This window comes from Paenibacillus sp. Marseille-Q4541 (assembly GCF_018310695.1).
In the GTDB taxonomy this organism is placed as follows: Bacteria; Bacillota; Bacilli; order Paenibacillales; family Paenibacillaceae; genus Paenibacillus.
On the sequence record NZ_JAGXCY010000003.1, the window covers coordinates 57672 to 173014 of the forward strand.

A 115343-nucleotide genomic window follows, 5' to 3' on the forward strand; every position below is an offset into this window, starting at 1 on the left:
GGTAAGTACTTCGGGCTTGCTAACTCGTAACTTGCTGATCTATGGAGTGGGCGGGGTCATTGTTCCTTTTATCGGTATCAAATTACTTGACTTAATCGTTCACATTTGGGTGTAGGAAAGGGAGAATACGTTATGCGTGTATGGATGATATCGTTACGAATGAGTATCGTATTTATGATATTGCTCGGTCTGGGTTACAATCTCGTTGTTACGGGGATTGCACAGTTATTCATGCCTTATCAAGCCGATGGAAGTTTAATCTACGACGATCAAAAGCAATTGGTCGGTTCTGAACTCATTGGACAGAGCTTTACAGAACCTGGGTATTTCCAGGGAAGGGTTTCTAGTATTGAATATAATGCGCTGGGTTCGGGGTCTGCCAACTACGCACCTTCTAATCCCGATCTCCTTACGCGAACTAAGGCATCGATCGAAGCTTGGTCAAGTGAAAATCCGGATGTGCAGATATCCGAGGTGCCTCTTGAGCTGGTGACGAATTCTGGTTCGGGTTTAGATCCGCATATTAGTCCTGAAGCCGCTAGGGTGCAAATTCCAAGAATCAGTAAAGCTACAGGCATCTCACAAGAAGAACTTGAACAACTGGTCGAAAAACATATATCAGATAGACAATTTGGATTTTTGGGAGAGCCTGTCGTTACTGTCCTGGAACTAAATCTGGACCTTCAGTCGCATCTTTCAATTCCTTAATAGGGAGGGAGACCGCATCGAGAATTATAGAAGAAAAACGCCAGAAGAGCTTCTTGAATCGATTGCAAAGCTTGGCCTAGGCAGGTTCGAAATCCTTGTAGGTGCGGTGAGTGGAACAGGTAAAACCTATCATATGCTGCTCGAAGGTCAATCTTTGAAGGAGCAAGGTGTAGATGTCGTCATCGGATCACTCAACCTTTCAAACCGAATTTCGAACGTAGAGCTAACGAAGGGGATAGAGCAGATCCCGGGAAAGCAATGGACGAGAGCCGAAAGCGAAATCTTTGATCTGGACATGGAGGCGCTCATGATTCGGAATCCGGAAGTTGTGCTTGTGGATGAACTTGCTCATCGGAATCGTCCGGAAGCCAGATACCGAACTCGATTGGAAGAAGTTGAGCAGCTTCTCAAGCAAGGAATCAGTGTAATTACGACCGTAAATGCCTATGAACTGGAAGGCATACAGCATATGGCTAAGAAGCTGACAGGGATAAAGACAAGTGAGATACTACCGAGTCACGTTCTTGAGATGGCCGATGAAGTTCGAATTGTGGATGTCACTCCTGAAAAATTACTAAGCCGGATTGAAAATGAAAATCTAGATATCAATCAAGAACAATCGGTGCTGAAAAAAGGGAATATTGCAGTTCTGCGCGAGCTCGCATTGCGGCTCGTAGCAGAAGGGGTTAGTGAATCGCTTGAGAAGCACAGGGAAGAGAAAGGATATACAGGACCTTCAGGTGCTGGTGAACGAATTCTGGTCACCGCTCAATATCATTTTAATGGTTCCATTTACATTCGCCGTGGACAACAGATTGCAAGAAGATTAAACGGAGATCTAAGAGTGGTCACTTATGTGAATCCCAAACTACCGTTATCCAAAGAGGAAGCTACATTTAAACGTGCGATGATTCAGTTGGTAGACAAAGTAGGAGGTAAATTTCAGGAGATGCCGCTCCGCCCAAGATACGGGTTTTCTGATGAAATTGTAGAATATGCTTTAAAAAATGGGGTAACCCGAATTGTACTTGGTCATTCGAAGCAGTCTAGATGGCAGGAATTCCGTAAAGGGTCTATTATTCGAGAAGTGTTGCGAAAAATTAGAAATGTGGATGTGTTCCTCGTCGCTGATCGTGCAGATCATGATGGGGAACGTATTCTTCCTACGAAGACCATAGGAGTCGCTAGTGAAGGGGGATATAAACATCTCCGTGATACAGAAATTGTTCAAGAAAAGCTCAGTCATATCAGGCGCGGAAAATTTAAGGTGTACATTGGAGCCGCACCTGGTGTAGGTAAAACGTACACGATGCTGCGAGAGGGAAATGATCTTCTAAAGAGCGGAATTGATGTTCAAATTGGTCTATTAGAAACACATGGGCGTATAGAGACACAGGCTCAGGTTGGAGAACTGCATTTAATTCCTACTAATAAAATAGATTACCGGGGAACCAAGCTGCAAGAGATGAATACGGAAGCTATTCTCAAAATCGCACCGGAAGTCGTCTTGGTTGATGAATTGGCTCATACCAATGTCCCTGGAAGTAAGTTGAAAAAACGTTATGAAGATGTGATGGAACTGCTGAACGCGGGCATATCGGTTATTTCTACGATGAATGTTCAGCATCTCGAAAGTTTAAATGACGCTGTGGAGCAGATAACGGGGATTCGAGTCCGCGAGACCGTTCCTGATTCAATTCTTCGTCTTGCAGATGAAGTTCAGATTGTTGATGTTGCTCCAAGAACACTACAAAAAAGAATGCAGGACGGAAAAATATATGCACGTGAAAAGGTAGGTCAAGCGTTGCAGCATTTTTTTAAAGAAGGGAATTTAATTGCATTAAGAGAACTTGCTCTCAGGGAATTAGCAGATGATGTTGATGAGAGGCTAGAAGCTTGGGAACGGAAAAACGCACTTAGAGGACCCTGGCGAAGGGAAGAGGTCATTCATGTCTGCATAGATATCAAACAGGGTGCAGACCGATTGATTCGGAGAGGGTTTCGTATTGCTCATCGGCTGAAAGCCGCTTGGTACGTTACTTATGTACAGCTAAAAGGAGCGGAAATATCCAAAGAAGGAGTACACCAGCTTCGAGAACTAGAGACGATGACGGAACGGCTTGGAGGTACATTTCGTATTGTATCTGCCGGGAACCGGCATGAAGTTGCTGAAGTCCTTATTAGACTAGCCAATGAAGAAAAGGCAACGCAAATGATACTAGGTCAGCCCATTCACCGAAAGCGAGTACGACTAGGTAGAGGTGGGAATATCGTTCAGTACATGGTTCGGCATGCGCGCCATGTCGATGTTCTTATTGTAGCGGCTTACTCTCCAATCGCTCCATCTAACGGTAAAACGTTCTGATAGAAGGAATTGTATTGCCTAGTCCAGAAATAGTATCGTGACATCGTTGGCAAAGGAAGCTAATTATTGTTAGAGATATTGAAGGGGTTGGGGAAGTGAGCAATACGCGCATAGCATTCATGAACGATTTGAAAAGGATTGAGAGAGAGAAATACCAGCTTCGTGAGGGTGAGAATCTGCAGGACTTTATAAATCTCATGTTAGAATACATTGGAGACCCTGATCCTGAACTCCGGGATGAGTTAATCTATCCTACTTTTTATACCTGGATTAGTGAGCAGGGTCGATTTACAGATTCAGAATTAAGAAATCTTTTGGAAATTCTTACGGATGAGGAACATTTATTCTATCAGATTGGGAACGTCGGAGATCAATCTGTTTTTACCCGAACGTTCTCAGTTCTACCTATCGCATTGATCATAAGATGTCATTGGCAGCAGCCATTTCTAAATCACGAACAATTTCAACATCTGAAAACAGCTCTGATTCGCTATTATATAGAAGAAAAAGATTTAAGAGGTTTGTTGCTGGAGGGAGGCTGGGCTCATAGTGCAGCCCATGGTGCTGATGCACTGGAGGAGCTGGTGCAATGTCCAGAGAGCGATCTGGTTGTGCAACTTGAAGTATTAGATGCAGTCCGAACAATGCTATGGAATGGCGTACATATTTTCAGTGAAGAAGAGGATGAGCGAATTGCTAGCATTTTGGACACCCAGATTATACAGAACCTTGTCCCTTCAGAGAAAATGACAGATTGGATAGGGAAATTATCTACTTGTATTGAAGGACCGAGAAACCGGCGTCAGGATATTGCTAGAGTAAACAGCAAAAATGTACTGCGGAGCCTTTATTTTAGAAGAATACAAGCTCAGGGTAATAATGGGGTTACCGATGCCTTACTTACTGCTGAAAATAAGTTGAACAACTTTGCCATAGACAAATATTAAGTTATTGTACTTGATCGAATGAAATAGGACGAAATCAAGCAGTCAACACCATGACTGGTTTGCTTTCGTCCTATTTGTTTTGCGAAGTTGATCATAATGATCCTCTCATCGTCGAGACGTAATATTCATACATGTCCTTCGTTTGAATTGTTTTGAGGCTTGACAAAAGATAGAGCTCCTTTTAGTATTTATTTATCTCGATAATCGAGATATTTGATAGACGAGATAATTTGAAGTTGAAATATTAACTTAAAATGATCTCATTTATTAAGATGAACTGGGTGGAATGTTCTGATTATTCAGAGCAAGCAAACGGAATTATGGATATTAAGAAATAGGCCAAACGTGGAGGGAAAGTGAAACATGGTAAAGGGAAATAAAATAGGCGTCATTATTACAGCTTTGTTGCTCGCCACGCTAATGGCATCGATGGATAACACCATCACAGCAACCGCCATAGGTACGATTGTTGGAGATCTGGGCGGTTTTGACAAATTAATGTGGGTCACCTCTGCTTATATGGTAGCAGAGATGGCGGGTATGCCGATCTTCGGTAAATTATCGGATATGTATGGGCGCAAGCGATTTTTCATTTTCGGTATTGTTGTATTTATGATTGGTTCTGCATTATGTGGTACAGCTGATTCTATCGTACAACTAAGTATATATCGCGCGATTCAGGGTATTGGCGGTGGGGCACTTGTACCGATCGCATTCACAATCATGTTTGATGTCGTTGCTCCGGAAAATCGGGGTAAGATTGGCGGGTTGTTTGGTGCCGCATATGGGATTTCCAGCATCTTTGGTCCTCTCATAGGGGCTTATATTACGGATTATATCAATTGGAGATGGATCTTCTATATTAACTTGCCCGTTGGCCTTATTGCATTTTTGATGATTGTTTTCTTCTATAAAGAATCAGTAGAGCATTCCAAAGAAAAAATCGACTATCTTGGCGCATTTACCTTGGTAGCTTCCATTCTTTGTTTAATGTTTGCTCTTGAGCTCGGCGGTAAGGAATATGCATGGAATTCCGGCATGATTATTGGTTTGTTTACTGGCTTTGTTGCACTTATTATCGGTTTCATTTTCGTAGAGCGCCGTGCGGATGAACCTATTATCACCTTTGGAATGTTCAAGAATCGTCTTTATACAACAAGTAATCTGATGGCTATTTTCAGCGGTGCGGCTTTTATTACTGCTTCTGTATACATTCCGGTATTCATTCAAGGTGTGTTAGGAGGCTCAGCTACAAATTCAGGGCTTGTCCTACTTCCGATGATGGTTGGATCGGTGATTACAGCCGGTGGTGGCGGTTTCTTGCTTAACAAGTTTAATTTTCGATCTATTATGATTCCGACCTTAGCACTGCTTGTGGTTGGTACAGCTCTACTTACCACGATAACGACGGATACTTCTCGTCTCATGATTACGATATTCATGATATTAATCGGTCTAGGAATAGGCTCTTCATTCTCTGTACTTAGTAATGCCGCAATTCATGGATTCTCAGCAAAACAAAGGGGCTCTGCAAGTTCAACGCTTAGCTTCACGCGGGAATTAGGAATGACACTAGGGATTACGGTATTCGGTATCATTCAAAGTCATCTGTTTGCGAATAAATTAACAGCCATGTTTGGCAGCGGAGCTCAAGTACCAGATAGCGTCGATCTGAGCGATCCAAGTAAAATCCTAACTCCGGGAACTAGGGAACAAATTCCTGATTCTATCCTAGAGAAGATTACGGAGGCGCTGTCTTCGTCTCTTGCACACACCTTTGCTTGGGCAATTATTCCCTCAGTCATTGCTTTGATTGCAGCTTTTGCGATGAGCAGAGAGAAATTCGATCCTGCATCTGAAATGGAAGAATACACGGCATCTCACTAACAACTTTATATGAATAGGTCCTGCTAATCGTAGCGGGGCCTTTTATTTTTATAAAAATGTCGATCAAGTCAGCAACAATTCACCGAAATTCATTCTGTGACATTCATGTAACATTTGTTTCCTATAATACACCCGAGGTGAGAAAATGTTATCAAAAATAAATAGGAAGAGCAGTAAAGGAATGCTTTCGATGCTACTAGTGTTCACACTATTTTTTGTTGGAGGATGTGGTGCTTCATCAAATAATGAGAAGCAAGTAGATAAAGAGGAAGGAGTAAAAAGCGAAGAAAGTAGCAGTACTGAAAGTAATAGTAAGATTGCATTTTGGGATGAACAGAGAAAAGGAACGAACTTCATGAATTCCAAATCTCTTCCGGAAAATTACGAGGCAGCAAATGAAGAAAATATTGAATTTATTCGTTTAGCTCCAGATAAATGGGCGAAAGATCGGGACTTTTTATTTAATGACAAACCCGATTCAAATCCAACCAAAGATTTCTTAATTGGAAATGCAGATCAGTATGAAGGTATTGTTGAAGAAGATTTTAACGAACTGAAAAAAGACTTAGATGCTGCGTATGAACGTGGATCGAAAGTTGTACTTACGATGCTAAGCCTTCCGGGGGACCGCTGGAGACAGTTTAATAACTATCAAAACGATGATCGAATATGGCAAGACGAGAGCTACCATGAGCAATCAGCTCAGTTCTGGAAGGATCTTGCAACTCGGCTTAAAGATCACCCCGCTGTCGTAGGTTATAATCTAGTGAATGAACCTCATCCGGAAACGGCTACAGGATTTCATGATTTCTGGACAGAGGATTATAGTGAATGGTATAGCGGTATTGAAAATACAGCAGCAGATTTAAATAAATTATATGATACGATTGTAAAAGCGATTCGAACTGTCGATACAGATACCCCGATCGTGATTAACTCAGGCTTATATGCAACACCATGGGCGTTTGAGTATTTGAAACCAATTGATGACGAAAAGGTATTATATGCTTTCCATATGTATGAGCCTTATGAAATGACAAGTCAAAATCGAAAAAAAGGATTTACTTATGAGTATCCTGGGATTGTGAAAGTTGGAGAAAATCAGACGGAGAAAACGTTCGATAAAGCAGCATTGAAACAATTTTTAGAACCTGTTGCCAAGTGGGCAAAGGAGAACGATATTCCTGCGAATCGAATCATTGCAGAGGAGTTTGGAATCAATCGAATGGTAAAAGGAGCAGATCAATATTTATCAGACCTTATCTCCATTTTTGATGAATATGGTTGGCATTGGGCTTTTTATGCATTTCGTGAGGATACTTGGGAAGGAATGGATTATCAATTAGGAGTAGATCCGCCCAAGTGGAAATACTGGGAAGCTCTTGAAGAAGGTAAGCTACCCAATCGAGAAGATATTGAAGTTGATAACCCCATATGGGATGCTTTAGAAGCAGGATTAAAAAAATAGAGAGTATTTAATAGGTAACCGTTCCTCGAAATTTGACGAGAGAGCGGTTGCCTATTTTTTGTCTTCTCATTTCATGAACATTTCTACTAATAAAATAATATTTCAGCATATGAAAAATTCAAAATAATAAAATCTATTCGAACTTTGTTACTTTATCCCGTACCCAAATTCCGCATTTTCTCAAGTAATAAATAGAAGTCTAACATCAAAAGAAAGTGACTTATAATTATAGAGGAACGAAATTTTAACTTTGTGAGGAGGAAACTTAGGTGGAGTACTGCAAACTAAAAGTGAGTCGTTTTGTAGAGACTCATTACGGTGCACGTGCACAGAATCTTGAACCTCTCGCTGCTGGTGATTGGTCACAAGCCTATTCCTTTTTGCTTGACGAGAAAGAAATGGTTATCCGCTTCGGTTCTTTTGTGGACGATTTTAAGAAGGATTGTGTGATGGGTGCTTTTTCATCGGACATTGTTCCGATTCCAAAAGTGACAGAGATTGGCGAGACGGAACACGGCTTTTACGCCATATCCGAGAGGGTTCGTGGAAAGCATCTTGATGAACTTAGCGGACCAGAGATAGAACATGTCCTGCCACAATTGATTGATGCACTTTATGAATTTCAGAAACTTGATCTTTCAGACACACAGGTAGTTGGCATCTGGCATCCAGAAGGAGCTGGTCTAACTTGGGGAGACAAACTTCTTTCAGTCGCAGAACCTAGGGATCGGCAACCTGGTTGGCGTGAACAACTTAACGCCTCGCCTCAGGAGGCAAAGATTTTCGATGATGGGGTAGCAAGGTTGCGTCAGCTCGTAACAAAGCTTCCAGAGCACAGAGGAATCATACATAGCGACCTTTTGAACCGAAATGTGCTGGTGCACCAAGGAAAGCTAACTGGAATAATCGATTGGGGAAATGCGTTCTATGGAGATCCTCTTTATGACATCGCATGGTTAATTTATTGGTGGTCCTGGTATCCAGATTGGCAGAAAGTTGACTTGCAAGTAATTTTAGACCGCCACTGGGATAAGCACGGTGGCCAGCCGCCGCAACTGGAGGAGCGTCTTCGCTGCTGCCTTATCCACATCGGTCTCGATCATATCGCCTACTGTGCCTTTAGACAACGTCCAGCAGATATGAGACGTAACGCCAAGCAATTGTTGAGTTATATTTAGGAAAAAGTCTCAAGTTTATCATTATCATAGAACCTTTAAGCTAATAGCAAAAGATAAAGTCGGTTAACTGGCGACCTTTTCTCGGAATTGTACCGAGAGAGGTCGCTTATTTGCATTTAGTATCTATAAATAAATTATGGATGAAGTCCAAGAAATTAGGACACATTATATATGCTCCATAGAGGAGGATTTACACTATGGTGTAATTTGATGACGGAAAAGGATAAAAGCCACTATGTCAGATTATAGCAAGCAAGTTGAGACACAAATTAAAAACCTTTTACATGAAAGCGAAGGTCTAATCACGAAACCTATAGGTGATCAGATCGTTGTTTGTTATATGACGGGAATGGTTGATAACGCGCAGCTCAACTTTAATGTAATAGGACGTTTACTTGAAAAAGATCAATTTGAAAATTTAGATATGGTGTCCGAGCAGATTGCCATTGGTGATTGTAAAAAGTTTGATAACCTTTCGGATGCAATTGAAATACTGCTTAGTGGATTTGCTCTTGTTCTTATGCAAGGCAATAGTGGAGGGGTAGGAGTTAATATTGCTCAGATTCCTTCTCGTTCACCTTCAAATGCAGATACTGAATCGACCATTTATGGACCCTTAGAAGCTTTTACGGAATCAATGGAGCAAAATATAGCTTTACTTCGTTCCTATATTACAAGTCCCGACTTTATCCAAGAGCAAATTCAGCTTGATTCGGAGACAAAAACGTTAGCAAATATGTTGTACTTGAAAGATGAGAATGTCAATCCTTTTATTAATATCATTCGGAAGCGAATTTCAAAAAGGAAAATTAAAGGGTTAATCGGGAGCCCCTTGTTTCTTAAACTTCTAACAGATAATAAGTACGCCCTTTTTCCTGAAATGAGTTTATCTGAGCGTCCAGACCGCACTGCTCAAGCTATACTTGAAGGTAAGGTTGTTGTCATGGTAGAGGGGAATTCTCAGGTTATCATTGGACCCAGTACATTCTTTGATTTTTTTCAATCTGTTGAGGATCGATACTCTACTTGGGGTATCGGGACGTTTAATCGGATTTTACGTGCAGCAGCTCTTTTCATTACTATATTTCTGACCCCGATGTATGTGGCTGCCTTAACGTTCCATTATGAAGTGATTCCGGTTCCCTTGCTTGAGCCGCTCCTTAGTACCAGAAGTCGTGTTCCGTTTCCTCCCTTAATTGAAGCACTCGTGATGGAAATTTCCATTGAACTTCTGAGGGAAGCCGGAGCACGGTTACCTACGAAAGTAGGACAAACGATGGGTATCGTAGGCGGTATTGTCATTGGACAAGCTGCCGTGCAAGCCGGATTTACCAGCAACATTCTGATTATGTTAGTTGCATTTGCTGCACTAGGTTCATTCACAACGCCAAATTATATGATGGGCTCCTCAATCCGGATCATTCGATTTCCAATGCTGATTGCAGCCGGAATGTTAGGATTCGTCGGTATCGCATTTTTCACGGGGTTCTTGTTAATTCATCTACTTCGAATGACAAGTTATGGTAAGCCATTCCTATATCCTTTGTATCCGCCGAATTCAAAAGAGATTATTAGTACGTTACTTATTACAGATTCTGCCCTGTATGAATATAAAACCAAGCTTACACAAAGTAATATCCTATCTTGGAAGTCTCGGCTGTTCAAAATATTAAAGTCCGACGAAGAATGAATGTGAGGTAGAGTAATGAAGATCACGTACACTCCCAATAAGAATGTTCAATTCCATGCCTATCTCCTTGTCTATATTATTTGTGCCGCTCAAATTGGGATAGGCATTTTTAGTTTTCAACGCGATATATTTGGAGCTGCCGCTCATGATGCATGGATATCTGTCATCATTGCAGGTTTAATTACTCATCTGGCCATATGGTTTATCATTCGTATGTTAGGTAACTACGAATCTACAGATTTGTACGGCATTCATCATGATCTATTCGGTAAATATGTAGGGACAATGATGAACTGCATCTATATGTTGTACTATTTATTTATTACAGCTACGTTCATGAGAAATTACGTTGAAGTGATTCAAGCATGGATATTTCCGGACATCCCTTTATGGTTAGTCATGGCCTTACTTTCAGGACTTGCTATTTACGCTGCATATGGGGGAATTCGAGTTATTATTGGTATATGTATGCTGGGTTTTTTTGTTATTCTACCTACGTCTGTACTATGCTACTCAGCATTGGAGTATGCTGTGTGGACTCAACTGCTTCCAGTATGGGAAACCAGTACGTGGGATATATTAAGAGGTACAATGAAAATGGGCTACAGCCTAGCGGGGTTTGAAATCATCTTGCTGGTTTATCCATTTATATTAAATAAGAATCGTGTTATGTTGCATTCTCAGCTCGGGGCTGCCTTCACAAATATTGCTTACCTTCTTATTATGATGATCTCGATTGTGTATTTCTCGCCTTCTCAGCTACAACGTTCGATCTGGCCATCGATTATTATGCTTAAGATCGTTAAATACCCTTATTTGGAACGATTAGAATTCATCGTAATCTCCTTGTGGATGCTAGTAATTCTAGCGGGAATTTTATTATTTACATGGGTTATCACGAGAGGTTGTAAGAGAATGTGGAATTTGAATCCGAAGATAACGCTAATTTTTGTCTTAGTTGTGTCATTCATATTCTCGGTAACTGTAGAAAAACACTTTGAGATAGAAAAATTTAATAAATGGGCTGATATAGGAAGTACCATATTTGCCTATCTATATCCAATCTTGCTAAGTTGCATTGTCGCCATTGTGTTCAAAGTACGCCAGAGAAAACAATTAAAAGAGGAAGGAGGTACAAAATGAAAAAATTACGACTTCTTCCTATTTTGCTTATCTTTTTCCTTCTTTGTGGCTGCTTGAAAACAAATATATTGGAGGAACAATCTATTGTACTCGCATTAGGTTACGATGCGAAGGAGAATAATAATTATCAAGTTACCGCTGCTTTTATAGAATCAGCGCGGGATAACAAAGATGCATATCATTCCATATCAGTTGAAGCAGAGACGAGTAGATCTGGACGTAGAAAGATGAATCAGATGTTGACTAATGAAATAGCCACGGGACAAACTCGCGTAATCTTGTTAAATAAAAATAATTTCAAATTAAATATGTTAAATGAAATTGATGTGCTTACTCGGGATCCTTTTTTCGGGGACATGATCAAAATTGCTATTGTCGACGGAACTGCGCAAGATTTGCTAACGTATCCATATAAGAATATAAAGGTGAATATCTGGAGTTTATTGGAACAAAACGAAAAATTATCTTGGGTCCCATCCATGACATTACATGATTTCACTTTCGGAAGGGATAAAAATATATTAGAACAGGCGATTCCTATTCTAAAAAGAGAAGAAGAAGAAATAAAACTTACATCTCTTGCATTATTACATAATAATAAAATTGTAGGAGAAGCACAACCCAGAGAAGGTTTTTTTCTAAAGACACTTAGAGGTACAGATACTCCTTTCATATACGAAGCGATTATTAAAAAAGAAGAGATGATTGCAAGCGGTATGGATCATTATGTAGAGAATGTAGGCGATGAAGTTAAGATTGTAATTAAGGTGATTAAAAGTGATGGAAAAGTGAAGTTGACCGATCCTGATTTGAAAAAATTCGACGCTTTAATTGACATCGATGTGAATATTGAAGAAGTATCCGAGCGGTACAAGTTTAACGAGCCAGGTGCAATAAAGGCTTTGGAGAAACAACTAGACATCAAATTGACACAGGACTTACAGCAATTTCTGGATAAACTTCGTGAAGTGAATTCAGATTGTGTAGGGTTTGGAGAAAAATATCGCAGTCAGGTACGTAACAGTAAGCAAGTAATTGAACAATGGGGAGATATATTTCCTAATACGATGTTAACCGGACACGTTAAAATAGATATGATACGTACGGGTATCATAGAGTAAGAAAAGTGGGTATTCCGTTAGTCATTTAAGACTATCGGGATACCCACTTTTTCTTGTCAATTTGATATAAAGATATTTTGAATACAAGACTCTTGCTAAAATGTGGTCTTTTCCAAAATTCCACGGATCAAGTGGATTTTATATCTCGAAACTACTTTTGCTACTTGAATATATATAGTAGAGAAAGTAGAAAGGAGAGGAATTTACATGCCGACTTTTACAACAGGATTAATTACGAATACGAGAGCTACCGGTACAGCAGCTTCCAATGTAATTGTTAGTGTTCGTAATTTGGGGAGTGCAACAGCAAGTATAGTTGTAGTCGTATTCGTCGTACCTATGTCTAACCAAGCGCTTACTCCGATGTATGTTTCAGGTTATTCAGTCACTGCTAACTCTTCTGATATTCGTCAGTTTTCTGTCGCTGGCGATATTGCCTATGAAGTGCAATACAGCATTACAGCTACCAATACGCAAGTTGCTGTGTCCACTTTCGGACTGGATGAGTTCGGAAATCTTGTCACCGAACAAGGTATATTACACTCCGAACTTATTCCAACAATTGGGCTGTCAATTCAACTGTAAACAAGAATATCACAATTGGTGGCGTCATATTTTCCTAAAGCCTGGATTTTCACGCGGGCTTTTTTTTATGAATAAAACCTGTACCGAGATAGTCGCACACGCCAACCCATTATGAGGTCATACACTAATACCAAATTGAAATTCTAGAGGTGATGAGTTTGGCTGATTTAGGGGTTGTGATGCCTGTATATATCCAAAAAACTGAGTTTCTAAAAGCAGCAATGGAGTCCGTACTTAACCAATCCTTTAGAGATTTTAAATTGATCGTTATTATTGACGGTGCCCCGGAAATGGAACCACTTGTTAAATCTCTTGTTTTGAATGATGAACGGGTTGAAATTATATCTTACAGTACGAACCGGGGAGTCGCTTTTGCTTTAAATACAGGTTTTGAGGAGCTTTATAAAGATAATGACATCAAGTACTTGACCTGGGTATCCACGGATAACGTTTATTACCACGCTTTCCTAGAAACATTTCGGAATACGCTAATGAACGGTGCTGATGAATTGGGGTTGGTTTATAGTTCATTTCAATCGATGGATAACGAAGGGAAAGCCTTATACGATGAATTTCAATTGGCTGCACTGCGGAAATATCAGTCGAAACCTAAAGAAAAATTGCTTGATTCATCCATCATCGGAGTTTCCTTCATGTATAAATCAAAATATGCAAAAATGATTGACGGTTATCATATGATTCCTGTGGAAGATTATGATTACTGGCTTCGGATTACAGAACATTGCGAAATAAGATACATTCCTGTTGAACTTATGGATTATCGTGTGAATTCCGAATTCAGCGTTTCTGCTACGCTGCAATCGAGTGAACAGCATCGTAATTGGCGCTATATGTACCATCTTGCGAGATACCAAGCACGAATGAGAAGAAATATAAAACCGTTATTTACGATTCTTTTTCCCGTGAGAGAGGCAAATGACCTCATCATCAAACGAATTGAAAATTTATACGAACAAAGTTTTAGCAATTACTATTGCTACGTATTGGATCTAACACCAGATCAAAGTGTCAGGTCTCTGTTATCGGCGATATCACATCCAACGACTGACTTCATAGGTTTCCCCAATATAAAAGAAAAGAATGCGCTTATGAATGCAATGCAGATGATCCAAACACCTTATACCATGGTACTGGATCTTAGATTGTTTCCAGACGTTTCGGATTTGGATGTACTACTTGCTGAATTATCAAAAGCAGACTCAAGAGCGTATTCTAATTTTTTTACAGAGGATCATATCCAAGTGGGCTATCGATTCGAAGTCGTTTCCTTAATGAAAAGCAACATTTATAGTGAATTGTTTCGAACCAAAAGTTTGGAACAATTATTACGAATGAGTGATGACCAATGAAAATATTGTTTACTTTTTTTAATCCAAGCGGCGGGATGGAAACTTTAAATCGAATTCGGAGTAGGGCGCTTATAGAAAGAGGATATGAGTGCCACTTATTATATGGTGTTGATGGAGAAGGGCGTAAGAATATCAAAGGGATTTCGACATTTGTCACGAACGAGGATGAGGAGATTCGCCGTATTCTTGCAAGGGAGAACTATGATGTAATCATTATCTGTACCGATATCTATTTGCTTCAAAAAATAAGGGGACTCGGGTACCGAGGGAAGTTGATTTTTGAAGTCCAGGGGCTGGGTACACTTGAAACAGTGCACGAATTACTCGGAATTTTTGATGAACATATACGTACTCATGCAGATGCCTTATTATATCCGCAAACATCTCATTTAAAACAATTATTCCAAGATACTTTTCCAGAAATAAAACAGTTTTGTTTCGACGATCCCTTGGATACGGAGCGTTTTGGTTATTTATCGTATCCTCCTAAATCATACAGGGTGATAGGCTGGATCGGCCGAATCGTAATCAACAAAAATTGGAAAGAGTTCTTATACATCGGGGCGCAATTATTAAAATATGATCCTCATTTGTATCTATGGTTATTTGAAGATGATACCTTATTTGAAGCTGCTGAGAGGGCAGAATATGAAGTTATGGTGCATACACTGAAACTGTCAGACAGACTGATAAGTCATTCAAATGTCCCTCATGAACTCATGGCTGATTATTTATCGATCATTGGAGATTCCGGCGGTTTTTTATGTTCAACCTCGATTATGGAAGGATTCGGATATGCAGTTGCTGAAGCCATGCTTTGCAGATGTCCTGTTTTGACAACGGATTCTGACGGAGTAAGGAGGTTCATACATCATAATCAAACCGGGAAATTTTACAACCGTGGTGATATTAACCACGCTACGCAAGAAGCTCTATCTTTAATGTTTGACAAAAACTTGAGAGCTAACATAATCTCCTCGGCTGAAGAGCATATAAAAACGAACTTTTCAACTTCAATATATACGCAAAATTTTTGTGGGATGCTAACTAATTTGCTACACGATAGATGTTGAAAAACAATCGAATAAGTAAATTGCATGAATAGCAGGAACTGTTCTCCATGAGATCGGTTCTTTTTTGCATTTCAATGGGTTGGGTAATTACCTACCAAAAAAGGTTAGGATAAATTTCCACTGATATTTCAGTCAAACCTGCAAATATTAAGTCTCGGGGAACATCAACCACACAATTAGGAGGAATCGAAATGAAAAAAGCAGTCATTTCTACCGTAGCAGCTAGTATGATCTTTGCAGCATCCGTAGCAACCGCAGGTGCTTCCGCAGCACCGATGGAGAGCAAAAAAGTTGAACACGAAATACATGCAAAAGAACATCATTACAAAGCGAAAGAACACAAAATGCGTGCTAAAGAGCACAAAGCGAAAGAACATAAAATGCATTCAAAAAGTGTAAAACCACATGCATTGCCGAAAAGCGGATATGGCGGCGTAAGCGAATAAATACGTACCAAATAAAGAAAAGAGGAAATGATATTTCCTCTTTTCAATTTTGGAAAAGGACGATGAACATGGAAAGAAAACAAACGTTAATAGGGTTAGCACTTGTTTTCCTGTTGCTTACAGCCTGTGGGCATTCAAATGATCATAATATAAATAACATCACTCCGAAATCTTCTTCTTCCATTAATGAACCCTTACCGGTTAAAGAAATAGACCAAAAAGAAGAGCTTAAAGAACAAGCTCTAGATGAACAAAAGAATGAATTTATTATTCCTGATCAATTATGGATTCCATCCGTTGGACTTAAGGCGCCGGTTGAACCCGTAGGACTGTTAGAGAATGGACAGTTGGAAGTTCCTGTATCTAGTAAAGTAGCAGGGGTATTTGTAGAAGGTGTACTACCAGGGCAACCGGGTAACGCTCTTATGGCAGGGCATGTAGACAACTATAAAGGTCCGGCCATTTTTTACCCACTTAAAAAAGTAAAGCCTGGAGATCCTGTAGTGCTTTCAGATAAAGAAGGGAAGTATCTTGTTTTCAGTGTCATTGCAGTGGAAAGCTACCTCACAGCTGAAGCGCCTTTAGAGAAAATATTCGGCAATACGGATAAAGAACAGCTGAATTTGATCACTTGTACAGGGATCTATAACCGAAAAAAGGGAGAGCACGAAAAAAGGTTAGTCGTCTATACACGTCTATTGAAATGATGATTTTTTCCAGACGAGAGTGACAGCTCTGAAGAAAGGGCTGTTTGTCTTTTGATGGAGTCACCGAGGTAGTTTCGTACTATAAGTAACTCTCATTTGCTGAAGATGAGTAAGTTTCGCTAAACTTTGTTCTGGCATACTAAGTCCGATATTCAGAATCAAATTTTCGATTACATAGATAGGGCCAACCATAGAATGAAACTCCCAAACCTCACCTCGGCCCGCGTATAACACAATATCAGCATGATCCGAACGGGGATAGATGAAGCGATCTGTCATTAGGATTACACGGTAATGGGCTTCTCGAGCATGATCCATGATGACTTCAATTTCTGGAAGAAGATGAACAAATCCGAAAATAAGGATCACATCTTCCTGATTCGTATGCATCAGTGATTCTAATAGTTCGTGTCCGCTGGCCGCCATGATCCGGATCTCAATGCCAAACCGTTTTAATCGAAAAGCGAAGAGATCAGCAAGAGAAATACAAGGTCCAGGACTGAATATATATACATGTCTAGCTTGCCTGATCATCAAGGAAGCATCGCTTAATAGACTCGGAGTTAGTCGTTTGCAAGTTTCCTCTAAATGTTGCATACAGGTAGCAAGCAAAGTCTCCGGTAAAGAAAGATCCCCCACTTGATTTATTGTCTCTTGCAGCTTAATGGCGGGTGTTGATTCCAGCCGAAAACGGAGCTTGGCTTTAAACTGCTTCGCATTGACATACCCGACTGCCCTCCAGAACCTCGATACGGACGCAATACTAATGTCTAATTCATCTGCGATTTCCTGTTCTGTCAAATAAAGCACACGTTGTTCGTTGCGTTGGATAAAATCAGCTATTAGTCTTTGATTTGTAGAAAATGATTTCTTATTCCAGCTATCGTACATCTCAAATGCTCACCTCATATTTATTCTCATATCTCAACTCTACTGCTGAAATGTAATGTAAATATTTTTACATCATTAAAAATAATGAAAAAATGTTAATCTTGCGTTGATAAAACTGAAATTTTGCGATAATCAGGTCTTCCTATAATGAGAATATATTATGAGATTTGAGGGAGGCTTTTAAAAGATGAGTACGTTGTCTACACGTTATACACTGACGCAGTCTCAAAAAATGATGATTTTTGTGTTATCGATGTCTCTGTATGGCTTGTCTAACATGTTCACCGAGCTCATACCTAGTGTACAGCTTGGACCGATTGAATTGTCTGTCGAGTATTTTGCATTTATTCCGCTTACACTCTGTATGCTCTTTCATCCTTTATATGCAGCAGTAGGTGCATCCGTTGGCGAAATCATTTTCGGAGAACTGATGTTAGGTCAATTCGGTGGCATTGGTGAATTAGAAAAATTTATTACCTTTTCACTTGCTATGTATACTGCAGGCCGAATGGTCTCAGATCCGACAAACAAACGTCAGGTTGGGATTGCAGCGATTACTGGAGTAGCCATCCATCAATTACTTAGCTCGATCGTGGATGTAGTCAAAGTATGGGTTGGTGTAGAGGAACTTGAAGCTGTTCAAGGTTTAGCCGAAAGTGTAGTTGTAATTGAAGGGGTCGGTTTTCTAAATGATGTGTTATTTTCAGGTATTTTGTTTGCCTTGCTGCCTACACTTTATTTGGTCCCTCGTTTGTATGGCAAAATCGAGCCGCTACTCGGTATGAGACCTCGGAATAAAAATACGAAATATGAAGTGTCGCAGTGGTTGTCTCCCAAATTTGTCATTATGGGCGTGATGCTAGCACTTTTCGCAGTGGGAGCGGAGCTTTTATCCGAAACGGATTGGAACTTTGGTGAATGGGAACTTCCTTTCGCAGAATCTTCAGAGGGAACGCTTATCTGGATTAGCCTTGCGGTAGCAGCCGCAGTAGCCATCATAACGATTATTTTCATTCGTCTAAAAGCGATAAGAAAGGCAACGAGCGGGACGGAGACGAAAAATGCGTGAGCCCCTTATCGAACTGACACAGGTCTCTTTTACATATCCCGGATCTGACACTCCTGTATTAAATGACGTGTCTTTAACGCTGCATCGTGGGGATTTCACAGCCATCATTGGAAGCAACGGTTCCGGTAAGTCCACACTCTGTAAATTGTTTAATGGACTCATTCCACATTATTATTCGGGAGATTATTTTGGAGTTACGAAAGTATGCGGACAATTGTCCGAGACAAGTAGTGTAGCTGAGTTATCGAAAAGGGTAGGGTATGTCTACCAAGATTTTGAGAATCAACTAGTGCGTCCTACTGTATTCGATGATGTGGTTTTCACTCCACTTAACTATGGTTATGCAGATTATCAGACTCGCGGCCAAAAGGCACTTATGATGATGGGACTTAGCCAAGTGAAAGATGAATTTATTTGGTCACTGAGCGGGGGGCAGAAGCATCTGCTGGCACTGGCTGGAGCACTTGCCATGGATCCAGACATTCTAGTTATTGATGAGCCGATTTCACAACTGGATCCGCAACATGCAAGGCACATTTATGATATTTTAAAACGATTAAATGAGGAATACGGTAAAACGATTATTGTAATTGAGCATCATGCGGAGTTCATAGCCGATTATTGTAAGGAAGTTGTGTTAATGGATCAGGGACATGTGGAGTGGAAACGTCCTACCCGAGAAGCGTTGTCCTCCGTAGAAACGTTGCTGCGTCTTGGAATTTATCCGCCTCAAGTAACCCAGGCTGCGTGGCTCGATCTAAAGTCTCGTGAACAGCTGAAAATAGAAGGAACGTTACTGCCGATTCGGATGAGTGAAGCTGAACATTGGTTTCATTCACGTACGTATTCGATGACAAATCAAAATGAGCAGGGACCGCAGCGTAGTTCAACACCCGATTCTCAAAAGACACTTGTTGTTGCAGAAGATATACGCCTTTCATACCGGACCATTCAAAAAAAGATGCATCCCGTTCTGGATGGAGTAAACCTTACTCTTCAATCTGGCGAAGCTGTTGCCATTATTGGCAACAACGGTGCGGGTAAATCTTCACTTCTTAAACTCATTGCCGGCATAGTAAAGCCTACCGGCGGATATATGAACGTGAACGGATACTCACTAAAAGGGATGACACCTGAGCGTATGGCCGGACATGTGACTTATGTCTATCAGAATCCGGAAGAAATGTTTATAGAAGATTCAGTACAAAAAGAAGTTGGATACTATGTACGTGCACACCGTTTGCCGGATGCAAGTGAGCGTATCAATAAAGTACTTGAAAGCTTTCGGCTAACGGGTCTCAAGGATCGAGATGCCAGACTGTTAAGCGGAGGACAGCAACGCCGTGTCGCCTTAGCCATTGGAGCAGCGATCGAGCCCTCAATCATGTTGCTCGATGAGCCAACAGCGAATTTAGATATCGCTACAAAACAAGAGATGCTGAGCGTATTGTCTACTTTAAAATCGCATGTGGAGACCGTCGTTATTGCTACACATGATATGCAGTTAGTAGCTGAGTGGGCGAGCCGGATTATTGTCATGCATCAAGGTAAAGTGATTGCTGACGGTACGAAGGAACAGATTTTTGAAGACATGAAACTGCTTGAACGAGCAGGTCTGCTTCCAACTCAGCTTATGGAACTCAGTCGTTCCCTTGGATTGCCACGAATATGCTATACACTGGATGACTTTATGGAATTCTATAAACCCATAGAAGATGAAGATTCTCAAAGGGAAGGGGAGGGATCCTCCTGGACATCGTCAAAAAGACACTTGACCGTATCTCCGTAGAACGAATCAAGCTGGAATTGCTGGGCACGGCTTATGGCAACTCCTCCACATTTATTGGCCGGCTTGATCCGCGTACGCTTTTATCCTGGTATTTGTTTTTTGCCATCGTTCCTTGGTTCATTCATAACCGAACAATTCTCATAGGCATGTTTGTATTTATGGTATGCATGACGGCACTTTCCAGGGTAAGCTCTCTCCTTATTTTTATATTATGTTTGGGGCTCGTGGGTCAGGTCGGATGGATGTTTCTATTCTCGATGCTTTTTGGAGGCAATTTGGAGTCATTATTACCGCTGCTTACACTAACACTGAAACTATCGGTAATTTCACTTGCAAGTATTGCTGTATTTTCAAGTATGGACCCCGAGAAATTAAGTGATGGTTTGTCTGCCCTCGGTGTACCTGATACCTTTTCATTTAGTCTATCGTATGGATATCGGATTCTGCCTACGTTAATAGAAGAGTTCCATCAAATTTTTTTATCTTTCCGTTTAAGAGGTAAATCTCCTGATCGTCCGGGTTTCCTCTACATTCGAGTTATTATCTATTATGTAAGACTGACTGTACTCTGTTTTTATCCGCTCATGCTGAATACAGCCAAACGTTCTAGAACAACCGTTGAGGCATTGGAGACTCGAGGGTTTACCTATGGACTCAATAACCGTCAAGTCAAAAAACTGAGATTATCGTATCTTAAGCTGAGAATGTTGGATATGTACTTTATCTTATTTTCTGTCTTTTATATTGCTTGGTTGTTTTGGTTCGGTATGAAGTTCCCTTCCATTTTGTATTAATGATTATGAACAATTTCGAGGAGATGAAGTAATATGTTAATAGACTTGCACACTCACGGGAAACTATCCAAAAAATCAGATTTCTCATTAGATTATTTTGATGAAATGATGCGTGAAGCGAAGTTAAATGGGGTAGATGCGGTGGCTTTAACCGAACATTTTAATACGAAAAATTATGAAGCGATGTATGAAGCACTGGATGAAGCCTTCCCTTACAATGGTCATTATTACGAAGCTAACGGAGTACATGTTTTTCCTGGTATTGAAGTGGATATTCGAGAAACCGGTCATATTCTGCTGATCGGAACAAAGGAAGAAATTTTGACTATTCGAGCGGAGCTTGAGCCCTACACGAGTAAAGAAAACTTCATTCCATTCGCGGACTTGCTGCTCCTTGCTCAGTCTTATAATGTATTGAAAATAGGAGGGCATCCCTTCCGTGATTCGACTCCGCTTCATCATTTGAACAAAGAATGGCTTACACAACTCGATGCCCTAGATCTGAATGCAAAAGATTTGTACAAACAAGGGGTGGAGGCAAATCGTCAGAAATTAGAACCTTTTGCAGCTCAGCTTGGACTGCCTATTGTGGCTGGAAGTGATACCCATCAATGTCTCCAATACGGAAGTGTTGTGAATCGTTTAGCTGCATCTGTTCACACCGTGGAAGATTTGAAGCAAGCGATACAGAACGGAAGCTATCAAATTGAAATTTCAGATGCATTAGATTTAAAAGTAAAAGCATCTGTGATGCTGAAAAAAGTACTAAAACAATTAAAAGGTGAACCCCCTTCAAGGGAAGAGTTGGAAGAGGAACGGATTGGATCATAAAATAAATGAAACCCTAACCAAATGTGGTTAGGGTTATTTTCATTCATATAAAAATGGGCATAACTAAGTAATGACCTAACACCGAGTTCCGGTTGTGACTTGCTTACGTAAGAAAATATCGAACGAGAAAGTCTTGACACCGTTTCAAAAAAATGATTATAATACAACTACGGAACCGGTTCCAAATAAAGCCGGTTTTTATTTCAAACTTCAAAGGAACCGGTTCCAACAATGAACTAAGTTCATCATTCATCAGCTGTAATCTCAGCTATGTGATTTACTGATACCGGTTTCATATGAAAGGCAGATGAGAGACAGATGGATCACAAGAAAGTAGCAACCGAGATCCTTTCAGCACTTGGGGGAAAAGAAAATCTAGCAGCGGCAGCACATTGCTCTACAAGACTTCGACTTGTTCTGACGGATTCACAAAAGGTGGATCAGAAGAAGCTCGAAGAGATGGATGCGGTGAAAGGAACATTTGAAACAGGTGGACAATATCAGATCATCCTAGGAACAGGGATTGTAGATCGTGTCTATCAGGAGTTAGCCAAACAAGCAGGTATTTCGGAAATGTCTACAAGTGATGTAAAAGAAGCAGCAACAACGAAATTGAATCCGTTTCAACGTTTTGTGAAAACATTATCTGACATCTTCGTACCGATTATTCCTGCGATCGTAGCAGGCGGTCTGTTGATGGGGTTAAATAACGTATTAACGGCTCAGAACTTATTTGGACCACAATCGCTGATTGAATTGTATCCAGCGATGGCTGATTTGGCCGGACTTATTAACTTATTTGCTAATGCACCTTTTGTTTTCTTACCTATTTTGATTGGTTTTTCGGCAACGAAACGTTTTGGCGGTAATCCTTTCCTTGGTGCAGCTTTAGCGATGATCATGGTCCATCCTGATTTGCTCAACGGTTATAATTATGCGAATGCAGTGATGGAAGGGACCGTACCAACCTGGAATATCTTTGGACTGTCGATTGAGCAGGTAGCTTATCAAGGTACTGTTCTACCGGTACTTGTTACTTCTTATATTTTAGCGAAAATCGAAATGTTATGCCGGAAGGTCATTCCGTCATTCTTAGATAATCTATTAACTCCGTTATTATCCATATTCATTACCGGGCTTGCTACGTTTATCTTTGTTGGTCCAATTATGCGCACAGCAGGTGACTTACTGACAGATGGCGTATTATGGCTTTACAGTACAACCGGATTTGTAGGAGCTGGAATTTTCGGATCTCTATATTCTGCAATCGCGATTACGGGGATGCATCACAGTTTCCTTACGATTGAAACACAGTTGCTCGCAGATGTAGCCAAAACCGGTGGTTCGTTCCTATTGCCGATTGCATCTATGGCGAATATTGCTCAAGGTGCAGCAACACTTGCTGTATTCCTGATTACCAAAAATAAAAAAATGAAAAGTATTGCCTCTGCAGCGGGAGCTTCTGCACTACTTGGAATTACCGAACCTGCGATGTTCGGGGTTACGCTGAAGCTCAGATATCCGTTCGTGGCTGCCATGATTGGAGCTGGTGTTTCTTCTGCCTTCCTCGCCTTCCAAGACGTATTAGCTGTATCTATGGGGCCTGCGGCGCTGCCTGGTGTAATCGCGATCCGTCCTGAATCGATCGTGTCCTTCATTATCGGGATGATCATCAGCTTTGTGACTGCATTTGCTATTACGTATGTATGGGGTCTGAAAAAAGGATCTAGTGAAGCAGCATAAATTTCTATTAATAAAATAGCACTCCTATCGATATGAATTTATGAAGGGCGCTGTACACGAAATACACATATAAAGTTGAGCGCTGAGAAATCAGCGCTTCTCCTATTTTATCGAGATGATCTGATTTGCTAGAAAGGTGGAATAGTAACGATATGGAATGGACTAGAGAACAAAGATATCGAAGATTACACGAGGTGAAACCCACGGAACTGGAACAACTAGAAAAGAAAGTGGCAAATTCGCCATGGAGACAAACGTTTCATATACAGCCGCAAACGGGATTACTTAATGATCCGAATGGGTTCTCTTTCTATAACGGCGAATATCACTTGTTTTATCAATGGTTTCCGCTTGGAGCGGTGCATGGTTTAAAGCACTGGTACCACGTAAGTTCTCCTGATTTGGTGAATTGGCGGCAAGAGGGGACAGCGATTGAACCGGATCGAGATTTTGATAGCCATGGAGTATACTCTGGCAGTGGATTGGAACATGACGGACTGCTTTATTTGATGTACACAGGGAATGTAAGGGATAAAGATTGGAATCGATTTTCGCATCAATGTATGGCTTTCATGGATAAAGAGGGTAAGATTAAGAAATTTGACTCGCCCGTTATTCCAGATATCCCGGAAGGATATACGGATCATTTTCGGGATCCTAAGCTATGGAAACAAAATGATAAGTTCTATGCCATCATCGGAGCTCAGCGTGTGAATGAGACAGGGGTAATTCTACTCTACAGTTCTTCTGATCTGAAAGAATGGAAGCTTCATGGAGAAATACAAACAAACCTATCTGAATTTGGATTCATGTGGGAATGCCCTGATTACTTTGAATTAGATGGTCAAGGAATTCTCTTGTTCTCTCCTCAAGGATTGGAACCGCAAGGAGACAAATATAACAACATCTATCAATCTGGATATCTGGTCGGTGATTTGCTAGATGTAGATTCTCTTGAGTTTGAGCATGGGCCATTCCATGAACTGGATCATGGCTTTGATTTTTATGCACCTCAGACTATGGTTGATGATAAAGGCAGAAGGCTGTTAATTGGGTGGATGGGCCTTCCTGAAATTGAATATCCAACGGACAAAGAGGGATGGGCTCATTGCTTGACCATTCCGAGAGTGCTTCATTTGCAGGAAGGACAAATTTTACAGCAGCCACCCGAGGAATTTATAAACCTGCGTAAAAATAACGTATCTATTAAAGACGAGTTACAAACAGATGAGATAAAAAGTTATTCGGGAATACAAGGTGAGCAATATGAGCTCATTTGTGATTGGATGAATGTGGATGCTAGAGAGTTTGGGCTGGAGCTGAGAACAGGAAGCGAAGAGGAAGAAAAAACGGTGATTTCTTATCATACAGCTACGAAAAAATTGACGCTGGATCGTACCCTTTCCGGACAACCTGTGGGTCACGCTTATGGTACGACAAGAAGCTGTACCTTAGAGGATACGAACAAGCTCCGCTTGCGTATTTTTGTGGACACTTCCTCGGTCGAGATTTTTGTGAATGAAGGTCAGTACGTATTTACGGCCCGGATTTTCCCTAAAGAAACTAGCACGGGAGTTCGTTTCTATACGAAAGGTGGGAGAGCGGCATTTGAAGCGGAAAAATGGGATTTACAATCTGATTCCCAGACAGTGTAATGAATAGATTGCACAGTGAAGCTGAAAATTGAAACGCCACCTCATTATAATGAAATAAATAATAAAAAAACTGCCTCAAAGTTGTTGGTAACGACTGTGGAGGCAGTTTTTTTAACTACTGAATAAAAAATTTCATAACTCATTAAAATCATGAATTTGAAACTATATATAGACGATCTATATATACTCTTGAATGAAGCAACTATAGGAATTAAGAAATTTATTCTACTACATAATCAATCTACCTTATTTAAGGTGAATAGCAAACTTAGAAAATCACCTTTCATTCGTGGAAGAGTCAGGCCTGCATACATGAGCTCATCGCCGCCGTGAATCTCACCTGTTTCTTCGATGCGATACGTTGCTGCTGGATCAAGACCCTTAAACTTCAGTATGCGCACAGGGGCTGCTGGTTTCGATAAAATACGGAAATATCCAGTTACCGCTTGTTTTCCATCTGTAGATACAAATGTCCAGGAAGCCTCATTGGTCATGAATGGGTTTAAATTTCTGTAAAAGGTCCCGAACTGAATGGTTTTGCGGATCTTTTTATAGGTAGACACTTGTTCTCTGACCATTTCTTTCTCTTCATCAGTAAGCAGGGTCAGATCAAGCTCGTATCCGAGATTACCCGACATCGCTACATGACCTCGAGTAGATAAGGGGGTCACCCTTTTCACCTGGTGGTTGGGAACAGAGGATACATGAGAACCCATGGCCACAGGAGGATAAGCCATACTGGTTCCATATTGAATTCCGAGCCTGGAGACGGCATCCGTATTATCGCTTGTCCATACTTGCGGCATGTAATATAGCATTCCCGGATCAAATCTGCCACCACCGCTTGAACAGCTCTCGAATAAAACGTCAGGGAATAACGTGGTCAGTTGTTCCATTACGTAATATAACCCAAGCATATAGCGGTGAGCGGTTTCTCTTTGACGCTCTGGAGGAAGAGAGGCAGAACCAATCTCGGTCATATGGCGATTCATATCCCACTTCAAATAAGAGATCGAAGCGGAAGAAAGGATCGAAGATATGGAAGAGATAATATAATCGCATACCTCTTTACGGCTAAGGTCAAGTACCAGTTGGTATCTACCCGTCGTACGCGGGCGGTCTTTTACATGAAGCACCCAGTCTGGATGAGCGCGGTAAAGATCACTGTCAGGAGATACCATTTCCGGCTCAAACCAAATACCGAACTGCATTCCCATGGACGTAATCCGGTGAACTACTTTTTCGAGTCCCTCAGGAAGTTTGTGTTGATCCACTACCCAGTCACCTAGAGAGCTCTTGTCATTATCCCGTTTGCCAAACCAGCCATCATCAAGTACAAAGAGCTCCATTCCAAGTTCCTTGCCGGATTTCGCGATTTGTTCGATTTTGTCCGCGTGAAAATCAAAGTATGTTGCTTCCCAGTTGTTGATTAGAATGGGACGCTCTTGATCACGAAACTTCCCTCTAACTAGACGAGTGCGGTATAAGGAATGATAGGTCCTCGACATGGCTCCTAGACCTTCTGACGAATAAACCATGACGACTTCCGGAGTCTGAAATGTCTCAGACGGCTCTAGATGCCAGGCAAAATCAAACGGATTCAGCCCCATAGAAACCCGAGTCGTGCCATATTGTTCTACCTCAACATTGGCAAGAAAATTACCACTATATACGAAATTAAAACCATATACCTCGCCATGATCTTCGGTCGCTTCCGGGCTCATTAATGCGATAAAAGGATTGTGCTGTGGACTGCTTGCTCCTCTGCGGCTTTCGACGGATTGAGTGCCGGGATGAAGCTTTCTTCTACATAAGTTTGACTCGTTGGTGTGAGCGCCATCCAGTGTAAGTAAGTCATAATTAACATCACGGAAATCAACGCTAGCGCTTAATGCTCGTAACAAACGAATGTTATCCTTACCACTGTTATGAAACTTTACAGAACGGGTAATGGCTGCGAACTCCTCAAATACGGTGTACAGAAGTGTAACGGAAAGTCCGGTTACTGTATCAAATAGCTCGATCTCAAGCGTTTCGGCTTCATGTTCTTGCTCGACATAAGTTGCAGGAAGTCCGTCAAGCTTCTTTTTACCGGCATAGATCCGGTGAGATTTGTAGCGCAGGTCAGATACAGTAGAACCATCCGTTTGCGAAATTTGATAAGCGGGTGGACCAAAGTCGCCATTCCCATATCCCGGATATTCAAGAGGGATCGTATCAAGTGAAAATGTGCGATCCTCCGGATCAGGATTCGGGGAGAAACCGCGGTCAATATAGCCAAGCGGGACTGAGTTACGAAAATGATGAATCGATTTGCCCCAATATAAATGGCACAAATATCCTTCCCGTACAATTTGTAAACAATAGCTTGTATCTTTTGCTTGTAGATGGAACAATCGTAATTCAGAATCATATATAATGGACATGATCTTACCTCCATGAAATAATTGCTGTATATATGAACAGAATAGTACTGATAAATTGGGTTCACAAGAGTAAATAATAAGAGAGGAGGGTAATATATTGCTATCTGATTTCCCCTACACTTCCATAGGTTTCGAATATATTGACAGCACGGGCATTCTTCAGATCAAGGGACTTGGTCTTGAAAAAATAACTTCTCATTCCTATCACTGGGATGGACGAATACGAAAAAATGAGCATTGCTTACTTCAATATACGCTGAGTGGAAGCGGAGAACTTGAATATAATGGAGACGTATATCCGCTTCAAAAAGGAGATGCTTTTCTCGTAGAAATACCAGGTCCGCACGCTTACAAGCTACCGGAACATTCGAATCTGTGGGAAGTTCTGTATATCGAGCTATCACTTGAAGCACTGCCTTACTGGCGGGACATGATGACAAGAGGAGGCCCCGTTGTTCACCTTGCTGAACAGTCTGAACTGGAGAGCTTGCTATGGGATATTTATGAACGCGCACTGAGCGATCAATTCATAGATATCTTTGATAGCTCTGAGGCAGCATATTCACTCGTCATGCGTTTGATGAGACATGTTCTACACAGTGAACAACCTTCTAATATTCCTCAATTTATTGAGGACACCAAGAGATATATTCAACTTCATTTTGATCAGGATATTGGATTAGATCATATGGCAAGTGCTGCGGGGGTCTCCAAGTATCATTTGATCCGAGAATTTGAAAGGAAAATTGGATTGACGCCCAGTCGTTATCTGCTGGAGATTCGGCTTCAGCATGCGGTGAAACTACTTTTAACGAGGCCAGAACTGACATTACATGATGTATCGGCGAAATCAGGTTTCTCTAATGCGAACTATTTTGGAAAAGTGTTCAAAAAATATCTAAACGACACGCCGGATCAATTCCGAAAACGAGAGAAGAAGTATGAGCGTTATGATATCAAGTTTTATTCTTGATTGTTTTGAAGCAGGCCAACTACTGGTTTGCTTTTTTTGTTTTTTTCTAATATCTGAATACGCCCAAAACATATTGTAAACCTATTATTTTATATTTAGGTTTACAATATGTTGATGTGAAGATATAATTCCTATTACATTAGAAGTCGACGCTAATAGAATAAAAGATTTATTACTTACATCGGAGGTAGTCAATTGAAGACAAAAGAATTAGTATTTGCTGCATTATTTGCTGCATTCATCGGAGTACTGGGCATGATTCCGCCTATTCCGTTAGGATTTATTCCCGTTCCGATTACAGCACAAACACTTGGTGTTATGCTGGCAGGATGCTTTTTAGGGAGGAAAATAGCTACACTAAGTTTGATTTTATTTATCGTATTGGTTGCAATAGGTTTACCTTTATTATCTGGAGGTAATGGTGGTCTGTCTCCATTCATGGGACCATCTGTAGGATACATTTTAAGCTGGCCACTAGCCGCATTCTGTATCGGATTTATGACGGAAAAAGTATGGGCAGGGCTAAAAACTTGGAAAATATTCGTTATCAATGTTGTTTTTGGAGTCTTACTAGTCAGTTTGATCGGTGCTCCGGTGATGGCTCTTATTACACATACTTCGATTTGGGCTGGACTTGCGGGTGCTGTCGTATTCTTACCAGGCGATTGTATTAAAGCGCTTGTCGCAGCCGTGATTACGATGCAATTAAAAAAGGTCAGCCCCATTGAAGAAAAAGTGCTGAACTCATAAGTTGAACGAAGAAGATATTTGAAATTCGAAATCGGTATATTGAAGGCAATATGCGCAGTAACGGCAAGTACAGAGGAGAACAAATGAGATGCTTACATTCGACGATGTTCATTTTTATTATCAAAAGGGCGAGCCCATCATAGATAAGTTGAGCTTTACGATTGAAGCAGGCGAGTTCGTAGTGATGCTTGGTGCCAATGGATGCGGAAAATCTACGATAGCAAAACTCATGGATGGACTGCTGCTTCCAAAGGGAGGTCAGGTGAGGTTTAAGAATCTCAGTACGTTAAACCCAGCGGACCTTATCAAGATTCATGAACAAATCGGTGTTGTTTTTCAAAATCCGGAAGATCAATTCATCACCACTACGGTAATGGATGAGGTAATATTCGGACTGGAAAATATCCGCCTTCCAAGAGAAGACATACGTGTTCGTGCGGAACACGCGTTACAAGCTGTCCAGATGGAGGACTATTCTGAGGCGATGCCGCACCAGTTATCAGGCGGTCAAAAACAGCGAGTTGCGATTGCGGCAATTTTAGCCATGAGTCCACAGATCATCATTTTTGATGAAGCGACCTCCATGCTTGATCCGCTTGGCCGAAAGCAGGTGCTGTCTATTATTCAACAATTGCATCGCCAAGGCATGACCATTGTTCACATCACCCATCATATGGAGGAAGCGTTATTAGCGGAGCGCATTTTGCTTATACATCAGGGCCGGCTTGAATTCGACGGAGATCCATTGACATTTTTTGAAACCGTACCTGTGACAGATTATCAATTGGATGAACCTTTTGCCTTACGTATACATAAAAAACTTCGGCCAAGCGTACCCCTGACAGCTGATTGGAAGGAGATGATTCGTTCCGAATGGTCTATGAATTAAGCCGTGTGAGCGTGAACTATGACGGACGAGAGGCTCTGCATCATGTCAGCTGCACGATTAGGGAAGGGAAATGGATCTCCATTATTGGACGAGCGGGTGCTGGGAAGTCAACCTTTATCCAAGTGCTTAAGGGGATGATTCCGGACTTTGATGGTGAATATCGGATTGATGAACAGCCTATCCCAAGAGATGCTAAAGGACGGATCAAGGTCGTGCCAGATATCGGTTTTGTATTTCAGTATCCGGAACATCAAATCTTTGAAACGACCGTTTACAACGAACTCGTTTTTGCACCAAAAATGAAAGGACATTCATCTCAGCAAATTAAATATGCCATCGAACGCATCTTGCCTCAGGTCGGTCTGTCTGAGAAGATTCTAACATGTGCGCCCTTTCAGTTAAGCGGAGGTCAAAAGCGCCGTATAGCCATTGCTTCCGTTTTATTGATGAATCCGAAAATGCTTATTTTAGACGAACCGACAGCCGGACTTGATCCAATAAGCCGAGAGTTGCTGTTAAAGCTACTCAAAGAATGGCAACAGCAACATAAACGTACGATTCTCCTCGTATCACACCATATGGATGATGTTGCCGAATACTCAGATGAAGTTATGGTATTGAATGAAGGAGAGCTTTTGGGGCATTTTGATGCCAGTACTTTGTTTCTGGATCAGTCCAGATTATTGGAAAAAGTCGGATTACCACTGCCTGAACCTGTGCAGCTCCTACGTCTGATTGAGCAATTATCTGGCGAGAAAATCGAAGTAAGGAGTTGCAGGGAGCAGACTATTTTCAATAAAATCCTGCCCCTTTGGCAAGCAAGGGGATGTGTAAATGGCAAATAGTATTTTACTTGGACAATATACGGAGAAGGATTCTTTACTTCACCATCTCGATCCAAGAGCGAAGCTGATGAGCATGATCTTCATCATGGTCAGCTTTCTAATGCTGGAATCATTCATAAGCTATCTGCTTGCAAGCCTTTTCGTATTAAGTATTTTATTCATATCAAAAATCCCGTTTCGTGTATATGGAAGAGGTCTCAAATCTGTTTTATTTATTCTGATATTTACTTTTCTATATCATACGGTGACTACAAATGGTACTCTAATTTGGTCAGGGCAGTTCATCAAAGTGACGGTGGAAGGACTTCAAAATGGGACGCGCTTCGTCTTGCGAATTGTTTTACTGATCTTACTCGCTTCCATGTTAACCTTAACTACAAAACCATTGTCTATGGCCCGTGGTCTGGAAAATCTGCTAGCCCCGCTCTCCAAAATAAAGGTGCCCGTAGAGCAGTTTTCGCTGATGATCGTTATCGCAATTCGTTTTATTCCGACGATTATACAGGAACTCGATCGCATTCTTCTCGCACAAAAAGCAGAGGTTATGATATCACGACGTTATCGCTGTCGAAACGTATTTTTGCTTACATTCCCATTCTGATCCCGCTCATCTTCACAACGATTAAACGTGCAGAACAGCTTACCTATGCAATTGATGCACGAGCTTATGGAAATGGCAAGGGAAGAACCCATTATATAGAACTCAAATATAAGCAAATAGATTATTTCGCTGTTGGAGCAGCCACTATGTTTTCAGTGATCCTGTTGCTAATAAAGATAGGGGGAGTATAGATGAATATTTACGGAGCTGTAGTGGATAACTCGACAAGATGCATTCATTATCATTCAGAAAAAGATATCATCGCTATCAAGTTTACATGCTGCGAGCGTTATTATCCTTGTTATAAGTGTCATGAGGAACAGGCTGATCACAGCATACAACGCTGGCCGCAGGAGCAATTCGATGAATATGCGATCCTTTGCGGGAACTGTCACACCGAAATGACGATTAGACAGTACATGAGCACGACTAACTGCCCACAGTGTCATGCCATTTTTAATGAGCGATGCGCCATGCATTATCCGATTTATTTTGAACAATCTGCTAACGAAGATTAGAGTGAGAAGGCAATAGGAAGAAAACTTAAAAAGAAACCACCTGTGAAGGTAGGTTTCTTTTTTTTCTACTGTACGCGGTCATAAAATTTTTGCCAATCTTTTTTGCCTACATGAATAAGGTCAAGTACCGTCTTTTTAATAACCGTATGGATCGCTTCACGAAAGAAACGATTTTCGTCTCGGATGGCAGCTTCCACTTGTCCATTGGATTTTTCATAGTTGGTTCTTTGGATACCAAGTTCAATTTGATGCTGTGCTTCATGTTCATCAACCATATCAAGCAAATGGTCAAAAGCGATAAGAACATCTTCATGTCCGCCCAATTTATTCTCGGCAATCATCAGATCTCTGAATTCTTGTAAACTTTTACGCATGATAATTCTCTCCTTTTTATTTTTCAGTATGGTATCTGGAGTAATAGTGCAAGAAGTCATTCTTGTAAGGCTTTCTCAAAGTTATGCTTCATATGATAATATATACATAAAAATTAGAAAATGAAACATATACTTTTTTTGAATATTTCTATGACTTTATTAGATCGATTCCTTGATCATTAAAGGGTAGTTGGTTTGTGAGATGGGAAAGATCATCTTAAACCGTTTGTGTTGATTTGAGTCAGCTTTAAATATGTTATGATGATCAGAACACGATGAAATAGCAATACACAGGGGGGCCATACAGTGGTTACATTAAATCCTATGAATCAAGAGGAGTATGAGCAGTACATAAGTTATGCTATAGAAGACTACGCAAAGGACAAAGTCGCTTCTGGAAATTGGAGTGAAGAAGAATCAATAGATCGATCTAGACAAGAGTTTGCTCGCCTCTTACCAAAAGGTGAAAAATCCGAGTTTAATCACTTATATTCTATCTTTCATGACGAACAGCACATCGGTATGATTTGGATTGCACCTATGTCACCGACGAATTATGAAGAAGGCTTTATTTATGACTTTATGATTAAGGAGCCATTTCAAGGACAGGGCTATGGGAAACAATCTATGCAGGAAATTGAAGTGAAAGCGAAAGAATTAGGCATGAAGAAAATAGGACTTCATGTTTTCGGTCATAACCAAGTTGCACGTGGTTTGTATGAAAAAATGGGATATGAGATTACGAATATCAACATGAAGAAGATACTTTGATGAATAGTTGCATCACAAATAAAAGAGGAGCCGCTGACTTAAGAGTCTGTGGTTTCTTTTTATTTTTCAGGAGATCGTTTTTTTGTAAAATAAGTAGGTATGTGGTCGTTATAAGAACATAGTATACTATGTAAATTATTTCACGCTCATATCCGTCTCAAGAAAACTATGATAGATTTAGTAATAGTTAGTGCAGTCAATAGTAATTTTGATTAAGGTGGTTTATTCAATGGCGTTAATGGAAGCTAAGGGCAAAATGTATCAGAATTTGAATGAGGCCGCAGAGAATATTGTTCAATTAATTAGTGAAATTATTGATGTGAATACGATTTTTGTAGCTAGTAACGATAAGGTATCCAACACGATACTTAAAGTTTTTAATCGCCATGAGAATCTCCTTGAAGAAGGTGTCGTGCTTCCCTTTGAACAAACCTATTGTAGCCTGGTCGTGAATGGAGGGGCAGAACCTCTAATTATCGATGATACGGCTGTACATCCTTTAACATCTGAAATGAGTGTTACGCATAATTTAGGAAGCTGCTCATTTATTGGTGTTCCCATTTGGCGTGGCAGTGGAGAAGTATATGGAACGATATGTGCTTTGGATCGAAAGCCTTATAACTATACAGATAAAGAGATTAGACTTCTCAATTCGATGTCCACATTTCTCTCGTATATTGTTGAGTTAGAGCAGAGTGTAATTACACTTCGAGAGGCCGAGAAAGAAATTATTTTATCCAAAGAAAAAGCAGAAAAAGCTACTCAGGCCAAGACAGATTTCCTTGCACTCATGAGTCATGAGATCCGCACCCCGATGAACGGAATTATGGGGATGACAAGTTTACTGCAAGAAACAGAATTAACGGACGAACAAAGAGAATATACGGAAACGATTCGCGGCAGCAATGAATCACTCCTTTCCATATTGAATGATATACTCGATTTTTCAAAGATAGAATCAGGGAAAATGTTACTTGAGCATCAGCCCTATGATCTGAAATCATGTGTAGAAGATGTTCTAGATCTGTTTGCTTCTAAAGTGACTGAGAAAGAGGTTGAACTCGTATCTAGTTTTGATTCTAATCTTCCTCCATTTCTTATTGGAGATGTCACTAGAATACGTCAAATATTAGTGAATTTAATAGGAAATGCAGTGAAATTTACTGCAAAGGGTGAAATACTGGTTAGTGTGGAGAAAAAACAATCGGAGAAACCAGAACATTTCGATCTACATGTGATGGTGAAGGATTCGGGTATTGGTATCCCGCTTGATCGGCAGGATCAATTGTTCCATTCCTTTACTCAGGGACATGCGCCCGAAACGATTCGGCATTATGGGGGTACAGGTCTTGGACTTGCGATATGTAAGCAGTTAGTGGAACTTATGGGCGGGAAGATCTGGGTGAACAGTGAAGAAGGATTAGGAAGCACATTTCACTTTACCATTCCTGCTGAAAGTGCAGATTTGTTCTTAGAGAATGATAATAAAGTTACTCATTTACGGCATAAACGTGTACTTATTGTGGATGATAACAGCACAAATCTTCGTATTATGAAGAATGTGCTTGAAAAATGGGATATGTATGTTTATGCTACAGTTTCCGCTAGTGAAGCGTTACAATGGATAGTAAGAGGCGATATTTTTGATTTGGCCGTCATTGATATGCAAATGCAGGAGATGGATGGAGTCCAGCTTGGCGATAAGATTCGAAAATTCCGGACCCCTGAAAGTTTGCCTATGATTATGTTAACGTCTGTTGGTATGAAGCCACATAACCTGGAACTAAGATCTATTTATCATACGGTTATTTCTAAACCGATAAGAGACCAACATCTCATGGAAGCTATGCTATCCGCATTATATGAAACGCATCTAGTTACGAACAGAGCCAAAAAAAATTCAATCTTAGACAATACGCTTGCTAATAAGCTACCCCTACGGATCTTGATCGCAGAAGACAATTCTGTGAATCAAATGCTCCTTGTTCGTTCACTACAAAAAATGGGTTATAGCGCTGATGTTGCCGGTAATGGACTCGAAGCTTTTCAAGCGATTACTCAGCGCCATTATGACTTGATCTTTATGGATGTGCAAATGCCAGTGATGGACGGACTCGAAGCAACGAAAATGATGAAAGAACGGATCGAAGCTTCAAAACATCCGGTGATCGTTGCAGTAACTGCAAATGCTCGGTATGAAGACAAGAAGTATTATTTAGAAGCAGGCATGGATGATTATATTAGCAAACCGCTTCGTATTGAAGAAGTACAGCGGATCATTGAATACTGGGGTAACGAAATTCGGAGCACTTCAGCAGCAACAAAAGAAGAGACTCAATCCGAGCAACCAGATGAAGTTATTGATATTGCAACCATTAATGAGATTCGTAGCCTGGATAATGACAATACTTTCTTAAAGGAACTTTATACTATTTTTTCTGATGATGCTTCCCATTGTATTAAGGAAATTAAAGAGCTATGGGAGAAAAGGGATTTTGCTAGTCTGAGCACAAAGGTTCATATGCTCAAGGGAGTAAGTTTGAATATTGGAGCGTCACGACTCGCTCACCTCTGTTACCAACTTGAAACTGAGATGAAGTATGTAGCGAATGTAGAAACGGTCATTTCAGAACTTCAAGATGTGTTAGAACAAACGAAGTCAAAGTTAGAACAACTATCTCATATTGAAATTTAAAATGAATAGCAAAATAAAATATAACAAACAAAAGGAACCGCGAACGTCGCGGTTCCTTTTGTTTGTTATAAAAGCTGGGTTCATTAATAAAAGGGAGGAAACACATGAATGAGATAGTTAGGCTAGTGAAACCGCTGTTACAAGAGCGAAAACTTGTAATTGTATCCGTTACGGTAGGAGGTTTGGTGGCTTTATTAAATTTGAGCAGACCCATATTGTTAGGGAGAATCATACAAATGTTAACAGACAAGTCCTTTACCAGTGCGTATGAATTTCTAATTATGATGTTCGTGTTAAGCTGGATTTTAAGTTGGCTGAATTTCAATTTTTGGGAGAATGATGACCCTTATTCGAAAGAGGAAAGCCATGAGATCTAAATTTGCTAAGGCAAGATCCCATGGCTGTGGAGTATGTTAGATTTTGAATCGCTTTTCAATTCGACCAATCAGGTTATTAAATACCCAAGTATTCTTTGATTCCATCTACAATCGCTTGCGCCGCTTTATCTTGTACAGATTCTGAAAACATGGCGGCTTCTTCTAATCTATTACTTAGAAATCCAATTTCCAGAAGTACGGCGGGCATAGTAGTCTCTCTGATGACTTGGAAATTTCCATCTTTTACACCTCGATCTTTAAAACCTAGAGCTTCTACTAAATGCTTATGGACGACATTAGCTAAATCTTTACTACTACTTCGCTGATAATAATAAGTTTCGGTCCCACTCGCTTGCGGAGAGGCCAGGACACTATTGCCATGAATGGATACAAAAACATCGGCTTCTAATTGATTAGCTAACACCACTCGTTCAGAGCGAGTAGGATAGACATCACTGTCGCGGGTCATAACTACATTTATCTTGGGTTCATTAAGTAAAAGTGCTTCGATCTTCAGAGATAAAGCTAAGGTAAAGTCTTTCTCGAATTTATTAGTTATTCCTACTGTACCAGAATCACTTCCACCATGCCCTGGATCGATAACAACCGTTTTTCGCTCAGAATCGTCAGCAGGAGGAAGAGGAACAACACTGTCTTCGGCCTCCGTTACATCAATGACAAATGTATTCGAATTATATTCGTTCTGCTGGAATTCAAACGTATTTTCATTATTGGTAACAAGGACAATGCGGACGATCTGTGGATCACGGCTAAACAAGGAATAGCGTACTTCTGAGACATTAGAATATCCACTGACCTCTAATGTACCTTTCAAGTTCGTATCTAAAGTTTGAGATGAATTAAAAGAATTAGAGAAAGTCGTATTTGGTATATCAACAACAATTCGATGAGGATTATCTAAAGTAGTAATAGAAGGTTTCACTTCACTATCTAAGGAAACGACCAGCTGGTTATCTGCAAAATACATATCATTCACATGCTTTACAGATTCCACATACTCTTCTCCTTCACCCCGATCTCCTACTGAATTACTGCTCGCTAAAGAAACAATCTTATTCGTGTTATCCCATCCCACTGTAAGTCCCATGTTTTCACTTACGAAGCGAAGCGGGACAACGGTTGTATTGTTCAGAATTTGGGGAGCAACCTGTAATGAAATTTGCTTCTCAGCAACCATGGCTTCCTTTTTGTTCACGGTTAGAGATATGAGGTTAGTGTCATTTTGAATTTGGACTCGTTGTGACTTTTGGTCCCAAGTTACTTTGAAATTCAAATTTTCAGCAACTACACGTATAGGAATCATCACCGTTTTGTTAATGATGGTCACTTGAGCATTCGCTGGCATTGTAAGTTCCGTGCCATCAAGGATGATCTTAGCTTGACTAGCGGAAGCATGTCCTGTGTTCGGAAATAGGATCAGAAAGAACAGACTTAACAGAAATAAGATCAATGTTTTTTTCATTACGCACCTCAGTTATGTATTGAATTTCATGAAAGTGATATAAAAATGCTCATTCAATTCCTCGTTTCCGAGCATCATTTCACTTAATAAGGACATTATTCAACATTTTTCCATAAATATCCTGCTTTAATTACATCATTGTTTCTGGTGTAGGAACCTGCACTTTTATTCGAAAATCGATAAATTCTCGTACTCATCCAAGAAATCTCAGAATGTAAAACTCATAGGTGCTCCCATATAATTAGATCAGCAACGGGAGGAACACTTTACAATTTATATACGCTGGAGGGGTCAGAATTGAAAAAGAAGACAATATGGAAGTTTTCCTTATGCGCACTTACGGCACTATCGATTTTAGTAAGTGGCTGTGGAAACGCAGACGGAGATCGTGTTACTACAGGACAGGATACTCCAAAGCCAGAACAAAAAGTGAAAATTCGTATGGCTTATTGGAACAAGGAAGACAGCATGAAAACACTGCTTGATCTCATTGAAGAGAAGCTTCCAAATGTAGAGGTTGACTACCAATTTATCGACAATAAGCAATACGATAACATCATTGCTACTCAACTTGCTGCACAGTCAGGTCCGGATATTATCTCTGTTGCTCCAGCAACGAGCGCTAAGTATGCTCAGCTTGGATACTTAGAAGATATCTCCTCTTTATCAGATTTATATAATGATGCAGGGAAGAATGTGTACTCCACAGACGGAAAATTGTATGCAATACCAGGGATCAGTTGGTTTGAAGGGATATTTTATAACAAAGAAATTTTTGCGAAATATGGTTTGAAACCGCCTACAACGTTTGAAGAAGAACTCGAACTTCATGAAGTGCTATTGAAAAATGGTGTAAAGCCGCAAGCTTTTGGCGCGAAGTCTTGGGAACCGATGATGAAGTCCTCCATGGGATTCGTGATGAATGACTTTTTGTCTAAATCAGAAAATAAAGACTTTGATGTGAAGTATGGGCAGGGACAAATTACGCTCGACGGCAACTGGAATGAATCCATAGAAAAATGGTCTCAGCTAATTCAAAAAGGGTATATCACCAAAGAAATGCTAGGTGTCGATTATGATCAAGCTCTTGATGAGTTTGCGACAGGCAAAGCAGCAATGTGGGAGTCAGGGCCATGGGCGTTAGAAACGATAAAAGCAAAGAATCCGGATATTCAAATCGATATGTTCCCATTCTATGGTTCTGAACCAGGTGATGGCTGGTTAATCGGAGGACCTGGTGTAGGTTTCGCTGTTAATAGCAAATCCAAGCAAAAAGAAGCAGTCATGCAAGTTTTAGAACTGATCTCAACTCCAGAGGGACAAAAAGCATTCTGGAATGACAACAAAGGTGGCAGCAGTTATTTAAAAGGTGTTGAATTCGAAATGCCAACAGAGTACGAAGGGGTAAAAGAAACTTTTAAAGCTGGGAACGTCTATGCTCCTTGGAACAATTGGGGAAACAACGCTCAATCGCTGATTGAAGATTACGGTAAACACTTGCAGGAACTGCTCGGTGGGCAAAGTGATGTTAGTGAAGTATTAAAAGCAACGGATAAGAAAGCGGCAAGTCTGCAGAAGTAATACCCATAGATAACATTATGCTTGATTAAGCTGCAGCTGTCCTCCATGCAAAAGGGCAGTTGCAGCACCTTAGTTTTAGAGGGGTTGATAGATTTGATTCGAAAGATGGGAAGAGAATTACAATACTCCGTACTGATTGTGCCAGCACTCTTATTCTATGTTTTATTTTGTGTCTACCCATTCTTGACCATGTTTTATTATAGTGTAACGGATTATTCTGTTGCGAAAATGACGGATCTAAGCTTCATTGGTTTTGAGAACTACAGTAAGGTATTTGATAATGATTTATTGATGGCCGGATTTAAAAACTCAATAATCTATGCCCTTTTGATGACTGTATTTCAGACAGCTTTCGGAATTATTTTGGCAGTATTCCTAGATCGTAAATTAGCTACACGAAATTTGCTGAGATCCGTATTTTTTCTACCTGCGGTATTTAGTCCACTGGTGATTGGATTCCTATGGAACTATTTGATGTCAACGTCCGATTTTGGACTGATTAATAGAGGTCTTACAGCAATAGGTTTGGATAAAATCAATTTTCTAGGGGATGCGAACCTCGCACTTTACTCCGTAGTGATTACACAACTATGGCAGTGGACTGGATGGGCAATGGTTATTTTTCTGGCCAATCTTCAAGGAATATCGAAAGATCTGTATGAAGCTGCTGAGATTGATGGCGCGTCATCTTGGAAGAAGTTCTGGAAGGTCACACTTCCGCTTCTGCAGCCATCGGTAAATGTAGTTGCCGTGACTGCCATGATCGGAGGGCTTAAAGTTTTTGATATTATTATGGCTCTAACCGACGGTGGACCGGGCAACTCAACGCAAACGATTATGACTGCCTATATCAAGACTTCATTTAATGAAGGGGCTTATAATGAAGGGGCCGCATCTGGTGTAATATTCTTTGCTGTAGTGATGCTTATAACACTGATAATGATGAAAATGTTAGGTAAGTGGGGGAGGAATATCCAATGATCAAGGCAGTCCACTGTAGACGAATGGCGAATCTGGGAGTGGAGCTGGTGATGATTATCCTGGCTGCTATATTCTTTATCCCTGTGTATTATCTTTTCGTTACTACATTTAAGACTCCGGATGAAGCAACGCTGCATCCTATGTCACTCCCAGAGAACTGGAGTTTAGCAAATTACAAAGCAGCTTGGGATGTGATGCAATATCCGCATGTCCTCTTAAATACACTGATGGTTACTGTTGCTTCTGTAGGTTGTATCATTATTTTCTCTGCCATGGCTGCATATGGTTTGGCACGCCGTAATCATCGCTTCCATCGTATTCTTTTTTATTTGTTTCTCGCGGGAATGATGGTTCCTTTTCAAATGGGTTTGGTCAGTCTTTATAAGCTGATCATGGGGCTTGGGATTATGGACAGTTTATTATCTGTTATCGTTGTTAATATCGGCAGTGGCGTTGTGATCGCAATCTTTCTGTTCTACAGTTTCATCCATTCAGCAGTGCCACTTGAGCTCGAAGAGGCAGCTTTTATCGATGGTTGTTCTGTATGGGGAACCTTTTGGAAAATTGCTTTTCCGCTTCTGACTCCGGTCATTGCAACGGTAGCGATCGTCACCACTCTAAATGTATGGAATGATTTTATGAATCCATTGTTGTTCCTGCAGTCTCGTGAGAACAACGTCATTCTGCTGGAAGTGTTTCGTAATATCGGCCAGTTTTCAGTAGACTGGACCAGTCTATTTCCGATGTTGCTGCTCGGTGTAGCTCCGCTTTTGATTTTCTATCTGTTTATGCAGAAATATATGATCAAAGGTGTAGCAGCCGGTGCTTTAAAAGGATAATGACTTCTCAGTGAGAGCAGATGAAGGAGGATGGAAGAAATGAGTATCTCATCAATACAAAAATTAATTCAACGTAAGATAGGTTCTGTATCGGAGAATTTTAAGCTCGAGTTGATCGGGTCAGCAGAGGGATATGATATTTTTGAGCTACAAAGTATAGATGATTCTATTGTCATTCGGGGTTCTTCAGAAAGTGCACTGGCTTCAGGATTCAATTGGTATTTGAAACATGAATGTCATAATCACCTCTCCTGGTGTGGAAGCCGATTGGATCTACCTGCAGAACTTCCGATGCTTCATAGCCCTATCCGACATAGATCACCCTACCAGCTTCGATATCATTTAAATTACTGCACATACTCCTACTCCATGCCCTTCTGGGATTGGAACCGCTGGGAGCAAGAACTTGATTTTATGTCACTAAACGGCATTAATTTAATGCTCACGGTCACAGGATTAGAAGAAGTATGGAGACGTACTTTGCTTCGTCTAGGTTACACGGAAGAGGCAGTATCTGATTACATATGTGGGCCCGCTTTTTTTGCATGGCAATGGATGCAGAATCTCACTGCATGGGGAGGTCCACTTCCTCTATGGTGGTACGATGAACAGGCAGAGCTTGCTAGAAAAATTAGAAATCGGATGAATGAGCTTGGAATAAAAGCGGTGGTACAGGGGTTTAGCGGAATGGTACCCCGTGACTTCAAAAAAAAGTTCCCGGAGTCGAGTCCAGTAGACCAAGGCTTGTGGTGCGGGTTTGACCGTCCTCTGCTTTTGTTACCTACCGATCCGAAATATACAGAAACTGCCTCTATCTATTATGAAGAATTGCATCGTCTATATGGTACAGATATACATCATTATTCTATGGACCCATTCCATGAAGGCGGGCGGGCAGATGGACTAGATATTGCAGCGTATGCGAGGGAGGTAGAACGTTCTCTGCTTGAACATGACCCTGAGGCTGTATGGGTACTTCAAGCATGGGAGGGCAATCCGAAACCGGAGCTTATCGGAGCAATCGCGCAGGAACATACGTTAATTCTCGACCTTTGGTGCGAATCTAGACCTGCTTGGAAAGAGACGAATGCTTTTCAGGGCCATCCTTGGATCTGGAATATGATTCAGAATTATGGTGGTAAAAATGGATTGTATGGAAATCTGAAAATAGTGGCCGGTGATCCGCTGAAAGCGTGGAAGAACCCAGCAGCAGGGCAAATGTCCGGTATTGGACTCGCTATGGAAGGAATCGGCACCAATCCGGTGATGTATGATTTATTAACCGATATGGTATGGAGAGAGAGCGAGCCTGAACTTGAGGATTGGCTGGCAGGATATATCACTCGAAGATATGGAAAGGCGCCTGTAAGTGCGCGCAAAGCATGGGCTTTACTAGAAAAGAGTGTCTATAATAGCAGTGTAGTTCAACAGGGCACTTCTGAGTCACTACTATGTGCACGTCCTGCACTAGAAATCCGCAATGTATCTACATGGGGTCCGCGAGGAATATCTTATGAACCGGAGATGGTTCGTGAGGCATGCCGGCAGCTCTATCAATCTTATGAAATATGTAATACATCGGAAGGTTATTTGTACGATCTAGTTGATGTGACTAGGCAGTGTTTAGCAGATCTGTCCCGTGAATTCCACGAGCAGACGATAAAGGCATTCCTTACTCAAGATATTTTAGAATTTGATGTTCAGTCTTCAAGGTTTCTGAAGCTGCTCGAAGATCAAGATAGACTACTTCAGACTCGGGAGGAGTTTTTGCTAGGACCTTGGTTAGAGGCAGCAAGGACAAAAGGGAGAACAGAAGAGGAGAAAAGGCTTTTTGAATATAATGCTCGAACGCTGATAACCGTATGGGGACCCGAATCATCGGCAACGGTGCTCAAAGACTATTCCCACCGAGAGTGGTCCGGCCTGCTGAGCAGTTTCTATGGACCAAGGTGGAAAATGTATTTTGAAGCCCTTCGAAAGTCTATGTTAACAGAGTCGGATCCAATTGAGCCTGACTGGTTCATATGGGAACACCACTGGACCTGTGAGTATGACAGTAACTTCGCTATAGAACCGAAAGGTTCAATTAAGGAGGAGGTTCCCCGAATTATTGCTGCTTATTTATAAGATATCTTCATAGGTAGTACTAGCCGCTCTCAATGGAAGAAGTAAAATGAGAGCGGTTTCTTCTATTCATTCTTTATTCCACTTGATAGAATGAAACGAAAGGGGAGGAGTACATCATGTACCGACTTATTATTGCTGATGATGATCATATTGAGAGGGAAGGCATTAAATTTTTAATTCACCGATGTGAGCTGCCAGTAGAGATTAGAGAAGCAAAAAACGGCAAACAGGCTCTTCAGATGATGAAGGAGCAACCTTGTGATCTACTCATCTCGGATATCAAGATGCCCTTTATGGACGGTCTCCAATTAGTGAAAGCTGCAAAGTCTTTCCTTCCAGATCTTGCAGTCATTATATTGAGTGGACATGGAGAGTTTGAATATGCACGGACGGCGATTTCACTCCAAGTTCGAAACTACCTGTTAAAGCCTATTGAAGAAACAGAGTTCAAGGAAGTATTACATGCAGCCATTCAACAGCTGGGAGCGGCGATCAAAAAACAAGAACATATTTTACCCAATGAGGGCGCTTGGAGAGGGCTTGAAAACGAGTCAGAGTCAAGAGGGCGTGCCGTGGATGAGGTGCTCCGTATTATTGCATCAGAGTATGTTAATGATTTAAGCCTTGAGTATTTAGCAGGCAGGGTGCATCTTACCTCCAGTTATCTTAGTCATATATTTAAAAAAGCAACAGGCGTCAGCTTGGTCAAGTATATTAATAAGTTCCGTATGGAAAAGGCAAGAGAGTATTTAGATCAGAGCAATTATAAAATTGTGGATGTCTACCGAATGGTTGGATTTTCTGATCCCTCTTATTTTGGCATGACTTTTAAAAGTTTCTATGGAGTAACTCCTTCACAATATCGGGAAAGAGCAGGATTTCCCAAATGAAACGTTTATTCCATTACTTCAGAGATAGCGGGCTCCGTCGCAAGCTGATGCTAAGTTACATCATAATGATCATTATCCCTATCCTTTCGCTGGGAATGTACTCGTACATAAGTGCCGAGGGATATCTTAAGGAACAGATGCTTGAGGGAATGAACCACACCGTGAGCCAAACCGCCCTTAATTTGGATCAGCGGATGGAGAAAATCGGAGACTTTATGGACTTTATGGCCTATAATCCGATCGTCAAAAAAGTAACAGGCAGTGAGCTTCCGGATTTGTTTTCCTACACAAAAGAGCTGAATGACAATATCGAACCCACGTTATGGTATTACATGAACATTAATCAGGAACTCCGTGAAGTTATTTTTTATTCAGATTATACAGGTAAGCAGATTGGAAATTTTGTATATTCTAGCTCTGAAGTACAGAGCGAGGCATGGTATGAGCAGGCGAAGCATAGCCGTAATGTTCAGTGGTATTACGATAACGATGTGCTCTATGCCACCCATAATATTCAAAAAAGTGACAATGTCACTTTTGCTGGGTCACTATACGTGCGTCTGGATGAAGACCTGCTCTTTGAGAACCTTGACCAAGTGTACCAGGGGCAGTATGGCATCCTCATAACTAAACCAGATGGTGAAATTGTATATGCCGGACAGGAGGCAAACGGCCTCAGCCAAGAAGATATTCATCTCATGATGAACGAGGCTGGAGGTGTTTTTCGCATGGAAGGTGAGGACTATCTTCTTACGAAAAGCATTTTGCCTCACTCGGGATGGACCTTCTATTATTATATTCCAACCGCAGGAATTGCGGTGAATACGAATAGTATTCTAAAGGCAACAGGGACCATTATTATTCTGTGCCTCATTATCCTGATGTTTATGATATGGCTGTTCTCACGAACGCTTGTGAAGCCCATTTTAAAACTTCGTAAAAATATCCAGCTCGTTGAGAGGGGCAATTTTGATATTCCAATTCACTCGGAGGCAAAAGACGAGGTTGGCGGACTAACACGAAGTTTTGCACAAATGGTAAAAAAGGTTCGGGAGTTGATCGAGGAAGTCTATCAAGCTAGGATCTTGGAGAAAGAGGCAGAATTAAAAGCATTACAAGCTCAGATTAACCCTCATTTTTTGTATAATACACTATCTATTATTAACTGGAGAGCAATTCAGTTAGATGCAAAAGATATTAGCCGGGCGGCGAATGGTCTTTCCCGTTTCTATAGAACAAGCCTTAACAAAGGAAACCATCTTACCCGGATCAGTGAGGAGATCAGCAACATAAAGGCCTATTTGGATATCCAACTGCTGATGCATGAAGAAGAGTTCCAGATCATATTTGAGATTCCAAACGAGGCTTACGAATATGAAACGATTAATTTTATACTACAGCCTATTGTAGAGAATGCCATTGTTCACGGTTTAGATGAGCGAGAGGAAGAAAAGGGTTGTCTCCTTATCCGGGTGGAAAGCGATGTGGAAGCGGAATTGATTCATATTCTGGTGCAAGATAACGGCAAAGGGATGGACCAAGAGCAGGTGAACGGCTGGATTCATGCCGAGGGTGGAGGGTATGGCCTACGTAATGTCCATGAGCGTATCCAGTTATATTACGGTGAGGAGTATGGTATTAGCATCGAAAGCGAGCCAGGAACAGGAACTAAGGTATTGGTGAAGCTACCGATGAGATGTTGAATCCGTTCTATATAGCTTGGATGCTCAATTTTGGATTTCTCCAGTAGGCTCCGGATCAGGGTCTGTATAGAGAGGAGGTTGGTAACCTTATCCGCGATCTTATCGCGTACCCGATCTTTTAACACTTCTTCTCTTTCGTCCTGACTAAGGAAGTCGAGTACCATATAGCCATGGCTGACTAGTTCTTCAACAGCGGATACGTAACATTAGACTTTTACTCAACCAAGACATCGTATGTGTTTTAACAGAGGGCTTCACCACTCTAGCATCAAAATCACGATATTGGACCACCGCTCACGCAAAAATTGATGAATCTTATATTCCCGTATTCTTTATCATCATTCAAAACAGTGTCCGGTTATCGTTGCTTGGATTGTTATATAGATATTCATGTAATCAAGTTACTAAAGAGGAGGGGAAAGATTATTGACTCGACGACCATCGAAGAATATGTTCATCAAGTTCAGGCTGGACAAGCAAGAGCATTTATACCGATCGTAAAATATTATCAACAACAGATGTATATTTATTGTTGCCGACTGCTTGGCAGTGATCAGGATGCTGAGGATGCTGTTCAGGACATTTTTCTAAGCGCTTATAAATCAATTTCAAGCTATAAGCCTGAAGTTAGTTTTAACGCATGGCTGTATAAAATCGCCTATCATCACTGCGTGAATCTGATACACAGACGTCAGTTGTACGAAAAGATCGGCAGATTGATGAAAGGACAATTTTTTGAGGAGAGTGCTGAGCAAAAATTTTTACGTGGGGCATTTAGTGAGCCTTTATCGAGAGCACTTGCCAGTCTTCCTGTTGCGGAAAGAAGCTTATTGATTTTGCATGTGTTTCATGAAAAAACCTACAAGGATATTGGTGAAATTACGGGTAAAAGTCCAGAAGCCATTCGAAAAAAGATAGTTCGAATCAAGAAAAAAGTAAAAGATAAGCTGCATACATATGGGGGGGAAGAACGATGGGAGACATCGTTGATTCAAACGAAGAGTTGAAAAAACATGCTGTTCCTGATCATCATTTTCGAAACATCGAGGTTACATCTAAAGTAATGCAAGACATTGAAATCCTTCATCATAAAAAAAATAGTGGTCGTCACTCATTCAAGAGAAGAACCGTAATGTCACTCATTGTATCCTCCGTATTATTAGTCTCGCTTACTGCGTATGCAGCAACTGGACATATCCAAATCTTGAATACGAAAGGGGAAGTCGTCGTTAAAACAATCGATGTGCCGACATCGATGCCCTTGAAATGGAGTAATCAAGTAGAGGAGTACAGAAAAAGAGTATTGGGTACACTTATGCCGGGTGAGCTTGCTGCGTATTACATTAAGGACGATTACATTAATAAAATTAACGGGTATGATACAGTAAATCCGATTAAATATGAATATCTTCCCGTCGATTATCATTCCTATGAAGATTTTCAAAGAGAGCAAGATAGAACATCAGCACCATTCCTTAAGAAACCTGAATACCTTCCCAAAGACGTAAGTTTCTCATATGGACAAATAACTCCGATAGGACCTCTGCCTTTCGGAAATGAGAAGAGAAAATATGATCAATTGAAACAAAGTTTGGTTGATAAAGCCGATTCATCAAAAACCGAGGACCCCTTGTTTATCGAAAAGCTAGATTGGACGAAGGCTTCCAGTACGCTTTTATACTTATCCAGTGGTAAGAACAGCACAGCTATTAGTATCGTGGCGAGTTACGGTTCAAAACTAAGCTTAACGCAGGAGATGAATGCCACTTCTGAGAAAATACAGCTGAAAAATGTAGAAGCAATTTATCTAAATAAGGAGTCTGGAGGAGATGTGATCGCTTGGTATGATAGCAAATTAAGTGTGGCTTATACCATTATGGTAAATGAAGAAGATGTATTGAGTAAAAAGGAACTTCTGAAAATGGCAGAAAGTATGATCGCTAATGAATTCTGATCACCCTTGAGGCAACTTGATTGCAAGATGAGAGCCCTTAAAAAAGAAGCAGACATCGTCCAGTTCATCACCCTGGAGATATCTGCTTCTTTATTTGATAACAAACGATTGTTATTATTTGCTCTTAGGCAGACCATAACTTTCACGGATGAGTGAGAAGTAGTGGTCAGCTCGAACAACCTTATAATCTTCACCTAATAGTTGAGTCAGTTCAAAGGCATCGGTTGGAGTCATATTCCATGCAAGCATCCCTAAGGATACAAAAAGTGGAGACTTCCCATCCCAATTTGCTTTGGCATCATCAAGCACATTTTTACCATCCTGAACGGTACTAATGCCGCGGATCGTGGATACAGGGAGACTGTCACCAATAATTTCAACCCCATATTTGTCTTCATAGCTCAGGAAAATACCCGGAGCGTTATAATCTTTCTCATAAGATTCGGTTTTGAATGGAGAAAGAGGGACATTTTGGCTGTCTACCCGGTTCAGCACATACGGAATGGTCATCCCTGTTTTCTGAAGGTATTTCTCTGTCTGCTGTAAAAATACCTTAAATGCGTTATCCGGCCATGCATTAGGATAGAAGTACCCTGCGCCGGATGGTCCGGCGATGATCAGATCATTCTCAGTAGCAGTCTTATAGTAGTAATTTAAGATGGCGGGAGCTCCTTCATGAAGAAGTGGGCTTGAAGTCCAGTTAATCGGTACTTTGCCACGATTTGGATCATCCCACATAACACGCATGCGATGCTGATTATACTGGAAGTTATCTCCTTCAGTAAATGTGTAAGTAACGTATATTTTATTTTCTAGTTTCGGTTGTTTCGGTGTTTTTACTTTTGCATAATTCGGCTTTGTACCTGAGAAGACGGTCATATTACTGAACCAATCTGCAGCAAGTACATAAACCCCATAACGCGAAGCAATCTCAACGGAACTAAACTCGCCCTCAACGTCATTACTGAACCAACCAAGATAAGGTGTTCCTGAATCGACTTTAGACATGATCTTCTCAAATAGCGCTTTTTGTTCAGGAATATTAGAATCCAGCCAGAATACCATCGCTTTGTTCGCTACAGCATAGTCACGCAAGTAGCCATATGGTTCCCGCTGTTGCGCGGATGGAGGCTGAATATTGCCCGTTGATATTTTATATTGGTTCCACATGTCTACCTCAGCAGTAAGCTGTTTTGTCCCAGTAGGTGCTTTGAAATCATATACAAAATAATTCCCATTATCTGCAAAGCGATGTCCGCCCTGGCCCTCAGATACTTTGGAGTTCTGAGCGTCATATAGGAACGCCTGCTCTTCCGTTGAGCCTGCAATGAAACTTGCGATCGTTTTCCCATCTGCCTTTACGTTTACCTCATGAACAGCGGGCCCCCATCCGTCCTGTGTAAATGCGTCATCAAAGCGAAGATATACCGCAGACTTACCCAAGTAAGAGGACAAATCAAACGTATAGGTCTGACGGTTGCTTGCATCTCGTACCTGATCTTTATCCTCAGCAATGGTAACAAAAGATTCCGGAAGACCTGGTGGAATACGGACCGAAGTTTCCGGACTCAGTCCAATCAACATGCGGTGAGTTGTCTGCTTCCAAAGGTTCTCATACTGCCAAGTATAAGCATCCATTCGATCATCAAATTTCCCCCGCAGATCATCTAGTACTTTTAAATTGTAAGGTTTTCCTGTTAATGTAACGGCGAGTTCAGGACTTGCAACCACACCGTCTTTCAATCCAGCTAGTGTAGTAGCAACATTGATTGTGTCAGGTACTTGCGGATCGTATATAATAATGCCTTTAGCTTCTTTACGATAAGCAGAGAACACTTTCCAATAATCATCGTGGAGTGTATAAGGGGTCTCTAGATCCTTAAGCCACGTGAACTTTCCTTCTTCTTGAGATTCAATCAGATACATACGGGGCTGTTCACGGTTTACGATTCCCTGGAGGGTAGACATCATCAGTTTGATATCGCCCGGTGCATCATAAATATCGGCAACGTCTAGATGTTTTGGTTTATTAAAACTTGGCAGTTCGCGATTTTTTGACCATTCTGGTTTGCCAGTCTGTGCTTGCTTTTCAGAAGCAGAGGCCACACCAGATAATGAAAATGCACACAAGATTGCTAAACAAAGAATCGAGAATCTTCGAGCCATAGCGAATTTCACTCCTTCATATCGGACAAATATAGGACTGTGTGCTTTACTTATCGATCCTCCCTTTTCGGCTAAATCACCTACATACACACCTTATCCTATACATATTAAATATATTCATATATAATTATTCAAGAGGTTCGACAAAACCTCCTGTAATTCAAGAATAAACGAGTGTTTGTAACAAGGAATTTACGGATGAGACCCTCATAATTAGGCGACAAAAGATTGTTTATTGCACCCGTATGTGTAAGGATATATTATATATTGTAAATATCATGAATTGGTGATGTGATGATATGAATACTAACGATCGAATTCCGTTGTACCAACAGATTCAGGAATATATCCGGCACGTGATTGCTTCAGAAAATATGAAGCCAGGTGATCGAATACCAACGGAGAAAGAGCTGATGGAACAGTTTCAAGTGAGTAAAATAACCGTTGCCAATGCGTTGACAGGTCTGGCTAACGAGAAACTGATTGCTCGTGTACCAGGTAAGGGGAGTTTTGTTTCGGACGAAGCGGGAATACCTCCTACAACTCCTTCAACTCTAACAACCAAAGGGCGGGATAGTGCTGAACATTCCCGCTTAATTGGTCTAATCATGCCTACAATCCATGATTACTTCGCTATCCGGCTCATTGAAGGGATTGAACAAGCTCTTAATGAAAAAGGGTATCGTAGTATGATTGTGCTCACGCACGGCAAGCTTGAGAAAGAAAAGGATGCTATCAAGGAGTTAAAAGCGCTTGGGGCAGAAGGTCTTTTGATCTTTCCGGTCGACGAGGAGAATTATAACGAGGAAATACTAGGAATGAAGTTATCCGGGTATCCATTTATGCTGATCGACCGCTATTTACCCGGAATTGAGACTCACTATATAGCGGCCGATGGAAGACGCGGCACAAGACTCGCCGTAGAACATTTGTGGGAGCTTGGACACCGCGATATTGCAATTTGCTCCGACTCACCGCTACAAACGGTTACTGTACAGGAGCGGATTGAGGGTTACCTCGATGCATTAAAAGATAAAGGAGCACTTATCAATCCCGCTCATATGATTACTGATTTTAAACCCCTCACTGTTTTGAAGGACGCAGATGCTCATCCGCTATATAGATATATCCGTAACCGGATGGTGACCGCTTATATTTCTCTTAACGGGAGACTTGGAGTTCAGATTTATCAAATGGCAAAACAAGCGGGACTCAGAGTGCCTGAGGATGTGTCCATTGTTAGTTTTGATGATCCGACATCCATCGTAGAGGAATTTAGTATTTTTACACATATCAAGCAGTTTGAGTGGGATATGGGTTACCAAGCGGCAATCAAGCTCCTTGAAGTAATTCGTGACAATGGAGAGGTAAAACGCTTTAGTAAGGTGCTAATTGAGCCAGAAATCGTGATTCGCCAAACATCGGGTATCCGTCCGGAGTCATTAGATTGATCAAAGTCTTTTCCGTTAATAGCGGAAGAGACTTTTTTTATTATTCATTCTAAAAAACATATTGAATATATTTATATTATATATTATATTCTTAGGTGTTAACGTATGGTAGGAAAAGGAAATAAAATAAAATGTGGGCAGGGAGGTCACTACATTGCCTAGAGACCGTAAGGAAGAGAGAACAGGATTCCAGGAAGCCGAACCTTATCACCCTGATTATGATTTGCAGACGGACTTCGTTATGGTTTACGGAATTGACGAGTCGATGCCTGAGCGTATTAAACAATGGAAGGGAAAAGGGTATATCGTCCATTTAATGACAGGGGTAGCTTGGGGAACTTATAACAGCTACTTGGATGGGGAATTTGATGGGATAACCCATTGGGATGAAGCCCAAACGGATCGTAATGGAGAGATGATTCTACATGGTAAGGAACCGGTCATTCCGTACATGGTTCCGACGATTTCATTCAACTGCTTCATCGCTGACCGAATTCGTATTGCTGTAGACTCTGGAGTGGAGGCAATTCATCTAGAGGAGCCGGAATTTTGGGTGAATGGCGGTTATTCGGAATCCTTTAAAAGAGAGTGGCAATTGTACTACAAAGAACCGTGGATGCCTCCCCATGTTTCCGCAGACGCACAGTATCGCTCCTCCAAATTGAAAGCGTTTTTATATACTCGGGTATTGGATCGCTTATGTACTGAGATGAAAGATTATGCGTTAACTCGTTACGGGCGAGTTCTCCGGTTTTACGTTCCAACGCATAGTCTCATCAATTACACACAGTGGCGTATCGTGAGTCCGCAATCTCGATTGATTGAGCTGCCGTCTGTAGATGGATACATAGCCCAAATCTGGACTGGAACATCGCGAACTCCCAATGTGTACGAAGGAATACGGAAGGAACGTACATTTGAAACAGCGTACCTTGAATATGGCATCATGCAGGAGTTGGTTAGAGGAACGGGTCGCCGTATGTGGTTTCTGCATGATCCTATTGAAGATAATCCAAACCATACCTGGTCTGATTACAAGCAGAATTATTTGAAGACCGTTGCAGCATCACTTCTACATCCTGGGGTATCTCATTTTGAGGTTGCTCCTTGGCCAAGAAGAATCTTCAAGGGAACCTATCCTTCCGACAGTGGGAATGGCAAAGAGCCTATTCCAGCTGCTTATGCGACAACGCTGCTTCAAGTCATGCACACGCTTGGGAATATGGATCAAGAAATAATTGAGACAGAAGAAGAGTCACTCAAAGTGGGAGTTCTCATTGCGGACTCTGCCATGTTTCAGCGGATGAAACTGGACCCGGAAGCACCTGAAGCGGGAAAGTATGACGGTACAGATCCGGATGGATTTATGGAGGAAGGCGATACAGAGTTGCTTGATTTTTCTCCGTTCTATGGGCTTGCTTTGCCACTTCTTAAATACGGCATACCCGTCAGACCTGTACAGCTCGATAATGTAAGACGTTTTCCGCGTTATTTAGATCCATACCGTGTCTTGGTTCTAAGCTACGAGTTCATGAAACCAGAACATCCGGATCTCCACTTTGCTCTTGCCCAGTGGGTGCAGGATGGAGGTGTTTTGGTCTATGTAGGTGATGACAACGATCCATACCATCACATTCGAGCATGGTGGAATGAAGATTTGCTTAATGAAAACAATCATGAGGTTTATCGATCTCCACGTGAGCATTTGTTCGAACAGCTCGGACTTGAGGGCAAGCTTCCAGGGATGTATGGCAGTGGAAAAGGGATGGTCAGCTGGCTATCTATGGATCCGGTTGAATGCGCAGCGACGAAAGAAGGAGCCGATAGACTCCGTGAGTCTGTTAAAAAGACAATAGAGGCACTTCATGGTGCAGACTTCCACTGGAAAACGAAGCATTATTTCAAAATCAAACGAGGACCTTATATCATCGCTTCTGTACTGGAAGAATCGATTACGAATGCTCCACTGGTGATTACGGGTCCGGTTATCGACTTGTTTGATTCTAATTTGTCCATTATGAGCGAAGTGAGCTTGAATATCGGTGAGCAAACGCTTCTGTACGATATTGAAGCGGGTCGGCCAGCGAAAGGAGAAGTATCCCTTATTTCTGCTTCCTCAAGAGTTGAAGAGTTATCTTATTCGGATACAGGCTTCAGCTTCAAGGCGAGAGGTCCGTCCAATCTAACTGCAACTGCAAGGTTCTATTGTGAGTCTAAGCCATTAACTGCCTTCTATGTTTGTGAAGATAAGGAAATACCTAGCGTATTCCACTGGGATGCGGACACAAGGACAGTGTTACTCCAATATGAACATAGTAGCGGAAGTGCGACAGATGTTCTGGTGAACTGGAATCCAAAACAGTAAATAGGTAGATCAACAAGGGAGGAGAGCACATCATGCCTTATGAACCAATAAGACCAGAGCAATTACAACAAATGGTTACGAAACTTCGGGAATCCATCTATCAACCGATTGCAGAACTCGAGGTGACTGCATGGGTTACGTCTGAGCCGGTTCCATACGAAGAAAGAAGGTCAGGAACTGAAATTACACTTACGCATGGTGAACGCTGGGGTGAGCTATGGGATTGTGCATGGTTTCGTTTTACTGGACATATTCCACAATCCGAATCTCATAAAAAAATAGTTCTATTGCTGGACGTAAATGGAGAACTTTGTCTCGTTGACGACGAGGGCACACCTATACAAGGCTTAACTACCATCAATTCAGAATTTGATTTTTCCCTCGGTCTTCCTGGCAAACGAGTGGTTGATATTCGTGAACCTGATGTGGATGGGGGCAGAATTGAGTTATGGGCTGACGCTGGAAATAATGACTTGTTCGGAAAATATCGCGGCGGAACATTACATGAAGCGTTAATTGCCGTCTGCAGAGAAGATATACGTAAGCTCTATTACGATGCTGAAGTGCTCCTAGAAACAGCAGAACAGCTTCCAGCAGGTACAGCGCGAAAAGAAAGAATCTATCAAACCTTATATGAGGTCTCTTTACTACTCAGGCAAAAAACCGAAGATTGCATCAATCAAGCACAAAGCTTGCTAAGCAAACAGCTGTCCATGCGAGGCGGTGATCCGGTTGTGAATATTAGTGCTGTCGGACACGCACATATGGATCTCGCATGGCTCTGGCCGATACGAGAAACGATTCGTAAAGGAGCTAGAACATTTTCAACCGTTCTGCAGATGATGGATCGTTATCCTGATTATGTGTTTGGTGCAAGCCAGCCGCAGCTTTACGACTGGATGAAGCAGCATTATCCCAAATTGTATGCAAAAATCAAACAACGAGTGAGGGAAGGACGATGGGAACCGCAAGGAGCGATGTGGGTTGAGTCGGATACAAATGTTCCCGGAGGCGAATCTCTCGTTCGGCAAATTCTATATGGCAAGCGATATTTTCAGCAAGAGTTTGGTATGGAGGTGAAGTCACTCTGGATGCCGGATGTATTCGGTTATTCAGCGAGCTTGCCACAGATCCTCAAGAAATCCGGCGTGGATTATATGATGACCCAAAAATTATCTTGGAGTGAATATAACCGTCATCCCCACCATTCTTTCCTATGGGAAGGAATCGATGGATCATCGGTGTTAACACATATGCCTCCTGAGGATACTTATAATAGTCCGGCTGCTCCTCGGTCGATCGTTAAGGCAGAGCGGAATTACCTTGATAAAAATGTATCGGAACATTGCCTCATGTTGTTCGGTATTGGAGACGGCGGCGGTGGACCAGGAGAAGAACATCTGGAGCGCTTGGCACGTGAGAAAAATTTATTAGGTCTATCACCTGTCGTACAGGAACCATCATGGAGATTTTTCGAGCGTTTGAATGAGGAAAGAGAGCGATTACAGACGTGGCGTGGTGAACTTTATCTAGAAAAACATCAAGGTACACTGACGAGCCAAGCGCGTAGCAAACGTTATAACCGAAAAATGGAGAAGGCGCTGCGTGAGCTTGAATTTGCTTCTGTCCTTGCCGCAGGCATGATTCGGAAACCTTATCCAGCCGAAACTTTGGAGAACATCTGGAAGGAAGTTCTACTCTACCAGTTCCATGATATTTTACCTGGATCATCAATCAAGCGAGTGTATGACGAGTCATTGGAACGTTATGAAGCGCTGCTGCAACAGACGGAGACCATGATAACGGAGACATACAGCGAACTTACACACCGAGTTTCTTCTATGATAGAAGATTCTGAGAAAGTGGTTATCTTCAATTCGCTGCCTTGGGAGCGAAAGGAATGGATTCATGTTAACGGGCATTGGCGAAATGTACAGGTTCCTTCCATGGGATACACGGTGATGTCCCAAAATGATAACGCTGCCCGAGCAGAAGAGGTGACACTTGCAGAAACAGATTGGAAGGGTCTGCATGCATCGTCTGTAGAGCGGACCCTAGAGAATGATATCTTCACCATAAAGTTTGATGAAAATGGAGCGATATGCTCGATCTTTGACAAAGTTGAAACACGGAATGTCATCCCTCAAGGATACGAGGGTAATGCACTTCGTATTTATCACGATGGAGGAGATGCCTGGGACTTCCCGCATGATTATTCCGCAGATTCAGGAATGCGGCTAACACTGATAGATGTGAATATGTTGACGGACGGTCCAAGAGCTGGATTGATTTTCGATTATATCTATGGGGAATCCAAGCTGAGCCAGATCGTTGTTCTTACAGAGGGCAGCCGTCGCATTGATTTTGAGACCGTTGTGGATTGGAAGGAGGACGATAAAATGCTCCGCACTTCTTTTCCAGTTGATGTTCGTTCGGACAGCGTCCATTGCGAAATACAATTCGGTAATTTGAGCAGACCTACACATCGCAATACGATGTGGGATTTTGCGAAGGACGAAATTTGTGCACATCAGTGGATCGATTTATCTGAACCGGATTATGGTGTCGCACTGCTGAATGATTGCAAATATGGACATCGGGCAAGAAATAACATCCTAGACCTTAATTTGCTCAGAAGTTCCTCTTATCCTGATCCGGATGCAGATCGTTCTGCACATACATTTACTTATTCCTTATATCCGCATCAAGGAGACCATGTACAAGCTGAAATCTATAGAAGAGGTAATGAACTGAACATTCCGCTTCGACTGGTCTCGCTAGCTGCACCGTCTGATCAAGCTCAGAACCTGCTCCCGGATACAATTTCATTACTCCAAATCGAGCATCCGCATGTCATGGTGGAGTCGGTCAAAAAAGCGGAGGATAGTGATGACATGATCATTCGTCTCTATGAAACGTCGGGATCCCGAATTCAGACGACGATTCGTACTGGATTTGATATGTCAGAAGCATGGATTGTGGATTTAATGGAGACGATCATATCTCCGCTTCAAGTAAACAAGGATACGGAAATAGCCTTGTCGTTCACACCTTTTGAGATTGTAACACTACGTGTGAAAGCAAGAGTTTAATCGGCGTAAAAGGGGTTTGCCACCCCGGTAAAGGAGGTGGAAATGTGATCAATCATCGGAACGCCAAGAGTCGTTTGATGAAACGGATATGGCAGCATAAGTTGTTTTACTTGTTCATGCTGCCGGGTATCATTTGGTTTTTACTGTTTTCCTATGTACCACTCTTCGGAATCCAAGTTGCCTTTAGAGATTACACATTTCAAGGCGGCTTTACGGGAAGCCCGTGGGCAGGGTTTAAGTATTTCGAACAGTTTTTTAACTATTATCAGTCCGGAGCCATTATCCGTAATACGGTCGTTATCAGTTTAATGAAACTGCTCATTGGTTTCCCGATGCCAATTATTCTCGCTATTTTACTCAATGAAATTCGTAATTTGAAATTCAAAAAAACAGTCCAAACCCTATCCTACTTACCTTACTTCGTATCTTGGATTGTAGTCGTAACCCTCATGCAAAGACTTTTGACTCCATATGGGGGACCCGTTAATGACCTACTTGTAAATCTAGGTACGGGGCCATTTCAGTTCCTCAACAATCCAACCTGGTTTTATCAAATGATTGTCGGATCTGACATTTGGAAGAACATCGGTTGGAACTCCATTATATTTATGGCTGCCATTGCGGGGATTGATCAGCAGCAGTATGAAGCTGCGAAGATCGACGGTGCCGGTCGTTTTCGTCAAATCTGGCATATTACGCTTCCGGGCATTCGCAATGTTGCGATCATTTTGTTTATTCTGGCGGTCGGAAGTTTGATGAACGCCGGCTATGAGCAGCTGCTTCTCCTAAATGGTCCTGCAACGGCAAGCATGGGCAGTGTGCTGGATGTGCATTCCATCAATTCGGGTATCCGTGAAGGACGATTAAGTTACGCCGCGGCAGTTGGATTGTTCCAAAGTGTAATTGGTCTCATTCTGGTCTTGACTGTTAACCGGATTGCTCGAAAAGTCAGTGACGTATCCCTGTTCTAAGGAGGTGACGATATGAAACGGAATTGGTCTTTTTTCTCGATTGTTAATTATATTGTTCTCGCAGTGGTTGCCTTTTCTATGATTTATCCTTTTATCTACATTTTGGCTTATTCACTAAATGACGGCAAAGATTCAATGCTGGGGGCGATTTATTTTCTGCCTCGTAAGTTTACGCTAGAAAACTATGCTCAAGTATTCGACAATGAACGGATTTGGCGGGCTTACGGTATCACGATTATGCGCACGTTGATCGGAACATTCCTGCATGTGTTGCTGTGTACACTGATGGCTTACGCTCTGTCCAAAAGAACACTGCCTGGACGCACTTTTTTCACCTTCTATATCTTCCTGCCTACCATCTTCAGCGCCGGGTTCATTCCGTACTTTATTACCTTACAAAAGCTCCATCTCATCAATTCGTTTTGGGTGTATGTACTTCCATTGCTTTATAACTTCATGCATATCGTCATCCTTCGGACCTTCCTGCAAGGAATTCCGGAAGAGCTGGAAGAATCAGCGCGTATCGACGGTTACAGCGATTTTCAAATCTTTCTACGCATTATTTTGCCACTATCTGGTCCGGTGCTTGCGACAATATCACTGTTTATCGGTGTTGCCCACTGGAACGACTGGTTTTCAGGTGCGTACTATGTTTCGGATAAAAATCTAATTCCAGTGCAGACTTTGCTGCAAGAAATGCTGACTGAAGCGGAATCATTATCTAACTCCATGCAGCGAGCAGCCCAGCAAGGCGGACAGACGGTAGGCGGAATGAGCGGAGCTGGGGCAACGCCGGAGTCCCTTCGTATGGCACTGCTTGTCATTACGGTCTTCCCGATATTGTGTATTTATCCGTTCCTGCAACGTTTTTTTGTAAAAGGAGTGATGATCGGCTCTGTGAAAGGCTAGTGTATTAACCCGTTAGGAAAGTTTTAGCCCAAAGTAGTGGATATCCATAATTCAGGAGGAGATTGAATTGAAAAGGATTATGTTGAAAAGCGCATCCGCACTATGTGTTCTGACACTTGTTGGAGGGTTACTCATCGGCTGTTCAGACACAGCTCAGAAAGGGGAATCCGGAGATAAATCCTATACCCTTAAATTATTGCATAACTGGAACGGATCGGTTGGGTCAGAAGATATGTCTCCTGTCGAGAAAGTGATTGAAGAAAAAACGGGCGTCAAGATTGAGTGGGAGTATACGAAAGGAAGCGAAGCTGAAAAGGTAAATACGATCTTTGCAACTCAGGATCTTCCTGACATCTATACGGGACCGGCCTGGGGTGGAGAACTAGACGGCGTCATTAAGGCTGCTAAAGAGGGTCAATTGGTTGATTTTTCAGATAAATTGAGTGAGTATCCGAACCTTGCGAAATCTATTGCAAAAGAAAATGTGCCTCCAGCTTTATATGAAAAAGCGATTGATGCCTACGATGGCAAAAAGTTTTTACTCTTTCAGAACCAACCTGCTACCAATGAAGATGCGATGGACTGGTTGTATGGCTTTTATGTACGCAAAGATATCGCTGAAAAAGTGGGTGTAGATCCACAGTCCGTAGTGACGAAAGATGATTTCTATCAATTCCTGAAGAAAATCAAAGATGCCAATCTTCAAGAGAACGGTCAACCTGTATTTCCTCTAGGCGCTTTCAGTAATGGCTGGGCTGTTGCCATTGGAAATACGATGTTTTACGGTGGTGCTGATTACGTGGATAAAGGGGATGGCACCCTTGAGCATAGTTTCTTCTCTAAAGGTTACGAAGAGTACACTATATTCTACCGTAAACTGTTAGAGGAAGGGCTCATGGATCCTGAATTATTCACACAGACTGACCCGATCGCAAAGGAAAAAATCAATCAGGGCCGTGTTGCTATTTTAGCTGCGCATTTCCCAGCGATCTATGATGCTTCTTTAGAGTATCTCTCTTCTCACCCAGGTAGCGAGTATGTTCCACTGGGTCCGATGGAGCGGGCTGACGTTGAACAAGATCGGCCGGTAGATCTCGGTATTCAAGGGAACAACGTGACTGCAATTACCAAAGCTTGTAAAGATGAATGTGTTGATGCTGCGCTGAAGTTTCTTGATTTTATGGCTTCCGATGAAGGTTTTATGCTCGCTAGATACGGTGTTCAAGGCGTTCATTGGGATATGAAGGATGGAAAACCAGTTGCGAATCAAGAATGGTTTAACAAAATAAATGCGGATCAAACAGGCAAAACTCGCAGAAACGAAGGAATGTATAACGGTTTGGAATCGCTTACCGGACTTGACCGGATTAATTCGGTAGGCGGTGGGGATATATGGGCAGATCAGAAACGGCAACAAGCCATGGAGGAAGCACGTAAGATCCTTCGTCCAAATGGTATTCAGGTCATCAGTGCCTACAATCCTAGTGATGTCATGTCGCTCGCTCCCGAGTGGGAAATGCTCAAGCCATCCATGGATCGGATGGGGGATGCTTGGAAAGAAGCCGTTTTTGCAAAATCAGACGAAGCAGCACTTAAAATTATCAATGAACTCCGCAATCAGATGAAAAATACCGGCTATGACAAAGCGATGCAATATACAAACGATAATATGAAGGATAAAGAAGCTGTAACTGTGAAGATGCCTAACTGATCGGAAAACGGGAAGTGCTAGAATCTTAAAAAATATCCATTTGAGGAGTTGTAGCGGCATGGAAAAGAGTTTCAGACCCCCTTCTGTACCATTAGTAACGGTAGATCCCTATTTCAATGTTTGGTCAGCAGCTGACCATCTATACGATGATCATACTCGCCACTGGACGAACAAAAGCAATGGAATGGTTGGTATCATCATCATTGATGGCAAGCCGAAGAGATTCATGGGTAGGCTGAGTGATCAGGATGAATTTGAACTAGGTGAACAGGATCCGGATGTTCTCATTCAGACCCATTTGTTGGTTGAACCGGTTACGACGAAGTATACCTTTGAAGGGGAAGGCGTTGAACTGGAAGTTCATTTCACAACTCCCTTATTGTTAAGTGATCTTGATTTGTTATCTAGACCTGTCACTTATGTGAGTTTTTATGTTCGAGCTGTTGATGGACAGTCGCATCAAGTGAAAATCTATTTTGATGTCACAGGCGAATGGTGCGTGAATACGCCAGATCAGCATATAAAATGGGAACGTCAGTCCATTGAAGGTGAACTGATAACCCTGTTTATGGGAACTGTGGATCAGCCACTGCTTCAGCGTTCCGGAGATGATACGAGAATTGATTGGGGTTACATGCATCTCGTGGTTCCTCAATCTAAGGAGAACAAAACCGTATTTCATTCCGCTGCAAGCCGTCAGCAGTATGTGAGCTCAGGTGTGTTTCCTTCACAAGATGATCTCAATCAACCGCGTGCAGCCGAGGACAATATGCCTGTGATGGCAGTCGAACTGGATTTAGGAACCATTCAAAGTGAACCCGAATCCCGGTTTTTGATGCTCGCATATGATGATGTGCATTCCATTGAATATTTTAATGAACCACTTGATCCGTACTGGAAGAGACAGGGAGTGACGTTTCCTGAAATGTTGCTGACTGCTGCAGAGGAGTACGAAGAAATTGTTCAAAGATGTGATCGCTTCAATCAGGAACTGAGGTCAGAGAGTACTCTTGCAGGCGGTGAGAAATATAAGGACATTTTGGCATTAACGTACAGACAATCAATCGCTGCACATAAACTTGTATTAGACTCTTCAGGCGATGTTTTGTTTTTCTCTAAAGAAAATTTTAGTAATGGCTGTATCGCTACCGTAGATGTAAGTTATCCATCGATACCGCTATACCTAAGATATAATACAGAGCTCGTCAAGGGTATGATGAGACCGATATACAAATATGCGAAGAGCGGTGATTGGAAGTTTGAATTTGCGCCTCATGATGTGGGCACGTACCCGAAAGCCAACGGTCAAGTCTATGGAGAGAATAAACTGGAATATCAAATGCCGATCGAAGAATGCGGAAATATGCTCCTCATGGCTGCTGCGGTAACGAAGTATGAGAAGCATGCTGATTTTGCTAAAGATCATTGGGAGCTGCTCACGAAATGGGCGGGGTATTTACTTCAAAATGGACTGGACCCGGAAAATCAGTTATGTACGGATGACTTCGCCGGTCATTTGGCGCACAATACGAATCTATCTATAAAAGCTATTTTAGGAATCGCTGCCTATTCTTATATGTGTGACATGCTTGGAATAGAGGATGGTATTGCTTATCGAGAGGCTGCTCAGAAAATGGCAAGTGAATGGGTATCCATGGCGGACGCAGGGGATCACTATAAGCTTACTTTTGACAGTGATCATAATAGCTGGAGCATGAAGTACAATCTAGTATGGGATCAATTGCTTGGACTGAATCTGTTCCCGAAGGAAATCGCGATGAAAGAGCTGAATTACTATACGAAACGTCAGAATGAGTATGGTGTTCCGCTGGATAGTCGTGATACGTATACGAAGGCGGATTGGTTGATGTGGTGTGCTTCCATGAGTTCATCTCAGGCGCAGTTTGAACAATTGATTGCTCCCTTGTGGGATTTCATGAATGAAACTTCGAGCCGAGTTCCCGTTACCGATTGGTATGATACGATAAAAGGGACTCAGATCAATTTCCAGAATCGATCGGTTGTAGGTGGGTTTTTTATTCAATTGCTAATGAAAGAACAGACGATAAACTTAGTGAAATCGGGTGATCGAAATGCAGAAACGCATAGCAATAGATCATAATCGATTGATGGAACAATTTTTATCTCCTGAGGCCGTATATCGGCCTCAGCCTTTTTGGTTTTTAAACCATACTCTCAATAAACAAGAGCTTAAAGAGCAAATTCAGGCCATGCATGAGGAAGGTGTGGGCGGTGTTGTTCTTCACGCTCGACATGGTTTGCAGACTTCCTACCTTTCTACAGAGTTTATGGAAGTTTTGGAGTTCTGTACTCAGGAGTGCCATAAACGAAATATGGTGGTCTGGCTATATGATGAGGAGAATTGGCCGAGTGGAACGCTGGGTGGTCAATTAACACGCCAGTACCCGGAATATCGTATGAGATACATGAGGATGGAAGAACGCAGATATATACCCGGTATGCAGCAAGGGGCATTACATTTGGATTATTCCTCATATGATAATAATGAGCTTATCGCTATATTAGCGTATCGTGCCATACAGCAGGGTGAAGAGTGGTTGCTGTGTGGTGAAGCACAAGATATTTCGAATATGCTCGGCGAGGAATGGAAACCGGATACGAACGAGCCTTATATTATTTTGGCATGCTGGTCATGTGAAATTGCAGAAGGGATCACATTTAAGAATGGGTATTACTTGGATACATTGAATCCGGAAGCGGTTCAAGCGTTTATCCGAATGTCATATGAACCATTCTTACAGCTGCAAGAACATTTCGGAACGACAATCCAAGGTGTGTTTACAGATGAACCGGGGCTCATGATCCATGATGGTTTTTTCGGTACGGAAGCGATAAGAACCGAAGTTCACAATGTGAACGCCACATTGCCTGGAGTGGTATTGCCTTGGACTCGTGACATGGAGAAAAGGTTTCAGCAGGAGAATGGGTACCATCTGGTACCAAGGCTTGGGGCTTTGCTATATAACATGGCTGATAGCAGCCGGACTACAAGACAGCAATATTATGACACGATTTCCCGCTGGTATGTCGATGGTTATCATGCTGCAATTCGTTCGTGGTGCGAACGTCAGAGGCTGCTATACATTGGTCATACGCTGGAAGAACCCGTATGGGGCCAAGCACGGTCTCAGGGCAATCAAACCAGGGTATTGCAGCAATTTCATTATGCTGGGGTCGATTATCTGACACCTGGTATTGGAACGAAGGAGAATCCGTATCGCATCGTATCCGTAAAGACAGCGGCATCTGTCGCTCAGCTCGAAAAGAAGGAACGAGTCATTTGCGAATCCTTTGGGGCAAGCGGTCATGCGTATTCGATGCGCCAGCGAAGGCTGGATGCTAATTTTATGGCCTTTTTGGGAGTGAACCTGTTTATTCCACATGCTTTTTATTATTCATTTGCGGGTTATCGGAAGACGGACTTTCCACCTACAGAATTCAAGCATGCTCCGCATTGGAATCATTACCGTACATTTGCCGATTATATTGCAAGATTGAGTCTGCTTGGAACTCATGGGAAGCGATCACCTGAAGTACTGTTATTATCCCCGATTCATACGGTGTACCAAGATATGTTTGTGTCTGGTCAGGCGAATGTACATCCCTTGTCGGATGTGTTGTTCTCACGTCTATCGGATAGAATGCTGCGATGCTCAGTTGATTACGATTACGTAGATGAGTGTCAACTGAGAGAAGCACAGATTACCCAAGGTGAGGGATTCATATTTAGAGAGGGTCAGCCCGGATATCCGATCATAATCATGCCTGAGATCCAAGTGTTGTCAAAGGACATTGCAGCTAAGTTAATTACTTTTGTGAACAGTGGCGGGACTCTCATTGCATTAAATCGAATTCCGATGGACAGTGAAGTAAGACGGCAAGATCCGGAACTTGCAAAATATATGGAGACGTTATTCGGTGACAAACAAGAGCATGGGGAACAGAACTCTGTTGGTAAAGGGTACAGTTTGTTCTATGACTTAAACGAGCTAACGGATGAAGCCGCAACTAGGGAGTCTTTAGAGATCTTTTGCGGTGATTTAAAAGGAATGCTTCGTAACCATGCTTCATTATCTTGGAGCATGATGGAAGGGCAGATCGAAGATCTTATCATGGTTGAGCGTCAGGTAGAAGATCAGCACTTCGTGTGGCTCATGAATTGGTCTGAGCAGACCGTGAAGATAAGAATCGATAAGGATACAAACCGGGATAACTCACAAGAGTGGTGTTTGGAAAGTGGAAGCATTCAGCCGTTACCACAGAATGGTGTAATCTCTTTTGCAGCAGGGGAACTTCGCATTATTGCCGTATCGCCGGCAAAGAACACCATTACTCCTACAGAAAAAGATAAGGAAGGGAAGTTCTTCACACAGGATGAAATCCTGCTTGATGATAAGTGGCAGTTCAAAACAAAAGATCCTAATGTGTTATTACTGGATGAATGGCAAGTTACTCTTAACGATCGACAGTCGAGAATGAACGCTATTATGCCTGGCCAAGTGAACACCTATCGAACGAAGTTCATCATAACAGAGGCGTTGAAGCATCAACTTTATTCATCAAAAGATACAGGAGATTCTGTTCAAGGAGATCTAGGCAAAATCGAACTTATTCTAGATGAAGTAGAGCAAAAGATTCCAGCACATATCGGATTTCTACAGCGCAGGCGCAATATTGAGATCTTTGTGAATGGTGTGCGTCAGCAGGCGTTATTACCCTCGAGGTGGCAGGATAACTACTATCAGAGTGTCAATATAACATCTCATCTGGAGATAGGAGAGAATGAGCTTGAAATCCTAATGGTATCTTTGCTTGAACCGATGCCAGCGATATCTTTTCCGGCTTATCTTATTGGTCCGTTTGCTGTCCACGATCGTACATTAACAACCGAACAAGCGCGAGTGTCAGGAGATGCGAGCACTGCTGGTTATCCTTACTATTCTGGAGTGATCTGCTATACGCAGCAAATAGATGTGGGGCAGTTGGATATCTCTGTGAATGAAGAATGGTGGCTGGAAGCAGAGGATATCCGTGAAACTGTACGTCTTTTCGTGAATGATAAGGATGCAGGGGTAAAATTATGGCCACCTTATCGCTGGGATATTTCACCTTATGTTGAACAAGGCAAGAATAAGGTAACCCTTCAAATTGCCAACACACTTGAGAACTTATATGGTAAAACCCCGCTGCCTTCTGGTATAACGGGACAAGTGAAAATAGTACGGCGACTTATTGATAAAACATTTGGATAATACATTGTTGAAAATAGTCGTTCGGGTGTTAATGGAAAGAAGGTGTAGTCCTTTACATTAACATTTGACATAATCAAACAAAACAACCTTAGTCGGGAATGCCCGACCAAGGTTGTTTTCATATGTCCTACAGTTATACTAAGGCTTAACTGGAAGTCCATTCGCTTCACGGATAAGCGAGAAATACTGATCTGCTCTTACCACCTCATATTCAGATCCGAGTGATTCTGCAATAGCGAGTACGTCTGAAGGCCTCATGCTCCATGCATTAATCCCTACGGAGATGAAGGTTGGTGAGTTGCCATCCCAGCTCTCTTTAAATTCTTTCAGTATGTCTTTTCCGTCTTGAACCGTCGCAACCCCACGAAGCATAGATACAGGCAGCGTACCATTAACAATTTCAACACCCATCTTATCTCCGGCACCCAAGAAGAGACCTGGAACTTTTAGGTACTTTTCATAAGCTTCAGCAATAGATTCAGTAAGCGGTATATCCTTATCAAGTTCCCTATTTAGTACATAAGGGAAAGACATATTGGATTTCTTAAGATATGGATACGAGTCCTTCATGAAGTCTTTGATTGAGGTTTCTGGCCACACCTGCGGACTGAAGTACCCTGCTCCAGACGGACCTGCGACAAGCTGGTCATTATCGGTAGCAGTGGACCAGTAATAGTTAAGGATCGCAGGGGCCGCATCATAAAGTAGTGGGCTGGAAGTCCAGTTAATTGGAACTTGACCGCGTGCCGGGTCCTCCCATAGATTGCGCATATGATTCTGATCATATTGTAAGTTGTCGCCTTCACCAAAGGTGAAAGTAACATAAATTTTATTGTTTAATTCAGGCGTAACTGGTTTCGCTTTTTGTTTCTCTTTCAACTTCGTGCCCGAGAATACAGTCATATTATGGAACCAGTCTGATGGTACAACATATACGCCATGCTTTGAGGTAATATCGATGCCGGCGACTTCACCTTCAAAGTCGTTAGCAAACCATCCTAAATACGGTGTCCCCTGATCCACCTCGGATAGTATTTTTTCAAATAGAGCCCTTTGTTCTGGTACATCGGTAGATAGCCAGAAAATCATTGCTTTATTGGCGATTGCGTAATCACGAAGGTATCCGTAAGGTTCTTTTTCTTCAGACGAAAAAGGTTTTACATTACTAGCTGACACGTTAAATTGATTACGCATATCTACGGATACAGTTAACTCTTTTGTGTCTGCTGGAGGCATGAATTCATACACAAAGTAGTTACCGTTATCTGCGAATCGATGATCACTTCCCGGTAAAAACTTGGAGTTCTGCCTGTCATAGAGATAGGATTCTTCTTCAGATGTGCCTGTTTTAAAATTGATAATATCCTTTCCATCAGCCTTCACGGTTATTTCGTGTACCGCAGGGCCCCAGCCATCTTGCGGGAATGCATCCTGAAAGCGAAGATAAACCGCCTCTGTACCTACAAGAGAACTGAGGTCAAGGTCATAGGTTTTACGATTGCTGCCATCCCGCACTTGTTCTTTTTCTATCGCCACTGTGCTGAATGAGTCAAAGTTATTTGGTGGCATGGGTATCGATGTGTTTGGACTTAATCCGACTAACATTCGTTTAGTCGTTTGGCTCCATAGATTCTCATACTGCCAAGTATATGCATCCAAGCGATCTTTAAATTTACCTTGTAAATCATCTAGCACTTTAAGGCGATAGGGTTTGGCAGTCAATTGTTTTGCCAGTTCAGGGCTTGCGACAACAGCATCTTTTAATCCGGCGAGGGTAGAGGCAACGTTGATGGAATCCGGTATTGCAGGATCGTATACGATGATGCCTTTTACTTCTTTTGCATAGGCCTTAAAGACATCCATAACATTGTCATGAAGTTTGAAAGGAACCTCCAGATCCTGAATCCAAGGATCAACTTCATTTTGTTGTACATAGATCCGTGGCTCCTCCCGGTTGACGATTCCTTGAAGTGAGGTCAGAAGCAGCTTAATGTCTCCTGATTCCTTGTAAACATTAGCAACATCTAAACGCTTTGGTTTTGCAAAAGTGGGAAGCTCTTGATCTTTAGGCCACTTTATGGAACTCTTATGCGATTTAGCTTCCGAAGAATCGGTTGCAGACGTTGCAGATACGGTTGCCCCGAAGGATAGGGAAAGCGTACATACTAGAGCCATACTCAGGACAGTTAATTTTCGAATCACAGATTTCACATCTCCTTTTAAAATGGTGTATTGGCAAAACAGTATGCGCTTACAAATCACCTCCTTACGAATGTGTTGTAATTTATGTATCGCAATTTCCAGTTCGCGTTTATTCCATAAACCATATTTATTATATTTATATATACATTTCAATAGCTTCGACAAAAGCATATAAAAGAATATATTTTGTTTGTTTTTCATTCAAAAAACTACATTAAAATATGACACTATTAGTGTTTTATCGCGCTAGATAAACTGAAGGAATCCTATTTTAGAGGTGTCGGTTGATGAAAAATTTCGAGTGATTAATTATATTGAATATATATTGATTATCGAGGAAGATCATATTTTCAGAAAACATTTAAGTATAACTATTATTTACCTTGAGTATTAAACTACATAAGGTAATCTAGAAATGATATTTATAAGAAGAGTAGGTGAAATTAATGATTTTTCATGAGGGATTAGAGCCTGGAATTGAACTTGTTTGCAATTATAAAGATAACAAAGCTTACAGAGATTGTTTTCATCAATTAACGAACCTCGTTTTTGGCATAGATTTTGAAGATTGGTACCAGAAGGGATTTTGGGATGACCGTTACATTTGTTATTCATTGGTTAAGGATAATGTAATCTTGTCTAATGTTTCTGTTAGTAAAATGGATTTGGTGATTAATGGGTCCAGCAAAAGAGCGATTCAGATTGGGACGGTTATTACTCATCCAGAATTTAGAGGGAGAGGGCTTTCAAGCGCTTTGATACGGCATGTCCTACATATGTACGAGCAAGAATGCGATATATTTTTCTTGTTTGCTAATCACACTGCGATTGATTTTTATCCAAGGTTTAATTTTGAAGCTGCTCCTGAATCACAATTTAAACTAGAGTTTCTTCCTACTTCGGGAAATAAGAATACCTTACGCAAACTCGATTGTTCTAAAAGAGAAGACCTAGAATGGATCAAACAAATGGTTTTGTCCCGTAAACCAATTTCGCAACACTTCGGTGTCAGCAATAACCAGGGACTCTTTATGTTCTACGCATTAAATGTATTTTCCGAATCCATATATTACTCTCAAGAGGACAAAGCGATAATTGTTTTTCAACAAGAAGGTCAAACATTACATTTATATGATGTAGTGAGTGAACGTGAAGTTAATTTACAAAATATCCTGTCTCGTATTTCGAATGAGCAAACAGAAACAATACACTTTCATTTCACACCGGATCAATTCATTGAGAAAGTAGAACATAGCTCGTTAGATAATCATGAAGATGTGCTGTTTATTAAGGCTAACTTTATGTTAGAAAAGAATTCGAAATTCCGTATACCTGTATTAGCACATGCTTAGTATTATCATTGATGTAAAATGTGGGAAAGGCTTGTTTTGGGATTCGTTTTGAATAGAATGTGTTAAATGTTTGTTGTAGAGGTATACAAATAATATAGATCTGATCGAGTTATTGGACTAGATTAAGTACTTAGAGAAAGAAGGAGTTCTACAATGAATACAGAGCAATTAAAACGAATGGAAACAGGAAAAGGATTTATTGCCGCACTGGATCAGAGTGGAGGAAGTACGCCAAAAGCGCTGCTCCAATATGGTGTACAGGAAGATCGTTACAGCAATGAGGAAGAAATGTATACATTAGTTCACGAGATGAGAACACGGATCATTAAAAGTCCAGCATTTAGTTCTGAATACATTCTAGGAGCTATTTTGTTTGAAAATACGATGGATCGCAAGATTGATGGACAGTTCACTGGTGAATATTTGTGGGAACAGAAAGGAATCGTTCCTTTTCTCAAGATTGATAAAGGACTGGCAGACCTTCAAAATGGTGTTCAAGTCATGAAACCTATGCCAGAACTAGATAGTTTGCTCAATCGCGCGAATGAAAAGGGTATATTTGGTACCAAGATGCGCTCCGTTATTAAGGAGGCAAATCCTGAGGGAATTAAACGAGTGGTAGAGCAACAATTCGAAGTTGGAAAGCAGATTTTTGCGAAAGGTCTCATGCCGATCATCGAGCCTGAAGTGGATATTTATAGTAGGGATAAACAACAATCAGAACAAATACTGAAAGAGGAGCTGCATAAGCATCTGTCTGCACTTGATGAAAATGTAAAAGTAATGCTTAAGCTCTCACTACCTACGAAAGATGATTTCTATAAAGATTTAGTAGATCATCCTCATGTGATAAGAGTCGTTGCTCTATCTGGAGGTTATGAACGTGATGAAGCGAACGAAAAGTTAGCACGCAACCATGGAATTATTGCCAGCTTCTCCCGCGCTCTGGCAGAAAGCTTGGTTGCTCAGCAAACAGATCAAGATTTCAACAAACTTTTATCGAGTTCCGTGGAATCCATCTATAAAGCTTCTTTGACGTAAGGAGCATAGAATCGTTTCCTGATGTAAACGTGACTGAAAATAGGTCGTATAACTTTAACATATTGGGTCAAAATTGATTGTTTCATCTCAAAAGCAACCTCGAAAGGGAGGTTGCTTTTTTGTTTTATAAAGAACCCGTAAAAAAATAGCTATAGGAATCACGACAACCTTAAAAGTAGTGTTTTTGCTCTGGTGTATCATCGGATAGCCATGTAGAGTAGGTGATATGATTAGATAGAGGTGATAATTTCGTGCAAACCACGGGTATAACATTGTTGAAAATTTGGGAAGATGATGGTTCTCATATGATTCAAAAGGGCATATCGGTCTAGAAATCATTATCGATAATAAACTCGATATCCCTGAAAAAATGCGTGCCCAATCATGTATATTACGGAGATCAATCAGCTTGATGATTTAATAAGCCAATTAAAAAATCTGATAAAAGGCAGAATTATATTAGTTAAGGGAGTGATACACTAAATTGATTACGAATCTATAGATATGCAACTTAATATAGTAGTGATAGTATAAAGTGAGCATAAATAGAAAATTTCAGAAAATAGGAGAGAATTATGCAAACCTCGTTTTCAACACATCAAAACGTTCCGAAAAATGACCGCTTCCCGGTCGCCTTGATCTGTCTGACGATAGGTGCCTTTGCTATCGGAATGACAGAATTTGTAATTATGGGGATCCTGCCCAATGTTGCAAGTGATCTAAACGTTACTATTCCACAGGCAGGACAATTAATTACCGGTTATGCTCTCGGCGTAGCGATCGGAGCGCCCGTGCTAACGATGCTCACAAATCGAATTGCACAAAAACCTTTGCTTTGTATGTTAATGGCTATCTTTATTATAGGTAATCTAGTTGGCGCGATAGCTCCTACATACGGACTGTTAATGGGTTCACGGTTGGTGACCGCACTAGCACATGGCACATTTCTTGGCACAGGTTCACTGATCGCTACTCAACTAGTACGACCTGAAAAGCGTGCGGGTGCTGTATCCATGGTATTAGCAGGTTTGACGATTTCTAACATTATCGGCGTCCCATTTGGTACACTCATCGGTCAAAATATGGGATGGCGTGCTTCTTTTGTCGCGATTACGATTATGGGAATTATCTCACTCATTGGCATCATTTTTTTAATTCCAAAGATTGAACAATCTGCTCCAACTAGCTTATACAAAGAAGTCCGCAGTTTGTTTAATCCACAGGTACTACTTGTACTGGCCACTGGAGCATTTGGAGCTTGTAGTATGTTTACCGTCTTTACATACATTACACCTTTATTAACAGATATTACTGGATTTCAGGAGCAGAGTGTGACCTGGATTCTAGTCATGTACGGGATCGGAGTTACACTAGGTAATATTATTGGTGGACGTTTAGCAGATTGGAAGCTAATGCCATCGATGATCGCTATCTTTAGTATCTTAGCCGCATTACTGTTCGTACTGTCTGGAGTTTTACATTCCCCGTCACTTACGTTGATCTGTGTCTTTTTATGGGGAGCTGCCGCATTTGGCATTATGCCAGGGATTCAACTTCGTATTATGAACCTTGCTCACGAAGCTCCCCGTCTTGCTGCGACCTCGAGTCACTCAGCTCTCAACATAGGTAATGCAGCGGGTGCTTTTATCGGTGGTTTAGTTATCACTCATGCCGGTCTGGTATATGTTCCCATGATAGGGGGACTGATGGCCGCTGTAGGAATAGGTGGAGCAATACTAAGTTATTATAATGTTGAAAAAAGAAAAACAGCCGCCGCAAAATAAATGGCAGTTCAACAAAAGAAAATAAATAAGAACCCAAACAAGTAGTTGTTTGGGTTCTTATTTGTGTACATGCCAATGTTATTTTCAAGCTAAATCGGCCGGCAACTGGATCTCTTTCTCTATGTGTTTTTCCCGAAATTGTCCCGGTGTCATGCCCTCGGCTTTTTTAAATAAACGAATTAAGTAGGAAGGCTGATATTGAAGAGTTGCTGCGATTTCATTAATCTTCAAGTCTGTAGATACGAGCATTTCTTTGCATTTTTCAATTCGTAGCGACGTTAAGTAATCAATATAATTGATGCCTTTCATTTGTTTGAAAGCCCGGCTTAATTTAAATGGCTTAATGTTATATTGATCCGCGTAGACCTCCAGAGAGATATCATGGATTAGATCTTTCTTCATTTGTTCTGCCACTTGCTCAACAATTTTCCATGTTTCGTAATCGGCACCGGAAGATATACTGCGGATAAAAGGAACAATGACTGATTCTGAACACCATCGTTCCATTTTCTCGGGATGATGAATCGACATCAGTTCTTCATATAAGCAGCGACTTCCATATACTCGCTCCGAAGTTAAACCTAACCGGAACAGCGCATCATAGATGCTCCCTAGCAGCTTGAGCATTCCATTTTGAACATGCATTTGTGTATTATATTTCCTCACAAGTTCGTCCACGAATCGGCCCACGTTCTCAACCGCTGAATCCTCTAGCCCCATCCGCATGGAATGAATGATGTCTTGTTCAATTTCAAGAGGAAAATCAACATGTTCCCCTCCATCAGGTAAAATTTCTTCAATATCCAGTACATTTGCTTGCTCGTGTAAACCGCGAAGTCTAAGAATGCTTTCGGTTTCTTCAAATAGTTTTGGCAGCTCTTGAATGGATGAGGATTGCTTACTTACGGCTACCGCAATATTTACTTTTAATAAATCTCTAACGGTATAAGCGATTTTACCGGCTAGTGAAATAAGAATGTTTTTCGTATGCTCAACTGGCATGCTGGAATCAAAAACAAGCAGGACACCAAGTGTTGAATTCTGAAAGTTAATGGTGTGTGTGAGTTTAGCCTCAGGCTGACATAATTCTTGAATAACGTTAAATGCACTGTAATCAATCAAATGATTTTCGTGTTTAAATTGCTTCTTTTCCAGCTTGTCTCTTTCGTACAGCCTCACGATGAGAAGAGCGAACCTTTCTCCTTCAATATCCCACTCCATGAGACGAAACTTATCGACGATCTCCTCCTCAGAGAAAAAAACGAATTTATTATAGAACAGTTGAAGCAGCATGCCTTCCCGTATCACGGGCATTGAACTATGCAATCGATTTTGCAGATTTTTGCTTTCAAGCATTTGATAATTCCACTGGTGCTCTATAAAGGAGATTTCATTCATACGTTCAACTTCTAATCCTTTAGCAGACCGAACAAGTTCAACAAGCCGGCGAATCGGCACGTACATTCTTTGTGAAGCAAACCATGATAGAACCAAGGCAAGTGCGATACCAATTAAGCTTATTGTGACGATGGTAGTTGACATGGACGTTACAGATTCGGTCATTCGGGACAAGGGAGTAGCAGATACGTAAGTCCATTGTTTTCCAAAATGTAATATACGGTCGTAAGAAACAAGATAGCTGTTCCCTTGCCAATGATGCGTAAAAGAATCATGTGACGCGTCTAACGGAAGGATACTCTTCAACATATCTTCTTGTAGTCCAGCGTCTCCGTCTTTATCAGCTGCGAATATGAGTCCTTTGTCGTCCATGATGAAAGCATTTCCCCCCTTCCAACCAAGCTGAGGAATAAAATCATTTAATATTGGTGGATTGAGGTAGATCATGAATGCTCCATAAGTTTCGCGGCTGTTCTCCGCATATAGTTTCGTTATTATTCCTTTATATGTTTTGTTTGAATGACTAACCTTCGGCATAGCATCTACCCAGACGATTTGTGAGTCGCTTTTCATTACAGCATCAAGTAATTTCGCATTGTCATCATCAAATAAATCCCGAACTCCCCAATAATCGCTAATGACTTTGTCTGGTTCTTTTAAATAAAGAGCAACGGTAAAAACATAGGGATTATCCATTTTATTAAAAGATAAGGTCTGAAACAATTCCCGTGTTTCTTGAAACTGCTGAATATAATCCATCTCTCCAAGATTTGCTTCAAATCCCGGTCGTAAAGCTAATTGACCAGAAAAGTGTTCTAATGATGAAAAATAATTGTTTGCTTTCTCAATCGACAGATTCATATGGGATTGATGCGTATCATTCATCTCTCGCTTGATGGAATCACTCCCGAAATAGTAGATTCCTACACCGATCAAAAAGGAAGGTACACAAGCAATCAGAAGAACCAAAGCGAGGTTTCTTCTATACAAAGATCCTTTAAGAAAGTTGGAGTAGAGACTTGTCAGCTTCAAGTTCGTCGCCCCTTTGTCATTTCTATTTTTTATAATATTTATTTTATATGGTAAATCCTATCATATCTGATAGGATAGCTTACACACAATGGGTTGCAAAATATTATTATTGCTGGAAATCTCAAATACTGCGTACGATAAGCGTATTCATTTGCGAAAAAAAGTCAGTAAATCTAACAAGGAGGGTCCATCCTATGAAACATTCAGCGTTCCGCCAAATGTGTCTAGATGTAGCTAGAGACAAGTATTTGTATTTGCTTGCGCTACCAGGAATCTTGTACTTTCTCATATTTAAGTACATTCCGGTAGGCGGACTTGTCATTGCATTTCAAAATTATTTTCCTTATGTCGGGATTTTGAAAAGTGAATGGGTCGGCTTTGAGCACTTCCAACGGTTTTTTACGAACGACGATTTTATGATGCTATTTCGTAACACAATGATGATCAGCTTGATGAATATCGTATTTTTCTTTCCGCTGCCCATTATTCTTTCTTTAATGTTGAACGAGCTAAGAAGCATGGCGTTCAAGCGCATTGTACAAACAGTTGTATATATACCTCACTTTCTATCATGGGTTTTGATATCGGGCCTAACTTATTTGATGCTGTCCCAATCTGAAGGCTTGGTGAACAAAATCATTGAAAAAATGGGAGGGACGACGGTTGGATTTTTAACGAATCCGGATTATTTTTGGGGAATGTTGACCGCTCAAGTGATGTGGAAAGAAACAGGTTGGGGGACGATTATATTTCTTGCGGCAATCGCTGGAGTGAATCCGCAACTTTATGAAGCAGCTGTTATGGATGGAGCAGGAAGATTCCGTAAGATGTGGCACATCACCTTGCCCGCGATTCGCAACGTAATCGTCATCCTCTTTATTTTAAGAATGGGATCTGTACTCGATGTTGGATTTGAACAGGTATATCTGATGATGAATGGGGCAGTCTCTGATGTCGCAGATGTATTTGATACCTATGTATTCCGAAACGGTGTACAGCAAGGTCAGTTTAGCTATAGTACGGCAATCGGATTGTTTAAATCCGTTGTTGGCATTGTGCTCGTCATGGCAGCCAATAAAATCGCGAAAAAGTTCGGAGAAGAAGGGGTTTACTAGAAAATAGATGAGGAGGTGACTATGGTATGCGCAAGAGCTTATCGGATCATATATTTGAAATATTTAATAATGGTATTTTGTTGATTATCAGTTTAGCAGCGTTGTTCCCAATCTATTATACGTTTATTCTTTCATTTACCGATCCGGTTGAATATTATCAGAAAGATTTTCTGTTATTTCCTACCAACTGGACGTTAGATGCTTATAAATATTTAATGTCTACGAGTACATTTGTGAATGCGATCGGAAATAGTACATTTCTTACTGTAGTCGGCACCTTCTTAAGTTTGGTCGTATCAACGGGACTTGCTTACGCCATTTCGCGAAAGCGGCTCCGATTCCGTAGAATCCTCATGTTCGGTATTTTATTTACGATACTATTCCAGCCTGGTCTCATTCCGTCGTACCTCATTGTTCGTAACCTTGGAATGATAGATAGCATCTGGTCACTTATTATTCCTTCTCTTACAGGCGGATGGTTCGTTCTGCTTATGAAAGGCTTTTTCGATAGTATTCCAGATGCATTAGAAGAAGCTGCTCGTATTGACGGAGCGAATGAAATCGGTATTTTCTTCCGAATTATTTTGCCATTATCTATTCCTTCTTTGGTTGCATTCGGTTTATTCTTTGCCGTAGGTTACTGGAACACTTACTTCAATGCAATTATGTATGTTAACGATCAGAGTAAATGGCCTTTACAGGTTATCTTGCAAAACATGCTTGTCGATCCAAGCAGTGCCATAAATTCAGCTGTATCTGATTTTAGAACGAACCAGAAGATGCCTTCCGAAACGCTCAAGATGGCGGCCGTTGTCATTGCAACGCTGCCGATAATGTTGGTTTATCCATTCTTACAGAAGCATTTCGCCAAAGGTGCGATGATTGGTTCTGTGAAAGAATGATCGATAAATACAGAAAAAAATCAAATATGGGAGGTTCAATGAATGAAAATCAACATGCGCAGTTGGAAAACAGCAAGTGCCGTACTTATCAGCTTATCACTTATGATGACAGCTTGTTCAGGCGGATCTGAATCGAATGGCGAAGACGGCAGTTCAGCAGATAAACCTACTCAGATTAGTATGAACACACTTAGTTATGGCACTAATTTTCCAGATAAGAACAATGTCATTGTGAAAGAGTTTGAGAAACGTACCAATACTACATTAGACATTGACTGGGTGCCTGTCGCTACTTCTGAAGATAAGTTCAATGTGTTGTATGCCTCTGGTAACCTACCTGATTTGACGTTTGTAGAAGATATGAGTAATCAACAAATTCGTGCCATGATCGATCAGGGTGTATTTTGGGATCTGACGGATATGATTGGTGATTATCCGAATCTGTCAAATGAGATGTTGAAAGACATGTGGGAGATTTCAAAAATTGACGGTAAGAACTACTCCGTTCCCCGTTATTACCCTACTCATGGTGGCGGCGTCTTCCCAATGCTTCGTCAAGATTGGCTGACCGAGTTGAACCTCCCGGTTCCGACGACGATGGATGAGTTTTATAACACGCTAAAAGCATTTAAGGACAATAAAATGGGTGGAGACAAGACAATCCCGTATGCTGCCAGCCAATCTTATATGAACTTTGTTTATAACGTATACAACGATACAAACGGAGTATGGAAATTGGTTGACGGACAACTGTATCCGAATATCACTGAGGATGCATCCACAGAAGCATTGAAATGGATTAAAAAAGCGTATGATGAAGGATTGTTTCCTCAAGACTTCGTTATTCTTACATTTGCACAGATTACAGAAGCTCTCCAAAGCGGTAAAGCAGGAGGAGCCGGTTTCTCAATGAATAATTCGATTTCTCAGACGGCTGAAATTAAAAAAGTAGATGCGGATGCGGATCTAGTACCTCTTACTGGTCTAGAAGGACCGGAGGGTAATCAATATGTTCCTTCAGGTGCACCATTCTACGGACATTTCCTTATTCCTAAAAAAGTATCTGAAAGCAAGGTTAAGAAAATTCTTGAGTTCCTTGATTATGGTTACAGCCCTGAAGGTAATGAACTCGCGAACTACGGTATTAAGGATGTTCACTTTACAGAGACTGACGGCGTAAAAACAACAAATGAACAGTATAAGACAGATCTCGTAGGTGAAGCATTCAATTTTATTTTCCTCAATTTGAAAGACGAGCAAGTACTGGGTGACCGCACCTTAACGACTCCGGAAATATTTGAACGTAACCAATCGATCTTGGACAAACGCAAAAAAATAAACGTTCCGAATCCTTCCCTAGGTTTGGTTTCCGATGCATCCACGAAATATATGCCTGATATTACGAAGAAAGTGGATGATATGAGGGCGAAAGTGATTTTAGGTCAAGAAACGATTGAATCGTATCAAGCATTCATTAACAAGTTGAAGGAAGACGGCGATCTTAAGAAAGTTGTCACTGAAATGAATGAACTGTACGCCCAAAAAATCGCTGCTGAAAAATAATTACTAATGTATCGATTCATTGAGAAGAGGGGCAACTTAGCCCCTCTTTTTGTTAGAAGACGAGAACAGACAGGGGATGTTATTTATCATGAGTTCATTTGGAATACATGCAGGACAATTCATTTATGAAGGGCAGCCCGTCCAGATTATTAGTGGAGCGATACATTATTTTCGGATTATGCCAGCCTACTGGGAGGATCGCCTTCTGAAACTGAAAGCATGCGGTTTTAATACAGTGGAGACTTATATTCCATGGAATTTGCATGAGCCGAAAGAAGGGGTTTACTCTTTTGAGGGGATTAGCAATGTTGTCGAGTTCATCGACATAGCCAATAAGCTTGGATTATTTGTCATCATAAGACCAAGTCCTTACATATGTGCAGAATGGGAATTTGGGGGTCTACCAGCGTGGTTGCTAGAGGACTCGAATATGAGATTACGTTGTTTATATCGCCCGTTCCTAGATAAAGTAGACGCGTATTATGATGTCCTGCTTCCTAAGCTTAGACCTTTACTCTGCACAAACGGAGGTCCGATTATCGCAATGCAGATCGAGAACGAATATGGGAGCTACGGCAATGATACATTGTATTTGGAGTATTTGAAGCAAGGCATGATAGATCGTGGTATCGACGTTCTGCTATTCACATCAGATGGTGGCGCGGATCATATGCTTCAAGGTGGTTCTTTATTCTCAGAAGTTCTTGCGACCGTTAATTTTGGTTCGAGACCCGAAGGTTCTTTTGCTAAGCTGGCAGAATATCAACCTGACAAACCGATGATGTGCATGGAATACTGGAATGGATGGTTTGATCATTGGGGGGAAGAGCATCACGTCAGAGGATACGAGGGAGTTGCTGATGAGCTGAATAGAATGCTTCAAGCTGGTGCCTCTGTCAATTTTTATATGTTCCATGGCGGAACTAATTTTGGATTTTACAACGGAGCAAATTACTTCCATCAATATGAACCTACAGTCACGAGCTATGATTACGACGCGCTTCTTGATGAATCAGGAGAAATCACGGATAAATATTTGGCAATCCAAAAGGTGATCTCGAGGTACATTGATCTTCCTTCCGTTACTTTACCAGAACCAATACAAAAGCGAAGTTATGGCACGGTAAGGATGACCGAGCAAGCAAAACTGTTTGATCAATTAGATCAATTATCTGAGCCAGTACTCAGAACTTGCCCGGAGACAATGGAACAACTAGGACAGGATTATGGCTTTATTTTTTATAAGACGAAGGTGTCGGGACCAAGACCCAAGAGCAAGATCGTTCTTCAAGATGTTCATGACCGTGCACTCATTTATTTAGATGATATATATCAGGGCGTAATTGATCGGAACAATCATGACCATAGTTTAGAGATTCAGGACCATGATATCGCTGTCGAAATTCCAGAACAGGGTGCTACACTTGGGGTTTTGGTAGAAAACCAAGGACGTATAAATTATGGTTGGATGCTGAAAGACCCGAAGGGCATAACCGAAGGTGTTCGACTGGAGAGACAATTTTTGTACCACTGGGAAATTCATACACTTCCGTTAGATGATTTATCAAATTTGGCATTCGAGCAGATACAAGAGTGCGATACACCAGTACCCACCTTTTATAAAGGGCTCTTTCAAGTTGATGAAGTAGCGGATACATTTCTGAAGCTCGAAGGATGGACCAAAGGAGTCGTATTTCTCAATGGTTTTAACTTAGGGCGCTATTGGTCCAAGGGACCTCAGAAAACACTGTATGTACCAGCGCCATTACTACATGCAGGAGAAAACGAATTAATTATTTTTGAACTTCATCATACACTCGATCCCATTGTTACATTTGAAAAGCATGCAGAATTAGGATAAGTAATACGGAATTGTCCAAAGAATCACGTTAACTGCTAAATTCAGATGATAATTATTCAACTATAATGGTAAAAAAAGATGCTTATGGAGGCTTCAGCTATGGATAAAGTGAAGATCGGACTTATCGGATTAGGTGCACGGGGGATGTCATTGCTTAAGGGCATCTTTTTGAAAATGGATGATATAGAAGTCGCAGCGGTATGTGATTTGTATGAAGATCGCTGTAACGAAGCCGCTGAATTGATTAAGAGCGAAAGAGGAGTAAAGCCAACGGTTACGAAGGATTATCACGATATTATGTCTATGCCCGAGGTTGATGCTATCGTGATCGGTGCTTCTTGGGTTGAGCATACGAATATTGCGGTCGCTGCTATGGAGGCAGGGAAGTACGTAGCCAGCGAGGTAGGCGGAGCCTATTCACTTCAGGAGTGCTGGCGACTGGTAGAAGCATATGAGAGAACCAATACACCATGTATGATTATGGAAAACTGCTGCTACGGCCGAGATGAGCTGATGGTATTGAATATGGTGGAGATGGGTGCTTTAGGGGAGATCGTTCATGCTTCCGGAGGTTACCATCATGATTTGCGTCAAGAAATTGCAGAGGGCAATATAAACCGTCACTATCGTCTCAATAACTATTTGAACCGGAATTGTGAAAATTACCCTACACATGAGCTTGGACCGATCGCAAAAATTTTGGGCATAAATCGAGGCAATCGTATGCTTACACTCCAGTCGGTATCCTCCAAAGCTAGAGGCATGAGTACATACCTTCAAGATCGGGAAGAGCATAGTGAACTAGCGAAGTCTACTTTTATGCAAGGGGACATTGTAACGACGATAATAAAATGTGCTCATGGAGAGACCATTACTTTGACTTTGGATACGACGCTGCCAAGATTCTATTCCAGAGGATTTACCGTTAGAGGAACAAAAGGGATGTACACGGAAGATAACCGTTCTATTTTTATTGAGGGACAGCATGATGAGTTTCATCATAGTTGGAAAGATCAGTGGGGAAATGTTGAGCAGCATAGAGAGCAGTACGAGCATCCAATTTGGCAAAAGTATTTGGAAGAAGGCGTCAAAAGTGGCCATGGCGGCATGGATTGGCTCGTAATTTCTGCCTTTTTCAATAGTGTAAAACAACAGACGGAAGTACCGCTTGATGTGTATGATATGGCATCATGGATGAGCATTTCCGCCTTGTCTGAAGAATCTATTGCGTTAGGCGGGCAACCTGTTGCGATACCTGACTTTACGAATGGAAGATGGATCAATCGTAAATAAAGTGCCAATGCTATGCTTCCGATAACTACAGAATAGAGTATGCACTAAAGCACCATGAACAGAAGGATCGTTCACGGTGCTTTTTTAATAACCTCTAGTTCAAAGATGACGGAAAAGTCCAAATAATGTCTTGTAATGCTAAATATATTTCAATCTGAATCCGTTATCATAAAGCTATATCATGATTCAAATATTTGAACAAGTGAAACGGAATATGAAAAATAGGCGAAGGGGATGCGTAAGATGAAAAAGGGCATTAACATCTGGTCATTCGACGGAGATAAATCGATTGCCGAATGCATTACGCTTGCTAAACGTGCTGGTTTTGACGGCATTGAACTGTCATTAAATGGGACAGGTGAGCTGAGTCTAGAAGTTACGGAAAAGGAAATTGATGAAGTAAAGGCGCGTCTTCAGGATGCGGAGCTTGAGATTGCGGGTTTAGCGTCTGGATTGTACTGGGATTACTCTATGACAAGTGAAGATTTGGCCCAGCGGAATAAAGCGATCGATGTATGCAAAAAGCAACTTGAGGTTGCCTCGCAACTCGGTGTTGACAGTATCTTGGTTATCCCAGGAGCTGTAGGTGTTGACTTTATTCCTGATAAAGAGGTAGTAGATTATGAGATTGCTTATGAACGTGCGAAGGAAGCCATTAGCTCACTGGTTCCATTTGCACAAAGTGCGGGCGTAGCCATAGGAATAGAGAACGTTTGGAATAAAATGTTCCTCTCCCCATTAGAGCTTCGTTCGTTCATTGATGATATCGGCTCTGAATATGTGGGTTCTTATTTCGATGTCGGCAATGTGGTTCATAGTGGGTATCCAGAACAGTGGATTAAGATACTCGGCCATCGCATCAAAAAAGTGCATTTCAAGGACTACCGCCGTGAAGCGGGAGGACTGCATGGATTCGTAGATTTACTTGCTGGTGATGTCGATTATCCGGCAGTTGTTAAAGCGCTAGAAGCGATCGATTATAGTGGCTACGTGACAGCAGAGATGATCCCGCCGTATAAACATTATTCAGAACAAATCATTTTCAATACTTCAAGCTCGATGGATATCATTCTTGGTCGCACTAACCACTAAATATAGATATATAAAATGGGAGGAAATATCATGTTGAAGATTGGTCTCATTGGTTTTGGATTTATGGGAAAAATGCATTTTGACAATTATGAACGTCTAATGAAAGAAGGCGAGTCGATTCAGCTGATATCAATATGCGATCTTCAAATCGAGGAGTTGAAGAACAGCAGCGCCGAAGGCAACATTGCAACAGAACGTGATGAATATGACATTACTTCCTATAAACTTTATGATGACATTGATACGATGCTGGACAATGAAGAACTGGACATGGTTGATATAGCGATCCCAACCTATCTACATGCTGAAATTGCGTGCAAGGTACTTGCCCGTGGATATCATGTATTGTGTGAGAAACCTGTAGCTGGAAACTCCGTAGATGGCCGGAAAATGGTTGAAGCAGCAAAGCAGGCTGATCGTAAACTTATGATCGGTCAATGCTTGCGATTCTGGCCTGCCTATGAATATTTGAAAGAGGCTGTTGCGGACAAACGCTTTGGTGAAGTTGTATCCGGATCGTTCTTCCGTGGTTCTGCTATGCCGAAAGGCTGGTATCATGATGGCAGTTTAAGCGGTGGTTGTTTACTAGATATGCATATCCATGATACGGATATTATTCAATGGGTGCTTGGCAAACCGCTCAAAGTATCGACGATAGCTAAGAAGGTAATGCCGGGCAGCGGCTACGACAATGTATCGACGAATTACATTTATGCGGACGGTAAAGCGATTAACGCACAATCAGACTGGAGACTTGAAGGAGACTTTGGTTTTGAGATGACTTATAGAGTCAACTTGGAAAAAGCAAACATTGTATTTAAGGATAATATCGTAAAAGTAAATCCGAATGATAGTGAAGGATATGTTGTAGAGCTATCGGAGGATTCTGGCTATTATCGTGAGATTAAATATTTTATTCATTCTATTCTGGAAGATACGGAAATTACCGTATGTTCTCCTGAAAGTGCAGTAGAGACACTGGAAATTATCGAAGCAGAAATGCGTTCAGCTGATCAATTGGGTGAGACTGTGGAATTGAGACAAGGATCAGTAGTATAAAAGGAAAGCCAATTAAGCGGCAGGGAGGCTTAATTGGCTTTTTTCTTAGGCAGCTTTCTTCATTAAAGTACTTGTGAGAGCTTTCGATAATCCGTAGCGGATATTCCCTCTTGCTTGCGAAAGGTACGACTGAAGTAGTGGATGTCCGGATAGCCGATCTGCTCCCCAATTCTTTCAATAGGTAGATTGGTTTCTCGTAAAAGTTTTCGTGCCTCTCGGTGACGAACCATCTTGACGAATTCACTCGGCGGCATTCCGGTAAGCTGCTTAAATAGCTTCGCGGTATAGTCAATGCTAAGATTCATTTGCTCAGCGATAATGGCATTGGTCCATAACCCAGCTGGACTAGCTTCGATTTGTTTTATCAGCTTGGATATCAGCATACCATGCTGGCTAAAGCGTGCGTTCGTACTCGATAGTGAATTGCGAAGTAACAGGGTGATGATGTGTAGCATGAGTCCTTTACTGACCAGTTCATAGCCCGAGGGACGCATCGTAAATTCCTCAACTAGCGCCTCCATGAGCTGAATGCATGCAAGTGGAGGTGTATAGATCACATTGGAGGAGAGAGGGGCGAACACGTTTGAAATGGCCTCCAAAGCAAATTTATGTGGCAGTAGCTGCTCTTCGTTTACGACCATATCGGATTCTTTCTGAATATCTAGTTCATTAAAAAAGTCAAAGTGAATACCAATCAGCTTGGTTTCACCCTCTAATATCACCTCATTGCGATGGTAGACACCGGACGGCAAAAAGATAAGCTGACTTGCTGAAACCGTATGTTTCTGCCCATACATATGAGTGATGAGTTCTCCTTGCCTTACAAAGAGCAATTCGAAATCATACAGCCTTCTTTCCTCAAACCTGTATGGACCTAAACTTTGAAACTGAGCATAATGAACGCTAGGAGACCATTGTTCAAAAGGAGCTTTTCGCTGTTTAGGGAATTGGTTTGATTCTATCATCACGGCTGCTCCTTTCACTGATCAACAATTAGCTAATGATAAAGAAATCAGAATGTGCTGCTTCATCCTATCCGATTTCTCTGAGTATTAATTACTCATGATTATCTATTTCATTTGGCAGATTCAGAACAGGTACATCCAGGAAATTCTGAATGGCTAATGCACACGCTCCTAGAATCGATGAATTTCTTCCAAGAGTGGATATGGAGAGTTCCCGGTAATGGCTAATCTGTGAATTCAAATTTTGTTTTATTTTGTTAATGGAGTCTGGATAAATACGCAGCAATTCACTATCTACCACGATGACGTCTGGATTATAAATATTTATCATATTATTCAAACCAATCGAGAGATAATAGATAAATTGATCCATGATTTCAGCAACTTCCTCATCTTCTTCATTAACCCATTCCTGAATTTGTTTATAGGTAATAGGATAGAGGCCCTTTTTTTCGGACAAGCATGTCATGATATTAGATTCGGAGGCATATTTTTCCCAACAACCTTTGTTCCCGCAGTTGCAAGGTCTTCCGCCAGGCACAACAATCATATGCCCTATTTCTCCGGCGTACCCGTTATGTCCACGAAAGAATTTGTTGTTAATAATCATCCCGAGGCCAATACCCGAATGAAACGTCGTCGATAAAAGGTTGTCCGTATCATGATGGACATAGACTCTTTCAGCGAATGCGCTAAGATTTGAATTGTTCTCAAGATGAATCTCATAGCCCAGAGCCTTTTCTAGATCTTCTTTTAAATGAACGTCATTCCATCCGAGACGGGGGACGTAGTGAATCATTTCCTCATTAGAGACAAGACCGTGTACAGCAATCACTATGCCTACAATTCCATAACGGCTATTTATGTATTTTTCTTTGTAATCTGTGATGTGTTGAATGAGCAGGGCTAGAATTTCCGAATAGTCAGTAGTTTCGAGTTTTACCGTGTTTGTAGAGATAGGTCTACCGAGAAGATCTGAAATGGCAAAAGAAATCTGACCATAATCGAGGTCAATGCCTAGTGCATAACCCGCTCCAGCATTTAAAGAGAGCATAATCGGTTTACGTCCGACAGCATTGTGCTCCAAATGTGTCTCGACGAGTAATTCTTCTTCCAACAGGTCAGCTACCTGTACTGAGATCGTTGCTCTTGTTAACGCAACGGCTTTAGACAAATCTGCTCGTGATATCATTCCCTCTTTCACAATCTCCTTGATAATCAAAGAACGATTTATTTTCTTTATGTATGATGCATCACCCGTAATCATAAGTATCCTCCATTTGAGCAGTGGTTCTATTGCTCCTTTTGTTGCTATCTCCAATTATTATACTGCGCTAACATACATTTGACAAAACGATAGGGAATTGATATTTTATCTGTATAGTTAATTTGTTTATTAAACAAATTAACTATACATGAAATGTTAAAATAACAATATTTTATTCTTTTATTATGAAGTAGAAAGGAGTTTTTAAGTATGAAGAACTTTATGGATTCACATTTTTTACTGAATTCAGATACAGCCGTACAATTGTTCGAGAACGGCGCAGTGCAGTTGCCTATTTTTGATTTTCATTGTCATCTGAGCCCCCAGGAAATATGGGAGAACAAACCCTACGCTAACATTACTCAGCTATGGCTTGGTGGAGATCACTACAAATGGCGAGCGATGCGCATGCATGGAATCGGAGAAAAATATATTACAGGTGATGCGGATGACTGGGAGAAATTTCAGGCATGGGCAGAGACGGTACCCCATTTAATAGGAAATCCGATGTATCATTGGACTCATCTAGAACTTAAAACTTTCTTCGGAATAGAGAAAATTCTAAACCCTGAAAATGCACTTGAAATTTGGGAGGAATGTAATCGAAAATTATTACTTCCAGAATTCAGACCAAGAGCTTTCATTGCAAAATCGAATGTGAAATTCATAGGTACAACAGATGATCCGCTTTCCATGCTGGAATATCATGAAAAGTTAAATCAAGATGAGACCTTCGAGACGATTGTTGCACCAACGTTTCGACCGGATGGAGCACTTAATCTTGAATCCGCTTCCTTTGAGGCTTGGCTAGACAAATTGAAGAACATAACGGGACGTAATATCGACACATTAGATGAATTTGTAGCTGCGTTACAACAACGTGTGGATTATTTTCATGAACACGGAGGGCGCGCTTCTGATCACGATATTCAGAAGCTGGATTACGCAGAAATTTCCAAAGATGCAGCTGACGCCATTTTTAATAAAAGATTGCAAAATCAACCGATTAGTGATGCGGAAATCGATAACTATCGTTCTTACTTGCTCAAAGAACTAGGGAAAATGTATGCCGATAAACAGTGGGTCATGCAATTGCATATGGGAGCAATCCGCAATACGAATACGAAAATGAAAAAACTTCTCGGTACCGATACCGGATTTGATTCTGTGGGTGAAACTAATTTTGCAGCAGGGTTATCTCGCTTCTTGGATGCTCTTGACTTAGAGGATAAACTCCCAAGAACCGTTCTGTTTAATCTGAATCCCAAAGATAATGCCATATTTGCCGGTATGATGGGGAACTACTATGAAGAGGGGATCCCTGGGAAAATTCAGTTTGGGTCTGGATGGTGGTTCAATGACCATATTGATGGAATGGAAAAACAAATGAAAGATTTGGCAAACGTTGGCTTGCTTAGCCATTTTATCGGGATGCTTACCGATTCGCGAAGTTTTCTATCCTACGCACGTCATGAATATTTCCGCCGAATTCTATGCAATATGGTAGGTGATTGGGTAGAACAAGGGCTTATTCCAAGTGATATGCCTTTCCTTGAGAAGATGATTAAAAAAATCGGCTATTACAATGCAGAACAATATTTTCTACAAAGACAATAGATTCATATCATAAGAGGAGTGGCAACTATGTTATATCCAATCGTTACTGAAACTCGCAGCATTATTGATTTAAATGGAGTATGGGACTTTAAGCTAGACTTTGGCAAAGGCTTTCAAGAAAAATGGTATGAATCCAAATTAACAGACGCCTTGGTAATGGCAGTTCCTGCTTCTTTTAATGATATTGGTGTAAAGGCCGAAATCCGTGATCATGTCGGCTGGGTATGGTATGAAAGAGAATTTACGGTTCCTGATATTTTTTCTGCTGAACGTATTGTGTTGAGATTCGGTTCTGCCACGCATATGGCTAATGTATATGTGAATGGAGCGTTTGCGGCCGAACATAAGGGAGGATTTCTCCCTTTTGAGGTAGAGCTTAACGATAAGCTAAAGGCAGGGAAAAATCGTCTGACGGTAGCGCTAAACAATATCGTTGATTACTCTACCTTACCTGTTGGGATATATTCGGAAAGTGAACAACCGGGCATCGGTAAAAAAGTGAAGAATGAACCGAATTTTGATTTTTTCAATTATGCAGGTCTTCAGCGTCCTGTGAAAATCTATACAACACCGCATACTTACGTAAATGATGTTGAAATAGTAACAGCAATAGATGGATCAAACGGTAAAGTGAATTACGTTGTGAAAATCGTGAACGAAGCTGAGGTAAAAGTAACCGTTCTAGATGAGACAGGGAACACTGTTGCTGAAACCGAAGGACCTGAAGGAACAATGACACTTCGTGATGTCAGACTGTGGCAGCCTTTAAAAGCTTATCTCTATACACTCAAAATCGTGCTCGTTCAGGATGGAAGGACAGTCGATATTTATGAGCAGCCTTTTGGTGTGAGAACTGTTGAAGTGAAGAATGGTAAATTTCTGATTAACAACAAGCCTTTTTACTTTAAAGGGTTCGGAAAGCATGAAGATTCTCCTATTCACGGCAGAGGGTTTGATGAAGCTGCTAACGTCATAGATTTCAATTTGATGAAATGGATGGGAGCTAACTCCTTCCGTACTTCTCATTATCCGTATTCGGAAGAATTAATGCGTCTTGCTGATCGCGAAGGATTCGTTGTTATTGATGAAATTCCTGCTGTTGGACTTCATGTGAACTTTATGGTGATGTTATCGGGAGGAAAAGCTCATAAAAACACCTGGCAGGAGCTTCAGACTAGAGAACAACATGAGCAGGCGATTCGAGAATTGATCGCTCGTGATAAGAATCATCCCTCTGTTGTAATGTGGAATGTGGCTAACGAACCTGCCTCCGAGGAAGAAGGAGCCTATGAATACTTTAAACCGCTGGTTGAACTGATGAGAGAATTAGACCCACAAAAACGTCCAGTTACACTGGTAACTCATCTTGGCTCTACTCCAGATAGAGACAAAATTGCTGAACTGATCGATGTTCTGGCATTAAATCGTTACTATGGCTGGTATATCGATGGAGGAGACCTGGAATCTGCCAAAGTGAAGTTACGCGTGGAATTAAGTGACTGGCTCAAGCGCTGCCCTAACACTCCGGTTATAATGACCGAATACGGTGCGGATACGGTTGCCGGCTTCCACGATGTAGAACCTGTGATGTTCACTGAAGAGTATCAAGCAGCGTTTTACAAAGCAAATCACGAAGTGTTTGATGAATTCCCACATTTTATTGGTGAACAGGTCTGGAACTTTGCTGATTTCGCAACAAGTCAGGGAATTATTCGAGTGCAAGGGAACAAAAAAGGGATTTTCACCCGGGATCGCAAGCCTAAATATGCAGCCCATGAATTACGTAAGCGCTGGATAACCATTCCGGACTTTTATTACAAACAAGGCGAAAAATAAGAGGGTGTGCTTGCTGCATATGTCTATCCTAAATCAAATAGTAGACATTTTTTCACACGAAATGGATACAATAGACTATAAAAATAGTTATTATAGCGCTTACAAAAGTTGTTGACGCATACAAAAGATGATGGTATTCTACAGTAAGGATAATTGATTAGTTTAATAAACAAATTAATTATCCTTACATCATTACTTTTGAAAGGTGAGAAGAGTGAAAATAATGCCTTTCAATCGTTAGGGGGGAATAGACATGAATCCACAAACGGGTTTGGAAACTTCAAAGGGTTTAGAAACAAATCTGAAAAACAGAGCATTTGGCCTGAGAGATCAAATAGGTTATTTATTCGGTGATTTCGGCAATGATTTTTTCTTTATTCTTGTAAGCTCTTTCTTGATGGTGTTTTATACAGATGTGTTTGGAATTAGCGCGGCTGCCGTAGGTGGACTATTTCTTATCGCAAGGTTATGGGACGCTGTTGCAGATGTAACATGGGGGCGCTTTATTGACACAAGAAAGGCTAGTCCCAAAGGAAAGTTCAGACCATGGATATTCAGAATGTCCTTTCCTCTCGTAGTTTCAGGAGTATTCATGTTCGTTCATATTCCAGGGATGACAAATGGATTCTATCTGGCGTATGCTTTTGTGACTTATATACTCTGGGGAACGTTATATAGTACTGTGAATATTCCGTACGGGTCCATGGCTTCCGTAATAACCAGCGATCCAGTGGAACGTACTTCGTTGTCTACCTTCCGCACACTTGGGTCATCTCTCGCCGGTTTAATTATTAATGTGGTGGGACCGCTGATCATATTCGTAGACAATAAAGCAGACCCGAACCGAATTCTACTCACTGCTATTATTTTTGGAATACTCTCCATATCTTGTTATTTAGCATGCTATAGTCTATCAACTGAACGTGTTATTGCCCCAGAGGACAAAAAGGAAAAGACGAATCTCAAAGCTACGCTCAAAGGATTCACGAAAAACCAACCGCTAATCTGGATTCTTATTATTTCTTTAACTTTTATGGCTTGTTTTATGTTAATTGGTGCAGTTAATATCTATTTGTTCAAAGATTACTTTGGCAGTGCAACAGCGTTAAGTTTAGTAGGGCTGATCCAAACTGTAACCGTATTCATTGCTATGCCGTTAGTTAAACCTTTAGTTGCCAGATTCGGTAAAAAAGAAATCGCAGCAGCTGGTTTGCTGCTATCCGCAGCAGTATATGCTTTACTGTACTTTATATCTGATTTGAGCGTTAATCAGTTCATCGGGATCATGGCCGTTGCCCAATTTGGATACGCTTTCTTTAACTTGGTCATCTGGGCGTTTGTAACCGATGTGATCGATTATCATGAATACATAACGGGCCTGCGTGAAGACGGTACGGTATACTCCGTGTATTCTTTTGCTCGTAAAGTGGGACAAGCCATTGCCGGAGGACTTGGAGGTTTTGCGATTAGTGCGGTCGGATATAACGCTACCCTTAAAGCTCAGTCATCGGAAACGCTTCATGGAATTCATACATTGGCAACGCTAATACCTGCTGCAATCTTTTTTCTTTTATTTTTAATCCTTGTTTTCCTATATCCATTGAATAAAAAACGCACAATTCAGCTTACTGCCGATTTGGTGCAAAAGAGAAGCTCATAAAAAGCAACCAACTTAAATGTTAATTCTATTGTAAATGTTCTTTATTTTTGCGGAACTGTTTAGGGGTTATACCGTTCATTTTTTTAAAGACCTTAATGAAATAGTTGACATCGTTATAACCGACCATTTGGGCAATATCTGTGATGGATAAATTGTGATTTTCAAGCAGTTGTACAGCAGCCTTTATTCTCTGAAAGTTTATGTAATCGATAATGGATTGCCCCGTTTCTTGTTTAAACAGCCTGGAAAGCTCATACATGCTTAAAGAGATGGCTTGAGCAATCATTTCCAGGCTTAATTCTTCATCGAGATGTAACCGAATGTATTCAATCGCATTTCTTATCGGTGGACTATATGGTTTCAAAGCCAATTCTCTTACAATATCACAGTATTCATAATACATTTTCAGCTGAAGCTCAGATAGCTGCTGTACAGAAGCTGTCCTTTCGATTTGTATTGAGAACTTTTCCGAAATGCTATCGATATAAACAGGATGGACACCTCCTTTTTCCGCAGCTTTACGAAGTAAAGTGTTGGTTACAAAGGTTAAGTTCTTGCGTGATCTCAAGGGATCACTGGGAAATCGGTCAGGGATGCTATACCACGTTACATCATTTAGTAATTCCTCAAGTTTCTGCTTTTCTCCGTGTTCGATCGCTGACATCATTTTATTTTCATTCCGATATCTTTCTTCGATGACTGAAGGAGACAAATCTGTTTTGTCTTTGAGCTTATCAGAGAGCAGCAAGTTTTGGCTTCGAAAATCATAACTAATATGCTCGAATGCCGAATCGGAGTGATCCGTGAATTGTGAATTCTCCGCAAGGTAGGCTAGAAACTCTGAGATGTTGTTTACCTGCTGCACATCAATCAGCGGTAGTGATAAATAATATTGCTCCAATATAGGAAGTAGCCATATTGATAAATGATTATCAAACATAATGTCTTGCATCACAAGTGCTGCCGGATCTTCCAGCAAGTAAGGACCAACAATAATGCTGCCGAGATAACGGTTGCTATCGTATAAGTTGCAAGAAATAAAATTCAATTTATACGATGTGTTATGAATGATTATATGGGATGGTGAACTTAAAGGTTGGAGCTGAAGCTTCGTTCTAAGAAGCTCAAAATATCCTTTTAAAGGTTCAGGAACTTCTATATGCCCATACTCCCATGTAATTTGCTGACCGGACTGAACAAATACAGTATCGATGTTGGAATAGTTATAAGTGAATTTCAATAATTTTTGAAGCTGTTCCCATTCATCGTTAGCCACAATCTCACTCCTATATTTATATTTTGGGATGCTATATCTATTATTTTACTATTTTACACAAGATATTACGAGAATAATAAAGCGGTTTCAAATATACTAACGATATTCATAACAACTTATTTTGAACTCGCTAAGAGGAGGGAAGCGATTGTGTTCATTGAAAATCTAAACATCTCGGGCTTCTCTGATGAGATTTCAGCAGATTTTGATACGCAGCTTGAGGTCGTTTCGAAATTAGGGATGCATTACTTGTCATTGCGAGGAATCGACGGTAGAAATATCGGCGACTACACATTAGAGGAGATAGAATCGGATGTTTTACCAAGACTTAAAAAATTCGGTATAGGCGTATCTTCGATTGGTTCACCAATCGGGAAAATCTTCATTCAAGATGAAGATGCTTTTACGAATCAAAAAGAAATGTTAGATAGGCTCTGCCGAATCAGCAATCTGCTGGAGTGCAAGTATATCCGTATTTTCAGTTTTTATATTCCAAAAGGTGAGGATCCGGATCAGTACCGGGACGTTGTCATTCAAAAGATCAAGGAATTTACTACTATCGCGGAAGAATACAACATCATTCTGCTGCACGAGAATGAAAAGGATATTTTCGGTGATATTGCTAGACGCTGTGATGAAATGCTGAGTTCAGTGAATTCCAGATATTTTAAAGCCATTTTTGATTTTGCTAACTTCGTACAGTGTGGCGAGGATACCCAAGATTGCTACGATTTATTGAAAGATCAAATTGCTTATATTCATATCAAAGACGCAGTGAAGTCGGATAATCAGAACGTAGTATGCGGTACAGGAGAAGGACAAATTCAATCCATTCTCTCGCAAGCTCTTCGAAGTGGATATCAGGGATTCTTAACTTTAGAACCCCATTTGGTTCTATTCGATTCATTAAAAGATTTGGAACTAGACAAGGCAGAAGAGGTCATCAAGGACAACAAAGGACTGAATGGGGCCGAAGGATACAAGCTTCAGTATGAAGCTCTTTTACAAATACTTGAACATATAGAAAGTGAGGAAAAGAAAAAATGACAAAGGTTAGAATGGGGATCATCGGGGTTGGTGCTCAAGGTAGCGCATATGCTGGTTTTCTGTCTGAAGGAAAAGTGGAAAACATGGTACTTGGGGCGATTTGTGATATAGATCCAGCTAAAAAACAGTGGGCAGCTGAAAAGTATCCAGATGTTTCTTTCTATGACAACTATATTGCGATGATGGAGAGCGGTGATGTGGATGCTATCGTTACCTGTGTTCCTCACTACTTACATCCTGAAATGGGGATTGAAGCGTTAAAAAGAAATATTCACGCCTTAGTAGAAAAGCCAGCTGGTGTATATACGAAGCAGGTAAGAGAACTGAATGATTTTGCGGCAACAAAGCCCGAACTGGCCTTTGGAATCATGTTTAATCAAAGAACTAACCCACTATATCAGAAGCTGAAAGAAATTATTGATAACGGAGAAATCGGAGGAATTCGTCGCACGAACTGGATGATTACTACCTGGTGGAGACCGCAAGGATATTATGACCAAAGCGCTTGGAGAGCTACTTGGGAAGGCGAAGGCGGCGGAGTGTTAGTTAATCAAGCTCCACATCAACTCGACTTGTTGCAGTGGATCTGCGGAATGCCGAAGAAAGTATACTCGAATGTAAAATATGGATATCAAAGAAATATAGCCGTGGAAGATGAAGTTACGGTAATGCTGGATTATGGAAACGGTGCAACGGGTGTATTTGTTACCTGTACACATGATGTTATAGGTACAGACCGATTTGAAATTTTGGGTGATAAGGGCAAAATTGTCGTTGATGACAGCAAAAAAATTACGGTCAAACGCCTAATCAAGCCTGAGCGTGACATGAGCGATACGATGAGTATGGCAGATGTGATGAAGATATTTATGGGCGGTAACTCTTCTGAAATATTCAATGAAGAAGTTATTGAATTCGAAAGTGTCTGGGGAGCGCAGCATATAGCAGTGATGGAGAACTTTGCAGCTCATATCATAGACGGTACTCCTCTCTTAGCACCAGGGAGCGATGGCATTCATGGAGTTGCACTCGCCAATGCTATCCACTTATCCAGCTGGCTCGGGAAAGAAGTAGAGCTTCCGGTAGATGAAGATTTATATCTAGAAGAACTGAAGAAAAAAATCGAAGAAGAACAAAAACAACCTTTAACGAAGTAGTTCCTTACAATGAAACGTACCCATGGCAAGGGCAAGCGCTCGTTTTGAATCCGTTTTGAAAAGGAGATTTCCTTATGCTAAAGGCAGCTGTTATTGGGCTTGGCGATATTTCCATCATTCATATCCAGGCACTTCAGACAAATCCGGACATTAAGCTGGTTGCACTATGTGATATTGATGAATCTCTCGGGAAAACATTTAATGAGGTGAATTTCTATACCGATTATCAGGTCATGCTGGAAAAAGAAGATTTAGATTGTGTGCATATTTGCCTTCCACACCATCTTCACTACCCTGTAACCAAAGCTTGTATGGAAAAGGGGGTTCATGTGCTTCAGGAAAAACCGTTAGCGCTAAATCTTGAAGAGGCACTGGAGATGGAGAAGCTTGAAGCAAAGCATGAACAGGTCAAGGTATGCGTATGTCTTCAAAACCGTTTCAACGAGACATTTGAAAAGCTTCTGAATATCGTAGGTGGTAACGAGCATGGTCCAGTGGTTGGGATTAAAGGTGTAGTGGCATGGTATAGACCTCAAAACTATTATGAAACCAAGCCTTGGCGGGGCCGCATGAGTGAAGCAGGTGGAGGTGTGATGATTAATCAATCCATCCATACGTTAGATCACATGCAATTATTAGGTGGTAGTATTACATCGATTCGAGGATCGGCTGACCAACTCTTGGATTATGGAATCGAAGTTGAGGATACGGTTTCTGCTCATATCCGATTTGAAAACGGGGCGCGTGGGTTATTTTTTGCAACCGTTGCCAATGCGGGGAACTCCAGTGTTGAACTAGAAGTATGGTTTGAAAAGGTGAAATATACGATAAAGGATAGTCTGTTAATTAAGGAAGATGAGAGTGGTGAGAAAGAGGTGCTGGTGGAAGATTCAAAGCTTCCAGGCACAAAATTCTATTATGGAGCTAGCCATGCGTCACTTATCCATCATTTCTATGACTGTATAAGAAACGATTCTCAAGATTACATTCATATTCGTGATGCAGTCCAGTCCATAAGAATGATTGATGCGATTCACGAATCATCTGCACTAAAAAAAGAGATCTATTTGGAGGGGGAAGCTAGATGACAAGCGGTAAAATTGGTGTACAAATGTTCAACCTGAAAAACAAAATTGTGGAGATTGGTGTCTATGAGACGCTAAAAAAAGTAAAGGAGTTAGGCTATAGTGCTGTTGAAGTTACTCAGATTGTCATGAGCGAGGAGAACGTTGCGGAACTTAAGCGCGCTAGTGTTGATTTAGATATTCAAATCGTTTCCGTTTCTGCTCCGCTGGACACAATGCCTGGCATGCCAGGAGAATCACTAACTACCGATTTCGATAAAATAGTAACGGACTGCAAAACATTGAATTGCAATTATATCCGGATCGGCATGATGCCGATTACACTTATGGGAAATAAAGATAAGGTCATGGAATATATCCATCAAGCAGAGGAGATGGCCATCCGCCTAGCTGAACACGGTATTGAATTGTATTACCATAACCATCACATTGAGTTCGAGAGATATGACGGGGAGACGTTATTGGACATCATGAAGAATAATACTTCTAAGCTAGGTTTTGAATTAGATGTTCACTGGATCCAGCGTGGTGGGGAAAACCCGGTGAATGTAATTAAACGTTTTGCTGGTCGCGTGTCGTTGATACATCTGAAAGATTACAGAATCGGTCATTTAGATCTAAGTGACGATGACTTTAAGGATATGTCTAAATTTATGAATAAGTTCACGAATATCATTGAATTTGCCGAGCTTGGCGAAGGGAATTTGGATATTCAGGCCATTATCGAAGCCGGCCATGAGAGTGGTGTGGAGTACTTCTTGGTTGAGCAAGATGATACATATGGGAAAGATCCATTTGATTGCCTCAAGGTATCAGGAGACTATCTAAAACAGTTAGGTTATGCTAATTGGTTCTAATATGTAAACTACGATAACGAATAAAGCCAATGCACTAGGCTTTATTCGTTTTTTTGTTGGAAGAACGTTTACTTCTTGTTGTATCTCAGACGTAGCTCCGAACCTCCCAGAAAGCTTTTAATAACAAATGCACATGCTCCCATAACACATGCATGATCTCCTAACTCGGAAATACGTAACTCACAAGGCTGACTAATTTGCGAGATCAGAAGGGATTTTAGATGTGGTATAGAATCGGGATAATTTTTTAGTAACTGACTATTAAGAATCAAAACTTCTGGATTAAATAGATTAATCATATTGTTGAGTCCTGTGGCAATGTAGTTCAAATATATTTCTAACTCAGTAACCGTGATCGGGTCAGCTATTTGAATCCACTGTTCAACCTCCTGCAAACTGACTCGTTCCTTATCTTTCGTGATGGCCATTGTACGTAGAAAGCTAGATTCTGAGGCATATTGTTCCCAGCACCCGACATTTCCACAGCTGCAGGCTCTCCCATGAGGAACGATGATCATATGGCCGATCTCTCCCGCAAAACCATGATAACCTTTCAATATCTCTCCTTGAACCATCATCCCAAGCCCAATTCCTGAATGCAAGCTTAATGAAATCAAATTGTCACTTCGGTGATGCATGAAGACCGTTTCCCCATATGCGCTTAAATTTGCGTTGTTCTGAACATATATGTTAAGTCCTGTTGCACTTATGAGATCATCTTTTATATTTTTGTTGTGCCATTGATAGTGGAGGACATAACTAATTCCTTCAGAATTGTCTACAATTCCATGAATTCCAATGGCAGCTCCGATGAGTCCGTGTACCGTATGATCACAAGTCTTCTTATAGAGTTTTATTTGTTCCGCAAGGATTTCGAGTATTTCGTTGTAGGTAAGTGTTGTAACTTCAATCACTTGAGAACAAACAGGAACGCCAAGTAAATTGGATAGCACAAAAGAAATCTTTTCTCCATCAAGGTCGATACCTAGTGCATATCCAGCTTCTTCATTAAGGGAGAGGGAGATCGGCTTTCTGCCTGGATGATTGTGCTCCATGTGTGTTTCAATAATTAAACCTTCAGCGAGTAAATCGGCGGCCTGAACGGAAAGAGTTGATTTATTTAGCCCCGTTACTTTTGCTAAATCTGTCCTTGAAATGGAACCGTGTTCTATAATTTTGCTGACAATGAGGGCACGGTTCATTTGTTTGATAAAAGAAGAATCTCCGTAAATCATATAGCACCTCCTTAATTGATTGACGAACCCAAAGCATGATGTTATTATACAGTTAATTAGTTTGTATGGTAAACAAATTAATTGATATAACAAAAAAGTTAATCTATGCAGACAAGCAGACATAAAATGATATTTAATAGAAATATGAACATTCAATATAAGGAAGAGGAGTGAAGTAAGTATGGGGATTTTACAAGAGCTTCTAAAAAATATTCCGGTTCCAAAAATGGCAAAAGTAAAAGTGAATTTTGAGAACAATCAGATTGAAGACCTCGGTACCGAATTGCAAAAGAAGTTGGAAAGAGAAAAAATTCGGAAGAGCATTCAGCCTGGCATGGAAATTGCAATTGCGGTAGGTAGTAGGGGATTAGACCGACTGGTGGAGTTAACTGCCGTGACGGTGAAATTTTTGCAAGATGCCGGGGCAAAGCCTTTTATCGTGCCTAGTATGGGGAGTCATGGAGGAGCTACAGCAGAAGGGCAACGTGAAGTATTGGCTCATCTAGGGGTTACAGAAGAAAGTGTCAATTGTGAAATTCGTTCTTCGATGGAAGTTGTACAACTTGGAACGTTGCCTAATGGACTTCCCGTATACGTAGATAAACATGCAGCTAGTGCTGACGGCATCGTAGTCATTAATCGAGTGAAGCCTCATACCGCTTTTAGAGGAAGTGTTGAAAGCGGAATCATGAAGATGATCAGCATTGGACTCGGTAAGCAAAAAGGCGCAGAAGCTTGTCATCAGCTGGGATTTAAATATATGGCCGAAAATGTCCCAGCCATGGCGAAGATGATTATGGAGCAAAAGCCGATTTTGTTTGGGGTGGCAACGGTTGAAAATGCATTTGATAAAGTAGCTGTCATTGAGACACTAACACCGGAGGAAATTATCGAAAAAGAAGCCGGGCTTCAGGTGAAAGCAAAGGAAATGCTTCCTAAGTTGTTTTTTGACCAATTAGAAGTGCTTGTCATAGATCAGATCGGAAAAAACATAAGTGGAGACGGCATGGACCCGAATATTACGGGAAGGTATCCTACGCCTTACGCCTACGGAGGACCTGAGGTCAACAAGATTGTAGTGCTTGATTTGACTCCACAAACCGAAGGCAATGCAAACGGCGTTGGAACCGCGGATTTTACAACGCAAAGGCTCGTAGACAAGATGGATTTGGAAACGACCTATGCGAATGGATTAACTTCAACGGTCGTAGCCCCTACCAAAATTGCGACCACATTACCTAACGACCGAGAAACGATTCAGGCAGCAATCAAAACAAGCAATATTTTAGACTTTGATCAAGTCAAAATGGTTCGAATAAAAAATACGTTAGTGCTTAATGAAATCGAAGTGTCTGAGGCGTTGCTTGATGCAGTGAGACAGCATCCTCAAATGGAACTGGTCTCTGAACTATATGACATTTCTTTCGATAGCAAAGGAAATTTATTTTAAAACTAGGAGGAGTAAGTGATGACTAATTTATTTGATTTGACGGGGAAAACAGCAGTTGCAATTGGGGGGAATAGCGTGCTTGGCTCCGCCATGGCAGCGGGATTGGCTGAACAAGGTGCGAATGTTGCCATTGTGGGACGTAATTTAGAAAAAGCAGAAGAAGTAGTAAATACGATTATTAAAAATGGAGGGAAAGCCAAGGCTTTTCAAGCGAATGTCAGCTCTCGAGACTCTCTAATTCAAGTAGCTACGGCAATTGAGGAATGGGCAGGAGGCTGGGATATTCTGTTGAACGCTCCAGGTAAAAATAGCTCGACCCCGTTCTTCGAGCTAGAAATGGAAGAATGGGACGATATTATGGATGTGAATTTAAAGGGAATTGTACAAACTTGTCAAATCTTTGGAAAGAAGATGATTGAGCAGAAGCGGACTGGAAGCATCATTAACATCTCTTCTGTATCATCAACAACGCCTTTATCCAAAGTATTTACATATTCGGTTTCCAAAGCCGGATTAAACAGTGTCACTCAGTTCCTGGCGCGTGAATTCGCACTGGAAGGAATCCGTGTTAATGCCATTATTCCGGGATTTTTCCCAGCTGAGCAGAATCGTAAAATTCTGAGTCCAGAGCGAATAGATTCTATTATGAATCATACGCCGATGCAGCGTTTTGGTACACCAGAAGAACTGAAAGGTGCTGCAATCTGGCTTGCTTCTGAAAAGGCATCTAGTTTTGTAACCGGTACATTAATTCGTGTTGACGGTGGATTTGGAAGTATGACCATTTAAATTTCATTCAGTAAATGGATCTATTAATGGGAGGGATCACAAGTGATTCAAAATAAATATGACAGATTACAATCCATCCTTCGTGAAATGAAATCGGTAGTTGTCGCTTTCTCTGGTGGAGTTGACAGTACCTTTCTATTAAAAGCAGCTGTTGACACTTTGGGTGCCGATCATGTTCTTGCTGTTACAGCGGATTCAGAAACGTATCCTACCAGCGAATTAGAAGAAGCAAAAGAATTGGCCGCACTCATCGGTGTTAAACACCTAGTGATTGAAACTTCTGAGCTCGCTATCCCGGGTTATGCAGAGAACAATAAGAACCGCTGTTATTTTTGCAAGAGCAGCTTGTTTGACCATTTAATTCCGGTACTCGAGGAAAAGTCCTTTCAGAATATCATTTATGGCGTTATTGCTGATGATATGAATGAACACCGTCCAGGGATGCAGGCTGCCAAGGAAAGAGGCATTCGCGGTCCTCTTCTAGAAGCTGAATTGTTCAAAGCTGAGATCAGAGAGCTATCCAAAGAGCGGAATTTACCTACGTGGGAGAAACCTTCTTTTGCCTGTCTATCCTCAAGGATTGCCTATGGGGAGATGATTACGAACGAGAAGCTTAAAAAGGTAGAAAAGGCGGAAGCCTATTTAAAATCACTAGGTATCCGTCAGGTAAGAGTACGTACTCATCAGGAAATTGCTAGAATCGAAGTGGAGCCTCAAGATATGGAAACGGTTTTAAGACATCATCCTCTTATTGTGCAAGAGCTTCAAAGCTATGGATATAAATATGTTACGTTAGATTTGCTAGGATACAAGAGTGGAAGTATGAATAAGGTTCTTTCTATATAGACAGAAGGGAAGATACACATGCCTAGAGAGCTTGTAATTGGACTAGATATCGGTACGACCAGTGTGAAAGCCTGTGTGTTCCATATTCAGGGTGATTTAGTAGCGGAAGCCGAAGAAATGAATCGTTTTCATTATCCACAGCAGGGCTGGGCTGAACAAGATGCGATAGAGATTGAACGCTCCGCGGTGAGGGCAATTAGAGAAGCGGTAAGAAAAGCTGAAATTGGGAAGGATGAACTTATTTCTATTGGAATTTCCGCTGCCATGCACTCCCTTTTGATTGTAAACGAAGAAGGTATACCACTGTCTCCTGCGATCATATGGGCTGATGGAAGAAGCACCAATCAGGTAGATCAAATGTCTGAACAGATGAAAAAACATATCTATTCTCTTACTGGTACCCCAGTACATCCGATGACACCGTTTTTAAAGCTGTTATGGATGAAAGAAAGCGATTATGCACCATACCAGAATGCCGTTTCTTTCATGTCTATTAAAGAGTATTTAATATATTGTTGGTTTGGGGAGAAGATGATCGACTATTCGATGGCTTCCGCGACCGGATTGTATAACCCTTCAACACATGCGTGGGAAAAAGAGTTGTTACAAATGGCAGGTGTAACTGAAGAACAGTTATCAAAGGTCGTATCTCCAACAACCCAGATAAACGGCATTAAACCGGACATAGCGGAACAAATGGGTATCCATGTAGGACTTCCTTTTGTTATTGGGGCAGCTGACGGTCAACTGGCGAACTTAGGTATCGGGGCCTTGCTTCCAGGGGAAGTCGCTGTTTCGGTAGGTACTAGCGGAGCGATTAGACAATTTACTAATCACTCGAAGGTTAGCGATAAGCAGGAAACCTTTTGCTACTCTTTTATGGAAGATTCCTTTATTATCGGGGGACCTACCAACAACGGGGGGATTGTCCTACAATGGGTTAAGGATCTGCTCAATGACCAAGGGAGTTTTGAAAGTTTCCTACGTGAAGCAGAGCGGGTAGAACCCGGTGCGGAAGGACTTCTCTTCTTGCCGTATCTAAATGGAGAAAGAGCACCGGTTTGGAATCAACAGGCGAAAGGAAACTTCTATGGCTTGACGATCACACATAAAAAAGAACATTTTATACGTGCTGTGTTGGAAGGGATCACTTTTAATCTATATCAAATTGGTAGAGCACTCGAGGAAATTGCCGGAACTTCGCTAAAAATATATGTAAACGGTGGTTTATCCAGATCGCGACTGTGGCTGCAAATGATGGCCGATATTTTTGAAGCTGAAATCTATGTTTCAGAGAATCATCATAGTGCTGCTTGGGGCGCTGCTTGGACGGCAATGGTGTCTGTCGGACGGGTTACATCTTTTGAAGCAATTAAAGATAATATTCCGATGAGTACACCTGTGGTACCTAATCAGGAGAACAGCAAGCGGTATAAAGAGATCTATCATCACTATGAAACATTGGCAAATACGATAGCCAAATTGTTCTGATCGCAAGAACTGAAGCAAAGAGGTGAACGGAGTGCTAGAGAACATATTGAATCAAGTTAAAAATGGAGAACTAAGCGTGGCCGAAGCTCAGGAGCGACTAGCTGCTTTTGAAGACTTGGGCTTCGCAAAAGTGGATCATCATCGAAAAAAACGTCAAGGATTTCCTGAAATTGTTTATGGAGAAGGCAAAACATCCGAACAAATCAGTTCCATTGTCGAGTCTCTGCGTTCACAAAACAATCAGATACTTGTCACCAGAGTTTCTATGGACAAAGCTGAGAAGGTTCTGAAGATCATGCCTGATTTAATATATAACGAAGTAGCAAAAATCTTATATTGGAAATCTATCGAAACGGCAGATAAGAGACCCCAAGGATACATTGCCGTGATTGCTGCCGGAACCTCAGATATACGGGTCGCCGAAGAAGCAGCGGTCACAGCTGAGGTTCTTGGAAGCAACGTGCATCGTATTTATGATGTGGGTGTTGCCGGAATTCATCGTCTGCTGCATCATGCAGAGGAAATTCAGAACGCTGTGGTATCTGTAGTTGTTGCAGGTATGGAAGGTGCTCTTCCAAGTGTCGTCGGTGGATTAGTTGCTCATCCTGTCATCGCTGTTCCTACGAGTATTGGTTACGGAGCGAACTTCAACGGTTTATCTGCCCTCCTGACCATGTTAAATTCATGTGCTTCAGGCATCAGTGTTGTCAATATAGATAACGGATTTGGCGGAGGTTACAACGCTGCACTCATTCATAAGCTTATACAAAAGGGGCTATAAATTATGAAAACACTTTATCTGGATTGTTTCTCCGGAATTAGCGGTGACATGTTCATTGGAGCGCTGATCGATGCAGGGGCTGATCCCATCCACTTGAGAGAAGAGCTGAGCAAACTTCATATTGAAGATGAGTATGAATTAAAGTGGGAAAAGATCATAAAGAACGGAATCACTTGCACTAAATTTGATGTGATCTTGCTGGAAGATAAGAAAAAAGATGCTCACAACCATGCACATAGACATAATGATCTTGTGGATGGACAGAGCGATAAACATGAAGCTCACGACCATGGACATACGCATGAACATTCCCATACACACGAGCATCACGACCATAGACGCACGCATGAGCACGCCCATACCAACGATCATCACGATCATAGCCATACCCATGCGCATGAGCATCATCACCACGATCACAGGTCATATAAAGATATTGTCCGTTTAATTGAAGCGGCTGGATTATCAGAACGGGTGGAAAAAACGGCATTACAGATTTTCAAGAAAATCGGGGAAGCAGAAGGGCTTATTCATGGAATTCCACTGGAGCGAGTTCATTTCCATGAAGTGGGCGCAGTAGATTCTATTATTGATATTGTCGGAGCCGCTATCTTGATTCATCAATTAGGTATTGATACTGTGAAGTCTTCGCCAGTCCCTGTAGGGAAAGGGAAGATTCGTATCGATCATGGTATTTATCCCGTTCCTGCCCCTGCGACACTTGAAATGTTAAGAGGCATTCCTTTGGAGCAATCGGATATCAGAGCAGAACTTACAACACCGACTGGAGCTGCAATTATCGCAGTCCTGGCTGAGGAGTTTGGTTCTATTCCTTCTATGAACATTCAATCGATTGGATATGGAGCGGGAACAAAAACATTCCCAGATCAGCCCAACGCTTTGCGCGTTATTATCGGGGAATAAATGGAGCAGAGAGGAGCATGACTATGAAATCTCACCGTCCTCCTGATCATGAGCATACAGATACAGAAATGGTGAAAATGGAAGTGAATCTAGACGATATTCCCGGAGAATGGCTAGGGTATGTAATGGACATGCTGTTCGAGAACGGTGCTAATGATGTATTCTATACACCGATATTTATGAAGAAGAACAGACCAGGCACTCTGCTTCAACTGTTATGTTCATCGGCAAATGTTAGCAAAATGAAAGAGATATTATTTAAGGAAACGACAACGTTAGGCATTCGTTATTATCCGTTGACTGTACATAGACTGGAACGAAAGTTTGAACAGGTTGAAACCGAGTGGGGACCGGTCACCGTGAAAAAAGGGATCTATGCCGGTGACGTTGTCGAGTGGGCTCCTGAATATGAGGAATGTAAGCAGATCGCGATTTCAAATGGGATTCCTTTAAAAAAGGTTTACGATCATGTACGGAAGTTAACAGAAATAACAACTAGTAACGGTCCATTTGACTTTACTAAATGAGAGGAATACAATAGTTTGATGACTATCAAACAATACTCTTTTCAAAATGATGTAAAACGGGTTAAGATTTTCAAAGCATTAGCAGAAGTGAAACGAATCGAAATGATTCGTTATCTTCATCTCCATCGGGACAACAACACATGTGGATCTATCGGTGAATCTATGGGTATGGATAAATCGAATGTGTCTTATCATCTCAAGATTTTATATGAGGCTGATTTAGTCAGTGTCACACGTATGGGCCAGAATAAGATCAGTCAGCTTCGAGAAGATACGTTTACCGAATTTTTGCCGGGTTTCTTGGACAGCTTATAATTTGTCCGGAGACCCTTCATTTTTTGTTAATGATTTGAAAGTTTTATAACTATCAAACAATTGAGTTGTTGATATCATGGTCGTTAGATTTTTAAATGCAAGGGTAATAGGTAATGTAATATCAAAATAAAAACATGTAATGGAGTAGTGATCATATGAATCAGCAAAATAAAAATAGACAAGTCCTTTTAACTTCACGTCCAGTAGGTATGCCAACTCAGGATAATTTTGAGTTTAAAAATGTTTCCGTGGTTATGCCAGAAGAAGGACAAGTTGTGGTACGGACGTTATACTTATCAGTGGATCCTTACATGCGTGGAAGAATGAGTGATGCGAAATCGTATGTTCCGCCATTCCAGTTAAATGAAGTGATTACTGGTGGACTTGTGGGGGAAATTACGGAATCAAAATCAGACCAATTCAAAGCTGGAGACAAAGTGATTGGTATGTTGGGCTGGCAGCTATACAATACAGTGGAAGCTAAAAAAGTAACTAAAATCGATGAGAAGATTGCACCGGTATCTGCTTATTTAAGTGTACTTGGATTAACAGGTCTTACAGCTTACTTCGGTTTACTTGATATCGGTCAACCGAAAGAAGGAGAAACGGTCGTTGTGTCTGGAGCAGCAGGATCCGTGGGGATGTTTGTTGGACAGATCGCCAAAATCAAAGGAGCACGTGTTGTTGGGATTGCAGGTACCGATGAAAAATGCGATTATTTGAAGCGGGAACTTGGCTTTGATGCGGTTATTAACTATAAAACAACGAATAACTTAGGTCAGGATCTGGAAAATGCATGCCCTAATGGTGTGGATGTTTATTTTGATAATGTTGGCGGGACGATATCAGACGCTGTGATGAACTTACTTAATAATCATGCACGTATTCCACTCTGCGGTGCGATTTCATCCTACAACAGTACAGACGGAGACATGGGCCCACGTATTCAGACGAAATTAATCAAGACTCGTTCACTCATCCAAGGATTCGTCCTCAGTGACTATGCAGATCGGCAGTCGGAGGGGCTGCAAGAACTTGGAAAATGGCTGTCAGAGGGTAAGTTAAAGTACGAAGAAACGGTTGTTGAAGGATTTGATAACGTAATTGAAGCATTTTTACAATTGTTCCAAGGTGCGAATCTAGGTAAAATGCTCGTAAAAGTGAGTGAATAATCTTAGAGACAAAGGGTGCTAATATATAGATCATATTTTTTGAAAAAATAATTAGAGAATCCCCATCAGCTAATGATGGGGATTCTCTTTGTAATCAAACACACTCACAAGGAAAATGGGTTTGCTAAAAGTGATGATTTCGAATGTTTAAATGTGGTGTATACAAAGTCCATAACTTCACATTTGATGAGGAATTCTTGCAGAAAAATGATAAAGAATAGCGGTATGCTGCTATTTTTTGATAAAACAAGTTAGATAATTACTGTCTTTCATTGCCGAATACCTGTAAGCTAGGGTTATCTCTTAGGAGAATCGGTTAGCCTTGATGAATACATTAGATTTCACAATAAGGAGATGAAGATGTATGAAAAGAATCCCATTAAAAATGGTAAGAAAAGATTTGTTAGATATTCCACAATATACGCTTCCTGCTGGATACCGAATTCGGTTGTTTGAAAAGGGTGACGAACACAACTGGGCCAGGGTTGAAACAAGTGTAGATGAATTTAAAAATGAGGAAGCTGCACTAGAGCGCTTCAATAAAGAATTTGGACCCTATCTTGATGATATGGCGAAGCGGTGTGTTTTCATTGAGAATAAAGATGGTGAAGTGATTGCAACCACAACAGCATGGTATGGTGACTTACTTGGTGACGGAGAAATATCGGGTAGAATTCATTGGGTAGGGGTTACTCCGGAATACCAAGGACAAAAACTTGCAAAACCTCTACTCAGCACAGCTATGAATATATTAGCTGATCATCATTCAAAAGCTTATTTAACCTCCCAAACTACAAGTTATCAAGCAATCAATATGTATTTAAATTATGGTTTTGAACCTTTTATCACCGGTCCAACTTGTAATGAAGCATGGTCTTTGTTAGAAAATATTTTAAATAGAAAAATTTTAACGTAAGAAATTCAGAAGGTTCTCTTAACAATTTTGAGGGACAAAACCATAGAGTCATCAGAAGCCGCATCTATTGCGGCTTTTTTGGTTTGAAGGAAAGATATTATGATAGGCTTTTTTTGTAAAGTCACAGGGTTATTCATTCTTTTGCTGAACTATATAAGTGAGTTAGTAAACATGATTTAGCGGATTTTCAAAATTATAGTTGATCGAAAGGTGGTTATTTAGAATGGTTCATTTTGAAACTCGATGTTTAAGCTCACTGTCAAAGGTATTTGCAGATGAAGAATTAAAAGATACCGCATTTTCATCAGCCTCTGCGCTTAGAGGGGAAAGTTACTCCTTTCAAGTTGCATATCGGTGCAACAAACGTATTAAACCGCTGGGAATCAAGCTGGAAAGTACAATCGAAGGCAATGCCTATTATCGTCTAGTAGGATTATCTCCTTCTGATCTCCCTTGCTTTGATGACTTTGACGAAAATGTTCTTCGCACGACGCCTGGACAGTATCCCGATCCTTTATACACACCGGAATTAACGGAGGCAGCTGCGCTTCCTAATCAATGGCGTTCCGTTTGGGTTACGGTAGAAATTGACCCTAGTGCACTCGAGGGATCTCACTCCATCTCAGTCCAATTTGAAGATGAGAATAAGCAGACGCTGGGTCAGGAAGTATTTCATTTGACCATTATTCCGGCCTCGTTGCCGCCGCAACGCCTTCTTCATACCGAATGGTTTCATGCTGATTGCCTAGCCGAATATTATAAATGCCCAATTCTTAGCGAGGAACACTGGATGAGAATAGGTCAATTTATGCAAACGGCAGCCAAGCATGGCATGAATATGATGTTAACGCCGCTATTTACTTTACCTCTGGATACAGCAATAGGAGGAGAGAGACCGACTTTGCAGCTGGTTAAGGTCTTCAAGTCAGAAGAGCGGTACCATTTTGAATTCGATCTATTGAAACGATGGATTGAGTTATGTAGTATACATAAAATTCAGTATGTGGAGTTCTCCCATTTATTTACCCAGTGGGGTGCTGCGCATGCTCCAAAAATTATGGCGGATGTATCTGGAGAGTTAGTACAGATTTTCGGCTGGGAAACAGATAGCACAGGAGAGGAATATACATTGTTCCTGAACCAATTTCTCCCTGAGCTTGTTGCCTTTATTAAAGAAAATGAATTGACGGAACGTTGTTATTTCCACGTATCAGATGAACCTTATCTTGAGCATATGGACACGTTCAAGAAGGTAAGTCAGCTGATGAAAAGCCATTTAGACGGATTCCCTATTTTTGATGCTTTATCTAATTATGAGTTTTATACAAAAGGACTTGTTGAAACCCCAGTTGTCGCGACAGATCATATTGATGTATTTATCGAAAACGACGTTCAACCCTTATGGGCCTATTATTGTGTGTCTCAACGCCAGAAAGTATCGAATCGATTTTTCCATATGCCCTCTGCTCGAAACCGAGTGATCGGAATCCAGCTGTACAAATTTGCAATTCAGGGGTTTCTGCATTGGGGTTATAATTTTTATTTTTCACAATTTTCACGCAAACCTATTGATCCTTTTCAAGTGACAGATTCGGATCAAAGCTTCCCTTCTGGAGACCCGTTTATTGTATATCCTGGCCCAAGCGGCCCCATTGAGTCGATTAGACTGGAAGTGATGTTTGAGGCGATACAGGATATACGAGCACTTGAACTGTTAGAATCTTATATTGGAAAAGATCAGGTTATCCATCTGATCGAAGAGGGGTTAGATCGCCCCATTACATTTAGTGATTATCCTCATTCGCAGCAGTGGCTTCTCGAAGTTCGGAATAAAGTGAATCAAGCCATTTCTGAATCGGCAAACAAGTCGATACCCAATAACATAACAACATGAGTCGTAAAAGCTATGAATTGATATCCTCTTTTTAATTTGAAGTTAAAACTCAAGCAGGATTCTTATAGAGGTCAGCGAATTCATTAACACGTAAAGGAAGACATTACCGATTTAGGTATGCAAAGAACGATGCATACACTTGCTTTGCACAACTCGTCAGTCGATATGGAGGAGATAGGATCATGTCTTTTAAGAATGAGCAGTCATCAAGTCGTCCAAACATTATATTTATTCAGACAGATCAACAGAGAGTTGATACGCTTAAGAGTTATGGAGGGAATGTATGCCAAACCCCCCATCTGAATCAACTTGCTGAAGAAAGTGTTATTTTTGAGAACGCATACACGAGCTGCCCAGTGTGTACTCCGGCTCGGGCTTCGATGCAGACAGGGTTATACCCTTTTAAACATGGAATGCAGACGAACACTTATGGTATGGGCAGCATGGTTCATGAATTACCGGATACGCCGAGGCTTCTTAGCAGGCAATTGAAGGAGCAGGAATACCAGATCGGTTATACAGGCAAGTGGCATCTAGGCTTCGGGCCGGAGATGGGCAACTGGTTGCCAGATAACCTTGCTTATATCCGATTCCCTGATATTTCTGCAGGCAACCGCTCGTTACCTACTGACGTTGGCTATGAAGGCGACGATTTTGCAGGTCATGGCGGAGGAGGCATGAACTACCCGCAATTCAAACAATACTTGGAGGATAACGGACTTACCTGGAAGGAAGAGAATAAGATTAGTGGTCACTTTGAGTACCATTACGCTTCCGAATTGACCTCACCGATCGAGTCTACTGTAGAATATTATTTGACGGAACGGGCGATTCACTATATAGATCAGTTTCGTAAACAGGACGAACCTTTTTTCTTCTCATTAAACTTTTGGGGACCCCACGAGCCCTACATTGCACCGACACGCTTCCTAGACTTGTATCGAGATATGGAACTAGAACCGTGGCCGAACTTCTTCGATGATAATAAAGACAAACCGTCTATCCACCGCATCAAAAAAGGGAATACGACGGAATGGTCCGATTTCGAGCCCTATATTAAACATTATTATGCTGCCATGAGCAGCATTGACGAACAGATCGGGCGTCTGCTCCATTATTTAAAACAGCATGATCTGTATGACAATACGGTTATAATCTTTACTGCCGATCATGGGGAATCACTAGGAATTCACGGTGGATTGTGCGACAAATCGTTCTTCATGTATGAAGAAACTTGCCGTATCCCGCTTATCGTCAAACCAGCTGGTGATACGAAGGGGCAGCACAGGACAGAAGAAAGTTTTGTGGGTACTTGTGACATTCATGCGACGATTCTTGATCTCGCAGGTGTAGGGTCAATTCCGCAAGGATCGGATGGCAGATCGTTCCTCCCGATGCTTACTGGAGAGACTGTAGATGAATGGCCGGATAGTGTTGTGACCGAGGGTGCTGGCCTGGAGGCAGCTATGTTCACGCAGCGTATGATCCGCAAAGGTTCCTACAAATATGTGTTCAATTGTGGTGATATGGATGAGCTCTATCATCTGGAAAGTGATCCACACGAATTAACAAATCTCATTAATCATGTGGACTACAAGCAGACGCTATTCGATATGCGGCAATCCCTTGCTGACTGGATGGTTCTCCACCAGGATAACCTTCTCAAACAATTCAAACGGATGAGAATGGAGTAAAAGAGAAGAAGCGCAGATAGGCAGAGCTAGATCTTATGTTTAGATGAATACAAAAAAGCAATCAGTCATTTCTACGTTGAAATCGCTGATTGTTTTTTTTTATTCCATGAGAGATTTAGATCTTATAGTCTACTTCGGATTTCCTCCGCTATATTTAATCCGTGAAAACGTCCGTCTTCTATGTATACTCGATTTGTTATCCCGCCAGTAACGACTCCTGCTAAAAACACATTATGGACATTGGATTCGTAAGTATCTTTATTAAACGAGGGTACTAATGTTAAAGGATCAAATGTAATTCCAATACTTTCGAGTAAATCGACATCAGGTCGATAACCAATTAGGGAAAATACAAAGTCATTTGGAATTTGGACATCATGATCGTTGAGTGTACGAATTGTAATGGATGTTGAATCAATTTCTTTGATACTAGATTGAGGGTAAAATGTAATCTTACCTTTTTCTATTAAATTGCGCATGTCTGGAATCAAGTAAGGTTTGATCCCTTGTAATACAGTTTCTCCTCGATGAACGAGCGAAACATGTGCCCCTGAATGATAAAGGTCAATCGCGGCTTCAACAGCCGAATTTTTGCCTCCGATTACAGCTACATTTTGTCCATAGTAAGAGTGACCTTCTTTGTAGTAATACATTACCTTGGATAATTCCTCGCCGGTAACTCCATTTTTCTTAGGGTTGTCGAAAATTCCAGTGGCAAACACAATCATTCGTGCGTTATAGGTGGAAGTTATTCCTTTTGGATTAATAGTCTGTAATGTGAAAGAATTATCGTCTCTATGAATTTCAGTAACTTTTTGGAAACTCTTAATGTTCAGAGCTTGACGTTCAGTAACCACACGGTAGTATTTTAGAAGTTCAGTTCGAGTGGGGCGGATCTCCTTCGTAATAAACGGTATATTTCCGATTTCTAAACGATCTGAAGTACTGTAGAAACGCATATCGAGAGGACAATTCACAATTGAATTCACAACCGCTTCTTTTTCGAGAATTACATAAGAGATTCCTTTTTCTTGTAGTGAAAGAGCTGTAGACAATCCACATGGACCTCCACCAATGATAACAACGTCATACATATAAAATCCTCCAGTCATTCTACTTCATCAATGTATTCGTGTTACTAATTATACTTAATGTGTCACATAGAATCGACATTTTTAATTTGAGGAGGAGGAAAGCGCAGCAGGTTAACAGAACCTACTTCACGAAAGTAATATCAAAAGAGATTAGCTTATTCAGTTAGTAATGAAACGGAGGCAAAAATGGCTACTCATATTAGCAGGGAGCTATTAGTTAAGTCGGCAGCATCTTTTGGATTTGATGTGGAAACGTTGGTGTTTATCAGCAATTCTTGTAATGAGGTATTCCAATTCCAAAAGAGTGGTCTTCCACATATATTACGATTATCTGAGAAAACAGTAGATTATGTGGATAACATTAAAGCGGAGGTTCATTGGGTTCGATATTTGGCCGAAAACGGAGTACGTACTTCGTTGCCGATCACAACGACAGATGGACAGTTAACCGCTGTTTATCAAGAAAATGAAAAGTGGTATATAGCAACGGCTTTTCATATGGCACCAGGCAAGTTTTTTGATAGTGATCCAACGTTGTGGGGGCCATCCTTATTCAATAAATGGGGAGAGACAATGGGTGAAATGCACCGGCTTACAGAAACATACGATCCTATGGATTTCCGTTTAAAAAGGGAGAATTGGAGTGCGGCTAAAATCAATAATCCTTATCTTCAAGAAGGGGAATATAGATTTTTATTTGATAAGTTAACAGCGATTGAGGATTATATTTTATCCCTCCCCAAAGATCAGGAATCTTACGGATTAATCCATTATGATTTCCATCCCTATAACTTTCTAATAGATCAGGGGGATATTACGGTCTTTGACTTTGATGATTCAATTTATGGCTGGTTTGCGCTTGATATTGGTGTCGCAGCTACACATGCTGTGTGGTGGGGATCGCCGAACCAAGATCGTAAATCAAAACACGAGTTTGCAAAACAATTTTTGAATGAGTTTCTAACGGGATACGTGAAGCAAAACACCATAGATCATTATTGGAGTCAACAGATTCCTACTTTCATGGACTACAGGAATATGAGTTCCTTCTTCTGGTGGCTTAGTAGCTGGGATGGAAATGAAGATAGTCTATCCGTATTTCAGAAGGATGCCATTACTAATGGTGTAGCACTCATAAAAAAAGGGATGCCTTTTGACGGTTGTGACATCCAATTGTAATCGTAAACTCCAATAATAGCCTAATTGTTATTGGGGATGAATTATTTATACATAGATTAAAAAAAAGCACCCTTTGGGGGTGCTTAAATTAGAAAATATAAAGGAGTGTAACTCTTAACGTGCCGTTTTTCTGAAAGTTAAATTAGTGATGTTTGAAGTAAACTTTTTTAGCTAATTCTGTTGGTGAGAAACGATGAGCTGCAACTAGACGACCATTCACGTTTTTCCCCCAGCCAGAAACAAGGACATGTTTGCTGTGCGTTGTATACTCTACTTCAAATTGAACTAAGTTAGCAACATTAAGAATACGGAATCCAGATGCACCTGGAGCAAGTGTCAATGTTGTATTTGTAATCAATACTTTTTCTCCATTCAAACGGTACAATTTAATTCGTACTACGGCAGTAGTAGGCCCATTGTTTATTGCTTTAGCAAAAAACGTTCTGGATTCTCCAGGTACTGTGGCTAAATTAATAGCGTTCTCAACTGGACCAGTAGAATACTTTACTATTTTCATATAAAATCAACCTCCTTCGGGTGATAATATATAATATTCAATTGTTGAGAGATTGCTTGGGTGAATAGAGTTATGTTTCAGAAAAGGGCGATTGATAGATTCATAGAGTTACAAAATAGTATGATCTGCATTTTCACTAATGATTTTTTTGCGGAATTGGTTAGGCGAAATGTTTTTATAATGCTTGAATTGTTGAATGAAATAGCTAGAATTTGAGAACCCGACTTCGAGTGCGATTTCGGTCATGCTCATATCGGATGTCAGAAGCAACTTTTCCGCTTCGGTAATCCGGATGTAATTTAAATAAGTAGTAAATGTTTTTCCCATGATTGCTTTGAATCTCCGCGAAAAATAGCTATAGCTCAGGCTGCAAATACGGGCGGCCGTCTGGGCATTAATGTCAAACTTATAGTTATCGTCGATATACTCGAATACCTTTTGGAGCATCTGAATATCCATTTCCTTGAGCGAGTGGGTAACGTCCCAATGGGGGCGCTGATCTTGGGATGAACGTAATATCCATAAGAATACCCGACAGATCAGTGTACGCACAGCCAGTTCGAACCCGTAGCTTTTCGATGTGAATTCGTCATAGATCTCTTGTATGAGTTCAGGGAGTATGGTGTCTTTAATTTCCAATTGACTAAAGGAACGCCGACTTTTTGAATTTCCCATCGTGAAGGGAAGAACATATTTTGACTCGAAGATCGTTCTTGAGGTCGAGTACAAAATTTCTGGATCAAACTTGATCACGATATAAGATACACCCTCTTCATCCATAGCATATACGGAATGAGTTTCATGAGAATGAATCAGGATTAAATCCCCTTTGCTCAGGATATAGGATTCTCCACCCAAGAATACATTCGCCCTGCCGGATGTAAGATAGAGGATCTCGATATAAATATGCCAGTGAGCATTGACGATCCAACCTCTGTCATTACAAGAATGAATCATGCTTTCGAAAGGACATTGAATTGTACCGACTGAAGATCGGTTAGACTCATAATAAGGTTCTGTCATTTGAACACACTCCCGGTTATTGAATGACAAATATTTGATATATAAGAATAGGTTTATTGTATTACTTACTCACTGATTTTGGTATCTTTACTTGTATCACCGGAAGGAGGCAAACCATGGAGAATATAGCTTTGCAATTGTACTCAATTAAAGAACTAACGAGCACAGATTTTCTCGGCACATTGAAAAAGGTAGCTGACATTGGCTACGACGGTGTGGAGTTTGCTGGTTATTTTAACACGAGTTCTAAAGATGTTAGGAAGGCACTTGATGAGTATAGGCTGAAGGCTGCAGGAAGTCACATCGGGATTGGGGATCTTCAGGAAAATCTGGAGAAAATAATTGATTACTCGCTTGAAATTAATAGCGCTTACATCATATGTCCTGGTCTTCCGGATGAGATGAGAAATAGCAAGGACAGCTATAAACGAACCGCTGAGCAATTCAATCGAATTGGAGAGCAGTGCAAAAAAAATGGGATTCAGTTCGGTTATCACAATCATGGGATCGAATTTGAGAAATTTGATGGTGAATATGGACTGGATCTCTTAGTGCAGAACACAGATCCTGATCATTTATTCGTTGAACTGGATACATACTGGGTAGAGCAAGCGGGGCTGCGCGCTGTTGATTTTATCCATAAATATAAAGATCGCTGCTCTATTTTGCACATCAAAGATATGAAGAGTGAAGCTGACAAAAGAAATACAGAAATTGGTTCTGGCATCATGGATTTCAAAGCAATTACGGCTGCAGGTAAAAATTACAGTGTTCAATGGTTCACCGTTGAGCAGGAAGAATTTGAAATTCCTCAACTGGAAAGTATCGAGAAGAGCTTG

General features: G+C 41.1%; 90 protein-coding genes and 1 pseudogene (2 of these 91 cut by a window edge). 77 read left to right on the forward strand and 14 right to left on the reverse strand.

Annotated elements, in window-relative coordinates; all coding sequences use genetic code 11:
- The 15 genes from kdpB to KFT32_RS05250 all read left to right on the forward strand — a co-directional run.
- Positions 1 to 115 carry the 3' end of a potassium-transporting ATPase subunit KdpB gene (kdpB, locus tag KFT32_RS05180; RefSeq protein WP_211746072.1) on the forward strand. Its footprint begins 1913 nt before the window's first position, so only the last 115 of its 2028 coding nucleotides appear in the window; the start codon falls outside the window, past its left edge; its stop codon occupies positions 113 to 115.
- Positions 116 to 132: 17 nt separating this feature from the next.
- Positions 133 to 708 carry a potassium-transporting ATPase subunit KdpC gene (gene kdpC / locus KFT32_RS05185; RefSeq protein ID WP_211746073.1) on the forward strand — a complete coding sequence of 192 codons (576 nt, stop codon included), beginning with the start codon at positions 133 to 135 and terminating at the stop codon, positions 706 to 708.
- Positions 709 to 769: 61 nt separating this feature from the next.
- Entirely contained in the window at positions 770 to 3073 is a 2304-nt protein-coding gene (locus tag KFT32_RS05190; RefSeq protein WP_349304870.1) for a histidine kinase, read from the forward strand.
- Between the two features lie 95 nt (positions 3074 to 3168).
- A complete protein-coding gene (locus KFT32_RS05195) occupies positions 3169 to 4020 on the forward strand; it encodes a DUF2785 domain-containing protein (protein WP_211746074.1) in 852 nt (283 codons plus the stop codon).
- A 363-nt stretch (positions 4021 to 4383) separates the two neighbouring features.
- Complete coding sequence (locus tag KFT32_RS05200; RefSeq protein WP_211746075.1) at positions 4384 to 5907, forward strand: MDR family MFS transporter; 1524 nt, start codon at positions 4384 to 4386, stop codon at positions 5905 to 5907.
- 145 nt (positions 5908 to 6052) lie between these two features.
- Positions 6053 to 7375: a glycoside hydrolase family 5 protein gene (locus KFT32_RS05205; RefSeq protein ID WP_481856304.1), complete on the forward strand. Its 1323-nt coding sequence runs from the start codon at positions 6053 to 6055 to the stop codon at positions 7373 to 7375.
- A 269-nt stretch (positions 7376 to 7644) separates the two neighbouring features.
- Positions 7645 to 8553, forward strand: coding sequence for a phosphotransferase family protein (locus KFT32_RS05210; protein WP_211746077.1), 909 nt, complete (start codon positions 7645 to 7647; stop codon positions 8551 to 8553).
- Between the two features lie 235 nt (positions 8554 to 8788).
- Complete coding sequence (locus KFT32_RS05215) at positions 8789 to 10243, forward strand: spore germination protein (protein WP_211746078.1); 1455 nt, start codon at positions 8789 to 8791, stop codon at positions 10241 to 10243.
- A 15-nt stretch (positions 10244 to 10258) separates the two neighbouring features.
- Entirely contained in the window at positions 10259 to 11386 is a 1128-nt protein-coding gene (locus KFT32_RS05220; protein ID WP_211746079.1) for a GerAB/ArcD/ProY family transporter, read from the forward strand.
- Positions 11383 to 12507 (forward strand): Ger(x)C family spore germination protein, encoded by a 1125-nt coding sequence (locus KFT32_RS05225; RefSeq protein WP_211746080.1) that lies wholly within the window; start codon positions 11383 to 11385, stop codon positions 12505 to 12507. Before KFT32_RS05220 ends, KFT32_RS05225 begins: the two co-directional genes overlap by 4 nt.
- Before the next feature lie 207 nt (positions 12508 to 12714).
- Positions 12715 to 13092, forward strand: a complete 378-nt coding sequence (locus KFT32_RS05230; protein ID WP_211746081.1) for a hypothetical protein — start codon at positions 12715 to 12717, stop codon at positions 13090 to 13092.
- Between the two features lie 158 nt (positions 13093 to 13250).
- On the forward strand, positions 13251 to 14462 hold the full coding sequence (locus KFT32_RS05235; protein WP_211746082.1) for a glycosyltransferase family 2 protein: 1212 nt from the start codon (positions 13251 to 13253) through the stop codon (positions 14460 to 14462).
- On the forward strand, positions 14459 to 15535 hold the full coding sequence (locus KFT32_RS05240) for a glycosyltransferase family 4 protein (protein ID WP_211746083.1): 1077 nt from the start codon (positions 14459 to 14461) through the stop codon (positions 15533 to 15535). Before KFT32_RS05235 ends, KFT32_RS05240 begins: the two co-directional genes overlap by 4 nt.
- Positions 15536 to 15726: 191 nt before the next feature.
- The gene (locus KFT32_RS05245) at positions 15727 to 15981 is read left to right on the forward strand and encodes a hypothetical protein (protein ID WP_211746084.1); all 255 of its coding nucleotides are present in this window, start codon (positions 15727 to 15729) and stop codon (positions 15979 to 15981) included.
- A 68-nt stretch (positions 15982 to 16049) separates the two neighbouring features.
- Complete coding sequence (locus KFT32_RS05250; protein ID WP_211746085.1) at positions 16050 to 16688, forward strand: class F sortase; 639 nt, start codon at positions 16050 to 16052, stop codon at positions 16686 to 16688.
- A 60-nt stretch (positions 16689 to 16748) separates the two neighbouring features.
- Here KFT32_RS05250 and KFT32_RS05255 read toward each other — a convergent pair whose 3' ends face one another.
- Positions 16749 to 17579, reverse strand: a complete 831-nt coding sequence (locus KFT32_RS05255) for a MurR/RpiR family transcriptional regulator (protein ID WP_211746086.1) — start codon at positions 17577 to 17579, stop codon at positions 16749 to 16751.
- A gap of 187 nt (positions 17580 to 17766) precedes the next feature.
- Between KFT32_RS05255 and KFT32_RS05260 the strand changes: the two genes are divergently transcribed.
- From KFT32_RS05260 to KFT32_RS05285, 6 genes are all read left to right on the forward strand, one after another.
- The gene (locus tag KFT32_RS05260) at positions 17767 to 18648 is read left to right on the forward strand and encodes a DUF8171 family membrane protein (protein WP_211746087.1); all 882 of its coding nucleotides are present in this window, start codon (positions 17767 to 17769) and stop codon (positions 18646 to 18648) included.
- Positions 18641 to 20437, forward strand: coding sequence for an ABC transporter ATP-binding protein (locus KFT32_RS05265; RefSeq protein WP_211746088.1), 1797 nt, complete (start codon positions 18641 to 18643; stop codon positions 20435 to 20437). Before KFT32_RS05260 ends, KFT32_RS05265 begins: the two co-directional genes overlap by 8 nt.
- A 17-nt stretch (positions 20438 to 20454) precedes the next feature.
- Entirely contained in the window at positions 20455 to 21231 is a 777-nt protein-coding gene (locus KFT32_RS05270; RefSeq protein WP_349304861.1) for an energy-coupling factor transporter transmembrane component T family protein, read from the forward strand.
- A gap of 33 nt (positions 21232 to 21264) precedes the next feature.
- Complete coding sequence (locus KFT32_RS05275; RefSeq protein ID WP_211746089.1) at positions 21265 to 22062, forward strand: PHP domain-containing protein; 798 nt, start codon at positions 21265 to 21267, stop codon at positions 22060 to 22062.
- 318 nt (positions 22063 to 22380) lie between these two features.
- Positions 22381 to 23805: a sucrose-specific PTS transporter subunit IIBC gene (locus tag KFT32_RS05280; RefSeq protein WP_211746090.1), complete on the forward strand. Its 1425-nt coding sequence runs from the start codon at positions 22381 to 22383 to the stop codon at positions 23803 to 23805.
- A gap of 152 nt (positions 23806 to 23957) precedes the next feature.
- Positions 23958 to 25460 (forward strand): glycoside hydrolase family 32 protein, encoded by a 1503-nt coding sequence (locus tag KFT32_RS05285; RefSeq protein WP_211746091.1) that lies wholly within the window; start codon positions 23958 to 23960, stop codon positions 25458 to 25460.
- Positions 25461 to 25696: 236 nt separating this feature from the next.
- Here the strand turns inward: KFT32_RS05285 and KFT32_RS05290 are convergent, their stop codons facing one another.
- Positions 25697 to 27886 carry an alpha-galactosidase gene (locus KFT32_RS05290; protein WP_211746092.1) on the reverse strand — a complete coding sequence of 730 codons (2190 nt, stop codon included), beginning with the start codon at positions 27884 to 27886 and terminating at the stop codon, positions 25697 to 25699.
- A 97-nt stretch (positions 27887 to 27983) separates the two neighbouring features.
- Between KFT32_RS05290 and KFT32_RS05295 the strand changes: the two genes are divergently transcribed.
- The 6 genes and pseudogenes from KFT32_RS05295 (at position 27984) to KFT32_RS05320 (ending at position 32462) form a co-directional block, all read left to right on the forward strand.
- The gene (locus KFT32_RS05295; RefSeq protein WP_211746093.1) at positions 27984 to 28859 is read left to right on the forward strand and encodes an AraC family transcriptional regulator; all 876 of its coding nucleotides are present in this window, start codon (positions 27984 to 27986) and stop codon (positions 28857 to 28859) included.
- A gap of 195 nt (positions 28860 to 29054) precedes the next feature.
- Entirely contained in the window at positions 29055 to 29609 is a 555-nt protein-coding gene (locus tag KFT32_RS05300; protein ID WP_211746094.1) for a biotin transporter BioY, read from the forward strand.
- 88 nt (positions 29610 to 29697) lie between these two features.
- The gene (locus KFT32_RS05305) at positions 29698 to 30498 is read left to right on the forward strand and encodes an ATP-binding cassette domain-containing protein (protein ID WP_211746095.1); all 801 of its coding nucleotides are present in this window, start codon (positions 29698 to 29700) and stop codon (positions 30496 to 30498) included.
- On the forward strand, positions 30483 to 31343 hold the full coding sequence (locus KFT32_RS05310; protein WP_211746096.1) for an ATP-binding cassette domain-containing protein: 861 nt from the start codon (positions 30483 to 30485) through the stop codon (positions 31341 to 31343). Before KFT32_RS05305 ends, KFT32_RS05310 begins: the two co-directional genes overlap by 16 nt.
- A gap of 85 nt (positions 31344 to 31428) precedes the next feature.
- A pseudogene (locus tag KFT32_RS05315) lies at positions 31429 to 32135 on the forward strand (energy-coupling factor transporter transmembrane component T family protein).
- Entirely contained in the window at positions 32136 to 32462 is a 327-nt protein-coding gene (locus tag KFT32_RS05320) for a CHY zinc finger protein (protein WP_211746097.1), read from the forward strand. It abuts the pseudogene before it with no gap.
- A gap of 65 nt (positions 32463 to 32527) precedes the next feature.
- On the opposite strand, the gene KFT32_RS05325 is transcribed toward KFT32_RS05320, so the two are convergent.
- Complete coding sequence (locus tag KFT32_RS05325) at positions 32528 to 32836, reverse strand: hypothetical protein (protein WP_211746098.1); 309 nt, start codon at positions 32834 to 32836, stop codon at positions 32528 to 32530.
- Between the two features lie 306 nt (positions 32837 to 33142).
- Between KFT32_RS05325 and KFT32_RS05330 the strand changes: the two genes are divergently transcribed.
- The 3 genes from KFT32_RS05330 to KFT32_RS05340 all read left to right on the forward strand — a co-directional run bounded on the left by KFT32_RS05330 (position 33143) and on the right by KFT32_RS05340 (position 36679).
- Complete coding sequence (locus KFT32_RS05330) at positions 33143 to 33607, forward strand: GNAT family N-acetyltransferase (RefSeq protein WP_211746099.1); 465 nt, start codon at positions 33143 to 33145, stop codon at positions 33605 to 33607.
- A gap of 229 nt (positions 33608 to 33836) precedes the next feature.
- Positions 33837 to 36302 carry a GAF domain-containing hybrid sensor histidine kinase/response regulator gene (locus tag KFT32_RS05335; RefSeq protein ID WP_211746100.1) on the forward strand — a complete coding sequence of 822 codons (2466 nt, stop codon included), beginning with the start codon at positions 33837 to 33839 and terminating at the stop codon, positions 36300 to 36302.
- A 104-nt stretch (positions 36303 to 36406) separates the two neighbouring features.
- On the forward strand, positions 36407 to 36679 hold the full coding sequence (locus tag KFT32_RS05340; RefSeq protein WP_211746101.1) for an ABC transporter ATP-binding protein: 273 nt from the start codon (positions 36407 to 36409) through the stop codon (positions 36677 to 36679).
- 76 nt (positions 36680 to 36755) lie between these two features.
- Here the strand turns inward: KFT32_RS05340 and KFT32_RS05345 are convergent, their stop codons facing one another.
- A complete protein-coding gene (locus KFT32_RS05345; protein ID WP_211746102.1) occupies positions 36756 to 38162 on the reverse strand; it encodes an N-acetylmuramoyl-L-alanine amidase family protein in 1407 nt (468 codons plus the stop codon).
- A 297-nt stretch (positions 38163 to 38459) separates the two neighbouring features.
- Between KFT32_RS05345 and KFT32_RS05350 the strand changes: the two genes are divergently transcribed.
- The 8 genes from KFT32_RS05350 (at position 38460) to KFT32_RS05385 (ending at position 48237) form a co-directional block, all read left to right on the forward strand.
- Positions 38460 to 39743 (forward strand): ABC transporter substrate-binding protein, encoded by a 1284-nt coding sequence (locus tag KFT32_RS05350; protein WP_211746103.1) that lies wholly within the window; start codon positions 38460 to 38462, stop codon positions 39741 to 39743.
- 93 nt (positions 39744 to 39836) lie between these two features.
- Positions 39837 to 40724 (forward strand): carbohydrate ABC transporter permease, encoded by an 888-nt coding sequence (locus tag KFT32_RS05355; RefSeq protein WP_249435683.1) that lies wholly within the window; start codon positions 39837 to 39839, stop codon positions 40722 to 40724.
- On the forward strand, positions 40721 to 41563 hold the full coding sequence (locus tag KFT32_RS05360) for a carbohydrate ABC transporter permease (protein WP_211746104.1): 843 nt from the start codon (positions 40721 to 40723) through the stop codon (positions 41561 to 41563). Before KFT32_RS05355 ends, KFT32_RS05360 begins: the two co-directional genes overlap by 4 nt.
- Before the next feature lie 39 nt (positions 41564 to 41602).
- Positions 41603 to 43690: an alpha-N-acetylglucosaminidase gene (locus tag KFT32_RS05365; protein ID WP_211746105.1), complete on the forward strand. Its 2088-nt coding sequence runs from the start codon at positions 41603 to 41605 to the stop codon at positions 43688 to 43690.
- Positions 43691 to 43806: 116 nt separating this feature from the next.
- Complete coding sequence (locus KFT32_RS05370; RefSeq protein WP_211746106.1) at positions 43807 to 44580, forward strand: response regulator transcription factor; 774 nt, start codon at positions 43807 to 43809, stop codon at positions 44578 to 44580.
- Complete coding sequence (locus KFT32_RS05375) at positions 44577 to 46283, forward strand: sensor histidine kinase (RefSeq protein ID WP_211746107.1); 1707 nt, start codon at positions 44577 to 44579, stop codon at positions 46281 to 46283. The genes KFT32_RS05370 and KFT32_RS05375 overlap by 4 nt, the downstream gene beginning before the upstream one ends.
- A gap of 368 nt (positions 46284 to 46651) precedes the next feature.
- Positions 46652 to 47290: an RNA polymerase sigma factor gene (locus KFT32_RS05380; protein WP_249435684.1), complete on the forward strand. Its 639-nt coding sequence runs from the start codon at positions 46652 to 46654 to the stop codon at positions 47288 to 47290.
- On the forward strand, positions 47257 to 48237 hold the full coding sequence (locus tag KFT32_RS05385) for a DUF4367 domain-containing protein (protein WP_211746109.1): 981 nt from the start codon (positions 47257 to 47259) through the stop codon (positions 48235 to 48237). The genes KFT32_RS05380 and KFT32_RS05385 overlap by 34 nt, the downstream gene beginning before the upstream one ends.
- 114 nt (positions 48238 to 48351) lie before the next feature.
- On the opposite strand, the gene KFT32_RS05390 is transcribed toward KFT32_RS05385, so the two are convergent.
- Positions 48352 to 50403, reverse strand: coding sequence for a GxGYxYP domain-containing protein (locus KFT32_RS05390; RefSeq protein ID WP_211746110.1), 2052 nt, complete (start codon positions 50401 to 50403; stop codon positions 48352 to 48354).
- A gap of 299 nt (positions 50404 to 50702) precedes the next feature.
- On the opposite strand from KFT32_RS05390, the gene KFT32_RS05395 reads away from it, so the two are divergent.
- From KFT32_RS05395 to KFT32_RS05430, 8 genes are all read left to right on the forward strand, one after another.
- Positions 50703 to 51854 (forward strand): GntR family transcriptional regulator, encoded by a 1152-nt coding sequence (locus tag KFT32_RS05395; RefSeq protein ID WP_211746111.1) that lies wholly within the window; start codon positions 50703 to 50705, stop codon positions 51852 to 51854.
- A 154-nt stretch (positions 51855 to 52008) separates the two neighbouring features.
- The gene (locus tag KFT32_RS05400; RefSeq protein ID WP_211746112.1) at positions 52009 to 54219 is read left to right on the forward strand and encodes a hypothetical protein; all 2211 of its coding nucleotides are present in this window, start codon (positions 52009 to 52011) and stop codon (positions 54217 to 54219) included.
- Positions 54220 to 54251: 32 nt separating this feature from the next.
- Entirely contained in the window at positions 54252 to 57311 is a 3060-nt protein-coding gene (locus KFT32_RS05405; RefSeq protein WP_211746113.1) for an alpha-mannosidase, read from the forward strand.
- 44 nt (positions 57312 to 57355) lie between these two features.
- Positions 57356 to 58282 (forward strand): ABC transporter permease, encoded by a 927-nt coding sequence (locus KFT32_RS05410; protein ID WP_349304862.1) that lies wholly within the window; start codon positions 57356 to 57358, stop codon positions 58280 to 58282.
- 12 nt (positions 58283 to 58294) lie between these two features.
- Positions 58295 to 59191 (forward strand): carbohydrate ABC transporter permease, encoded by an 897-nt coding sequence (locus tag KFT32_RS05415; RefSeq protein ID WP_211746114.1) that lies wholly within the window; start codon positions 58295 to 58297, stop codon positions 59189 to 59191.
- A gap of 67 nt (positions 59192 to 59258) precedes the next feature.
- Positions 59259 to 60902, forward strand: a complete 1644-nt coding sequence (locus KFT32_RS05420) for a type 2 periplasmic-binding domain-containing protein (RefSeq protein WP_211746115.1) — start codon at positions 59259 to 59261, stop codon at positions 60900 to 60902.
- 58 nt (positions 60903 to 60960) lie between these two features.
- Entirely contained in the window at positions 60961 to 63024 is a 2064-nt protein-coding gene (locus KFT32_RS05425) for a glutaminase family protein (protein WP_211746116.1), read from the forward strand.
- Positions 62996 to 66196, forward strand: a complete 3201-nt coding sequence (locus KFT32_RS05430; protein WP_211746117.1) for a glycosyl hydrolase — start codon at positions 62996 to 62998, stop codon at positions 66194 to 66196. Before KFT32_RS05425 ends, KFT32_RS05430 begins: the two co-directional genes overlap by 29 nt.
- A gap of 138 nt (positions 66197 to 66334) precedes the next feature.
- Here the strand turns inward: KFT32_RS05430 and KFT32_RS05435 are convergent, their stop codons facing one another.
- Positions 66335 to 68398 (reverse strand): GxGYxYP domain-containing protein, encoded by a 2064-nt coding sequence (locus KFT32_RS05435; protein ID WP_211746118.1) that lies wholly within the window; start codon positions 68396 to 68398, stop codon positions 66335 to 66337.
- Positions 68399 to 68844: 446 nt separating this feature from the next.
- Here KFT32_RS05435 and KFT32_RS05440 point away from each other — a divergent pair, with 446 nt between their 5' ends.
- From KFT32_RS05440 to KFT32_RS05450, 3 genes are all read left to right on the forward strand, one after another.
- Positions 68845 to 69750 carry a GNAT family N-acetyltransferase gene (locus KFT32_RS05440; protein WP_211746119.1) on the forward strand — a complete coding sequence of 302 codons (906 nt, stop codon included), beginning with the start codon at positions 68845 to 68847 and terminating at the stop codon, positions 69748 to 69750.
- 153 nt (positions 69751 to 69903) lie between these two features.
- Positions 69904 to 70791 carry a fructose bisphosphate aldolase gene (locus KFT32_RS05445; RefSeq protein ID WP_211746120.1) on the forward strand — a complete coding sequence of 296 codons (888 nt, stop codon included), beginning with the start codon at positions 69904 to 69906 and terminating at the stop codon, positions 70789 to 70791.
- Between the two features lie 575 nt (positions 70792 to 71366).
- Entirely contained in the window at positions 71367 to 72575 is a 1209-nt protein-coding gene (locus KFT32_RS05450; protein ID WP_211746121.1) for an MFS transporter, read from the forward strand.
- 84 nt (positions 72576 to 72659) lie between these two features.
- Here KFT32_RS05450 and KFT32_RS05455 read toward each other — a convergent pair whose 3' ends face one another.
- On the reverse strand, positions 72660 to 75005 hold the full coding sequence (locus KFT32_RS05455; protein WP_211746122.1) for an AraC family transcriptional regulator: 2346 nt from the start codon (positions 75003 to 75005) through the stop codon (positions 72660 to 72662).
- 194 nt (positions 75006 to 75199) lie between these two features.
- Between KFT32_RS05455 and KFT32_RS05460 the strand changes: the two genes are divergently transcribed.
- From KFT32_RS05460 to KFT32_RS05490, 7 genes are all read left to right on the forward strand, one after another.
- On the forward strand, positions 75200 to 76120 hold the full coding sequence (locus KFT32_RS05460; RefSeq protein WP_211746123.1) for an ABC transporter permease: 921 nt from the start codon (positions 75200 to 75202) through the stop codon (positions 76118 to 76120).
- Between the two features lie 26 nt (positions 76121 to 76146).
- Positions 76147 to 77022 (forward strand): carbohydrate ABC transporter permease, encoded by an 876-nt coding sequence (locus KFT32_RS05465; RefSeq protein WP_211746124.1) that lies wholly within the window; start codon positions 76147 to 76149, stop codon positions 77020 to 77022.
- A gap of 42 nt (positions 77023 to 77064) precedes the next feature.
- The gene (locus KFT32_RS05470; protein WP_249435685.1) at positions 77065 to 78585 is read left to right on the forward strand and encodes an extracellular solute-binding protein; all 1521 of its coding nucleotides are present in this window, start codon (positions 77065 to 77067) and stop codon (positions 78583 to 78585) included.
- Between the two features lie 88 nt (positions 78586 to 78673).
- The gene (locus KFT32_RS05475; RefSeq protein ID WP_211746125.1) at positions 78674 to 80446 is read left to right on the forward strand and encodes a glycoside hydrolase family 35 protein; all 1773 of its coding nucleotides are present in this window, start codon (positions 78674 to 78676) and stop codon (positions 80444 to 80446) included.
- A 99-nt stretch (positions 80447 to 80545) separates the two neighbouring features.
- Complete coding sequence (locus KFT32_RS05480; RefSeq protein ID WP_249435686.1) at positions 80546 to 81739, forward strand: Gfo/Idh/MocA family protein; 1194 nt, start codon at positions 80546 to 80548, stop codon at positions 81737 to 81739.
- 243 nt (positions 81740 to 81982) lie between these two features.
- Complete coding sequence (locus KFT32_RS05485) at positions 81983 to 82831, forward strand: sugar phosphate isomerase/epimerase family protein (protein WP_211746127.1); 849 nt, start codon at positions 81983 to 81985, stop codon at positions 82829 to 82831.
- 30 nt (positions 82832 to 82861) lie between these two features.
- Positions 82862 to 83890, forward strand: coding sequence for a Gfo/Idh/MocA family protein (locus KFT32_RS05490; protein ID WP_211746128.1), 1029 nt, complete (start codon positions 82862 to 82864; stop codon positions 83888 to 83890).
- Between the two features lie 62 nt (positions 83891 to 83952).
- Here KFT32_RS05490 and KFT32_RS05495 read toward each other — a convergent pair whose 3' ends face one another.
- Positions 83953 to 84855: a helix-turn-helix transcriptional regulator gene (locus KFT32_RS05495; RefSeq protein ID WP_211746129.1), complete on the reverse strand. Its 903-nt coding sequence runs from the start codon at positions 84853 to 84855 to the stop codon at positions 83953 to 83955.
- Positions 84856 to 84946: 91 nt separating this feature from the next.
- Entirely contained in the window at positions 84947 to 86122 is a 1176-nt protein-coding gene (locus KFT32_RS05500; RefSeq protein WP_211746130.1) for an ROK family protein, read from the reverse strand.
- Between the two features lie 210 nt (positions 86123 to 86332).
- Between KFT32_RS05500 and uxaC the strand changes: the two genes are divergently transcribed.
- From uxaC to KFT32_RS05515, 3 genes are all read left to right on the forward strand, one after another.
- Positions 86333 to 87739, forward strand: a complete 1407-nt coding sequence (gene uxaC / locus KFT32_RS05505) for a glucuronate isomerase (RefSeq protein WP_211746131.1) — start codon at positions 86333 to 86335, stop codon at positions 87737 to 87739.
- 27 nt (positions 87740 to 87766) lie between these two features.
- The gene (gene uidA, locus KFT32_RS05510) at positions 87767 to 89575 is read left to right on the forward strand and encodes a beta-glucuronidase (RefSeq protein ID WP_211746132.1); all 1809 of its coding nucleotides are present in this window, start codon (positions 87767 to 87769) and stop codon (positions 89573 to 89575) included.
- Between the two features lie 253 nt (positions 89576 to 89828).
- Complete coding sequence (locus KFT32_RS05515) at positions 89829 to 91235, forward strand: MFS transporter (RefSeq protein ID WP_211746133.1); 1407 nt, start codon at positions 89829 to 89831, stop codon at positions 91233 to 91235.
- A gap of 25 nt (positions 91236 to 91260) precedes the next feature.
- Here the strand turns inward: KFT32_RS05515 and KFT32_RS27570 are convergent, their stop codons facing one another.
- Positions 91261 to 92511: an AraC family transcriptional regulator gene (locus tag KFT32_RS27570; protein WP_211746134.1), complete on the reverse strand. Its 1251-nt coding sequence runs from the start codon at positions 92509 to 92511 to the stop codon at positions 91261 to 91263.
- A 150-nt stretch (positions 92512 to 92661) separates the two neighbouring features.
- Between KFT32_RS27570 and KFT32_RS05525 the strand changes: the two genes are divergently transcribed.
- The 4 genes from KFT32_RS05525 (at position 92662) to KFT32_RS05540 (ending at position 96657) form a co-directional block, all read left to right on the forward strand.
- A complete protein-coding gene (locus tag KFT32_RS05525; protein WP_349304863.1) occupies positions 92662 to 93558 on the forward strand; it encodes a sugar phosphate isomerase/epimerase family protein in 897 nt (298 codons plus the stop codon).
- Entirely contained in the window at positions 93555 to 94715 is a 1161-nt protein-coding gene (locus tag KFT32_RS05530; protein ID WP_211746135.1) for a Gfo/Idh/MocA family protein, read from the forward strand. The genes KFT32_RS05525 and KFT32_RS05530 overlap by 4 nt, the downstream gene beginning before the upstream one ends.
- A 74-nt stretch (positions 94716 to 94789) precedes the next feature.
- The gene (locus KFT32_RS05535; RefSeq protein WP_211746136.1) at positions 94790 to 95803 is read left to right on the forward strand and encodes a Gfo/Idh/MocA family protein; all 1014 of its coding nucleotides are present in this window, start codon (positions 94790 to 94792) and stop codon (positions 95801 to 95803) included.
- The gene (locus KFT32_RS05540; RefSeq protein ID WP_211746137.1) at positions 95800 to 96657 is read left to right on the forward strand and encodes a sugar phosphate isomerase/epimerase family protein; all 858 of its coding nucleotides are present in this window, start codon (positions 95800 to 95802) and stop codon (positions 96655 to 96657) included. Before KFT32_RS05535 ends, KFT32_RS05540 begins: the two co-directional genes overlap by 4 nt.
- Positions 96658 to 96725: 68 nt before the next feature.
- Here the strand turns inward: KFT32_RS05540 and KFT32_RS05545 are convergent, their stop codons facing one another.
- Entirely contained in the window at positions 96726 to 97892 is a 1167-nt protein-coding gene (locus KFT32_RS05545; protein ID WP_211746138.1) for an ROK family transcriptional regulator, read from the reverse strand.
- Positions 97893 to 98073: 181 nt separating this feature from the next.
- On the opposite strand from KFT32_RS05545, the gene KFT32_RS05550 reads away from it, so the two are divergent.
- From KFT32_RS05550 to KFT32_RS05605, 12 genes are all read left to right on the forward strand, one after another.
- Positions 98074 to 99342, forward strand: a complete 1269-nt coding sequence (locus KFT32_RS05550) for a nickel pincer cofactor-dependent isomerase, group 22 (RefSeq protein ID WP_211746139.1) — start codon at positions 98074 to 98076, stop codon at positions 99340 to 99342.
- An 18-nt stretch (positions 99343 to 99360) separates the two neighbouring features.
- The gene (locus KFT32_RS05555; RefSeq protein WP_211746140.1) at positions 99361 to 100131 is read left to right on the forward strand and encodes an SDR family oxidoreductase; all 771 of its coding nucleotides are present in this window, start codon (positions 99361 to 99363) and stop codon (positions 100129 to 100131) included.
- Between the two features lie 45 nt (positions 100132 to 100176).
- Entirely contained in the window at positions 100177 to 100977 is an 801-nt protein-coding gene (gene larE, locus KFT32_RS05560) for an ATP-dependent sacrificial sulfur transferase LarE (RefSeq protein WP_481856308.1), read from the forward strand.
- A gap of 18 nt (positions 100978 to 100995) precedes the next feature.
- A complete protein-coding gene (locus KFT32_RS05565) occupies positions 100996 to 102468 on the forward strand; it encodes a gluconokinase (RefSeq protein WP_211746142.1) in 1473 nt (490 codons plus the stop codon).
- Positions 102469 to 102499: 31 nt separating this feature from the next.
- Positions 102500 to 103249, forward strand: coding sequence for a nickel pincer cofactor biosynthesis protein LarB (gene larB, locus KFT32_RS05570; RefSeq protein WP_211746143.1), 750 nt, complete (start codon positions 102500 to 102502; stop codon positions 103247 to 103249).
- A gap of 3 nt (positions 103250 to 103252) precedes the next feature.
- Complete coding sequence (gene larC, locus KFT32_RS27405; protein WP_211746144.1) at positions 103253 to 104173, forward strand: nickel pincer cofactor biosynthesis protein LarC; 921 nt, start codon at positions 103253 to 103255, stop codon at positions 104171 to 104173.
- 23 nt (positions 104174 to 104196) lie between these two features.
- Positions 104197 to 104700 (forward strand): nickel pincer cofactor biosynthesis protein LarC2, encoded by a 504-nt coding sequence (gene larC2 / locus KFT32_RS27410; protein ID WP_211746145.1) that lies wholly within the window; start codon positions 104197 to 104199, stop codon positions 104698 to 104700.
- An 18-nt stretch (positions 104701 to 104718) separates the two neighbouring features.
- Positions 104719 to 105015, forward strand: a complete 297-nt coding sequence (locus tag KFT32_RS05585; protein WP_211746283.1) for an ArsR/SmtB family transcription factor — start codon at positions 104719 to 104721, stop codon at positions 105013 to 105015.
- Between the two features lie 155 nt (positions 105016 to 105170).
- The gene (locus tag KFT32_RS05590; protein ID WP_211746146.1) at positions 105171 to 106187 is read left to right on the forward strand and encodes an NADP-dependent oxidoreductase; all 1017 of its coding nucleotides are present in this window, start codon (positions 105171 to 105173) and stop codon (positions 106185 to 106187) included.
- 364 nt (positions 106188 to 106551) lie between these two features.
- Entirely contained in the window at positions 106552 to 107103 is a 552-nt protein-coding gene (locus KFT32_RS05595) for a GNAT family N-acetyltransferase (RefSeq protein ID WP_211746147.1), read from the forward strand.
- A gap of 223 nt (positions 107104 to 107326) precedes the next feature.
- Entirely contained in the window at positions 107327 to 108997 is a 1671-nt protein-coding gene (locus tag KFT32_RS05600) for a DUF4091 domain-containing protein (RefSeq protein ID WP_211746148.1), read from the forward strand.
- Positions 108998 to 109179: 182 nt separating this feature from the next.
- Complete coding sequence (locus KFT32_RS05605; RefSeq protein ID WP_211746149.1) at positions 109180 to 110691, forward strand: sulfatase family protein; 1512 nt, start codon at positions 109180 to 109182, stop codon at positions 110689 to 110691.
- A gap of 122 nt (positions 110692 to 110813) precedes the next feature.
- Here KFT32_RS05605 and KFT32_RS05610 read toward each other — a convergent pair whose 3' ends face one another.
- Positions 110814 to 111785, reverse strand: a complete 972-nt coding sequence (locus KFT32_RS05610) for a YpdA family putative bacillithiol disulfide reductase (protein WP_211746150.1) — start codon at positions 111783 to 111785, stop codon at positions 110814 to 110816.
- A gap of 186 nt (positions 111786 to 111971) precedes the next feature.
- Here KFT32_RS05610 and KFT32_RS05615 point away from each other — a divergent pair, with 186 nt between their 5' ends.
- Positions 111972 to 112964: a phosphotransferase enzyme family protein gene (locus KFT32_RS05615; protein WP_211746151.1), complete on the forward strand. Its 993-nt coding sequence runs from the start codon at positions 111972 to 111974 to the stop codon at positions 112962 to 112964.
- 142 nt (positions 112965 to 113106) lie between these two features.
- Here KFT32_RS05615 and KFT32_RS05620 read toward each other — a convergent pair whose 3' ends face one another.
- Both KFT32_RS05620 and KFT32_RS05625 read right to left on the reverse strand, forming a co-directional pair.
- The gene (locus tag KFT32_RS05620; protein ID WP_211746152.1) at positions 113107 to 113481 is read right to left on the reverse strand and encodes a hypothetical protein; all 375 of its coding nucleotides are present in this window, start codon (positions 113479 to 113481) and stop codon (positions 113107 to 113109) included.
- 108 nt (positions 113482 to 113589) lie between these two features.
- Positions 113590 to 114504, reverse strand: coding sequence for an AraC family transcriptional regulator (locus tag KFT32_RS05625; RefSeq protein ID WP_211746153.1), 915 nt, complete (start codon positions 114502 to 114504; stop codon positions 113590 to 113592).
- Positions 114505 to 114620: 116 nt separating this feature from the next.
- On the opposite strand from KFT32_RS05625, the gene KFT32_RS05630 reads away from it, so the two are divergent.
- Positions 114621 to 115343 carry the 5' portion of a sugar phosphate isomerase/epimerase family protein gene (locus KFT32_RS05630; RefSeq protein ID WP_211746154.1) on the forward strand. It continues 24 nt past the right edge of the window, so the window shows 723 of its 747 coding nt (coding positions 1–723); the start codon lies at positions 114621 to 114623; its stop codon lies off the right edge, out of view.

What these genes read in the sequence shown, in the direction of transcription:
- kdpC (WP_211746073.1), top strand. Translation starts at nt 133, where the DNA reads ATGCGTGTATGGATGATATCGTTACGAATGAGTATCGTATTTATGATA.
- KFT32_RS05200 (WP_211746075.1), top strand. Translation starts at nt 4,384, where the DNA reads ATGGTAAAGGGAAATAAAATAGGCGTCATTATTACAGCTTTGTTGCTC.
- KFT32_RS05205 (WP_481856304.1), top strand. Translation starts at nt 6,053, where the DNA reads ATGTTATCAAAAATAAATAGGAAGAGCAGTAAAGGAATGCTTTCGATG.
- KFT32_RS05215 (WP_211746078.1), top strand. Translation starts at nt 8,789, where the DNA reads ATGTCAGATTATAGCAAGCAAGTTGAGACACAAATTAAAAACCTTTTA.
- KFT32_RS05220 (WP_211746079.1), top strand. Translation starts at nt 10,259, where the DNA reads ATGAAGATCACGTACACTCCCAATAAGAATGTTCAATTCCATGCCTAT.
- KFT32_RS05225 (WP_211746080.1), top strand. Translation starts at nt 11,383, where the DNA reads ATGAAAAAATTACGACTTCTTCCTATTTTGCTTATCTTTTTCCTTCTT.
- KFT32_RS05230 (WP_211746081.1), top strand. Translation starts at nt 12,715, where the DNA reads ATGCCGACTTTTACAACAGGATTAATTACGAATACGAGAGCTACCGGT.
- KFT32_RS05240 (WP_211746083.1), top strand. Translation starts at nt 14,459, where the DNA reads ATGAAAATATTGTTTACTTTTTTTAATCCAAGCGGCGGGATGGAAACT.
- KFT32_RS05245 (WP_211746084.1), top strand. Translation starts at nt 15,727, where the DNA reads ATGAAAAAAGCAGTCATTTCTACCGTAGCAGCTAGTATGATCTTTGCA.
- KFT32_RS05250 (WP_211746085.1), top strand. Translation starts at nt 16,050, where the DNA reads ATGGAAAGAAAACAAACGTTAATAGGGTTAGCACTTGTTTTCCTGTTG.
- KFT32_RS05255 (WP_211746086.1), bottom strand. Translation starts at nt 17,579, where the DNA reads ATGTACGATAGCTGGAATAAGAAATCATTTTCTACAAATCAAAGACTA.
- KFT32_RS05260 (WP_211746087.1), top strand. Translation starts at nt 17,767, where the DNA reads ATGAGTACGTTGTCTACACGTTATACACTGACGCAGTCTCAAAAAATG.
- KFT32_RS05265 (WP_211746088.1), top strand. Translation starts at nt 18,641, where the DNA reads ATGCGTGAGCCCCTTATCGAACTGACACAGGTCTCTTTTACATATCCC.
- KFT32_RS05275 (WP_211746089.1), top strand. Translation starts at nt 21,265, where the DNA reads ATGTTAATAGACTTGCACACTCACGGGAAACTATCCAAAAAATCAGAT.
- KFT32_RS05280 (WP_211746090.1), top strand. Translation starts at nt 22,381, where the DNA reads ATGGATCACAAGAAAGTAGCAACCGAGATCCTTTCAGCACTTGGGGGA.
- KFT32_RS05285 (WP_211746091.1), top strand. Translation starts at nt 23,958, where the DNA reads ATGGAATGGACTAGAGAACAAAGATATCGAAGATTACACGAGGTGAAA.
- KFT32_RS05290 (WP_211746092.1), bottom strand. Translation starts at nt 27,886, where the DNA reads ATGTCCATTATATATGATTCTGAATTACGATTGTTCCATCTACAAGCA.
- KFT32_RS05305 (WP_211746095.1), top strand. Translation starts at nt 29,698, where the DNA reads ATGCTTACATTCGACGATGTTCATTTTTATTATCAAAAGGGCGAGCCC.
- KFT32_RS05310 (WP_211746096.1), top strand. Translation starts at nt 30,483, where the DNA reads ATGGTCTATGAATTAAGCCGTGTGAGCGTGAACTATGACGGACGAGAG.
- KFT32_RS05320 (WP_211746097.1), top strand. Translation starts at nt 32,136, where the DNA reads ATGAATATTTACGGAGCTGTAGTGGATAACTCGACAAGATGCATTCAT.
- KFT32_RS05325 (WP_211746098.1), bottom strand. Translation starts at nt 32,836, where the DNA reads ATGCGTAAAAGTTTACAAGAATTCAGAGATCTGATGATTGCCGAGAAT.
- KFT32_RS05335 (WP_211746100.1), top strand. Translation starts at nt 33,837, where the DNA reads ATGGCGTTAATGGAAGCTAAGGGCAAAATGTATCAGAATTTGAATGAG.
- KFT32_RS05340 (WP_211746101.1), top strand. Translation starts at nt 36,407, where the DNA reads ATGAATGAGATAGTTAGGCTAGTGAAACCGCTGTTACAAGAGCGAAAA.
- KFT32_RS05345 (WP_211746102.1), bottom strand. Translation starts at nt 38,162, where the DNA reads ATGAAAAAAACATTGATCTTATTTCTGTTAAGTCTGTTCTTTCTGATC.
- KFT32_RS05360 (WP_211746104.1), top strand. Translation starts at nt 40,721, where the DNA reads ATGATCAAGGCAGTCCACTGTAGACGAATGGCGAATCTGGGAGTGGAG.
- KFT32_RS05365 (WP_211746105.1), top strand. Translation starts at nt 41,603, where the DNA reads ATGAGTATCTCATCAATACAAAAATTAATTCAACGTAAGATAGGTTCT.
- KFT32_RS05370 (WP_211746106.1), top strand. Translation starts at nt 43,807, where the DNA reads ATGTACCGACTTATTATTGCTGATGATGATCATATTGAGAGGGAAGGC.
- KFT32_RS05375 (WP_211746107.1), top strand. Translation starts at nt 44,577, where the DNA reads ATGAAACGTTTATTCCATTACTTCAGAGATAGCGGGCTCCGTCGCAAG.
- KFT32_RS05385 (WP_211746109.1), top strand. Translation starts at nt 47,257, where the DNA reads ATGGGAGACATCGTTGATTCAAACGAAGAGTTGAAAAAACATGCTGTT.
- KFT32_RS05390 (WP_211746110.1), bottom strand. Translation starts at nt 50,403, where the DNA reads ATGGCTCGAAGATTCTCGATTCTTTGTTTAGCAATCTTGTGTGCATTT.
- KFT32_RS05395 (WP_211746111.1), top strand. Translation starts at nt 50,703, where the DNA reads ATGAATACTAACGATCGAATTCCGTTGTACCAACAGATTCAGGAATAT.
- KFT32_RS05405 (WP_211746113.1), top strand. Translation starts at nt 54,252, where the DNA reads ATGCCTTATGAACCAATAAGACCAGAGCAATTACAACAAATGGTTACG.
- KFT32_RS05415 (WP_211746114.1), top strand. Translation starts at nt 58,295, where the DNA reads ATGAAACGGAATTGGTCTTTTTTCTCGATTGTTAATTATATTGTTCTC.
- KFT32_RS05425 (WP_211746116.1), top strand. Translation starts at nt 60,961, where the DNA reads ATGGAAAAGAGTTTCAGACCCCCTTCTGTACCATTAGTAACGGTAGAT.
- KFT32_RS05430 (WP_211746117.1), top strand. Translation starts at nt 62,996, where the DNA reads ATGCAGAAACGCATAGCAATAGATCATAATCGATTGATGGAACAATTT.
- KFT32_RS05440 (WP_211746119.1), top strand. Translation starts at nt 68,845, where the DNA reads ATGATTTTTCATGAGGGATTAGAGCCTGGAATTGAACTTGTTTGCAAT.
- KFT32_RS05445 (WP_211746120.1), top strand. Translation starts at nt 69,904, where the DNA reads ATGAATACAGAGCAATTAAAACGAATGGAAACAGGAAAAGGATTTATT.
- KFT32_RS05450 (WP_211746121.1), top strand. Translation starts at nt 71,367, where the DNA reads ATGCAAACCTCGTTTTCAACACATCAAAACGTTCCGAAAAATGACCGC.
- KFT32_RS05460 (WP_211746123.1), top strand. Translation starts at nt 75,200, where the DNA reads ATGAAACATTCAGCGTTCCGCCAAATGTGTCTAGATGTAGCTAGAGAC.
- KFT32_RS05465 (WP_211746124.1), top strand. Translation starts at nt 76,147, where the DNA reads ATGCGCAAGAGCTTATCGGATCATATATTTGAAATATTTAATAATGGT.
- KFT32_RS05470 (WP_249435685.1), top strand. Translation starts at nt 77,065, where the DNA reads ATGAAAATCAACATGCGCAGTTGGAAAACAGCAAGTGCCGTACTTATC.
- KFT32_RS05475 (WP_211746125.1), top strand. Translation starts at nt 78,674, where the DNA reads ATGAGTTCATTTGGAATACATGCAGGACAATTCATTTATGAAGGGCAG.
- KFT32_RS05480 (WP_249435686.1), top strand. Translation starts at nt 80,546, where the DNA reads ATGGATAAAGTGAAGATCGGACTTATCGGATTAGGTGCACGGGGGATG.
- KFT32_RS05485 (WP_211746127.1), top strand. Translation starts at nt 81,983, where the DNA reads ATGAAAAAGGGCATTAACATCTGGTCATTCGACGGAGATAAATCGATT.
- KFT32_RS05490 (WP_211746128.1), top strand. Translation starts at nt 82,862, where the DNA reads ATGTTGAAGATTGGTCTCATTGGTTTTGGATTTATGGGAAAAATGCAT.
- KFT32_RS05495 (WP_211746129.1), bottom strand. Translation starts at nt 84,855, where the DNA reads ATGATAGAATCAAACCAATTCCCTAAACAGCGAAAAGCTCCTTTTGAA.
- KFT32_RS05500 (WP_211746130.1), bottom strand. Translation starts at nt 86,122, where the DNA reads ATGATTACGGGTGATGCATCATACATAAAGAAAATAAATCGTTCTTTG.
- uxaC (WP_211746131.1), top strand. Translation starts at nt 86,333, where the DNA reads ATGAAGAACTTTATGGATTCACATTTTTTACTGAATTCAGATACAGCC.
- uidA (WP_211746132.1), top strand. Translation starts at nt 87,767, where the DNA reads ATGTTATATCCAATCGTTACTGAAACTCGCAGCATTATTGATTTAAAT.
- KFT32_RS05515 (WP_211746133.1), top strand. Translation starts at nt 89,829, where the DNA reads ATGAATCCACAAACGGGTTTGGAAACTTCAAAGGGTTTAGAAACAAAT.
- KFT32_RS05530 (WP_211746135.1), top strand. Translation starts at nt 93,555, where the DNA reads ATGACAAAGGTTAGAATGGGGATCATCGGGGTTGGTGCTCAAGGTAGC.
- KFT32_RS05535 (WP_211746136.1), top strand. Translation starts at nt 94,790, where the DNA reads ATGCTAAAGGCAGCTGTTATTGGGCTTGGCGATATTTCCATCATTCAT.
- KFT32_RS05540 (WP_211746137.1), top strand. Translation starts at nt 95,800, where the DNA reads ATGACAAGCGGTAAAATTGGTGTACAAATGTTCAACCTGAAAAACAAA.
- KFT32_RS05545 (WP_211746138.1), bottom strand. Translation starts at nt 97,892, where the DNA reads ATGATTTACGGAGATTCTTCTTTTATCAAACAAATGAACCGTGCCCTC.
- KFT32_RS05550 (WP_211746139.1), top strand. Translation starts at nt 98,074, where the DNA reads ATGGGGATTTTACAAGAGCTTCTAAAAAATATTCCGGTTCCAAAAATG.
- KFT32_RS05555 (WP_211746140.1), top strand. Translation starts at nt 99,361, where the DNA reads ATGACTAATTTATTTGATTTGACGGGGAAAACAGCAGTTGCAATTGGG.
- KFT32_RS05565 (WP_211746142.1), top strand. Translation starts at nt 100,996, where the DNA reads ATGCCTAGAGAGCTTGTAATTGGACTAGATATCGGTACGACCAGTGTG.
- larC (WP_211746144.1), top strand. Translation starts at nt 103,253, where the DNA reads ATGAAAACACTTTATCTGGATTGTTTCTCCGGAATTAGCGGTGACATG.
- larC2 (WP_211746145.1), top strand. Translation starts at nt 104,197, where the DNA reads ATGAAATCTCACCGTCCTCCTGATCATGAGCATACAGATACAGAAATG.
- KFT32_RS05585 (WP_211746283.1), top strand. Translation starts at nt 104,719, where the DNA reads ATGACTATCAAACAATACTCTTTTCAAAATGATGTAAAACGGGTTAAG.
- KFT32_RS05590 (WP_211746146.1), top strand. Translation starts at nt 105,171, where the DNA reads ATGAATCAGCAAAATAAAAATAGACAAGTCCTTTTAACTTCACGTCCA.
- KFT32_RS05595 (WP_211746147.1), top strand. Translation starts at nt 106,552, where the DNA reads ATGAAAAGAATCCCATTAAAAATGGTAAGAAAAGATTTGTTAGATATT.
- KFT32_RS05600 (WP_211746148.1), top strand. Translation starts at nt 107,327, where the DNA reads ATGGTTCATTTTGAAACTCGATGTTTAAGCTCACTGTCAAAGGTATTT.
- KFT32_RS05605 (WP_211746149.1), top strand. Translation starts at nt 109,180, where the DNA reads ATGTCTTTTAAGAATGAGCAGTCATCAAGTCGTCCAAACATTATATTT.
- KFT32_RS05610 (WP_211746150.1), bottom strand. Translation starts at nt 111,785, where the DNA reads ATGTATGACGTTGTTATCATTGGTGGAGGTCCATGTGGATTGTCTACA.
- KFT32_RS05615 (WP_211746151.1), top strand. Translation starts at nt 111,972, where the DNA reads ATGGCTACTCATATTAGCAGGGAGCTATTAGTTAAGTCGGCAGCATCT.
- KFT32_RS05620 (WP_211746152.1), bottom strand. Translation starts at nt 113,481, where the DNA reads ATGAAAATAGTAAAGTATTCTACTGGTCCAGTTGAGAACGCTATTAAT.
- KFT32_RS05625 (WP_211746153.1), bottom strand. Translation starts at nt 114,504, where the DNA reads ATGACAGAACCTTATTATGAGTCTAACCGATCTTCAGTCGGTACAATT.